At 71.8% G+C, this 108,562-nt stretch carries 107 protein-coding genes, 1 tRNA gene and 1 other annotated feature (1 of these 109 cut by a window edge); of the genes, 37 read left to right on the top strand and 71 right to left on the bottom strand.

Annotated elements, in window-relative coordinates:
• Positions 1-1,096 carry the 3' portion of a DUF1513 domain-containing protein gene (locus tag ACKUB9_RS01380; RefSeq protein WP_407518778.1) on the top strand. It extends 29 nt beyond the left edge of the window, so only the last 1,096 of its 1,125 coding nucleotides appear in the window; its start codon lies beyond the left edge, outside the window; the stop codon is at positions 1,094-1,096.
• Between the two features lie 4 nt (positions 1,097-1,100).
• Here the strand turns inward: ACKUB9_RS01380 and ACKUB9_RS01375 are convergent, their stop codons facing one another.
• The gene (locus tag ACKUB9_RS01375; RefSeq protein WP_407518777.1) at positions 1,101-1,943 is read right to left on the bottom strand and encodes a helix-turn-helix transcriptional regulator; all 843 of its coding nucleotides are present in this window, start codon (positions 1,941-1,943) and stop codon (positions 1,101-1,103) included.
• A gap of 406 nt (positions 1,944-2,349) precedes the next feature.
• Between ACKUB9_RS01375 and ACKUB9_RS01370 the strand changes: the two genes are divergently transcribed.
• The 4 genes from ACKUB9_RS01370 (at position 2,350) to ACKUB9_RS01355 (ending at position 7,641) form a co-directional block, all read left to right on the top strand.
• Positions 2,350-4,524 carry a TonB-dependent receptor gene (locus ACKUB9_RS01370; protein ID WP_407518775.1) on the top strand — a complete coding sequence of 725 codons (2,175 nt, stop codon included), beginning with the start codon at positions 2,350-2,352 and terminating at the stop codon, positions 4,522-4,524.
• Between the two features lie 10 nt (positions 4,525-4,534).
• Positions 4,535-5,695 carry a PepSY-associated TM helix domain-containing protein gene (locus ACKUB9_RS01365; RefSeq protein WP_407518773.1) on the top strand — a complete coding sequence of 387 codons (1,161 nt, stop codon included), beginning with the start codon at positions 4,535-4,537 and terminating at the stop codon, positions 5,693-5,695.
• Positions 5,692-5,913, top strand: coding sequence for a hypothetical protein (locus ACKUB9_RS01360; protein WP_407518772.1), 222 nt, complete (start codon positions 5,692-5,694; stop codon positions 5,911-5,913). Before ACKUB9_RS01365 ends, ACKUB9_RS01360 begins: the two co-directional genes overlap by 4 nt.
• Before the next feature lie 273 nt (positions 5,914-6,186).
• Positions 6,187-7,641, top strand: coding sequence for a phospholipase D-like domain-containing protein (locus ACKUB9_RS01355; RefSeq protein ID WP_407518771.1), 1,455 nt, complete (start codon positions 6,187-6,189; stop codon positions 7,639-7,641).
• 6 nt (positions 7,642-7,647) lie between these two features.
• Here ACKUB9_RS01355 and ACKUB9_RS01350 read toward each other — a convergent pair whose 3' ends face one another.
• The 3 genes from ACKUB9_RS01350 to ACKUB9_RS01340 form a co-directional block, all read right to left on the bottom strand.
• Positions 7,648-8,382, bottom strand: a complete 735-nt coding sequence (locus tag ACKUB9_RS01350; RefSeq protein ID WP_410825733.1) for a TSUP family transporter — start codon at positions 8,380-8,382, stop codon at positions 7,648-7,650.
• A gap of 136 nt (positions 8,383-8,518) precedes the next feature.
• Complete coding sequence (locus ACKUB9_RS01345) at positions 8,519-9,202, bottom strand: ribonuclease T2 family protein (RefSeq protein ID WP_407518768.1); 684 nt, start codon at positions 9,200-9,202, stop codon at positions 8,519-8,521.
• Positions 9,181-9,654 (bottom strand): hypothetical protein, encoded by a 474-nt coding sequence (locus ACKUB9_RS01340; protein WP_407518767.1) that lies wholly within the window; start codon positions 9,652-9,654, stop codon positions 9,181-9,183. The genes ACKUB9_RS01345 and ACKUB9_RS01340 overlap by 22 nt, the downstream gene beginning before the upstream one ends.
• 282 nt (positions 9,655-9,936) lie before the next feature.
• On the opposite strand from ACKUB9_RS01340, the gene polA reads away from it, so the two are divergent.
• Positions 9,937-13,038, top strand: coding sequence for a DNA polymerase I (gene polA / locus ACKUB9_RS01335; protein WP_407518766.1), 3,102 nt, complete (start codon positions 9,937-9,939; stop codon positions 13,036-13,038).
• A gap of 256 nt (positions 13,039-13,294) precedes the next feature.
• On the opposite strand, the gene ACKUB9_RS01330 is transcribed toward polA, so the two are convergent.
• The gene (locus ACKUB9_RS01330) at positions 13,295-13,675 is read right to left on the bottom strand and encodes a hypothetical protein (RefSeq protein WP_407518765.1); all 381 of its coding nucleotides are present in this window, start codon (positions 13,673-13,675) and stop codon (positions 13,295-13,297) included.
• 412 nt (positions 13,676-14,087) lie between these two features.
• Here ACKUB9_RS01330 and ACKUB9_RS01325 point away from each other — a divergent pair, with 412 nt between their 5' ends.
• Entirely contained in the window at positions 14,088-14,405 is a 318-nt protein-coding gene (locus ACKUB9_RS01325; RefSeq protein WP_407518764.1) for a hypothetical protein, read from the top strand.
• A 385-nt stretch (positions 14,406-14,790) separates the two neighbouring features.
• On the opposite strand, the gene pdxR is transcribed toward ACKUB9_RS01325, so the two are convergent.
• The gene (gene pdxR / locus ACKUB9_RS01320) at positions 14,791-16,287 is read right to left on the bottom strand and encodes a MocR-like pyridoxine biosynthesis transcription factor PdxR (RefSeq protein ID WP_407518762.1); all 1,497 of its coding nucleotides are present in this window, start codon (positions 16,285-16,287) and stop codon (positions 14,791-14,793) included.
• A 99-nt stretch (positions 16,288-16,386) separates the two neighbouring features.
• On the opposite strand from pdxR, the gene ACKUB9_RS01315 reads away from it, so the two are divergent.
• Positions 16,387-17,010, top strand: a complete 624-nt coding sequence (locus ACKUB9_RS01315; protein ID WP_407518761.1) for an FMN-binding negative transcriptional regulator — start codon at positions 16,387-16,389, stop codon at positions 17,008-17,010.
• A gap of 10 nt (positions 17,011-17,020) precedes the next feature.
• Here the strand turns inward: ACKUB9_RS01315 and ACKUB9_RS01310 are convergent, their stop codons facing one another.
• Positions 17,021-18,262 (bottom strand): TIGR03862 family flavoprotein, encoded by a 1,242-nt coding sequence (locus ACKUB9_RS01310; RefSeq protein WP_407518759.1) that lies wholly within the window; start codon positions 18,260-18,262, stop codon positions 17,021-17,023.
• Positions 18,263-18,452: 190 nt separating this feature from the next.
• On the opposite strand from ACKUB9_RS01310, the gene ACKUB9_RS01305 reads away from it, so the two are divergent.
• Positions 18,453-19,475 carry a TerC family protein gene (locus ACKUB9_RS01305; RefSeq protein ID WP_407518758.1) on the top strand — a complete coding sequence of 341 codons (1,023 nt, stop codon included), beginning with the start codon at positions 18,453-18,455 and terminating at the stop codon, positions 19,473-19,475.
• Positions 19,476-19,570: 95 nt separating this feature from the next.
• On the opposite strand, the gene ACKUB9_RS01300 is transcribed toward ACKUB9_RS01305, so the two are convergent.
• From ACKUB9_RS01300 to ACKUB9_RS01280, 5 genes are all read right to left on the bottom strand, one after another.
• Positions 19,571-20,764 (bottom strand): pyridoxal-phosphate-dependent aminotransferase family protein, encoded by a 1,194-nt coding sequence (locus ACKUB9_RS01300; RefSeq protein WP_407518756.1) that lies wholly within the window; start codon positions 20,762-20,764, stop codon positions 19,571-19,573.
• A gap of 389 nt (positions 20,765-21,153) precedes the next feature.
• Complete coding sequence (locus tag ACKUB9_RS01295) at positions 21,154-21,390, bottom strand: hypothetical protein (RefSeq protein ID WP_407518754.1); 237 nt, start codon at positions 21,388-21,390, stop codon at positions 21,154-21,156.
• Positions 21,387-22,136: an N-acetylmuramoyl-L-alanine amidase gene (locus ACKUB9_RS01290; protein ID WP_407518753.1), complete on the bottom strand. Its 750-nt coding sequence runs from the start codon at positions 22,134-22,136 to the stop codon at positions 21,387-21,389. Before ACKUB9_RS01290 ends, ACKUB9_RS01295 begins: the two co-directional genes overlap by 4 nt.
• Before the next feature lie 10 nt (positions 22,137-22,146).
• Complete coding sequence (locus tag ACKUB9_RS01285; protein WP_407518752.1) at positions 22,147-22,872, bottom strand: TerB family tellurite resistance protein; 726 nt, start codon at positions 22,870-22,872, stop codon at positions 22,147-22,149.
• Positions 22,873-23,032: 160 nt separating this feature from the next.
• Positions 23,033-23,302, bottom strand: coding sequence for a YMGG-like glycine zipper-containing protein (locus ACKUB9_RS01280; RefSeq protein ID WP_407518750.1), 270 nt, complete (start codon positions 23,300-23,302; stop codon positions 23,033-23,035).
• A 338-nt stretch (positions 23,303-23,640) separates the two neighbouring features.
• Between ACKUB9_RS01280 and ACKUB9_RS01275 the strand changes: the two genes are divergently transcribed.
• Positions 23,641-24,258, top strand: coding sequence for an urease accessory protein UreE (locus tag ACKUB9_RS01275; protein ID WP_407518748.1), 618 nt, complete (start codon positions 23,641-23,643; stop codon positions 24,256-24,258).
• Between the two features lie 49 nt (positions 24,259-24,307).
• Here ACKUB9_RS01275 and ACKUB9_RS01270 read toward each other — a convergent pair whose 3' ends face one another.
• From ACKUB9_RS01270 to ACKUB9_RS01260, 3 genes are all read right to left on the bottom strand, one after another.
• Positions 24,308-24,484, bottom strand: a complete 177-nt coding sequence (locus ACKUB9_RS01270; RefSeq protein ID WP_407518747.1) for a metallothionein — start codon at positions 24,482-24,484, stop codon at positions 24,308-24,310.
• 81 nt (positions 24,485-24,565) lie between these two features.
• Positions 24,566-25,414, bottom strand: coding sequence for a PIG-L deacetylase family protein (locus ACKUB9_RS01265; protein ID WP_407518745.1), 849 nt, complete (start codon positions 25,412-25,414; stop codon positions 24,566-24,568).
• Entirely contained in the window at positions 25,411-26,343 is a 933-nt protein-coding gene (locus tag ACKUB9_RS01260) for a glycosyl hydrolase (RefSeq protein WP_407518744.1), read from the bottom strand. The genes ACKUB9_RS01265 and ACKUB9_RS01260 overlap by 4 nt, the downstream gene beginning before the upstream one ends.
• A 223-nt stretch (positions 26,344-26,566) precedes the next feature.
• Between ACKUB9_RS01260 and ACKUB9_RS01255 the strand changes: the two genes are divergently transcribed.
• A complete protein-coding gene (locus tag ACKUB9_RS01255) occupies positions 26,567-27,526 on the top strand; it encodes a ring-cleaving dioxygenase (RefSeq protein WP_407518741.1) in 960 nt (319 codons plus the stop codon).
• 105 nt (positions 27,527-27,631) lie between these two features.
• Positions 27,632-27,687 (top strand) — a sequence feature (sul1 is cis-regulatory element that is thought to sense ions involved in sulfur or methionine metabolism; They are found in Alphaproteobacteria).
• On the opposite strand, the gene ACKUB9_RS01250 is transcribed toward ACKUB9_RS01255, so the two are convergent.
• A complete protein-coding gene (locus ACKUB9_RS01250) occupies positions 27,632-27,754 on the bottom strand; it encodes a hypothetical protein (RefSeq protein ID WP_407518740.1) in 123 nt (40 codons plus the stop codon). (Overlaps the previous feature by 56 nt.)
• On the opposite strand from ACKUB9_RS01250, the gene ACKUB9_RS01245 reads away from it, so the two are divergent.
• Positions 27,753-29,234 (top strand): SulP family inorganic anion transporter, encoded by a 1,482-nt coding sequence (locus ACKUB9_RS01245; RefSeq protein WP_407518739.1) that lies wholly within the window; start codon positions 27,753-27,755, stop codon positions 29,232-29,234. The genes ACKUB9_RS01250 and ACKUB9_RS01245 overlap by 2 nt on opposite strands.
• Positions 29,235-29,394: 160 nt before the next feature.
• Here ACKUB9_RS01245 and ACKUB9_RS01240 read toward each other — a convergent pair whose 3' ends face one another.
• Entirely contained in the window at positions 29,395-30,417 is a 1,023-nt protein-coding gene (locus tag ACKUB9_RS01240) for a DUF2865 domain-containing protein (RefSeq protein WP_407518738.1), read from the bottom strand.
• A 161-nt stretch (positions 30,418-30,578) separates the two neighbouring features.
• Between ACKUB9_RS01240 and ACKUB9_RS01235 the strand changes: the two genes are divergently transcribed.
• Positions 30,579-31,109 (top strand): CreA family protein, encoded by a 531-nt coding sequence (locus ACKUB9_RS01235; protein WP_407518736.1) that lies wholly within the window; start codon positions 30,579-30,581, stop codon positions 31,107-31,109.
• 29 nt (positions 31,110-31,138) lie between these two features.
• Here ACKUB9_RS01235 and ACKUB9_RS01230 read toward each other — a convergent pair whose 3' ends face one another.
• A complete protein-coding gene (locus ACKUB9_RS01230) occupies positions 31,139-31,462 on the bottom strand; it encodes a hypothetical protein (RefSeq protein WP_407518735.1) in 324 nt (107 codons plus the stop codon).
• 333 nt (positions 31,463-31,795) lie between these two features.
• Between ACKUB9_RS01230 and cysS the strand changes: the two genes are divergently transcribed.
• From cysS to ACKUB9_RS01215, 3 genes are read left to right on the top strand one after another with little or no spacing between them, the layout of a single operon-like run.
• Positions 31,796-33,193, top strand: a complete 1,398-nt coding sequence (gene cysS, locus ACKUB9_RS01225; protein WP_407518733.1) for a cysteine--tRNA ligase — start codon at positions 31,796-31,798, stop codon at positions 33,191-33,193.
• A 43-nt stretch (positions 33,194-33,236) separates the two neighbouring features.
• Complete coding sequence (locus ACKUB9_RS01220; protein ID WP_407518732.1) at positions 33,237-33,617, top strand: nucleotidyltransferase family protein; 381 nt, start codon at positions 33,237-33,239, stop codon at positions 33,615-33,617.
• Complete coding sequence (locus ACKUB9_RS01215) at positions 33,614-34,027, top strand: HEPN domain-containing protein (RefSeq protein ID WP_407518731.1); 414 nt, start codon at positions 33,614-33,616, stop codon at positions 34,025-34,027. The genes ACKUB9_RS01220 and ACKUB9_RS01215 overlap by 4 nt, the downstream gene beginning before the upstream one ends.
• Positions 34,028-34,035: 8 nt before the next feature.
• Here the strand turns inward: ACKUB9_RS01215 and ACKUB9_RS01210 are convergent, their stop codons facing one another.
• The gene (locus tag ACKUB9_RS01210; protein WP_407518730.1) at positions 34,036-34,629 is read right to left on the bottom strand and encodes an LOG family protein; all 594 of its coding nucleotides are present in this window, start codon (positions 34,627-34,629) and stop codon (positions 34,036-34,038) included.
• Positions 34,630-34,897: 268 nt separating this feature from the next.
• Here ACKUB9_RS01210 and ACKUB9_RS01205 point away from each other — a divergent pair, with 268 nt between their 5' ends.
• On the top strand, positions 34,898-36,376 hold the full coding sequence (locus tag ACKUB9_RS01205; protein WP_407518729.1) for a LysM peptidoglycan-binding domain-containing protein: 1,479 nt from the start codon (positions 34,898-34,900) through the stop codon (positions 36,374-36,376).
• Between the two features lie 78 nt (positions 36,377-36,454).
• On the opposite strand, the gene ACKUB9_RS01200 is transcribed toward ACKUB9_RS01205, so the two are convergent.
• The 18 genes from ACKUB9_RS01200 to ACKUB9_RS01115 form a co-directional block, all read right to left on the bottom strand.
• A complete protein-coding gene (locus tag ACKUB9_RS01200) occupies positions 36,455-36,655 on the bottom strand; it encodes a hypothetical protein (protein ID WP_407518727.1) in 201 nt (66 codons plus the stop codon).
• Between the two features lie 196 nt (positions 36,656-36,851).
• Positions 36,852-38,525, bottom strand: coding sequence for a DNA repair protein RecN (gene recN / locus ACKUB9_RS01195; RefSeq protein WP_407518726.1), 1,674 nt, complete (start codon positions 38,523-38,525; stop codon positions 36,852-36,854).
• 165 nt (positions 38,526-38,690) lie between these two features.
• Positions 38,691-39,593, bottom strand: a complete 903-nt coding sequence (locus ACKUB9_RS01190) for an outer membrane protein assembly factor BamD (RefSeq protein WP_407518725.1) — start codon at positions 39,591-39,593, stop codon at positions 38,691-38,693.
• A 231-nt stretch (positions 39,594-39,824) separates the two neighbouring features.
• Positions 39,825-40,772 (bottom strand): UDP-3-O-acyl-N-acetylglucosamine deacetylase, encoded by a 948-nt coding sequence (gene lpxC / locus ACKUB9_RS01185; protein ID WP_407518724.1) that lies wholly within the window; start codon positions 40,770-40,772, stop codon positions 39,825-39,827.
• A gap of 357 nt (positions 40,773-41,129) precedes the next feature.
• A complete protein-coding gene (ftsZ, locus tag ACKUB9_RS01180) occupies positions 41,130-42,938 on the bottom strand; it encodes a cell division protein FtsZ (protein ID WP_407518723.1) in 1,809 nt (602 codons plus the stop codon).
• Positions 42,939-43,046: 108 nt separating this feature from the next.
• Positions 43,047-44,372 carry a cell division protein FtsA gene (ftsA, locus tag ACKUB9_RS01175; RefSeq protein ID WP_407518722.1) on the bottom strand — a complete coding sequence of 442 codons (1,326 nt, stop codon included), beginning with the start codon at positions 44,370-44,372 and terminating at the stop codon, positions 43,047-43,049.
• 43 nt (positions 44,373-44,415) lie between these two features.
• Positions 44,416-45,402, bottom strand: a complete 987-nt coding sequence (locus ACKUB9_RS01170; protein WP_407518721.1) for a cell division protein FtsQ/DivIB — start codon at positions 45,400-45,402, stop codon at positions 44,416-44,418.
• The gene (locus ACKUB9_RS01165) at positions 45,369-46,292 is read right to left on the bottom strand and encodes a D-alanine--D-alanine ligase (protein WP_407518720.1); all 924 of its coding nucleotides are present in this window, start codon (positions 46,290-46,292) and stop codon (positions 45,369-45,371) included. Before ACKUB9_RS01165 ends, ACKUB9_RS01170 begins: the two co-directional genes overlap by 34 nt.
• A gap of 28 nt (positions 46,293-46,320) precedes the next feature.
• On the bottom strand, positions 46,321-46,527 hold the full coding sequence (locus ACKUB9_RS01160; protein WP_407518719.1) for a type II toxin-antitoxin system HicB family antitoxin: 207 nt from the start codon (positions 46,525-46,527) through the stop codon (positions 46,321-46,323).
• Positions 46,527-46,724, bottom strand: coding sequence for a type II toxin-antitoxin system HicA family toxin (locus tag ACKUB9_RS01155; RefSeq protein ID WP_407519094.1), 198 nt, complete (start codon positions 46,722-46,724; stop codon positions 46,527-46,529). The genes ACKUB9_RS01160 and ACKUB9_RS01155 overlap by 1 nt, the downstream gene beginning before the upstream one ends.
• A gap of 18 nt (positions 46,725-46,742) precedes the next feature.
• On the bottom strand, positions 46,743-47,657 hold the full coding sequence (murB, locus tag ACKUB9_RS01150; RefSeq protein ID WP_407519092.1) for a UDP-N-acetylmuramate dehydrogenase: 915 nt from the start codon (positions 47,655-47,657) through the stop codon (positions 46,743-46,745).
• An 8-nt stretch (positions 47,658-47,665) separates the two neighbouring features.
• The gene (locus ACKUB9_RS01145; protein ID WP_407518718.1) at positions 47,666-48,235 is read right to left on the bottom strand and encodes an endonuclease domain-containing protein; all 570 of its coding nucleotides are present in this window, start codon (positions 48,233-48,235) and stop codon (positions 47,666-47,668) included.
• Positions 48,236-48,247: 12 nt separating this feature from the next.
• Complete coding sequence (gene murC, locus ACKUB9_RS01140) at positions 48,248-49,663, bottom strand: UDP-N-acetylmuramate--L-alanine ligase (protein ID WP_407518717.1); 1,416 nt, start codon at positions 49,661-49,663, stop codon at positions 48,248-48,250.
• 34 nt (positions 49,664-49,697) lie between these two features.
• Positions 49,698-50,816: an undecaprenyldiphospho-muramoylpentapeptide beta-N-acetylglucosaminyltransferase gene (gene murG / locus ACKUB9_RS01135; protein WP_407518716.1), complete on the bottom strand. Its 1,119-nt coding sequence runs from the start codon at positions 50,814-50,816 to the stop codon at positions 49,698-49,700.
• Between the two features lie 117 nt (positions 50,817-50,933).
• A complete protein-coding gene (locus ACKUB9_RS01130) occupies positions 50,934-52,073 on the bottom strand; it encodes an FtsW/RodA/SpoVE family cell cycle protein (RefSeq protein ID WP_407518715.1) in 1,140 nt (379 codons plus the stop codon).
• 149 nt (positions 52,074-52,222) lie between these two features.
• Positions 52,223-54,064 carry a molecular chaperone HtpG gene (htpG, locus tag ACKUB9_RS01125; protein WP_407518714.1) on the bottom strand — a complete coding sequence of 614 codons (1,842 nt, stop codon included), beginning with the start codon at positions 54,062-54,064 and terminating at the stop codon, positions 52,223-52,225.
• Between the two features lie 107 nt (positions 54,065-54,171).
• Positions 54,172-54,630 (bottom strand): MaoC family dehydratase, encoded by a 459-nt coding sequence (locus ACKUB9_RS01120; RefSeq protein WP_407518713.1) that lies wholly within the window; start codon positions 54,628-54,630, stop codon positions 54,172-54,174.
• Positions 54,631-54,634: 4 nt separating this feature from the next.
• Complete coding sequence (locus tag ACKUB9_RS01115) at positions 54,635-56,020, bottom strand: MATE family efflux transporter (RefSeq protein ID WP_407519090.1); 1,386 nt, start codon at positions 56,018-56,020, stop codon at positions 54,635-54,637.
• 158 nt (positions 56,021-56,178) lie between these two features.
• Here ACKUB9_RS01115 and ACKUB9_RS01110 point away from each other — a divergent pair, with 158 nt between their 5' ends.
• From ACKUB9_RS01110 to ACKUB9_RS01095, 4 genes are all read left to right on the top strand, one after another.
• Positions 56,179-56,640, top strand: a complete 462-nt coding sequence (locus tag ACKUB9_RS01110; protein ID WP_407518712.1) for a MarR family winged helix-turn-helix transcriptional regulator — start codon at positions 56,179-56,181, stop codon at positions 56,638-56,640.
• A 96-nt stretch (positions 56,641-56,736) separates the two neighbouring features.
• Positions 56,737-57,423: a LuxR C-terminal-related transcriptional regulator gene (locus tag ACKUB9_RS01105; RefSeq protein ID WP_407518711.1), complete on the top strand. Its 687-nt coding sequence runs from the start codon at positions 56,737-56,739 to the stop codon at positions 57,421-57,423.
• Between the two features lie 271 nt (positions 57,424-57,694).
• On the top strand, positions 57,695-58,852 hold the full coding sequence (locus ACKUB9_RS01100) for a PAS domain-containing protein (protein WP_407518710.1): 1,158 nt from the start codon (positions 57,695-57,697) through the stop codon (positions 58,850-58,852).
• 54 nt (positions 58,853-58,906) lie between these two features.
• On the top strand, positions 58,907-59,842 hold the full coding sequence (locus ACKUB9_RS01095) for an alginate O-acetyltransferase AlgX-related protein (protein ID WP_407518709.1): 936 nt from the start codon (positions 58,907-58,909) through the stop codon (positions 59,840-59,842).
• Between the two features lie 205 nt (positions 59,843-60,047).
• Here ACKUB9_RS01095 and ACKUB9_RS01090 read toward each other — a convergent pair whose 3' ends face one another.
• Entirely contained in the window at positions 60,048-61,049 is a 1,002-nt protein-coding gene (locus ACKUB9_RS01090; protein WP_407518708.1) for a zinc-dependent alcohol dehydrogenase family protein, read from the bottom strand.
• A 109-nt stretch (positions 61,050-61,158) separates the two neighbouring features.
• On the opposite strand from ACKUB9_RS01090, the gene ACKUB9_RS01085 reads away from it, so the two are divergent.
• Entirely contained in the window at positions 61,159-61,524 is a 366-nt protein-coding gene (locus ACKUB9_RS01085) for a winged helix-turn-helix transcriptional regulator (protein WP_407518707.1), read from the top strand.
• A 126-nt stretch (positions 61,525-61,650) separates the two neighbouring features.
• On the opposite strand, the gene ACKUB9_RS01080 is transcribed toward ACKUB9_RS01085, so the two are convergent.
• Positions 61,651-62,157 (bottom strand): DoxX family protein, encoded by a 507-nt coding sequence (locus ACKUB9_RS01080; protein ID WP_407518706.1) that lies wholly within the window; start codon positions 62,155-62,157, stop codon positions 61,651-61,653.
• 256 nt (positions 62,158-62,413) lie between these two features.
• Between ACKUB9_RS01080 and ACKUB9_RS01075 the strand changes: the two genes are divergently transcribed.
• Positions 62,414-62,623, top strand: a complete 210-nt coding sequence (locus ACKUB9_RS01075) for a hypothetical protein (RefSeq protein ID WP_407518705.1) — start codon at positions 62,414-62,416, stop codon at positions 62,621-62,623.
• A gap of 70 nt (positions 62,624-62,693) precedes the next feature.
• On the opposite strand, the gene ACKUB9_RS01070 is transcribed toward ACKUB9_RS01075, so the two are convergent.
• The 11 genes from ACKUB9_RS01070 to ACKUB9_RS01020 form a co-directional block, all read right to left on the bottom strand.
• Entirely contained in the window at positions 62,694-63,878 is a 1,185-nt protein-coding gene (locus ACKUB9_RS01070; RefSeq protein WP_407519089.1) for a multidrug effflux MFS transporter, read from the bottom strand.
• Positions 63,879-64,105: 227 nt separating this feature from the next.
• Complete coding sequence (locus ACKUB9_RS01065; RefSeq protein ID WP_407518704.1) at positions 64,106-65,122, bottom strand: 5-oxoprolinase subunit C family protein; 1,017 nt, start codon at positions 65,120-65,122, stop codon at positions 64,106-64,108.
• Positions 65,123-65,146: 24 nt separating this feature from the next.
• Positions 65,147-65,869 carry a 5-oxoprolinase subunit B family protein gene (locus ACKUB9_RS01060; protein ID WP_407518703.1) on the bottom strand — a complete coding sequence of 241 codons (723 nt, stop codon included), beginning with the start codon at positions 65,867-65,869 and terminating at the stop codon, positions 65,147-65,149.
• Positions 65,869-66,645 (bottom strand): LamB/YcsF family protein, encoded by a 777-nt coding sequence (locus ACKUB9_RS01055; protein WP_407518702.1) that lies wholly within the window; start codon positions 66,643-66,645, stop codon positions 65,869-65,871. The genes ACKUB9_RS01060 and ACKUB9_RS01055 overlap by 1 nt, the downstream gene beginning before the upstream one ends.
• A 259-nt stretch (positions 66,646-66,904) precedes the next feature.
• Positions 66,905-67,246: an endonuclease domain-containing protein gene (locus ACKUB9_RS01050; protein ID WP_407518701.1), complete on the bottom strand. Its 342-nt coding sequence runs from the start codon at positions 67,244-67,246 to the stop codon at positions 66,905-66,907.
• Positions 67,246-67,950, bottom strand: coding sequence for an ABC transporter ATP-binding protein (locus tag ACKUB9_RS01045; protein ID WP_407519087.1), 705 nt, complete (start codon positions 67,948-67,950; stop codon positions 67,246-67,248). Before ACKUB9_RS01045 ends, ACKUB9_RS01050 begins: the two co-directional genes overlap by 1 nt.
• On the bottom strand, positions 67,943-68,674 hold the full coding sequence (locus ACKUB9_RS01040; protein ID WP_407518700.1) for an ABC transporter ATP-binding protein: 732 nt from the start codon (positions 68,672-68,674) through the stop codon (positions 67,943-67,945). The genes ACKUB9_RS01045 and ACKUB9_RS01040 overlap by 8 nt, the downstream gene beginning before the upstream one ends.
• Positions 68,671-69,714 (bottom strand): branched-chain amino acid ABC transporter permease, encoded by a 1,044-nt coding sequence (locus ACKUB9_RS01035; protein ID WP_407518699.1) that lies wholly within the window; start codon positions 69,712-69,714, stop codon positions 68,671-68,673. The genes ACKUB9_RS01040 and ACKUB9_RS01035 overlap by 4 nt, the downstream gene beginning before the upstream one ends.
• Positions 69,714-70,592 (bottom strand): branched-chain amino acid ABC transporter permease, encoded by an 879-nt coding sequence (locus ACKUB9_RS01030; RefSeq protein ID WP_407518698.1) that lies wholly within the window; start codon positions 70,590-70,592, stop codon positions 69,714-69,716. The genes ACKUB9_RS01035 and ACKUB9_RS01030 overlap by 1 nt, the downstream gene beginning before the upstream one ends.
• A 289-nt stretch (positions 70,593-70,881) precedes the next feature.
• Entirely contained in the window at positions 70,882-72,132 is a 1,251-nt protein-coding gene (locus ACKUB9_RS01025; protein WP_407518697.1) for an ABC transporter substrate-binding protein, read from the bottom strand.
• A gap of 147 nt (positions 72,133-72,279) precedes the next feature.
• Positions 72,280-73,095 carry a putative hydro-lyase gene (locus ACKUB9_RS01020; protein WP_407518696.1) on the bottom strand — a complete coding sequence of 272 codons (816 nt, stop codon included), beginning with the start codon at positions 73,093-73,095 and terminating at the stop codon, positions 72,280-72,282.
• 163 nt (positions 73,096-73,258) lie between these two features.
• On the opposite strand from ACKUB9_RS01020, the gene ACKUB9_RS01015 reads away from it, so the two are divergent.
• Positions 73,259-73,615, top strand: a complete 357-nt coding sequence (locus ACKUB9_RS01015) for a helix-turn-helix domain-containing protein (protein ID WP_407518695.1) — start codon at positions 73,259-73,261, stop codon at positions 73,613-73,615.
• Positions 73,616-73,622: 7 nt separating this feature from the next.
• On the opposite strand, the gene ACKUB9_RS01010 is transcribed toward ACKUB9_RS01015, so the two are convergent.
• Positions 73,623-74,513, bottom strand: a complete 891-nt coding sequence (locus ACKUB9_RS01010) for a LysR family transcriptional regulator (RefSeq protein WP_407518694.1) — start codon at positions 74,511-74,513, stop codon at positions 73,623-73,625.
• A gap of 60 nt (positions 74,514-74,573) precedes the next feature.
• Positions 74,574-75,026, bottom strand: coding sequence for an Lrp/AsnC family transcriptional regulator (locus ACKUB9_RS01005; protein ID WP_407518693.1), 453 nt, complete (start codon positions 75,024-75,026; stop codon positions 74,574-74,576).
• 101 nt (positions 75,027-75,127) lie between these two features.
• On the opposite strand from ACKUB9_RS01005, the gene ACKUB9_RS01000 reads away from it, so the two are divergent.
• Entirely contained in the window at positions 75,128-76,426 is a 1,299-nt protein-coding gene (locus ACKUB9_RS01000) for a D-amino acid dehydrogenase (protein WP_407519085.1), read from the top strand.
• 37 nt (positions 76,427-76,463) lie between these two features.
• On the opposite strand, the gene ACKUB9_RS00995 is transcribed toward ACKUB9_RS01000, so the two are convergent.
• From ACKUB9_RS00995 to ACKUB9_RS00985, 3 genes are all read right to left on the bottom strand, one after another.
• Positions 76,464-78,008, bottom strand: a complete 1,545-nt coding sequence (locus tag ACKUB9_RS00995; protein WP_407518692.1) for a Na+/H+ antiporter — start codon at positions 78,006-78,008, stop codon at positions 76,464-76,466.
• Between the two features lie 103 nt (positions 78,009-78,111).
• Positions 78,112-78,327 carry a hypothetical protein gene (locus tag ACKUB9_RS00990; protein WP_407518691.1) on the bottom strand — a complete coding sequence of 72 codons (216 nt, stop codon included), beginning with the start codon at positions 78,325-78,327 and terminating at the stop codon, positions 78,112-78,114.
• 79 nt (positions 78,328-78,406) lie between these two features.
• On the bottom strand, positions 78,407-79,153 hold the full coding sequence (locus ACKUB9_RS00985; protein ID WP_407518690.1) for a YebC/PmpR family DNA-binding transcriptional regulator: 747 nt from the start codon (positions 79,151-79,153) through the stop codon (positions 78,407-78,409).
• A 369-nt stretch (positions 79,154-79,522) separates the two neighbouring features.
• Here ACKUB9_RS00985 and ACKUB9_RS00980 point away from each other — a divergent pair, with 369 nt between their 5' ends.
• Positions 79,523-79,927 (top strand): Ros/MucR family transcriptional regulator, encoded by a 405-nt coding sequence (locus ACKUB9_RS00980; protein ID WP_407518689.1) that lies wholly within the window; start codon positions 79,523-79,525, stop codon positions 79,925-79,927.
• 118 nt (positions 79,928-80,045) lie between these two features.
• Here ACKUB9_RS00980 and lon read toward each other — a convergent pair whose 3' ends face one another.
• From lon to ACKUB9_RS00955, 5 genes are all read right to left on the bottom strand, one after another.
• Entirely contained in the window at positions 80,046-82,469 is a 2,424-nt protein-coding gene (lon, locus tag ACKUB9_RS00975; protein WP_407518688.1) for an endopeptidase La, read from the bottom strand.
• Positions 82,470-82,737: 268 nt separating this feature from the next.
• Positions 82,738-84,012, bottom strand: coding sequence for an ATP-dependent Clp protease ATP-binding subunit ClpX (clpX, locus tag ACKUB9_RS00970; protein ID WP_238233440.1), 1,275 nt, complete (start codon positions 84,010-84,012; stop codon positions 82,738-82,740).
• Between the two features lie 243 nt (positions 84,013-84,255).
• Positions 84,256-84,882: an ATP-dependent Clp protease proteolytic subunit gene (locus tag ACKUB9_RS00965; RefSeq protein ID WP_407518687.1), complete on the bottom strand. Its 627-nt coding sequence runs from the start codon at positions 84,880-84,882 to the stop codon at positions 84,256-84,258.
• 114 nt (positions 84,883-84,996) lie between these two features.
• Positions 84,997-86,406 (bottom strand): trigger factor, encoded by a 1,410-nt coding sequence (tig, locus tag ACKUB9_RS00960; protein ID WP_407518686.1) that lies wholly within the window; start codon positions 86,404-86,406, stop codon positions 84,997-84,999.
• A 172-nt stretch (positions 86,407-86,578) separates the two neighbouring features.
• Positions 86,579-86,664, bottom strand: a tRNA-Leu gene (locus ACKUB9_RS00955).
• A gap of 165 nt (positions 86,665-86,829) precedes the next feature.
• Here ACKUB9_RS00955 and ACKUB9_RS00950 point away from each other — a divergent pair.
• Positions 86,830-88,233, top strand: coding sequence for a multicopper oxidase family protein (locus ACKUB9_RS00950; protein ID WP_407518685.1), 1,404 nt, complete (start codon positions 86,830-86,832; stop codon positions 88,231-88,233).
• Positions 88,234-88,276: 43 nt separating this feature from the next.
• On the opposite strand, the gene ACKUB9_RS00945 is transcribed toward ACKUB9_RS00950, so the two are convergent.
• Positions 88,277-89,779 carry an NAD(P)H-hydrate dehydratase gene (locus tag ACKUB9_RS00945; RefSeq protein ID WP_407518684.1) on the bottom strand — a complete coding sequence of 501 codons (1,503 nt, stop codon included), beginning with the start codon at positions 89,777-89,779 and terminating at the stop codon, positions 88,277-88,279.
• A gap of 198 nt (positions 89,780-89,977) precedes the next feature.
• On the opposite strand from ACKUB9_RS00945, the gene ACKUB9_RS00940 reads away from it, so the two are divergent.
• Together ACKUB9_RS00940 and glnA are read left to right on the top strand one after the other, a co-directional pair.
• A complete protein-coding gene (locus ACKUB9_RS00940; RefSeq protein ID WP_015933704.1) occupies positions 89,978-90,316 on the top strand; it encodes a P-II family nitrogen regulator in 339 nt (112 codons plus the stop codon).
• A 107-nt stretch (positions 90,317-90,423) separates the two neighbouring features.
• Complete coding sequence (glnA, locus tag ACKUB9_RS00935; protein ID WP_407518683.1) at positions 90,424-91,836, top strand: type I glutamate--ammonia ligase; 1,413 nt, start codon at positions 90,424-90,426, stop codon at positions 91,834-91,836.
• Between the two features lie 126 nt (positions 91,837-91,962).
• Here the strand turns inward: glnA and ACKUB9_RS00930 are convergent, their stop codons facing one another.
• Both ACKUB9_RS00930 and ACKUB9_RS00925 read right to left on the bottom strand, forming a co-directional pair.
• Complete coding sequence (locus ACKUB9_RS00930; protein ID WP_407518682.1) at positions 91,963-92,286, bottom strand: type II toxin-antitoxin system RelE/ParE family toxin; 324 nt, start codon at positions 92,284-92,286, stop codon at positions 91,963-91,965.
• Positions 92,273-92,563 (bottom strand): ribbon-helix-helix domain-containing protein, encoded by a 291-nt coding sequence (locus ACKUB9_RS00925; protein WP_407519084.1) that lies wholly within the window; start codon positions 92,561-92,563, stop codon positions 92,273-92,275. Before ACKUB9_RS00925 ends, ACKUB9_RS00930 begins: the two co-directional genes overlap by 14 nt.
• Positions 92,564-92,776: 213 nt before the next feature.
• On the opposite strand from ACKUB9_RS00925, the gene rnr reads away from it, so the two are divergent.
• From rnr to ACKUB9_RS00905, 4 genes are all read left to right on the top strand, one after another.
• The gene (gene rnr, locus ACKUB9_RS00920) at positions 92,777-95,062 is read left to right on the top strand and encodes a ribonuclease R (RefSeq protein ID WP_407518681.1); all 2,286 of its coding nucleotides are present in this window, start codon (positions 92,777-92,779) and stop codon (positions 95,060-95,062) included.
• A gap of 68 nt (positions 95,063-95,130) precedes the next feature.
• Positions 95,131-95,529 carry a DUF983 domain-containing protein gene (locus tag ACKUB9_RS00915; RefSeq protein ID WP_407519083.1) on the top strand — a complete coding sequence of 133 codons (399 nt, stop codon included), beginning with the start codon at positions 95,131-95,133 and terminating at the stop codon, positions 95,527-95,529.
• 15 nt (positions 95,530-95,544) lie between these two features.
• Positions 95,545-96,309 carry an NUDIX hydrolase gene (locus ACKUB9_RS00910; RefSeq protein WP_407518680.1) on the top strand — a complete coding sequence of 255 codons (765 nt, stop codon included), beginning with the start codon at positions 95,545-95,547 and terminating at the stop codon, positions 96,307-96,309.
• Positions 96,310-96,583: 274 nt separating this feature from the next.
• Positions 96,584-97,237: a pyridoxamine 5'-phosphate oxidase family protein gene (locus ACKUB9_RS00905; protein ID WP_407518679.1), complete on the top strand. Its 654-nt coding sequence runs from the start codon at positions 96,584-96,586 to the stop codon at positions 97,235-97,237.
• Positions 97,238-97,324: 87 nt separating this feature from the next.
• On the opposite strand, the gene ACKUB9_RS00900 is transcribed toward ACKUB9_RS00905, so the two are convergent.
• The 4 genes from ACKUB9_RS00900 to ACKUB9_RS00885 form a co-directional block, all read right to left on the bottom strand.
• Positions 97,325-98,242: an AraC family transcriptional regulator gene (locus ACKUB9_RS00900; protein WP_407518678.1), complete on the bottom strand. Its 918-nt coding sequence runs from the start codon at positions 98,240-98,242 to the stop codon at positions 97,325-97,327.
• Between the two features lie 206 nt (positions 98,243-98,448).
• Complete coding sequence (locus tag ACKUB9_RS00895) at positions 98,449-99,345, bottom strand: amino acid ABC transporter substrate-binding protein (protein WP_407518677.1); 897 nt, start codon at positions 99,343-99,345, stop codon at positions 98,449-98,451.
• A 75-nt stretch (positions 99,346-99,420) separates the two neighbouring features.
• Complete coding sequence (locus ACKUB9_RS00890; protein WP_407518676.1) at positions 99,421-100,605, bottom strand: aminotransferase class V-fold PLP-dependent enzyme; 1,185 nt, start codon at positions 100,603-100,605, stop codon at positions 99,421-99,423.
• Positions 100,606-100,819: 214 nt separating this feature from the next.
• Positions 100,820-101,605: an IclR family transcriptional regulator gene (locus ACKUB9_RS00885; RefSeq protein ID WP_407518675.1), complete on the bottom strand. Its 786-nt coding sequence runs from the start codon at positions 101,603-101,605 to the stop codon at positions 100,820-100,822.
• Positions 101,606-101,928: 323 nt separating this feature from the next.
• On the opposite strand from ACKUB9_RS00885, the gene ACKUB9_RS00880 reads away from it, so the two are divergent.
• Together ACKUB9_RS00880 and rpmG are read left to right on the top strand one after the other, a co-directional pair.
• A complete protein-coding gene (locus tag ACKUB9_RS00880; protein WP_407518674.1) occupies positions 101,929-103,095 on the top strand; it encodes an MFS transporter in 1,167 nt (388 codons plus the stop codon).
• Positions 103,096-103,237: 142 nt separating this feature from the next.
• Complete coding sequence (rpmG, locus tag ACKUB9_RS00875) at positions 103,238-103,405, top strand: 50S ribosomal protein L33 (protein ID WP_127731156.1); 168 nt, start codon at positions 103,238-103,240, stop codon at positions 103,403-103,405.
• A 104-nt stretch (positions 103,406-103,509) separates the two neighbouring features.
• On the opposite strand, the gene ACKUB9_RS00870 is transcribed toward rpmG, so the two are convergent.
• From ACKUB9_RS00870 to ACKUB9_RS00860, 3 genes are all read right to left on the bottom strand, one after another.
• On the bottom strand, positions 103,510-103,974 hold the full coding sequence (locus tag ACKUB9_RS00870; RefSeq protein ID WP_407518673.1) for a hypothetical protein: 465 nt from the start codon (positions 103,972-103,974) through the stop codon (positions 103,510-103,512).
• Positions 103,975-104,219: 245 nt separating this feature from the next.
• On the bottom strand, positions 104,220-105,593 hold the full coding sequence (locus ACKUB9_RS00865) for a PleD family two-component system response regulator (RefSeq protein ID WP_407518672.1): 1,374 nt from the start codon (positions 105,591-105,593) through the stop codon (positions 104,220-104,222).
• 13 nt (positions 105,594-105,606) lie between these two features.
• Positions 105,607-105,987, bottom strand: a complete 381-nt coding sequence (locus tag ACKUB9_RS00860; protein ID WP_238233426.1) for a response regulator — start codon at positions 105,985-105,987, stop codon at positions 105,607-105,609.
• A gap of 85 nt (positions 105,988-106,072) precedes the next feature.
• On the opposite strand from ACKUB9_RS00860, the gene ACKUB9_RS00855 reads away from it, so the two are divergent.
• Together ACKUB9_RS00855 and ACKUB9_RS00850 are read left to right on the top strand one after the other, a co-directional pair.
• Positions 106,073-106,408 (top strand): DUF3572 domain-containing protein, encoded by a 336-nt coding sequence (locus tag ACKUB9_RS00855; RefSeq protein WP_407518671.1) that lies wholly within the window; start codon positions 106,073-106,075, stop codon positions 106,406-106,408.
• A complete protein-coding gene (locus tag ACKUB9_RS00850; RefSeq protein ID WP_407518670.1) occupies positions 106,405-107,679 on the top strand; it encodes a DNA polymerase IV in 1,275 nt (424 codons plus the stop codon). Before ACKUB9_RS00855 ends, ACKUB9_RS00850 begins: the two co-directional genes overlap by 4 nt.
• A gap of 7 nt (positions 107,680-107,686) precedes the next feature.
• Here ACKUB9_RS00850 and ACKUB9_RS00845 read toward each other — a convergent pair whose 3' ends face one another.
• The gene (locus ACKUB9_RS00845; protein ID WP_407518669.1) at positions 107,687-108,544 is read right to left on the bottom strand and encodes a cell envelope integrity EipB family protein; all 858 of its coding nucleotides are present in this window, start codon (positions 108,542-108,544) and stop codon (positions 107,687-107,689) included.
• Positions 108,545-108,562 lie beyond the last annotated feature (18 nt).

The raw sequence follows: 108,562 nt of genomic DNA, 5'->3' as shown, positions 1-108,562 counted from the left end.
CCTCGGGGCTGCGCTCGCGGGACCCGGCCGGGCCGCGGCGGGCGGTCCGGTCTACCTCTCCGCCTGCCTCGATCCGGGCGGCCGGGAGGGCGATGCTGTGGCGGCCTTCGACGGCGACGGGCGCCTCCTTTACGCGACGCGGCTGCCCGCCCGCGGCCACGGGGCCGCCGCGCGGCCCGGCAGCGGCGAGGTGGTGGTATTTGCCCGCCGTCCCGGCAACTGGGCGGCGGTGGTGGAGCGCGCGACCGGCACGGTGCGGCGCCTGATCACCACGCCGCCCGACCGCCACTTCTTCGGCCACGGCACCTTCTCGCCCGACGGCCGGCTGCTCTACGCCACCGAGAACCGGGCGGGCGCCGACGATCCGGGCGCGGGCGAGGGCGTGCTCGGCATCTACGACGCCGCCGCGGCCTACGCCCGCGTGGACGAGCGCCCGACCCACGGCCCCGGCCCCCACGACCTCGCCCTCCTGCCGGGCGGGCCGCTCCTGATCGCCAACGGCGGCACCCGCACCCAGCCCGGCACCGGCCGCGAGATCCTAAACCCCGACGCGATGGCGCCGAGCCTCGTCCTGCTCGATCCGGCGAGCGGCCGGGCGCTGCTCAAGGCCGATCTCGGTCCCGGCCTGCGGGGCCTGAGCATCCGCCACCTCGCGGTGGCGGGCGACGGCGAGGCGGTCTTCGCCTGCCAGTGGGAGGGCGCCCCGGAGGACGGCCCCCTCCTCGTCGGCGTGCTGCCGCGGGGCGGCCCGCCGCGCCTGCTGCCGATGCCCGAGGACGATCTCGCGGCGCTCGACAACTACGTCGGCTCGGTGGCGCTCTGCGGCGCCGAGCGGGTCATCGCCGCGACCTCGCCGCGGGGCAACACGGTGGCGTTCTTCGAGCGGGGCAGCGGGCGCTACCTCGGCCGACGCCGCATGCCGGACGTCTGCGGGGTCGCGCCGACCGCCGGCGCGACCGAAGGCCTGTTCGTGGTCACCTCCGGGCATGCCGGGGTCGGGATCCTAGGCGCGGCCGACGCGCAAGGCCTGTGCCGCCTCGGCGGCAGCGACCTCGCGGCCCGGGTCTGGGACAACCACGTGCGGGTGCTGGGCTGATCCCTCACGGCCGCTCCGCGCGCCGCCGCGCGGGCGTCTGGCCGGTGTGGCGGCGGAACGCCGCCGCGAACTGGCTCGGATTGGCGTAGCCCACCAGGACGGCGACATCCGTGACCGTGAGCACGCCCTCGTCGAGGAGCTGCGCGGCGCGCTCCATGCGCCGCGCGGTCACGAACGCGTAGGGCGGCACGCCCGTCGCGGCCCGGAAGCTGCGGCTGAAATGCGACGGGCTCAGGCCCACCAGGGCGCCGAGTTCCGTCACGCCGAGATCCGCGTCGAGCCGCGCCTCCACGGCGTCGCGCACCAGCCGCACCTGGCGCGGCGTCAGCGCGCCGGCCTGCGGCGGCGGGGCCGCGGCGAGGTGGCAGAGCCGGTGCATCACCACGCCGACGGCATGGTCGAAGAACGCCGCCGACAGGCCGTGCTCGCCCGCGCTCCGCAGCATCTCGGCGAGTAGGGGCGGCAGCAGCGGATCGGTGTGGAAGCGCGAGGCGAGCGCCGCCAGCGGGAGCGGCTCCGGCGGATCGCGCTGGGCGGCGAGGCGCGCGAGGCGCCGGGCCGAGAGCCCGAGGCTGAGGAGCCGCATCGCCGGCCAGAAACCGTCGCCGCCCGCGATCGGCGCCGCGAGGCCGATCATGCCTGGGCGGAAGGCGCCGTCGAGCCGCTGGGCCGAGCTGAAGCGCCGCAGCCGCCCGCCGCCGCCCCGGCAGAGATGCAGCCACGTGTAGGAGGAGGGCAGGTAATCGCCCTCGCGGGCCGGATAGGCCGTCGCCAGCAGCAGAACGTCGCCGGTGCGATCCGCCACGGCGCCCTCGCTCCGCGCGCCCACGGCGGCGATGCGTCCCATCACCTCCGGCATCAGGGCAGGGATTGCGGGGTGCTGATCGTGCGGTTCGTGCATCGGCGCTGACTGACTGTTCGCCGCGACGCCGCCTGCTTCCCGAAGGAAGCCAGCAGTAACGCGCCCGACATCCGCACGTTGTCGCGGCTCCCCGGCATCGGCGCAAGCACATCTTGATGCATTTTTGCCAAACTTCTTTGTAATATTTCCAAACTAGCCCAACGAGCAAGTGTTCGCCCGGGCGTCGGCGTGCTTCTGCTGCATCAGGCGCGATCCATGCACCCCACGAATCTGACGTCATCGCAGGATCGGGGTGAGCGCGGCAGGATCGGGGTGGCGCGCGCGGCCGGATCCGGTGTCTGCGGAACCGAGGCCGCGGCACGACTGCCCGGCAGGGACGGGGATGACGCGGATGTCACGTGCGCGCAGGGCGATCCGCCGGACGGCCCGGACCGGGCTCATCCTGTGCGGCTGTGCGGCGGCGTCCGAGGCGCGGGCGCAGGCCGCCTCACCCGGCGAGATCGCGCTCGACGCCATCCACGTCGAGGGGAGCGGCCGGGCCTCCGGCGTGGCACCCGGCGGGCTGACGCGCACGCGCACCAATCTCGGCATCCTGGGCAACCGCCGGGTCATCGAGACGCCCTTCTCGATCACGGGCTACACCGAAAAACTGATCCGCGACCAGGAAGCGCAGACGCTCTCCGACACGCTCAAGAACGATCCCTCGGTCACCAACCCGCGCACCCGCGGCACCTTCTTCGACATCCCCTACATCCGCGGCTTCCCGATCGGGAACAGCAACCTCCTGCTCAACGGCCTGCCCTCGCTGCTCGGCAACGGGCAGAACATCCCGGTGGAGCCGTTCGAGCGCTTCGACGTGCTCAAGGGGCCGGCGGCGTTCTTCTACGGCACTTCGGGCTTCGCGGGCGTCGGCGGCGCCGTCGACCTCGTGATGAAGCGCGCGCCGCTCGAAGCCGTGAACGCGGCGGTGATCGGCTATGCGGGGACCAGCCTCGTGCGCGGCAGCATCGACGTCGCGCGCCGCTGGGGCGACGAGGGCGAGTTCGGCCTGCGGATCAACACCGCGGTCGAGCGCGGGGAGAGCAACGTCGACGACCTGCGGATCGAGCGGGCGCTCGGCTCGCTGGCCTTCGACTGGCGCGCCAACGAACGGCTGCGGGTCTACCTCGATGCCATCGTCTCCCAGTACGACATCCGCGGCTACCAGAACTCGCTGGCGATCTCGCCGATCGGGCAGCTGCCGTTCATCCCGAAGGCGCCCAAGCTCTCGAACAGCGTCACGCAGCCCTGGGCCTTCTATCCGACGACGCTCGCGGTCGGGATCGCACGGGTGGAGTACGACCTCGCCGAGGACTGGACCCTGAGCGGGGCCTACGGCGTGGGCTACGCCTACCGCCCGACCCTGCCCTCGCCGGGCGCGCCGACGCTGCTCAACACGGCCGGCGACATCCGGATCGCCGCCAGCTACGGGGATTACACCGCCTTCGACCCGAACCAGAGCGCCACGGTCTCGCTTCGCGGCAAGGCCCGCACCGGGCCGCTCAAGCACGACCTCGTGCTCGGCGGCGACTTCCAGAGTTCGACCACCATCAGCGTGCCGGTGACCTTTCTCCCGGCGGTGATCTCGAACATCTACCTGCCGCGGATCTACGCCCGGCCGACGCTGCCGCCGAACGGCCAGCGCAACCGGCTGTTCGACAGCGTCTCCTACGGGGTCGGCTTCACCGACATCATCTCGACCGAGGACGACCGCTTCTTCGTGCTCGGCGGCGGGCGCTACTCGCACGTCGAATACTCGAACTTCAACGTCGCGAACGGGGCGGTCGTCAACACCTTCGCGGGCGGGCGCTTCAATCCGATCGTGGCCGCGGGATTCCGGCCCACCCCCGACAGCCTGGTCTACGCCAACTACGCCGAGGCGTTCGAGCGCGGCGGGATCGCCCCCGTCGGCACCGTCAACGCCAACACCGCCCTTCCGCCCCTGACCTCCAACTCGGTCGAGGTCGGCGCCAAGGCCGAGTTCGAGGGGATCATCGCCACGCTCGCCCTCTTCCAGATCAACAAGGGCCTGGAATACACGAACCCGAACACCAACCGCTACGTGCAGGACGGGCGCCAGATCCACCAGGGCCTGGAGGTCCTCCTCTCGGGGGAGATCACGCCGTCGCTGCGGATCATCGGCGGCATCCAGGCGCTCAACCCGTTCGTGCGAAACACCGCCAACCCGGCGAACGACGGCAACGACCCGATCGGCGTGCCGCGGCTCCAGACCAGCCTGTTCGTCGAGTACGACCTGCCCTTCGTGGACGGCCTCAGCGTCAACGGCGGCGTCTACCACTACTCGCGCCAGTTCGTGGACATCGAGAACGCCCGCACGATCCCGGACTGGACCCGGCTGGATCTGGGCGCGCGCTACGCCTTCGCGCTGCCGAACGGCACGCGGGCCACCGCCCGCCTCGTCGTCGAGAACGTGTTCGACACGAACTACTGGTCGTCTGTCGCGCTGGGCTCGCTCTCGCTCGGGACGCCCCGGACCTTCAAGGCGTCGATGACCCTGGTCTGGTGAGGAGGCGACGATGACCGGATCCGTCGAGAGCGGCGTGCCGCAGGTGCGGGGCCTGCGGCGCTGGGCTTCCGTCCACCGCTGGACCAGCCTCGCCAGCACGGCCTTCCTGCTGCTCCTCTGCCTCACGGGGCTGCCGCTGATCTTCCATCACGAACTCAATCACGCGCTGGGCTACGAGGTCGAGGCGCCCGCGATGGCGCCGGGCACACCCCATACCTCGCTCGACCGCGTGATCGCGGCCGCGCAGGCGCGCAGGCCCGGCGAGGCGATCCAGTTCGTGAGCTTCGACCGCGACGCGCCCGACATGGTGACGGTCGGCTTCGGCAAGAGCGTCGAGGCGCCCTTCGAATACACCAAGTTCGTGGCGGTCGACCGGCGCGACGCCGCGGTGCTCAACGAGCCGAAGCTCAACGAGGGGCCGGTGGCGTTCCTGTTCCGGCTCCACACCGACCTCTTCCTCGGCCTGCCCGGCAAGCTCTTCCTCGGGGCGATGGGCCTCGTGTTCCTGGTGGCGGTCGTGTCGGGCGTCGTGCTCTACGGCCCCTCGATGCGCAAGCTGCCCTTCGGCACCGTGCGGCACACCCGCGCGCGGCGCATCCGCTGGCTCGACTGGCACAACCTGATCGGCGTCACCACCCTGACCTGGGCGCTGGTGGTGGGGGCGACCGGCACGATCAACACCTGGGCCGACCTGATGCTGAAGCTCTGGCAGATCGGCCAGCTCGCCGAGATGACCGCCCCCTACAAGGGCGTGCCGCGGCCGACGCAGCTCGCCTCCCTGGACCTGGCCGTGGCCACCGCCCGGGCGGCGGCGCCCGGCATGATCCCGCAGGTCGTGGCCTATCCGGGTACCGCCTTCAGCAGCAACAACCACTACGCGGTATTTCTGGCCGGCGACACGCCGCTGACCGCGCGCGTGCTCAAGCCCGCGCTCATCGACGCGGCGACCGGACGGCTGACCGACATGCGCGCCATGCCGTGGTACATCCAGGGCTTGTTCTGGTCGCAGCCGCTGCATTTCGGCGATTACGGCGGGCTGCCGCTCAAGATCATCTGGGCGGTGCTGGACCTCGCCACGATCGTGGTCCTGGCGAGCGGCCTCTACCTGTTCGCGGCCCGGCGGCGCCTGCCCGAGGCGGCGCGGGTGCCCGCCCCGGTGGCGGCGCAATGACGCCCGCGCCGCACGTGTGGCGGGCGCCCGTCGCCATCGGCCTCCTGATGGCGCTCGGCCTCGTGGGGGCGCTGGTGGCCGACGGCCTCTGGGACTTCCTCTGGAGCGCGATGCTGGCGGGCCTTCTCGCCTTCGCCGGATGGCGGGCCGCCGGGAACCCGGCGCCTCGCGCCACCTCGCCGCCCCCGCCGGCCGACTCCCCCGCCCGGCCTTCCTGACCGCCCACCGCGCCACGTCCGGCAGGCCCATCGCTGCGGCCGGCCCGGCCGGCGCAGGGTTCGCCGGACTCGATGGCGGAGTTGGACGGGAAGATTTCGAGAAAAGGACCGCGATGGATCAACTTGGCGCGCGATCCGCCGCGGGCGCCGCCGCGATCCGGTGACCTTCGGACCGTGCTGCCAAGCCGTGCGGCACGTCCGCGCTGCAACGCTCCGGCCGCTCGATGGTTCTGGTGTGGGGTATCGCCGCCCCCGCCATCACGAGGGCCGAGAGTGTCGGACGCAGCCACGAGGACGGAGCATTTCCCGGCGCAGGCCGTGCGGCCCGAGTCGGAAGCGGGGCTGTTCGTGCCGGGCCGCAACTGCTGGCGCGTCGCGCGGGCCGGCCGGGCCGCGGTGCTGATCGACGCGGCCGCCTATTTCGCGGCCCTCGAGAGCGCGCTCCGGCAGGCCCGGCACAGCATCACCATCATCGGCTGGGATTTCGACGGCCGCATCCGCCTGCGCGAGGACGTGCCGGAGGAGGAATCCCCGCCGCTCGGCCCGCTCCTGCGGCTCATCGTCGAGGCGCGCCCCGACCTCGACCTGCGCATCCTGCTGTGGAGCATCGGCACCGTGCACGGCCCGGGGGCGGCGCTGCCGATGCTGTTCGGCGCCGAGTGGATGAAGCACCCGCGCATCACGGTGAAGCTCGACACGCGCCACCCGATCTACGCCGCCCATCATCAAAAAATCGTCTGCATCGACGACACCCTCGCCTTCGCGGGCGGCATCGACCTCACGGTGGGGCGCTGGGACACCCCCGACCACCGGCCCGACGACCCGCGCCGGATCGATCCCGACGGCGAGCCCTACGGGCCGGTGCACGACACCCAGATGGCGGTGGACGGCGAGACCGCCCGGGCGATCGGCGAGCTGGCGCGCGAGCGCTGGCGGGCCGCCACCGGCGAGGCCGTCGCACCCCTGGCCGAGGCCGCGCCGCTCTGGCCCGAGGGGCTCGTGCCCGACTTCACGAACATCCCGGTCGCCATCGCCCGCACCATGCCGGCGCTCGCCGACCAAGTGAGCGTGGAGGAGGCGGCGGCGCTCACCGCCGACATGCTGCGGCGCGCCCGGCAGGCGATCTTCATCGAGGCCCAGTACCTCACGGCGACCTACGTCGCCGACATCCTGGCCGAGCACCTGGAGCGGCCGGGCGGCCCGGAGATCCTCGTGGTGCTGACCCGCCGCTCGCACAGCCTGCCCGAGCGCGTGGCGATGGGCTCGCCGCGCGACCGCATCATCCGCCGCCTGCGCGCCGTCGACCGCGAGGGCCGCCTGTTCATCGGCTACCCGGGCTGCGAGGGCCAGGACGGCGAGTGCCAGGTGCTGGTGCACTCCAAGCTCATCGTCGTGGACGACACGGCCCTGCGCGTCGGCTCCTCGAACCTCAACAACCGCTCGGTCGCGCTCGACACCGAGTGCGACCTCGCGGTGGAGGGCACCGACGCGGCGACGCGCGGGACCATCGCGGCCCTGCGCGACCGCCTCCTCGCCGAGCACCTCGCCGTCCCGCCCGAGCGGGTGACGGAGGCGATCGCCCGCGAGGGCTCGCTCCTCGGGGCGCTGCGGCGGCTCAACCGCGGTCCCCGCTCGCTGCGCCCCTTCGACGTGCCGGAGGAGGAGAGCCTCATCGATCCCCTGCTCGGCGCCGACCTGCTCGACCCGGAGCGGCCGTTCGGGAGCTGAGGCGCCTCACCGCAGCGGCAGCGCGAGGCAGACCGCGGCCAGGATCACCGCGTAGGCGATGCGCCGGAAGAGCGCGTCGGAGGCGCGGTGGAAGAGGCGGGCGCCGGCCACGAGGCCCAGCCCGTAGGGCACGAGGAGCGGGAGCGCGAGCCAGACGCGCTCGGCCGTCAGCACGCCTCCCCCCGCGAAGACCACGCCCGAGAGCAGGGTCGAGAGCGCGAAATAGGCCATCAGGTTGTGGCGCACCTGCGCGGCTTCGGCGGATTGGCTGGCGAGCCAGAAGACCGCGAGCGGCAGGCCGCCGAGCCCCGCGAACCCGCTCGCCAGCCCCGAGGCGGCCCCGACCGTCACCGAGAGGGGAACCGAGGGCGCGGTCCGGTAGCGCCAGCCGGAGGCCAGCGCGGCGAGCGCCGCCAGGATGGTGCCCGCCGTGACCCAGCGCACCACGACGGGGTCGAGGCCGGTGAGGAGCCACACGCCGACGGGCAGGCTGACGGCCGCGCCGACGAGCAGCGGCACCACCTCGCGCCAGACCGCGTGGCGGGCCGAGAGCAGGCCGAGCCAGAGCGCGAAGGGCGCGTCCACGATCCAGATCAGGCCGACCGCGGCGGCCGGCCCCACCACGCTGGCGGCGAGGGGCACGAACACCATCGCGAAGCCGAAGCCGGTGAAGCCGCGCACCAGCCCGCCGAGCAGGGCGGCCGCCAGGAGCGCCGCCATGGACGCGGCCTCGGCGCTCATCGCGGGGTGCGGGCGGCGCAGGCCGCCTCAGCGGGTCCTTTCGGCTCCCGCCCGGTCGGCGGGGCGGGCCTCGTCGCGGCCGGCGCGCGGGGGTCACGGCGCGGCGCAGGGGCGGTGGTCCGGGGCCGGCCGGGGCTCAGCGGGCCGCCTCGACCACGACCTCGCCGGCCCGGCAGTTCTGCCGCGCCACCTCCGGGCAGGGCGTGAAGCCGCGCAGATCCTTCGAGAAGCAGATCCGCACCTCCTCCAGCCGGCCGGCCTTGCAGGTCACGGACATCATGTCGGGGCGCAGGCCCGGGTTGCTGGCCACGAACCGCCGGGCGATCTCGATCGGCGCGAGGCGCAGGTCGCCCTCGGCCCTGGTGAAGCCGGAGGGCACCGTCACCGCCTCGCGGGCGCGGCGCGCATCGCGAAAATAGCCGGCCGGGTCGCGGCCCGAGCAGGTGCCGTGCTTGCGCCACTCGTGGCGGGCCAGCCCCTCGGAGGGAAACACGCCCGCCGCCTCCTCCAGGGCGAGGCGGGAGGGGGAGCGCGGGAAGGCGCCGCATTCGGTCGGATAGCCGCGCGTGTATTGCGGCCACAGCCCGTGCACCACGAAGCCGAGCCCGCGCCCGGTCTCGCACTGGCCGTCGCCGCGCCGCTCGCCGGTCAGCGCGCAGTAGGTCGGCGACCACGACAGGGCGAGGACGTAGAAATCGAACTCGCCCGGGGTGCCCGAGCGTTCCTGGGCGACGGCGCCCGCCGCGAGCCCTACGCTCGCCGCAAGGGCCAGGCCCGCCGCGAGACGTGCAGCCCGGATCAGGGGCGGGCGGCGCGGCACGAATCCGCCGAGGCGTAGGCGTAGGCGAGGTTGCGGTCGAGGCCGTGGACGCAGAACTCCACGCCCCAGGTCGCCCCGATGATGCCGGTGCTCTCGCGCACCGAGTAGTCGACCCGGCGGCGCACGCCGTCCGAGGTGGTGGCCACCGCCGTGCAGAAGCGGCGCGGGATGAAGTCCACCCCGTAGGGCCGCCACGCCGTGCGCTCGATCCGGTCGTAGCTGATGATGGTGAGCGAGGAGTTCCAGAACTTGGACTCCTTCTCGGCGAACTGGTTTGAGACTTTTTCCAGCACGCCCACGTCCTGGCAGCCGGGGATGTCCGCATCGAACGGGAACTCGCGCTCCTCGGCGGGCGAGATCTCCTGGCGGGCCGAGCGGGCCTCGGCGGGGGAGAGCGCGCCGCCGCTCAGGGCCGCGAGGGCGAGGGCGGCGAGGAATGGGGTGTGGCGCATGCCGGTTCCTGCCTTGCGCGGGGACGGTGCCCCGGGGGCCCGTCGCGGTTGTCGTCCTGCAGGAGACGAAGCCGCCGCACCCCGCCGCGAGTCAAGGCTCGGCGAGGGTTTGGCCGCGCTTTGCCGGGCGGTGGTGTGCCGCAACCACAGCGCGCCGCGCTCCTATGGCGCCCTGCGGCCGCAGGGCGCCGCGACCACGGGGCGGGACCCGCGCAGTGGCCGGGCGCGCCGGAGCGGATTATGAACGGGTCTCCGGTCAGGCCGTCCCGCGAGTGTGTCTCCATGAATGCGGTATCGAATGCGGTCTCCAGCGCGGCCTCCGATGCGCCCACTGCGAGCGCGGAGCCCGGCCCCGACGCCAAGCCCGTCGGCCCCGGCGACCAAGTGCTGCTCGTCGACGGCTCGTCCTTCATCTTCCGGGCCTACTTCCAGTCGATCAACCAGCCCGAGCGCTACAACTTCCGGCCCTCGGACGGGCTGCCGACCGGCGCCGTGCGGCTCTTCTGCGCCAAGATCGCCCAGTTCGTGCAGGACGGCGCGGCCGGGATCCAGCCCACCCATCTCGCCATCGTGTTCGACAAGTCGGAGGGCTCTTTTCGCAAGGAGATCTTTCCGGACTACAAGGGCCACCGGCCGGACGCGCCCGACGACCTCAAGCGGCAGATGCCGCTGATGCGCGACGCGGTGCGGGCCTTCGGGCTCGAACCGATCGAGCTGGAGCGCTACGAGGCCGACGACCTCATCGCCACCTACGCGCGCCAGGCGGAGGCGCGGGGCGCGGGCGTCATCATCGTGTCCTCCGACAAGGACCTGATGCAGCTCGTCGGCGACCTCGTGCGGTTCTACGACTTCGAATCGGGCCAGAAGGGCAAGCCCGGCTACCGCCCCGAGCGCAACCTCGACGCCGCGGCCATCGTCGAGCGCTGGGAGGGCCTGAACCCCGGCCAGATCGGCGACGCGCTGGCGCTGATCGGCGACACCTCGGACAACGTGCCGGGCGTGCCGGGCATCGGCCTGAAGACCGCCGCGGCGCTCATCAAGGAGTTCGGCAGCCTGGAGGCCCTGCTGGAGCGGGCCGGCGAGATCAAGCAGCCCAAGCGCCGCGAGACGCTGATCGCCAACATCGACCAGGCGCGCCTGTCGCGCCGCCTCGTCGAACTCGACACGGCGGTGCCGGTGCCGGTGCCCCTCGACGCCCTGCGCCTGCGCAAGCCCGACCCGGAGCGGCTGGTCGGCTTCCTCAAGGCGATGGAGTTCAACACCCTGACGCGGCGGATCGCGACGCTCCTCCACGTCGATCCGGAGGCGGTGAGGCCCGATCCCGCGCTGCTGCCGGGCGGGGCGCCTCCTTACGCCAACGACAAGGGCGGCAGCGACGCCATGCCGTTCTTCGGCGACGAGGCGACGAGCCCGCCGGCCGGCGAGGCCGACCCCTTCGCCGACCTCGACCTGCCGGACGCCCCGCGCAAGCCCCGCCCGCCCGCGGAAGCGACCCCCGGCGGCCTCGTGGCGGCCCGCGCCGCGGAGGCGGTGAAGCCCTTCGACACGCAATCCTACGAGACGATCACGACGCTGGAGCGCCTGGAGGCCTGGATCGCCGAGGCGGCGGAGGCGGGCGTGGTCGCGGTCGACACCGAGACCACGGCGCTCGATGCCCACGCGGCGGACCTCGTCGGCGTCTCGCTCGCCACCGCCCCGGGGCGGGCCGCCTACATCCCGCTCACGCATCGCGGCGGCGAGGACCTCTTTGGCGAGGGCCTGCTGCCGAACCAGCTCCCCTGGGAGGCCGTGAAGGCGCGCCTGAAGCCGCTCCTCGAAGACCCCACCGTGCTCAAGGTCGGGCAGAACCTGAAATACGACTGGCTCGTGCTCGCCCGCCACGGCATCGAGGTGACGCCGTTCGACGACACGATGCTGATCTCCTACGTGCTCGATGCCGGCAAGGGCTCGCACGGCATGGACGAGCTGGCGCGCCGCCACCTCGGCCACCAGCCCATCACCTTCTCGGACGTGGCCGGCACCGGCCGGGCCAAGGTCACGTTCGACCGCGTCGCCCTCGACAAGGCCACCGCCTACGCGGCGGAGGACGCGGACGTGACCCTGCGCCTGTGGCGGCTGATGAAGCCGCGGCTCGCCGCCGAGCGCCGCGCCAGCGTCTACGAGACCCTGGAGCGGCCGCTGGTGCCGGTGCTCGCCCGCATGGAGCGCGAGGGCATCAAGGTCGACCGCGGCATGCTGAGCCGGCTCTCGGGCGATTTCGCGCAGTCCCTCGCGCGGCTGGAGGCCGAGATCCAGGAGCTGGCGGGTGAGAGCGTCTCGGTCTCCTCGCCGAAGCAGATCGGCGACATCCTGTTCGGCAAGATGGGGCTGCCCGGCGCCAAGAAGACGCCCTCGGGGCAATGGGCCACGCCCGCGACGCTGCTGGAAGAACTCGCCGGCCAGGGGCACGAACTGCCGCGCAGGATCCTGGAGTGGCGCCAGCTCTCGAAGCTGAAATCCACCTACACGGACACGCTCCAGGAGCATGCCGACCGCGGGACCGACCGCGTCCACACCTCCTTCGCGCTCGCCGCCACCACCACCGGGCGCCTCTCCTCCTCCGACCCGAACCTCCAAAATATCCCGATCCGCACCGAGGAGGGCCGGCGCATCCGGCAGGCCTTCGTGGCGGATGCCGGCCACAAGCTGATCTCGGCCGATTACAGCCAGATCGAGCTGCGGCTGCTGGCGCACATCGCCGACATCCCGCAGCTGCGCCAAGCCTTCGAGGAGGGCATCGACATCCACGCGGCCACCGCCTCGGCGATGTTCGGCGTGCCCCTCGACCAGATGACCCCGGACCTGCGGCGGCGGGCCAAGACCATCAACTTCGGCATCATCTACGGCATCTCGGCCTTCGGCCTCGCCGACCGGCTCGGCATCCCGCAGGGCGAGGCCTCCGCCTTCATCAAGCAGTATTTCGAGCGCTTCCCCGGCATCCGCGCCTACATCGACGAGACCAAGAAGGCCTGCCGGGACAAGGGCTACGTCACCACCCTGTTCGGGCGCGTCTGCCACTACCCGCAGATCCGCTCCAACAACCCGCAGGAGCGCGCCTCCGTCGAGCGGCAGGCGATCAACGCGCCGATCCAGGGCACCGCCGCCGACATCATCCGCCGCGCGATGGTGCGCATGGACGACGCGCTCAAGGACGCCGGCCTCACCACCCGCATGCTGCTGCAAGTGCACGACGAACTCGTCTTCGAGGCGCCCGACGCCGAGGTGGAGCGCGCGCTGCCGGTCATCACCCGGGTGATGGAGGAGGCCCCCCACCCCGCCGTGCACCTGCGCGTGCCGCTCGCCGTCGAGGCCAAGGCGGCCACGAACTGGCAGGAGGCGCATTGAGGGCGCGGGCCGGGATGACCCTGCAAACAAAGTCGAGCAGGCCCTCGCTCCCGCCCCTTTCCCGGACGACTGAAACGAAGTGGAAGGAGATCCGGGAACGAGCGCAAGATGATCGCGAAGCGTCCGTCCGTCTGCAACGGTGCGGATGCAGAGCCGCTGCGCGGCCCATGATTGGCTGGGTCCCGGATCTCCTTCCGCTGATGCTGCAGTCGTCCGGGAGAGGGCGATGGCTGGAGCGCGCCTCGGACGAAGAAGCCTATGGCTGCGACGGCTTCAGCGGGGAGGCCGGCTTTCCGCCGTGGCTGCCATACCTGATGGTATTCATTCGGATGAAGAGGGGATCGACGCCGATCGTGTCGATGTAGAACTCCGAATGATCCTTGCGCCAGATCGCTTGGCAGCGATGCTGTTCCAGGCCGGAGCAGCCGATCATCTCCTCGTACATCTCACAGGACTTCACGCCGCCACCGGAGCATTCCCTGCCGGCGGACGTGACGCGCTGCGGCTCCCAGCCCAGCAAGGCCAGGCTGATCCGGGCCTCGAAGTAGGATGACCCCGCTTCGAGCGACGGAACGGCCTCCGCGCCGAAGGCCGCGCCCGAGAGGCAGACCCTGACCGTCACCACGAGGGACCGCATCCGAGCGCTCCAGTCGCGCGTCTCGTGCGCTCCGGCGATCGGCCGGTGCGCCCTGGCCGATGATCGCGGCGGGCGCTCGGCCTGGCGGGCAGGAAGACGCGGGTAGACGAGCACGACGATGCCCGCATGCCTGCATGTACGAGGGTCAGCTTTCAGGCGGATTGCATGACGTGTTGCGTGGCGGGGCGGCGTGCCAGGACGCACCTGCGGCCCGGGCCGGCGCCGACGCGGTCACGACCCCCATCTTGGACAGCCGCGCAGGATGCCGGTCGTCTCAACGGCCCGGCCCGGCTCTCCGGGATGCGCCCTTCGTCTCCCTGACCGCCAGCGAGACCCAGCTGGGCACACCGAACAGCGTGGCGGGCCAGCTCCGCCAGTGCGAGACCGCCTCACCCGCACCGACGGGCTGAGGATGCTCTCGCTCCTGACCGTGTCGCTCCTGGCCCTGCTCCGCGGCTCCGCGTTCCGCATCCACGATGGCCTGAGCGATACGGACCACGAGGTTGTGGCAGGCATCTGCGATCGCCTGCGGTTCGTTGCGATGGGCCGCCTGCACCAGCCTCATCCCGGCGTCGTCGACGATCTGACGCGCGGCGCGGAGCGCATCAGCGTGGGGATCGTGGGGTCGCGCCATCAGCAAACCTCCTCGAGGAGCGGCGTCGGATTCCGGCGCGGCGGTGAGGCGCGGCTCTCGTCCGGCTGCGATGCGTCGATCGGGCGGGCGGTGTAGGCGCTCCTGACCGCCTTCCAGAAGGCATCCCGCTCCGCTTGGCTCAGTCGTGCCAATCTCTGGTCGAGATCTCCTCTCCCTATCGCTGCGTATTCGGTTCGTTGCGCCGCTGTCAGCGCCTCTGCTGCATTGATCATTCGCACTCCCGCGCGAGGGAGGTGCGCCTCGCACCTGCATGATGTCGGGCCGCCGAATGTGTGACCACATCCGAACGGGGCTTAGAAAGCTTTGAGAGTGCCGAATCGTTCCACGGACGGCGTGGCTAGTTCAACGCCGCCACGGAGCCTGTCGTCCGGCTGCCCTGCGACAGGGGTGGCTCCTTTGCGCGGTGAGTCTCGCAGGCCGAAGGGTCCGAAGCAGGGAGACGCCCCCGTGCCTCGCGCGGTCAGGCCGGCCGCTCCGCAGGCAGCGCCGCCTCGATCTGGCCGACCACGGCCGCGAGGCGAGCGATGCCGGCCCGGATCGTCGCCGGATCGGCGCTGGCGTAGCCGAGCACGAGCCCGGCCTGCGAGGGACCGCCCGCGGCGGGGTCGTAGAGCGGGGAGACCGGGTAGACGCCGATGCCGGCCGCGTGGGCGGCGGCGACCAGCTCGGCCTCGCGGGCGGCGGGCAGGCGGGGAAACCACGCCACCACGTGCAGGCCGGCGGCGGCGCCCGCCACGCTCACCCGGTCGCCCAGCGTCTCCGCCAGCGCCGCCAGCAGGGCGGTGCGGCGCTCGCCGTTGCGGCGGCGCGCCCGCCGCACGTGGCGCTCGTAAGCGCCGTCCGCGAGGATCCGGGCCAGGGCGGCCTGCTCGGGACCCGGCGTGTGCCGGTCGGCCACGCGCTTGGCCGCGGCCAGGATGTCGGCCAGGGCGGGCGGCACCACCATGTAGCCGAGGCGCAGCTGCGGCGAGAGGGTCTTGGAGACCGTGCCGACGTAGACAACCACGCCGGCGCGGTCGAGGCTCTGCAGCGCCTCGATCGGGCGCGTGTCGTAGCGGTACTCGCCGTCGTAATCGTCCTCGACGATCATCGCGCCCGTGGCCTGCGCCCAGGCCAGCAGGTCCTGGCGGCGGCTCACCGCCATGACGCCGCCGAGCGGGAACTGATGCGAGGGCGTGACGTAGGCGAGCCGGGCCGGGCCGAGGCCGGCGAGCGCGGCGGTGCGCAGGCCGTCCTGGTCCACCGCCACCGGGAGGAGCCGGGCGCCGGCCGCCGCGAAGGCCTGCCGGGCCGCGCCGTAGCAGGGATCTTCGATCACCACCCCGTCGCCGGGGTCGAGCAGCAGCCGCGCGCAGAGATCGAGGGCCTGCTGCGAGCCGTTGACGACGACGATCTGCTCGGGCGCGCAGCGCAGGCCCCGCGCCCGCCACAGGTAGCCCTGCAGGGCGCTGCGCAGCTCCGGCAGGCCGCGCGGATCGGCGTAGGCGAGCCGGGCGGGCCGGCGCACGAGCGCGCCGTCGAGCGCCCGCCGCCACGCCAGCGCCGGGAAATCCGCGCCCGCGAGGTCGCCGTAGCGGAAATCGGCCACCGGCCGGTCCGGCGCGGGCCAGAAGGGCACCGAGGCGGCGATCAGCCGGCGCCCGAAGGCCGAGAGGCGGGGGGCGGACCGGAGCGGCGGGGGACCGTCGGGCTCCGCCGCCCGCACCGCCAGACCCGGCGCGACCCGCGCCCGCGCGCCCTGGCGCGTCTCCAGGTACCCCTCGGCGATCAGTTGCTCGTAGGCCGCCGTCACGGTGGTGCGCGAGACCCCGAGTTCGGCGGCGAGCGCCCGGGTCGAGGGCAGGCGTGCGCCGGGTCCGTAGACCCCCTGGGCGATCTGGGCCTTCAGGGCGGCGCAGATCCGCGCGCCCACGGAGGCGGGCCGGGCGGCGGACGGGGCGGCGGTCGACTGGTCCATGCAGAAAGGCCGGAACTGGACGTTCAGGATGGGCCAGTGTCCGGGTTAGGTCCAGGCCGGCGCAGCGCCATGCGCGGCGCACCGCGCCAGGAGGCCTCGATGTACATCCCGCCCGCGTTCCGCGAGGACGACCTGCCCGCCATCCACGCGACGATGCGGGCGGTGCGGCTCGCCAACCTCGTGACCGCCACCGCGGCCGGCCTGCTCTGCACGCCGCTGCCCCTCTTCCTCGACGAGACCGAGGGGGAGTTCGGCGTGCTCTACGGCCACCTCGCGCGGGCCAACCCGCAATGGCGGGAGCCGGCGCAGGGCGAGGCGATGGCGCTCTTCACCGGGCCGGACGCCTACGTCACCCCCTCTTGGTACGCGACCAAGCGGGAGACCGGGAAGGTTGTGCCGACCTGGAACTACGTCGCGGTCCACGCCTACGGGACGCCGGACTTCTTCGAGGATGCGGACCGGCTCCTCGCGGTGGTGACGCGGCTGACGGACTTGCACGAGGGCGCGCGCGAGCGGGCCTGGGCGGTGGACGACGCGCCGCCGGCCTTCATCGCCGCGCAGTTGCGCGGGATCGTCGGCCTGCGCCTGCCGATCACGCGCCTCGAAGGCAAGCGCAAGATGAGCCAGAACCGCAGCGAGGCGGACCGGGCCGGCGTCCGGGCCGGGCTGGCGGCGAGCGAGGGCGAGACCGACCGCCACGTCGCCACGCTGATCCCGGGCTGAGGCGCCGGGCTCAGCCGCCCGTGAGCCACGCCAGCGCGCCGGCCGCCGCCGCGCGGCCGGTGGCGATGCTCGCCTGGAGCAGGTAGCCGCCGGTGGGCGCCTCCCAGTCCAGCATCTCGCCCGCCGCGAAGGTGCCGGGCCGCGCCCGCAGCATGAAGCGCTCGTCGAGGGCCTGGAAGCCGATCCCGCCCGCGCTGGAGATCGCCCGCGCGATCGGCTGGATCCCGGTGAGCCGCAGGGGCGCGGCCTTGATCAGCCCTGCCAGGGCCTCGGGCGCGGCCGGCAGCGCCCCGTCGGCGCTCTCGCGGGCGCTCTCGCGCAGCACACCCGCCGCCACGGGGCTCAATCCCGCGGCCTTGCGCAGGGTGGTGGCGCGCGACTGGTCCGGCCGGGCCGCGGCGAGGCGCTTCGTCAGGGCGGCCGCATCGAGATCCGGCCGCAGGTCGATCGTCACCGCCGCTGCGCCGTCGGCCAGCACGGCGTCGCGCAGGGGGCCGGACAGGGCGTAGACCGCCCCGCCCTCGATCCCGTCCGCGGTGATCACGGCCTCGCCCCGAACCCGCGCCGCACCGAACGACAGGGCGATGCGCTTGAGGGGCGCGCCCGCGAAGCGCTCCGCGAAGACGGCCGACCACCCGGCCGTGAACCCGACATTGGCCGCGCGCAGGGGCGCCACCGAAATGCCCTCCCGGGCGAGAACCGGCACCCAGGCGCCGTCCGAGCCGAGCCGCGGCCAGCTCGCCCCGCCGAGCGCCAGCACGGCCACGTCCGGGCGGAGCGCGAACGGGCCGTCCGGGTGCGCGAACAGGAGGGAGCCGTCCGGCCCCCAGCCGGTCCAGCGGGTGCGCGTGCGCAGGGTGACGTCGCGCGCGTCGAGCCGCGCGAGCCACGCGCGCAGGAGCGGCGAGGCCTTGAACGCCTCCGGGAAAACCCGCCCGCTCGATCCGACGAAGGTCGGCTGGCCGAGGCCGTCGCACCAGTCCCGCAGGGCCTCGGGCGGGTAGGCCCGCACGGCCGCGTCGAGGAGCGGGGCGTGCGGGCGGTAGCGCGCGAGGAAGCGCTCCAGCGGCTCGCCGTGGGTGAGGTTGAGGCCGCCCCGGCCGGCGATGAGGAGCTTGCGGGCCGGCGAGGGCATCCGCTCCGCCACGGTGACGGCGAGCCCTGCGCCGGCCAGCACCTCCGCGGCGGCGAGGCCCGCCGGCCCCGCACCGACCACCACCGCCGTCCGGCGCCCGTTCGCTGCTCGCGTCATGCCCGCACCCAAGCGGGGGCGCGCGGGGCGCTGTCAACCCGGGCGGCGCGCCGGCCGCGCCCTTGATCCGCTCCGTTCCCGGACATAAGTCCGTGCCCATCGGCTGCGGGCCCCTCTGGCGAGCTGCCCCTGCGCGCTCGCGATGTCGGAGCCGATGCTTTCCTCAACCGAAGCATCGATGGTCCGACGCATGATCGACTTTCTCTACATGGCGTGGCTCGGCAAACCGGTCTGGATGTGGCTGGCCTTCCACGCCGTCATCTTCCTCCTCCTCGCCTTCGACCTCGGCCTCCTGCACCGCGACAGCAACCGGGAGATCGGGGTGAAGGAGAGCCTTCTCCTCACGGCCTTCTATCTCGGCCTCGGGCTGATCTTCGGCGGCTGGATCTGGTGGTATCTCGGGCCGCAGGCGGGGCAGGAATACCTCGCGGGCCTCGTGGTCGAGAAATCGCTGTCGATGGACAACGTCTTCGTCATCGCGGTGATCTTCGGCTTCCTCGGCATCCCGCGCGTGAACCAGCACCGGGTGCTGTTGTGGGGCATCCTGGCGGCGGTGGTGCTGCGCGGCCTGATGATCGGGCTCGGCGCGGCGCTGGTGCACCAGGCCGAATGGGTGCTGACCATCTTCGCCGCCTTCCTGATCTATGCCGGCGCCAAGATGCTCGTGCCCGGCAATCACGAGAAGGACGAGGGCGAGACGGCGGGGCGCTTCGCCGAGTGGATGCGCAGCCACTTCCGCGTCACCCCCGAGCTGCACGGGCAAAAGTTCACGGTCCGCCTGCCGGACCCGCAGACCGGGCGGATGGTGCGCTGGTTCACCCCGCTCGCCCTCGCGCTGGTGCTGGTGAACGGCGCCGACGTGATCTTCGCGGTCGACAGCGTGCCGGCGATCTTCGCGATCACCACCGACACCTACGTGGTCTACACCTCGAACATCTTCGCGATCCTCGGCCTGCGCGCGCTCTACTTCGCGCTCGCCGCGATGGTGGACCGCTTCGCCTATCTCAAGACCGCGCTCGCCCTGATCCTGATCTTCATCGGCGCGAAGATCGTGGTGGCGGACACCTTCGGGTGGATCCACATCGAGCCCTGGGTCTCGCTGGTGGTCACCGTGGTGCTGCTCGCGGGCGGCATCGCCTACAGCCTGTGGCGGACGCGGGACACCGCCCACGCGGCCGTCGAGCGTCCGGCCGAGCGCCCGGCGCGGGGGTGAACGCCCGTCGCCGACGCGGTCACCGGGTCGGCGACGGAGGGAGCCCGGCAGAGCCGCCCGACGGCGGGTCTGCCGGAGCGCAGTGCGGCGCCCGCCTACTCGGCGGCGGCGCGCAGCATCTCGGGCTCGCCCGCCAGCACGCGCTGGGCAGCCTCGGCCCCGCCGGCTCGGTGGGGCACGCCGGCCAGCCGCAGGCCCATCTCGACGCCGGACAGCACGGCGGCGATCTGCAGGTCGTTGAAGTCGCCGATATGGCCAATGCGGAAGACCCGGTCGGCGAGCGGACCGAGGCCGCCCCCTAGCGTCAGGCTGAACCGCTCCAGCACGTCCGCCCGGAAGGCGTCGGCCGAGACGCCCTCCGGCATCCGCACCGCCGTGACGGTAGGGGAGGCCTGGGCATCGTCGCGGCACTGGATCTCCAGGCCCCAGTGGCGCACCGCCCGGCGGGTCGCCGCGGCGGCCCGGGCGTGGCGGGCGAAGACCGCGTCCAGCCCCTCCGCGTGCAGGGTCTCGATCGCGACCTTGAGGCCGAAGAGCAGGTTCACGGCCGGCGTGGTGGGGAAGTAGCCGGTCTCGTTGATCGCCAGCATGTCCTCCCAGTCGAAATAGGCCCGCGCCAGCCGCGCCTGCTTCGAGGCCGCCAGCGCCTTGTCCGAGACCGCGTTGAAGGCGAGGCCGGGCGGCAGCATCAGGCCCTTCTGCGAGCCGCCCACCGTGACGTCGACGCCCCACTCGTCGTGCCGGTAGTCGGTGGAGGCCAGCGACGAGATGGTGTCGACCATCAGGAGGGCCGGGTGCCCGGTGCGGTCGAGGGCGGCGCGCACGCCCGCCACGTCCGAGAGGGTGCCGGTGGCGGTCTCGTTGTGGACGATGCAGACCGCCTTGACGGCGTGCGCGCGGTCCTCGGCGAGCCGCGCCTCGATCGCCGCCACGTCGACGGCGGAGCGCCAGTCGCCCTTGAGGAATTCCGGCTCCAGCCCGAGCTTGCGCGCCATCCTGGCCCACAGGGTCGCGAACTGGCCGGTCTCGTACATCAGCACCCGGTCGCCGGGCGACAGCGTGTTGAGGAGGGCGGCCTCCCAGCCGGCGGTGCCGGAGGCGGCGTAGATCAGCACCGGGTTGCGGGTCTTGAAGATGGTCTTGATGCCGGCCAGCACCTCGCGCCCGAGCCGGCCGAACTCCGCGCTGCGGTGGTCGATGGTCGGGCGGGCGGTCGCGGCCAGGATCGGCAGCGGCACGTTGGTCGGCCCCGGGATGTGCAGGAAGGGGCGGCCGGGCTTGTGGGACATGCGGCGTTCCTCGGATGCGCGCCGCTCTCCTGGGCCAGCGCGTCTGTCGGCCTCTCTGATGCGCTTCCGCCCTGTTCGAGCGGAGAGCGCATCAGCCGGGCGGCGGCGCGAAGGGCAACGAATGCTTGACGGTGCCACGAGGATGACCGGCGGCCCGCCGGGCATGCGTCACCGCGCCCCGATCACCGCGGCGGTGTCTGGCGCAAACTTAGGCAGCAAACAAGTGCCATCGCGGTACAGGCGGTGCGCAACGCACTCCCGCGCCGAAATGGCGCGGGCTCTTCGGGCCGGTTACTTCGACACGGCCCAGCGCGCCCAGAAGGCGAGGAGCCAGCCGAGGATGACCACCACGATCGGCACGATCACGAAGGCGAAGAGTTGGATGTCGTTCATGGCCGCAAGCTCCTGAGCAGGTAACGCGCCGCCAAGTGCAGGAGGATGCTCCCGACGAGAAACATCGACACGCCGATGACGATCGTCAAGGTCGGGACCGGCCCGCCCGGTCCGGTCACCCCGAACACGGCGGCGGCGATCGGCGCCACCACGCCGGCCGCCAGGAACGCGCTCGCGCCCGCGTTCAGGTATCCGGCGGTGAGCTTCGTCTGCTCGTTGTGGATCAGGCTCACGCGGGCCGCGCCGCCAGGAGGTCGCGCAGCGTCGTGATGGTGGAGGCATCCGCCACGCCGTCCACACGGGCCGGGCGGAAATGGCGCTGGAAGGCCGCGACCACGTCGCGGGTGCGCGCGTCGAAATGGCCGGTGACGGGCTGGTCGTAGCCGTAGAGGGCGAGCATCGCCTGGAGGGCCTCGATCGGCTGGCCGGCATCGCCCTCGGAGAAGAAGCGCCCGTCGCGGATCGGCACCGGCGCCACCCAGTGGCCGACGCCGTCGCGGTGCAGCCGTTCCCAGGGAAAGCCCTCGCCGGGATCCTGCTTGCGGCCGGGCGCCACGTCGGAATGGCCGAGCACCCGGTCGGCGCGGATCGGCCAGCGGGCCAGGATGTCGCGCGCGAGCGCCGCCACGGCGGCGATCTGGGCGTCGGGATAGGGCGGCAGTCCGCCCGCATGGCCCGGATGCACGATCTCGATCCCGATCGAGCGGGAGTTCACGTCGCGCACGCCCTCCCAGGCGCCCGCGCCCCCGTGCCAGGCGCGGCGGGCCTCCGGCACCATCTGGATCACCCGCCCGTCCTCGAACACCACGTAGTGGGCCGAGACCTCCGCCAGGGGGTTGGCCAGCCGCAGCACCGCCGCCGCCCCGTCCGTCATGCCGGTGTAGTGCAGGATCAGCATGTCGACCGGAAGCCGCCGCTCGCCGTGATTGGGCGAGGGGACGACCTGCGTGGCGAGCGCGCTCTCGGGCACCGGCTTCATGGGTCACGGCTCACGGCAGGTTGCGCTCCGCGCTGATGCGGTCCCAGGCGGCGTTGATCGCCGCGAGGCGGCGGGTCGCGATGGCGACCGCCGCGGGCGGGAGGCCGCGGGCCACCGCCCGGTCGGGATGGTTCTCGGCGACCAGCGCCCGGTAGCGGGCCTTGAGGTCGGCATCCGACAGGGCGCGGTCGGCGCCCAGCACCTCGTAGGGGTCGTCGGCGAGCCGCAGGTGCCGGGCGGCGAGGCAGGTATAGGCCGCCTCGTCGAGGCCGAAGATCTCCGCCACCGACCGCAGGTAGCCGGCCTCCTTGTCGTGGACCGCCCCGTCCGCCTTGGCGATGTGGAAGAGGCCGTCGAGGACGTCCTCGAGCAGGGCCGGCTCCTCGCGGAAGGCCTCGGCGATCTGCTGGGCGTAGGCCTCGAAGCCGCTGGTGGTGGCCTTGGCGAGGTCGAACAGCCGCGCGATGCCCGCGCGCTCCTCGTCCGACACCCGCACCACCTCCTCGAAGGCCGCGACCTCCGAGGGGGTCACGACCCCGTCCGACTTCGCCATCTTGGCGGCGAGCGCCACGAGGCCGGTGGTGAACACCACCTCGCGCGGAGTGCGGCCGAACAGCGAGCCCTCGCGGTCCACGAGGAAGTGCCCCGCCACCGCGCCGATCAGGGCGCCGAGCGGACCGCCCGCGGCGAGGCCGAGCCCGGCCCCGCCGAGCTTTCCCCAGAGGCCGAGGCTCATCGCCGGCCCCGCGGGCAGTGCGGCGTCGGGCGGCGAGGGTGCGCGTTCGTCGTCATCCGGGCCTCGTTAGACCCGTTCGCGTCCGGACGGAATCCGCCATCCGGGCTACGCCGCCGAGGAAAGGCGCGGGGGCCGGGCGAGCCGCCCCCCGCCCGGCGTCTCACCGGCAGTAGATGTTGCCGTAGGGATCGCGGTAGGTGCCGTAGGGGCATTGCGGGGCCGTGGCCGCGCCGACGACGGCGCCGCCGGCCGCACCGATCAGGCCGCCCGCGAGCGCGCCGCCCGCACGGCCGGTGGCCGCCGCGCCGATCGCCGCACCGGTGAGGCCGCCGAGGGCGGCGCCGCCCGCGGCGCGGTCGCCGGGGGTGTTGCAGGCGCCGAGCGAGAGCGCGAGGGCGCCCGCGAGCGTGGCGGCGATGAGCTTCTTCATGAGGTTCGTCCCTTGTGCTTCGATCCGGCCCCGCCGCGTCCCGTCCGGACGGACGGCGGCTTCGGATCACTGGTCCTGCCGCATTCCCTAGGGTGAACCGGTGCCCGGCCCCGCCCGAATGCACGCGCGACGGCGTTTTCCGCCGTTCACCGCTTGCAACAGCCTAGCTGTTCGGCAGCTGAACGCCAAACGAGGAGGCAGCGTCGCCGTTCCCTGCCGCGTCAGGGGACGAGACGAAAAAGCGGCAGGCGCGGCATCGAAGTCACGGTCCGCGCAAAGGGTGTGACTCCGCGCGTCCGGATGCGTAGAGGAGGCCCGGAACCGCCCGCGAGGATGCCATGCTGCGCGCCACCACCATCGTCCGCAAACCCGCCGTCCGGCCGGATGCCGTCGTCGACACGATCACCCTGGACCATGCGGCCCGCAGCCGGCGCGAGGGCGCGCTGACGGCGGACGGAGGCCTCGCCTTCCGCCTCGACCTGGCCAAGGCCGGCACGCTGGAGGACGGCGACGCCGTGCGCCTGGAGGACGGGCGCCTCGTGCGCATCGCGGCGGCGGCGCAGAACCTGCTGGAGGTGCGCGCCGAGAATCCGGCTCGCCTGACCCGGCTCGCGTGGCAGCTCGGCAGCAACCATGTGCCGGCCGAGGTGACGGCCGAGGCGCTCTACGTCCCGGCCGATGCGGTCGTGGCCGAACTGGTCCGCGGGCAGGGCTGCGCGGCTTCGCCGGTGACGCGGCCCTTCCGCCCGGAGCGGGAGGTGGTGGCGCACGACCACAGCCAGTGCGGCCACGACCATCATCACGATCACGCCCATCACGGCCATGCCCATCACGGCCATGACCACGACCATCACGGGCATCAGCACGCCCATGGCCAAGGTCACGATCACGCGCACGATCACGCGCATGGCCACGGACATCATCAGCACGGCCCCGGCTGCAGCCACGACCACTGATCCGGCGGCCGGCGCTCGGGCCGGAGCGCCGGCCCGGGCGGTCCGCCCGTCAGCCGTGGCAGGTGCAGCCGGCGTGGTTGCACCCGGCGTGATCGGGGTGGCCGGCCGCGCATTCGTCGCAGCAGAAGGCCCGGCCGTCGTGCTTGACGGCCTTGGCCAGCGGCACCACGCAGACGCAGTCCTGGCAGGCGCACTTCACCATCTCGACGTCGACTGTCTCGCTCATCACGATCCTCCGGATCCTGGCCGTCGCGGCCATCCTGTCAGGTTCCGGCCGCGAAGGCACGCCCTGACGGAACCCGTCGCGTCAGGCTCCGCCGAGTGCCGCGTCGGCGGCCTTCGCCAGCGCGAGGAAGCGGGCGCCGCCCGTGCCGGGCCCCCAATCCTCGTAGAGGAGCCGGCCCTGGTTCGGCAGGGCGTCGAAGGGGTGGTCGGGCGCCTCGCGGAAGCGTTCGAGGGCGATCGGCAGGGTGTTGAGGATCGCGGCCTGCGAGGCATGGGCGGCGAACAGATCCGCCTTGAGGGCGCAATCCTCCGGGTCGAGATGGAGCGCGATGGCCCGCCGCGGCGGATGGGCGGGCAGGAAGGACCCGGCCTCCGGGCCGTCGGGGCCGCGATGGTAGAAGGGCATCTCGATCACCGCGAGCCGCCCTCCCGTCAGGCGCCGCGCGCCCTGGAGCGCGAGCGCCACCGCGTCGTGGTCCGGGTGGCCGCCCTCGTAGGCGTGGGTGAGGGCGAGCGTGATGCCGCGTTGCGCAAAGAGGTCCGCCAGGTGCCGGGCGAGGTCGGCGATGATCTCCGGCACGCCCTGGTCGGGATACCCGAGGGCGAGGCGCCGCCCGGGCGGCACGCCCGCGCGCGTGAGGGCCGCGTCGCATTCGCGCGCCCGGGCCGCCGCATAGGCGGCCGGATCGGGAAAGCCGCGCCGGCGCGCATCCGCCCCGTCGCGAGGCGCGCCGTCCGTGACGTGGATCACCGTGAGGTCCTGCAGGCGGGGCAGTTGCGCGCCGCAGCCGATGCTCTCGTCGTCCGGATGGGCCACCACCAGGGCCGCGTGACCGGCCGCGACCCGGCCGCGGGCCGGATGCGCCAGGGCCGCCAGGAAGGCCTCGGCGGCGGGCGAGGTCTCGGCGAGCGGCCCGGTGACCACGGTCACGCGGGCACCGGCATCGCGAGGGCGTCCGCCCGGGGCCGGACCTGGCCGGCGTAGCGCCGGATCATCGCGGCGCAGAAATCCGCGAACTCCTCCTTCACCAGCGGCGCGCTGGTGTGGTGGGGGGCGATGCCCCGGTGCTCGGGGGTGAAGCAGAAGGTGACCGTCACGTCGAACTCCGCCAGCGCCTCCATCTGCCGATCGAACCAGTCGAGAGCGTTCGGCCGGAAGGAATCGGCCCAGGACAGGCCGGTGCGGAGATAGCGCACGCCGAGGCGCCGCATCCAGGCCACGGCCTCGTCGAGGCGGGGATCCTCGTAGTGGAACCACTGGCACAGGCCCATCGCGGGGGTGTGGCGGGCGAAGTGCTCCAGGGCGGGCTTGGGCGCGCCGTCCTCGCGCAGCAGGCCCATGTAGAAGTGGCGGTAGTAGGAGGAGCCCTCCGCCTCCCTGTGGCGGGTGGTGGCGCCCCAGGCCTGGGGCAGATCGTAGAGGCTGTACCAGTGGATGCGCGGCGTGCGCCCGACCAGCAGCGCGGCGGTGCGGTCGACGCCGAAGACCTGCACCTCCTCGGCGCCGAAGGTGGAGACCCCGACCTCCGTCACCCAGACGGGCTTGGGCGTCACCGCGCGGATCTCGGCGAGCTTTTTTGGCCACTCGTCGATCTGCCAGAGGTTCCAGTCGAGCGGGAAGCCGTGCACCGCCACCACGTCCACCGCATCGAGGGCGCGCTTGGCGTCGAGGAACTGCACGAAGGTGGGGTCGATCGGCGACAGGCCGCCGAGCACGATGGGCAGCGTCGGCGCCTCGTCCTTGATGGCGCGGGCCGCGCAGGCGAGGGTGTCGGCGAACAGGTGCCAGCCCGGATCCACCTCGGGATCCCAGTGCGACTTGTTGTTGGGCTCGTTCCAGATCATCGCCGCTTCGATCATGCAGGCCCCTCGGCTGCCGCCCGGATACTCCCCTCCCTCATGGCGGGCGGGATGGGACGGCGCAAGGGTTGCGGGTGCTTGGGCGGCGGGTGCTCGGGTGAGGGGTGCTTGGGAGGCGTCCGCTTGCGGGCGTGCAAACGCGCCCTGGCGCGCCGGGACTGGCTCCCGAGAGCCGGAGGGCGCAAGGGAGACGATCAAGCGAGACGAGCCGGAGCCCCCCGCGATGCAACTCACCGGAATCCACCACCTCACCGCCGTGACGGCCCGGGCTGCGGACAACCTCGCCTTCTACACGCGGGTGCTGGGCCTGCGCCTCGTGAAGAAGACCGTGAACCAGGACGACGTCTCGGCCTACCACCTGTTCTACGCCGACGGGCTCGCCTCGCCGGGCTCCGACCTGACCTTCTTCGACTGGCCGGCGGCCCCGGAGCGGCGCGGGACGAACAGCATCGCCCGCACGATGCTGCGCGTGTCGGGGCCTGAGACGATCGCGTGGTGGCGCGAGCACCTCGCCCGCCAGGGCGTGGCACACCGCCCGCCGGTGGCGCGCGACGGGCGGCTCACCCTCGACTTCGAGGACCCGGAGGGACAGCGCCTCAGCCTCGTGGACGATGGCGGCGCCGGCCCGAGCCACCCCTGGGCGAAGAGCCCCGTGCCGGAGGCGCGTCAGATCCGCGGCCTCGGCCCGATCCTCATCAGCGTCGCCGCTCCGCGCCTCACCGAAACGGTCTTGACCGGCGTCCTCGGCCTGCGGCCGGTGCGCACCTACGCGGCGGGCGACGCGGCCGCCGCGAGCTCGGCGGAGCGCCCCGTGCAGGTCTACACGATGGGCGAGGGTGGTCCCGCGGCGGAGCTGCACGTGGTGGCCGAGCCGGAGCTCGGCCCCGCCCGGCAAGGGGCCGGCGGGGTGCACCACGTCGCCTTCCGCATCCCGGACGACGCCTACGAGGGCTGGAGCGAGCGGCTGCGCAGCCTGCGGGTGCCGTCGAGCGGACCGGTGGACCGCTACTACTTCCGCAGCCTCTACTTCCGCGAGCCGAACGGCATCCTGTTCGAGATCGCCACCGACGGCCCCGGCTTCGCCACCGACGAGCCGCTGGAGCAGCTCGGCGAGCGCCTCGCCCTGCCGCCCTTCCTGGAGCCGCGGCGGGCCGAGATCGAGGCGGGGCTGGCGCCGCTCTGAGCGCTGCCGGGCCGGCGCCGAGGCCGCGCCGGCCGCTCCCCATGCAGGGGGATCCCGGGCGCTGTTGCATCGCGGCACGCTCGTGAGCTAGGAAGGCGGCATTCATCAGGACCCGGTGAAAGTCCGGGTGGCTCTTCCGGCCGCCGATCCGCCGGACCACGCAAACGACTGGACGCCCGACACCATCGCCGCATCGGCGATGCGCGTCCCTTTGCGGATATCCATCATGCATGTCTCCTCCCTCCGGCGCGGCTGGTTCGCGAACCCGCGCGCCGACATCCTCTCCGGTATCGTCGTGGCGCTCGCGCTCATCCCCGAGGCCATCGGCTTCTCGGTGATCGCGGGCGTCGATCCGAAGGTCGGCCTCTACGCCTCCGTGGTGATCGCCTGCGTCATCGCCTTCGCGGGCGGACGTCCGGCCATGATCTCGGCCGCCACCGCGGCGACCGCCGTGGTGATGGTCGATCTCGTGCGCGTCCACGGCGTCCAGTACCTCTTCGCCGCCACGATCCTGATGGGCGTTTTTCAGATCATCGCCGGGCTGCTCAAGCTCGGACGGCTGATGCGGTTCGTCTCGCAATCGGTCATGACCGGCTTCGTCAACGCCCTGGCCATCCTGATCTTCCTGGCGCAGCTGCCGGAACTCGTCGGCGTGCCGCCGGCGACCTACGGGCTGATCGGGCTGGGCCTCGCGATCATCTACCTCGTCCCCCGCCTCACCACCGCGATCCCCTCGCCGCTCGTCGCGATCGTCGCGCTCACGGGGCTCAGCGCGGCGCTCGGCCTCGACGTGCGCACCATCGGGCATCTCGGCGAGCTGCCCTCGACGCTGCCGAGCTTCGCCCTGCCGGACGTACCGCTGACCGTCGAGACGCTGCGCATCCTGACACCCGTCGCCCTTACCCTCGCGGCAGTCGGCCTCCTGGAGAGTCTGCTGACGGCGCAGATCGTGGACGACATGACCGACACGCCGTCGAGCAAGAACCGCGAATGCATGGGGCAGGGCGTCGCCAACATGGCGTCGGCGCTGTTCGGCGGCATGGGCGGCTGCGCGATGATCGGCCAGTCGGTCATCAACGTCTCGTCCGGGGCGCGGGGCCGGCTCTCGACCCTGGTCGCGGGCGGATGTCTGCTGGTGCTGCTCGTCGCGCTGCAGGACCTGCTGGCGATCGTGCCGGTGGCGGCCCTGACGGCCGTGATGCTGATGGTCTCGATCAACACGTTCTCGTGGCGCTCGCTCCTGCGGCTGCGCACCAACCCGCTGCCCTCCTCGATCGTCATGCTGGCCACGGTGGCGACGGTGGTCGCCACCAAGGATCTGGCCATCGGCGTTCTGGTCGGCGTCCTGCTCTCCGGCGTCTTCTTCGCCGGGAAGGTGTCTCGCCTGAGCCGGGTCACGTCCGAGCTGTCGGCGGACGCCCGCACCCGCACCTACCGGGTCGTCGGACAGGTCTTCTTCGCCTCGGCCGGGACCTTCTCGGAGGCGATCGACGTGCTGGAGCCGGTGGAGCGCATCGTCATCGACGTCAGCGAGGCCCATTTCTGGGACATCTCGGCGGTCGGTGCGCTGGATCGCGTGGTGCTCAAGGCCCGCCGCCAGGGGCGCGAGGTCGAGGTGGTCGGTCTCAACGCGGCGAGCGCGACCCTGGTGGAGCGCTTCGCGGTTCACGACAAGCCGGACACGGCCGCCACGCAGCCGGTCCATTGAGGCGCTGGCGCGTCACGGGCGGCCGTCAGCGCGGCCGGCGATGACGCGGAACCGCCTTCGGCCCAGACCGGACGTCCATGCCGGTGCGGGCCAACATCCGGGGAGAACCGCGACCCGGCCCCGTGGGAGCGGGCACCGGGCGTCGGACCTCTGCCGCGCCCTACGGCATCGCGACCGGGGCCGTGCCCGGCGAGGCGACGGCGGGACCCGCGGCCTGCGGGCTGCCCACGCCCGCCGGCACCGGCACCACGTCCGGCGCGATCACGCGGACGGTCGGCTTCTCCTCCGGACCGGCGGAACGGGGCGGGCCGGCCGGCGCCTCGCCCGGCTCGTCGACGCCGTGGCGCGCCGCGGCGGTGGCCGCCAGCGTGGCGGCGGACTTGTCGGCACGGCCGACCAGGGTCAGGCGGACCTTGGGCCGCGACAGCGCCTCGGCCTGGGCCGGGGTGACGAAGATGTCGCCCTTGTGGCGCACCAGCATGCTCTCGGCCTTGACCAGGACCTGCGCCCAGGTCTGTCCCTGTCCCTTGCAGGAGCAGTTCGGCACGAAGGCCTTCTGGAACCTGAAGGCGTTCGGCAGGGCCGTGTAGGCGCGCCGGGTCTGGATCGCGGCCGCCTGATGCAGGCCGGTGTCGGTGGCGGGCATGGAATAGGCCGCGGCCTCGGTGCCGGGGCAGAGCGCCTTGCACATCTCATCCGCGCCGTCCCGGCCGTCCGGCAGGTTCGGCATCGGGAAGTAGGCGCCGTCGCACAGCCGCACGCAGATCACCTGGCCCCCGCCGCGCGCGAACCCGTCCGCGGGCTTCGCGGTGGAGGGCAGGCCCGCGCAGGCGTCGCGCACCGCCGCCACGAGCTGCTCGCGCCGGGCGTCCGAGACCTGGGTGGCGCCCGCACCGTAGCCGCTGTTGAGGGCGCGGATGCGGCTCTCGACCTGCGCGCATTGCGGCGGGCGCATGTCGAAGAACAGGAACTTGCCGCCCTCGCAGCCGATCGAGTTGCGATAGGCGACGAGGCGCTGGATCTCCTCCACCTGCCCGCGGTTGGAGTCCCGCTGCAGGTTGGCGAGTTCGGCGCGATAGCGCTGGCAGACGGCGGGATTCGGCTCCGCGCGCGCGCCCTGCACGAGGGCGGTCACGGCGACGAGACCGGCGAGCAGCCGGACGAGCAGGCGGGACAGCGGCATGGTTATGGGCGCAACGGAGGAAGCGGGGCCGGGCCGCGGGGGCTCGGGCGAAACCGTCCCGCGAAAGCTCGACCGCGGAACCGCAACCGTTCTACCCGTCCTCGCAACGCCGCGACAGCCTCCCTACATACGTTAACGTTGCTTTGACGGGGATCAGGCGGATGGTGTGGCGGCACGGTCTCATGACGGCGTGTCTGGCGGCGGGAGTGACGGCGGGGCTCGGCCTCGCGGGACCTCAGGCCATGGCGCAGGAGCCGGACCGGATCTTCGACAAGTCGACGGTGTGGCGCCCGCTGACGCCGAACGACAAGCTGGTGGTCTACGGCATCGACGACCCCGACGTGGCGGGCGTCGCCTGTCACTACACCCTGCCCGAGAAGGGCGGCATCAAGGGCACGCTGGGCTTGGCCGAGGAGGTCTCGGACATCTCGCTCGCCTGCCGGCAGGTCGGGCCGGTCCAGATCAAGCGCAAGCTGACGCAGGGCGAGGTGGTGTTCAGCGAGCGGCGCTCGCTGATCTTCAAGAGCATGCAGATCGTCCGGGGCTGCGACGCCAAGCGCAACACCCTCGTCTACATGGTCTATTCCGACAAGGTGATCGAGGGGTCGCCGAAGAACTCGACCTCGACCGTGCCGCTGATGCCCTGGGGCACCGAGCCGCCGCCGAAATGCGGCGACTTCCTGAAGGGGTAGGGCCGCGGACGGCGCGGATGCGCCGCCGCTCAATCCTTGCAGGTGATGCGGATCGGGCGGTCGGCCGGGCGGGCGACCGGAGGCGCATCGATGGCGCCCGTGTACTCGTCCTGCGCGGCGGTGCCGAAGGAGGCGGCGCGGGCGTAGCCCTGCGACTCGCACCACGCGTCGGCGACGACCTGCCCGCACTCGCCCGTCCCGATGCTGAGGCACTCGGCGACGCCGTAGCCGTCGCTCGACGGGATCAGGAAGGTCTTCTCGACGCCGGACGTGGCCGCGGTTTCGCCGGCCACCGCCGGAGCGGCGAGGGCCAGGAGGCCGAGAGTGCCGAGGGCAGCGAGAATGCGACGCATGAGGGTGCCTTCCGGATCGTCAGAGCGCTTCGAGACTGTGAGTGTTCGGTAAACAAAGCCTCAACCGAGGCCGCGCGCGTCCCGATTCCGCCGGCCGGAGAAAGGACTTCCCCGAATCACCGCGGCCGCTCCTCGAAAAGCACGCGGAATTGAGCTAACCCGGATCCGCCGCGGACGGCGTCTCGCCGCTGCAACAGGGGCGGGAATCGACGGACGGTCCCGGCCCGGCGAAGCGGCCCGCCCGATTCCGGGAGGGACGGCGCGGCAACGAGTTAGAAGCGTGGCCGGAGCGCTCCGGAGCGGGCGCGGCCCTCATCGACGCGAAGGTGTTTCATGGCCCCGTTGTTGCGCCTCTACAACACGCTCAGCCGGGCCAAGGAACCGTTCGCCCCGATCGATCCCGGCAACGTCCGGATGTATGCCTGCGGCCCGACGGTCTACGACGCGGCCCATATCGGCAACGCGCGGCCGATCATCGTCTTCGACCTGCTCTTCCGCCTGCTGCGCCGGCTCTACGGCGAGGCGGCGGTCACCTATGTCCGCAACGTCACGGACGTGGACGACAAGATCAACGCGCGGGCGGCCGAGCGCGGCGTCTCGATCCGCACCCTCACGGACGGGACCCTGGCGGCCTTCCACGCGGACCTGCGGGCGCTCGGCGTGCTGATGCCCGACGAGGTGAACCGGCCGGGCGGCCGGGCGGTCTTCATCGAGCCGCGCGCCACCGACCACATCCGCGAGATGATCGAGATGGTCGAGCGGCTCGTCGCCGCCGGCCACGCCTACGTGGCCGAGGACCACGTGCTGTTCGACGTGCCCTCGATGCCCGATTACGGGTCGCTCTCGAAGCGGCCCCTCGACGAGATGGAGGCAGGCGCCCGGGTCGACGTGGCGCCCTACAAGCGCTCGGCCCTCGACTTCGTGCTCTGGAAGCCCTCGAAGCCCGGCGAGCCGGCCTGGCCTTCGCCCTGCGGGATCGCCGCCCCCGGCCGGCCGGGCTGGCACATCGAGTGCTCGGCGATGTCGTGGAAGCATCTCGGCGAGACCTTCGACATCCACGCGGGCGGCATCGACCTCGTCTTCCCCCACCACGAGAACGAGGTGGCGCAGTCGCGCTGCTGCTTCGGCACGCCCGTCATGGCCAATGTCTGGATGCACAACGGCTTCCTGCAGGTCGAGGGGGAGAAGATGTCGAAGTCGCTCGGCAATTTCGTGACCCTGCGGGAGGTGCTGGCGGATTGGCCGGGCGAGGTCGTGCGCCTCGCCATGCTGCGCACCCATTACCGCCAGCCGATCGACTGGACGCTGCGGGGCCTGGAGGAATCCGCCCGGACTCTGGAGCGCTGGTACGCGGCAGTCGGCGACACCGCCCCGGCCGCGGACCTGCCCGGCCCGGTCCGCGACGCGCTCCTCGACGACCTCAACACGCCGGCGGCGCTGAGCGAACTGCACCGCCTGGACGACCCGGCGGCGCTCAAGGCCGGCGCCAACCTGCTCGGATTGCTCGGTCAGACCAAGGCTGAGCGCGACCGCGCGGCGGTCGTGTCCGCCGGCGTCGACGCGGCGGCGGTGGAGGGGCTGATCGCCGAGCGCAAGGCGGCCCGCGCCCGCAAGGACTGGGCGGAATCCGACCGCATCCGCGACATCCTTGCGGCTCTCAACGTGACCCTGAAGGACAACAAGGACGGGACGACCACGTGGACGGTCGGTCGCGAAGGGGAGCGGGGGTGAACGGTTTCCGGCCGGCCGGGCCTTTAGAAGGCAGGAGGAACGGATGAGGTCCATCGAGGAGGTGCTGCAGCCGCCGACCGACGCGCAGGCGGCGGTCGCCCTGGCTCGGTTCGCCGCGGACGTGCGCCGGCATTACGGTCCGCGCCTCCTCGGCCTCTACCTGTTCGGGAGCCGCAGCCGAGGTGACGCTCGTCCTGAGAGCGATGCCGACGTGGCCGTGATCCTGGTCGATGGCCCGTGGCGGATCATCGACGAGGCCCGGGTCCTCGCCGATCTCTCCTACGACCGGCTGATCGACGATGGGCTCGACATCCAGGCCCATCCGGTCCCGCAGAGCGCCTGGGGCGACCCGGCGCTCCATCCCAACCCGGCGCTCGTCCGCGCGATGCGCCGTGACGGGAGGCCGCTCGGGGCTATGCCGTGACGGAGTTGTGGCTCAGGGCCGAAGAGGCCTTGGCCGAGGCGAGGATCCTGCTCGCGGCCGGGCGCCCCAACGGTGCGATCAGCCGCGCCTACTACGCGGCCTTCACGGCCGTCCGGGTCATCGTGACCCGGAGGACCGGCGCGCGGCCCGAGCAGCTTCGCCGCCACGCCGCGGCGCTCAAGATGTTCTCGGAGCACTTCATCAGCACGGGCCTGATCGACCGGGAGTTCGGCCGCGGGTTGCGGCATCTGTTCAGCGATCGGGCGAGCGCCGATTACGATGGACCCCGCCTGACCCCGGACGATGCCGGCAAGGCCGTCGCCTTCGCCGAGCGCTTCATCGCGGCGGCGGCGCCCTTCGCCACACAGCCGCCTGAGCCCGAGTTCTCGGAGAACGCGACCAGCGATTGACGAAAGCCTCAGAACCGCTCCTCGATCAGCGCGTCCGCCTCGGGCCGGGCGGGGGCGCGGCGCACGGCGTCGCGGAGCATCGGCACGACCTCGTCGGGGCGGTTCGCCACGAGGTAGTTGAGGTCCAGCCCCTCGCGGATGAAGCCGTTGCGGCGCATGTGGTCGAGGAGGGTGAGCAGCGGCGTCCAGAACTCGGCCACCGAGAGCAGCAGGATCGGCTTGGTGTGCCGGCCGAGCTGCGCCCAGGTCATCTGCTCGACCAGCTCCTCCAGGGTGCCGATGCCGCCGGGCATGGCCACGAAGGCATCCGAGCGCTCGAACATCAGCCGCTTGCGGGTGTGCATGTCCGGGACGACGATCGTCTCCTGCACGGCGTCGAGCATGCGCTCGCGGGATTTCAGGAAGTCCGGGATGATGCCCGTGACGTGGCCGCCGTGATCGAGGACCGCGCCCGCCACCGTGCCCATCAGGCCGACATTGCCGCCCCCGTAGACGAGCCCGATCCCGGCCTCCGCCAGGGCGCGGCCGAGGCCGCGGGCGGCCTCCCGGAAGGCGGGATCGGTGCCGAAACCCGAGCCGCAATACACGCAAACCGTTCGCATCGATGCTCCGCACTCCTCCGCTGCGTTCTTGAGCGCCCCCTCGCCGAGGCCCTCGCCCTTCCGGGCGATCTGGCCATCCCGCGCAAGATCCAGTCCACAATCCGTGTCCCGACCGACGGGGAGGAGCGCCGCAGCTTGGTGTCTTCGCGACAGGCCTGATACTATGGCCGGGATGTTGCAGCGTTGTCGACCGGACGGCGCGCCGCGCGCCGGCCCCCATGGCCGACATCGCACCGGTGGAGGAGCCGGGGATCGGGAGTGATGCGCCATGACGGCGGAGTTGCGGCGCGGGATCTATCTCGCGGTCGTCGGATCGGTGAGCGGCTTCGTGCTGATCGGGGTGGTCGCGAGCGGCACGCGCCTGCTGTCCATCGGCGGCCCCTCCCCTGCCCCCACCGCCGGGGCGCCCGCCTCAGAGGAGCGCCTCGCCGCGCTGCCGGCGCCCGCGCCCAAAGCCGAATCGAAGACTGACAAGGCCGAGGCGCCGCGCGGCCCGAGCTTCGACGTCATCCGCATCGAACCCGAGGGCGACAGCGTGATCGCCGGGCAGGCTCTGCCGGGCGCCGAGGTCGAGATCCTGCGCAACGGCGAGGTCTTCGCCCGCACGACCGCGGACCCGGCCGGCAACTTCGCGCTGACGCCCCCGCCCCTGCCCGCGGGCAGCAGCGAGATCACCCTGCGCAGCGTGGCACCGGACGGCACCCGGCTCGCGGGCGCCGAGAGCGCCGTGGTGGCGCTGGCGCCCGACCGCCGCGGCAAGCCCCTGGTCGCCATGACGGCCCCGGGCCGGCCCACCGAAGTGCTGTCGCGGCCCGATGCCGAGACGTCCCGGCCGGCGGCCGCCGGCCCTGCCGCTGCGTCGCCGCCTCCCCCGGCCGAGATCCCGCACGGCACCACGCCGATCAAGGTCGTGAGCGTCGATGCGGAGGCCGGCGGCAAGCTGTTCGTCAGCGCCCAGGGCGCGCCGGGCGCGGCGGTGCGGCTCTACCTCAACGACACGCTGATCGCCCCGGGGCAGGCGGGGCCGGACGGCCGCATCGCCTTCGCGATCGGCCGCGGCGTGCGCCCCGGCGACTACCGGGTGCGCATCGATCAGGTCGATCCCGCCTCCGGCAGCGTGAAGACCCGGTCCGAGGTCAAGTTCGCGGTCCCGGCGACGCTGGACCTTGCGGCGGCCGAGCTGATCAAGCCGGGCCGGGCACCGGCGGGAGCGCCCCGCACGCCGGCCCCGACGCTGGCCGCCAAGCCGGCCGAACCGGCCCGGGACGCCGGCAGGCCCGATGCCGGGGCGTCCGCCGCGCTGCCCGGGACGGCGCCATCCGCGAAGCCGGTCGAGCCCGTCAAGGCGGAGCCCGCCAAACCCGACCTCACCAAGCCGGGCGCGGTGGCGCAGCTTCCGCGGACCGGCGAGACGGCGCGGCTTACCGAGCGGCCGGGCGCGTCCGCCCCGGCGCCGGCCGGTCCGCACACGCCCGTCGCCGATGCCGCCCTGGCGCCGATGCCGGCCGAGACCGGCCGCGCGCTCGAGCCCGGCACGGTGTTCGTCCCCGGAGTCAGCACGGCCACGGTCGCCCGCGGCGACAATCTGTGGACGATCAGCCGGAAGGCCTACGGGCGCGGCACCCGCTACACGGTGATCTTCGGGGCCAACCAAGAGCAGATCCGCAACCCGCACCGCATCTACCCGGGACAGGTCTTCGTCCTCCCGGGCGAGGCGCCGGCCGCCTCCGCCAGCAGGGGCGGCTGAGGCGGAGCGGCCCGGGGCCGGTCCGCTCGGTCCTGTCTCACCGCTCGCCGAATCGGTGCCCGATCCGGCGGCGGGGTCTCAGCGCGACCGCTGCAGCTCGCGCTCGCGATGGCGCAGGCGCAGGAGGAGCTGGATCTGTTCGGTGGTGAGCGGGAGCCCGTCGCTCGTCCGCTCGTAGACCTTGCGCAGCCCGTGGCCGAGGCGGCGGCGGATGTCGGCGCCCAGAGGAGGAAGCGCCTGGGTCGGCATCTCGGTCGAGGTGACGGCGTCCGGCTTCATCGCGTTGGCTCCCGCTCGCATCGCAGGGGGCTCCGGGCGATAGACGATCCCTGCGGCACCGCGATGTTCGGCTCCGCATGGTAAAGAATCGGTGAATTTTCCGCTTTGTTCACCATGACGCCGCGAAACGGGGTGCGGCGATTCGGCTGCGATCAGCTTAACGGTTCGGACCGGCGCGGTCCAGGCCGCAGAAGGCTCACGCCTCCGCGGCCTGGAGCAGGCGGGCGGCAGCGGCGCGGGCCTCCTCGGTCACGGTGGCGCCGGCCAGCATGCGGGCGATCTCTTCGCGGCGCGGCGCGGCCGCGAGCAGCCTGACCCGGGTCGCGACCCGGTCGGAGCCCTTCACGGCCTCCTTGGCGATCAGGAAGTGGGTGGCCGCGCGGGCGGCGACCTGAGGGGCATGCGTGACCGCCACCACCTGCACGCGCTCCGCCAGGCGGGCGAGGCGCGCGCCGATCGCATCCGCGACGGCGCCGCCGACTCCGGTGTCGATCTCGTCGAAGATCAGGGTCGGGGCCGAGCCCTTGTCGGCCAGGACGACCTTGAGGGCGAGCATGAAGCGCGACAGCTCGCCCCCTGAGGCCACCTTCATCATCGGCCCCGGGCGGGTGCCGGGATTGGTCTGCGCCCAGAACTCCACCCGGTCGAGGCCGGCCGGGTCGCGGCTGTCCGCGTCGGTGGCGATCTCGGTGATGAAGCGGGCGCGTTCGAGCTTCAGCGGCGGCAGCTCCGCCTGCACGGCCTTGTCGAGCTTGAGCGCGGCCTTGCGGCGCCCCTCGCTCAGGGTGCGGGCCTTGGCGAGATAGGCCTCTTCCGCCGCGGCGAGGTCCCGTTCGAGCCGCGCCAGGGTTTCTTCGCCGGCGTCGATCGCCGCCACGTCGGCGGCGTAGCGCTCGCGCAGGGCGGCGAGGTCGTCGGCCGCGACGTCGTACTTGCGGGCGGCGGCGCGCAGCGAGAAGAGGCGCTCCTCGACCCGCTCCAGTTCGCGCGGATCGAACTCCGCGGCCTGGAGCGCGTCCTCCAGGGCCGTGCGGGCCTCGTCGAGGGCGACCAGGGCCGCGTCGAGGGCGGTGACGCAGGGCTCGACGAGGCTCGGCGCCTGCGCGGCCCGGCGCTCCAGCTTGCGCAGGGCCGCCGAGAGGTGGGCGGCGGGGGAGCCCTGGCCGCCCACCGCGTCGAGGGCCTCGTTGAGCTCGCGGGCGACCTTCTCGCCCTGCTGCATGCCGGTGCGGCGCTCGGCGAGGTCGGCCTCCTCGCCCGGCTTCGGGTCGAGGGCGCCCAGCTCCTCCACGGCGTGGCGCAGGAAATCGGCCTCCTTGCGGGCGGCCTCGACCCGGGCGCGGTGCTCGGCGAGGGCGCTGCGCGCCTGCCGCACCCGGCGCGCGGCCTCCGCCACCGCACCCTGCGCGGCCTGCAGGTTGCCGAAGGCGTCGAGGATGGCGCGGTGGGTGGTGGGGTCGGCGAGCGCCCGGTCGTCGTGCTGGCCGTGAATCTCGACGAGCGCGGCGCCGATGGCGCGCAGCACCTGCACGCCCACCGGCTGGTCGTTGACGAAGGCGCGGGTGCGCCCGTCGGCGACCTGGACGCGGCGCAGGACGAGATCGCCCTCGGTGTCGAGGTCGGCCGCGGCCGCGACCGCGCGGGCGGGGTGATCGGGCGCGACGTCGAACACCGCCGTGACCTGCCCCTGCGCCTCGCCGTGGCGCACGAGGCGGCCGTCGCCGCGCCCGCCGAGCGCGAGCGTGAAGGCGTCGAGGAGGATCGACTTGCCGGCACCCGTCTCGCCGGTCAGCACGCTGAGGCCGTCGCGGAAGTTCAGCTCAAGCTTGTCGATCAGAACGATGTCGCGGATGGCGAGCTGAACCAGCATGCCGCCTGTGCAGACTCTCTACGAGGTGAGGATCCCGATGCTGTCTACAGGCAGCCGGCCGCCGGCGCGAGGGGTGCCGCCGCCGCATCGCGCGAAATCCGCGGCCCCGCGCGTCCGAGGGCCGGGTCGCCTCCCGGCGGGAGGCGGCCCGGTCTCAGCCGGCGCTCACTGCGCTTCGGCGGTGCGGGTCTCGAGCCCGATGATGCCGCGGAACGCCTTGCTGATCCACGAGGATTTTTCCTCGCGCGGCTCCAGGCCGCCGCTCTGGAGGAGCGCGTAGGCGTCCTTGTACCAGGGCGAGTCGGGGAAGTTGTGGGCGAGCACCGCCGCGGCGGTCTGCGCCTCGGCGACGATGCCGAGCGCCAGGTAGGCCTCGACCAGACGCTCCAGCGCCTCCTCGGCGTGGCGGGTCGTCTGGTACTTGCTCACCACGTCGCGGAAGCGGTTGATCGCCGCCGGGAAGTTGCGCTTCTCCAGGTAGTAGCGGCCGATCGCCATCTCCTTGCCGGCGAGCTGGTCGCGGGTGATCTGGATCTTGGCCTTCGCGTCCACCGCGTATTCGGAGGTCGGGTACTTCTGCACCAGCTCCTGCAGGGCGACGAGCGCGCGCTCGGACCGGTCCTGGTCGCGGGTCACGTCGGGGATCTGCTTGTAGTGCGACATCGCCAGCAGGTACTGCGCGTAGGCCGCGTCCTTGCTGCCGGGATGGCGCTGCAGGTAGCGCTTCGACGCCGTGATCGCGTCCTCGTAGCGGGCGCTCTCGTAGTTGGAATAGGCGGTCATCAGCACCGCCTTCCGGGACCAGTCGGAGTAGGCGTACTCCTTGTCGAGTCCCTCGAACTTCTTGGTCGCGGCCTCGTAGTCGCGGTCTTCCAGCTTCGCCAGCCCTTCGCTGTACATCTTGTCCGCCGGGACGCGGGCGATGACCTCGGGCTTGTACTTCTCGGGTCCGAACGGATTGATCGAATCGAGGGCGTCGCAGCCCGCGAGACCGGCGCCGCACGCCGCGAGCAGCGCGACGCGCAGAACGGTACCCTTCGCACCGCGGAGCGAGGAGGCGAGAGGCATGCGGGTTCTTCCCCAAGCTGGCGGCCGTCGGGCGCGCCGGTGTTGTCGTGGTCGGTCCCGGCCGGGACCGCCTGCGGTCATCGCGGCGTGGCCGGAACGTTCGAAGCTTTGAGCGGCGATTAGGGCGCGAAAACGGCGCAGCCCAGGGCGGGGACCATCGGAACAGGGGTTAAGCACCCGTGAACGAACCGGAAATCCACCGCCTGTGGCTTTCGCGCAACCCGCCGGGGCTCAGAGGTCGGGGGCGTAGGCCGCGGCGCCCAGGGCGGCACCGAGATCGGCCAGGACCGGCTCGCGGCGGGTGCTCGCGCCCTCGACGAGGACGTAGCTGGTGCGGTCGGTGAAGAGGGCGTCGAGGACCGCGACGTTGAGGCCGTGGCCGCCGCAATAGGAGCGGTAGGCGCCGAGGATCGGCAGGCCGGCGAGCGCGAGGTCGCCGACCGCGTCGAGGAGCTTGTGGCGGACGAACTCGTCCGGGTAGCGCAGGCCTTCGGGGTTGACGACGCCGCCGTCACCCACCGCGACGGTATTTTCCAGGGAGGCGCCGAGCGCGAAGCCCGCCTTCCAGTAGCGCTCCACGTCGCGCATCATCCCGAAGGTGCGGGCGCCGGCGATCTCGCGGCGATAGGCGGCGGGGGTGAGGTCGAGGGTCCGGCGGCTGCGGCCGATCACCGGGCTCTCGAAATCGATCTCGACGTCGAGGTGGAAGCCGCGGGCGTAGGGGCGCAACTCGGCGAAGGCCCGGCCCTTCTCGGCCCGGACGGGCTTGAGGACCTTGATGAAGCGGCGCGGGGCGCCGCAGGAGGCGATCCCGACCGCGTCGATGGCGGCCACGAAGGGGGCGCTCGATCCGTCGAGGATCGGCATCTCGGGGCCGTCGATCTCGACGAGGACGTTGTCGATGCCGAGCCCGCGCAGGGCGGACATCAGGTGCTCGATGGTGGCGACGGCGCCGGTGTGGCGGTCGCCGATCACGGTGCAGAGCTCGGTGGCGGAGACTTGGCTGTGATGGGCCTTGATGAGCCGGTCCCGCCCGTTGGGCATTCCGGTCCGCAGGAACTCGATGCCGTCGTTGGCCTCGCGGGGATGGAGCGTGATGCTGACCGGATTCCCGGAATGGACGCCGATGCCCGAGAGGCTCACGGCCGAACGAAGGGTCGTCTGTTGACTTGTTCTCATTCTTCAGCCCCCGGACGCGATCCACCGCCGCGCCCCGCTTGGGAACACGCTCGAGTGAGACCCATCCGCTGTTTGAAGCCCCTTGGGCGCTGGTGCCGGTCCGGGCCCGCGCCGTCTTTCGTGCGAGACAGCTATAGTCGCGCTCAAAAGCGCGGCCAAATCACGGATTCTTACGCTCTGTAACAATCCGGGGTGGGGTCTTCACCCGCCGAAAACCCTTGTCTCGCAGAGTCTTAAACAAGCGCTTAAACCCCGGGATCGCGGGATCCCGAGGTGTGGCCCAAAAGCGCCAGTGGCGGTGTCCGATGCCGCTGCGGGACGTCCCGCGGCCCCTGGCGGAGCCGCGGGACAGCCCTCTCAGTTGGCCTGCCGGCGCAGGAACGCCGGGATCTCCAGCTGGTCGTCATCCATCATCCGTGCGGCCGGAACAGGGCGGCCCTGCGGGTCGAGGTTGCCCTGCGCCGGGCGGTAGCCCAGCGGCGCCTGGGGGGCGTGCGCCTGCGGGGCGTAGCCCTGCGGCGCGTAGCCCTGCGGGAGCGGGGCGCGCGGCACCGGGGCGGCGAGGGCGGCCTGGGGCGCCCGCGGCGGCGCGGCCTGCTGGGGCAGCATCGCCTGCGGGGCGGGGGCCGGAGCCGCGTGAGCCGGATGGGCCGGGGCGGCCTCCTCCTCGCGCCGGCCGCCGAAGCCGACGGTGGCGAGGCGGCGCAGCAGCGAGGTGCGCTTGACGTCCGCCGCAGGTTGCTGGGGCACCGGCTCCTCGCCGCGGCTCGCGCGGATCTGGTTCTGGGCCGGCAGCGGCAGGTCCTGCACCCGCGGCATGCGGGGCGCACGCACCACCTGCGGCGAGGGCGGGATGAAGGGCGCTGAGGCGGACGCCACCGGCGCCTCGGCGACCGGCTGCGGGGCCGGCGGCTCGTAGGCCGGCATCCGCGGCTGGACCGGGGCGATCTGCACGTCGTCGCGCATCACCGGCTGGGCATGCGGCAGCTCCGCCCGCAGGGGCTCGGCGTGCATCGCCTGGGCCGCGGCGAGCGGGGCCTGGATCGGCTCGGGTGCCGGGGCCGGGCGGACCGGGGCGGCGGCCTGCGGCGCCTGGTTGGCGCGGGCGCGCGCCTCGGCGCGGAGCCGGTCGGCCACCTCGGCGATGCGCTGCTCGGTCTGGGCGAGGTCGGGGCCGTTGACCGCGTGCGCGGTGATCAGCGCCGGCTCGATGCCGGTGGCCACCACCGAGACCCGGATGATGCCGTCGAGGCTCTCGTCGAAGGTGGCGCCCAGGATGATGTTGGCGTCCGGGTCGACCTCCTCGCGGATGCGGGTGGCGGCCTCGTCGAGTTCGTAGAGGGTGAGGTCGTTGCCGCCGGTGATCGAGATCAGCAGGCCGCGGGCGCCCTTCATCGAGACGTCGTCGAGGAGCGGGTTGGCGATCGCGGCCTCGGCCGCCCGGTTGGCGCGGTTCTCGCCGGACGCCTCGCCGGTGCCCATCATCGCCTTGCCCATGCCGCGCATGATCGCGCGCACGTCGGCGAAGTCGAGGTTGATGAGCCCCTCCTTCACCATCAGGTCGGTGATGCAGGCGACCCCCGAGTAGAGCACCTGATCGGCCATCGCGAAGGCGTCCGCGAAGGTCGTCTTCTCGTTGGCCACCCGGAAGAGGTTCTGGTTGGGGATCACGATCAGCGTGTCGACCGCGGCCTGCAGCTCGGAGATGCCCGCATCCGCGGTGCGCATGCGGCGCACGCCCTCGAACTGGAAGGGCTTGGTCACCACGCCCACCGTCAGGATGCCCATGTCGCGGGCGGCCCGGGCGATGACGGGCGCCGCGCCGGTGCCGGTGCCGCCGCCCATGCCGGCGGTGATGAAGCACATGTGCGCGCCCGAGAGCTGATCGCGGATCTCGTCGATCACCTCCTCGGCGGCGGCGCGGCCGACCTCGGGCTGCGAGCCGGCGCCGAGGCCCTGCGTCACCCCGATGCCCATCTGGATCACGCGCTCGGCCTTGGAGGAGGTCAGCGCCTGGGCGTCGGTGTTGGCCACCACGAACTCGCAGCCGAGGAGCCCCGACTCGATCATGTTGTTGACCGCGTTGCCGCCGGCGCCGCCGACGCCGAAGACGGTGATGCGCGGCTTGAGTTCCCGGATGTCCGGCGCTTGCAGAGAGATGGCCATGATGCGCGTGCCTCTTGATGTTCTTGGTGTGAGCGCCGACCGGCGCCGGTGTGACGTCCCGCTCGCCCCCGAGGCCCTGAAGCCCGGCCGGGGCGCTCGTTTTCCCGCTCAGAAACTCTCCCGGATCCAGCGACCGACCCTGGAGAAGTAGCCGTCCCCGTGGAGGCCCATCGCGCCGGCCTGCCCCTTCGGCTCGAAATGCTCGACGTGGGAGACCTGCGGATAGACGAGGAGGCCGACTGCCGCCGAGAAGGCCGGCCCCTTGGCGGCCTCCGGCAGACCCCTGATTCCCAGCGGCCGGCCGATCCGGACCTGCCCCTGGAGGATGCGGCGGGCGGCCTCGGGCAGGCCGACGAGCTGGCTGGCGCCGCCCGTCAGCACCACCCGGCGGCCGGCCTGGGCCGCGAAGCCCGCGTTGCGCAGCCGGTCGCGCACCAGCTCCAGCACCTCCTCGACGCGGGGGCGGATGATGCGCACGAGCTGCGATTTCGGGATGTGGTGGGGCAGGTCCCGCTCGTCCTCGTCGACGCCGTGGACCGCGATCATGTCGCGCTCGTCGGAGGCGGTCGCCATCGCGGCCCCGTACAGGGTCTTGAGGCGCTCGGCCGCCGCCACCCGGGTGGAGAGGCCGCGGGCGATGTCCATGGTGACGTGGTGCCCCCCCACCGCGAGCGCGTCGACATGCACGAGGTGGCCGCCCGTGAAGACGCCGACGCTCGTCGTGCCCCCGCCCATGTCGACCACCGCGACGCCCATCTCCGCCTCGTCGTCCACGAGGGCCGAGAGGCCCGACGCGTAGGGCGTGGCGATCACCGCCTCGACGCGCAGGTGGCAGTTCTCCACGGCGAGCATCAGGTTGCGGGCCGAGGCGACCTCGGCCGTGACCACGTGCAGGTCGACGCCGAGCGTCTCGCCGATCATGCCCGAGGGGTCGATCACCGCGCCCTGCTGGTCGAGGGAGTAGCCGGTCGGCAGCGCGTGCAGCACCGCCCGGCCGGGGCTGACGCTGTGGGTGCTGGCCGCTTCGAGCACGCGCTGGACGTCCGCGCCCGTCACCGGGCCGGAGCGCACCGGGACGCGCGCCTCGAAATGCTGCGAGCCGAGCCGCCCGCCCGACAGGTTGACGATGACCGACTGCACCTCGCACTTCGCCATCCGCTCGGCCGCGTGGACGGCGTGGCGGATCGCGTTCTCGGCGGCTTCGAGGTCCACCACCGCGCCGCCCTTGAGGCCGAGCGAGCGCTGGTGGCCGATGCCGATGATGCGCGCCAGATGCGTGCGGCCGCGCAGGGTCGAGAGCGTCTCGACCGGCTGCAGCTCGGCGACGAGGCAGACGACCTTGCTGGTGCCGATGTCGAGCACCGAGAGGGTCGCGCTGCGGCGCGCCGAGAGCGGCTTCAGCCGGGGGGTCAGGCCGTGCTGGAGAAGGCTCATGCGACGCTCGACCGGGAGGACGGGGTAAGGGGAGCGGGGCGGGTCACGTGTCGATCCCCTTCCCCTTCGGCTTCTTCTTCTGCGCCTCCTGGCGCGCGGCGGCTCCCTCCTCGGTGAGCCGCACCACCACCCGGTCGGGCATGCGCAGGTCCACCGCGATGATGTCCTTGTCGAGGAGGCGCTGCTCGGCATCGAGCCGCACGAGGCGGGTCATCGCCTCGCGGGCGCCCGCCTCGGGCAGGCGGACGTCGATGCCGTCGAGCTTCAGGGTCCAGCGCCGCCCCGACACCAGGGTGCCGGCGCGGATGCGCCCCTTCAGCGGCCCGGCCGCGTCGAGGAGGGCGAGGTACTCCTTGGTGCGGGTGTTGGCCTCGTCGCCGACCACGAGCGGCAGGGCGGCGAATCGCCCGTCGCGCATGCGGTCGATGACGGTGCCGTCCGCCGAGATCACCTCGATCTCGCCGTTGCGCTGCCAGAGCGCGCTCGGCTCGCGCTCGGCGAGCGTGACGAGGAGCTCGTGGGGATAGATCTTGCGCACCGAGACCGAGCCGATCAGCGGCACGGCGGCGAGGCGGTCGCGCACCCCGACCACGTCGAGGAAGGGCAGCGAGTTGCGCTGATCGAGGCCTGCCGCGTGCAGGATCTCGGCCGGCCGCAGCTGCACGATCCCGGCGATCGTCACCTTGTCGAGGCCGAACCCGGCCGCGCGGGCGAGGATGTCGAGGGGACGGCCGTGGCGCACGACCAGTTCGGCATAGGCGCCGCTGGCCACGAAGCCCGCCGCGCCCACGACCCCGAAGAAGCCGAACACCAGGGCGGTGCCCACGAGGCGCGGCACGCGCCGCTCCAGCGGAATCGCCACCGACGCGCGGCGGGGCCGCAGGAACCGGGGCAGCCGGCGCGACAGGAATCCTGCACCCGCCCGGGCCCCGGGCAGGGGCGCCCCGGGAAGGGGCGCGACACCGCCGGCCTGCGCGCCGGCGGGACCGGCGGCGATCAGCGGTTCAGGGAAGCGTCCTCCACCATCCATCGGACGAGTTCACCGAAACTGTACCCGGCATGGGCTGCGATCTCCGGCACAAGGCTCGTCTCGGTCATGCCGGGCTGCGTGTTGACCTCCAGCACCACGAGCGCACCGGTTCCTCCCGGTGTGTCGTCGTAGCGGAGATCGGCACGGCTCACGCCCCGGCAGCCAAGTGCTTGATGCGCCGTTAACGCCAACTCTCGAACCAGCTGGTAAATTTTCGGTTTAATTTCGGCCGGCAGCACGTGCACCGACCCCCCCTTGGCGTACTTGGCGTCGTAATCGTACCACTCCCCGGTGGTCGCCCGGATGTCGATGACGTCCAGCGCCTTGTCGCCCATCACCGCGCAGGTCAGTTCGCGGCCGGGAATGTAAGTCTCGGCAAGGACTTCGTCGCCGAATGACCAGTCGTCGCGGCCGATCTCCTGAGGCGGGTGGGAGCGGCCCTCGCGCACGATCACGACGCCCATCGAGGAGCCCTCGGCGACCGGTTTCAGCACGTAGGGCGGGGGCAGGACGTGGCGGCGCGCCGCCTCGAATCGGTTAACGAGCCGCCCGTCCGGCACCGGCACGCCGGCCGCCTTCATCACCACCTTGGCACGCTCCTTGTGCATGGCGAGGCTGGAGGCGAGCACGCCCGAATGGGTGTAGGGGATCGCCATGATCTCCAAGAGGCCCTGGACGGTGCCGTCCTCGCCGCAGGGCCCGTGCAGGGCGTTGAAGGCGACGTCGGGCCTCACCTGCGCCAGCACGTCCGCCAGATCGCGCTGCACGTCGATGGGCGTCACGCGAAAACCCTGCTCCTCCAGCGCCCGGGCGCAGGCCCGGCCGGAATTGAGCGAGACCTCCCGCTCGGAGGACCAGCCGCCCATCAGGACGGCGACGTGCTTGGTCATGGGATGCCCTCCTCGGGGCGGTGTGCGGTTAGGCGTCCACGTACTCGGCGCGGGAGGTCGGCTCCGGGACGGGCTCGCCGTCGGCCATCAATCCTTCGATATGGAACCGGATGGCCTCCCGGATCTCCTGTTCGACTGCCTCGACGGTCGCTCCCGTGGCGATGCATCCCGGAAGATCGGGAACGTAGGCCGAGTAGTTTCGTCCGGCCTTCTCGATCACGACGGCGTAGCGCATCACGATTGCTCCTTCGTCAGGCCGGCCTGCTTGAGGATGCTGCCTCGCGTGCCGGGAGCCACATCATCCTTGAGGGCGCCCGCGACCGTCACGCGTCCAGGCTTCACGGGGTGTTTGAACTGCCTATGGCTCCCGCGAGTCCCTACGAGACTCCAGCCATCGGCTTCGAGCAACCGGATGATGTCCCGCACCGTCATCATCACACGGTCTCCGAATCAGGCCGGAACGCCGATCCGCTTGATCTCCCAGTGCAGGTCGACGCCGGATTGCGCCCGCACCCGCGCGCGCACCTCCTCGCCCAGGCCCTCGATGTCGGCCGCGGTGGCGCCGCCGGTGTTGATGAGGAAATTGCAGTGCATCTCGGAGACCTGCGCGCCGCCCCGCCGCAGACCCCGGCAGCCGGCCGCGTCGACGAGCTGCCACGCCTTGCCCCCCTCGGGATTCTTGAAGGTCGAGCCGCCGGTGCGCTCGCGAATCGGTTGGGCGGCCTCGCGGGCCGCCGTGACGCGGTCCATCTCGGCGAGGATCGCGGCCTTGTCGCCCGGCCGCCCGCGAAACAGCGCGCTCGTGAAGATCACGTCGCCCGGCACGCCCGAATGGCGGTAGGCGAAGCCCATGTCGGCATGGGCGAAGACCCGGATCTCGCCCGTGCGGGTCACGCCGCGCGCCTCGACCAGCACGTCCGTGGTCTCGCCGCCATGCGCCCCGGCATTCATGCGCAGCGCGCCGCCGACCGAGCCCGGGATGCCGCGGTAGAAGGCGAGCCCGTCGAGCCCGGCCTCGGCCGCGGCCTTGGCCAACCGAACGTCCGGCACCGCGGTCCCGGCCCGGATCGTCTCGCCGTCGACCGTCACCTCGCCGAAGGCCCGGCCGCCGAGCCGCACCACGAGGCCCGGCACGCCGCCGTCGCGCACGATCAGGTTCGAGCCGAGCCCGATCACCGTGACGGGCACCTCGGCCGGCAGCACGGCCAGCGCGGCGGCGAGGTCCTGCTCGTCGGCGGGCGTGAACAGCACCTGGGCTGGACCGCCGACGCGGAACCACGTCAGGTCGGCGAGCGGGTGATCGGGCAGGAGCCGCCCGCGCAGGGAGGCCGGCGCGAGGAGGGCGAGGATGTCGTGCGAGGTCATCTGGCTGGTCATGGGTGCGCATCTCCGCCTCTCCCCGCGGGCGGGGAGAGGGCTTCACCCCCCTCGTCGGGGGTGAAGCGAGCCCGAACCGCAGGTTCGGCGCGAGGGTGAGGGGGCCTTTCCGGAAGAGTCTCGTCCGTGAACACCCCCTCACCCTCGCCCTTCGGGCTCGTCTCGCCCCCGACGAGGGGGAGTGGGATCGTTCCGATCCCCAGACCCTCTCCCCGCCCGCGGGGAGAGGAGAGGGCGGCGAGGATCGTCTCCAAGACTCCAGGGAGGTTCGATGAGACTTCGTCGTTCCAGAACCGCAGGACACGGAATCCCTGGGAGGCCAACCAGGCATCCCGGCGCCGATCATGCGCGCTGTCGGCGTGCTGGCCGCCGTCGAGTTCGATGATCAGCCTCGCCTCGCGGCAGGCGAAGTCGGCGACGTAGGGACCGATCGGGCATTGCCGCACGACCTTGAATCCGCCGAGCCGCCGGTCGCGCAGGCGCGACCACAACCGGGCCTCGGGCTCGGTCTGCGTCTGCCGCAGGCCGCGCGCGCGCCGTATCCGGCCGGGATCAGGCCCATGCATCGGACGGCACCGTCACGCCGCCCGCTCGCCGAGCGACGCCAGTTCGCCCGGCAGCGCGTAGGCCCATTGCGTGATGTTGCCGGCGCCCAGGCACACGACGTAGTCGCCCGGCCCCGCGACGCCGGCGATCATGCCGGCCAGGTCCTCGCTGCGCTCCAGCGCGATCGCGTTGCGGTGGCCGCGCGACTTCAGGCCCGCCACGAGGGAATCGCGGTCCGCCCCCTCGATGGGCGTCTCGCCGGCCGCGTAGACCGGGGCGACGATCACCGTGTCGGCGTCGTTGAAGCAGGTGCAGAAATCGTCGAACAGCGACGCGAGCCGCGTGTAGCGGTGGGGCTGCACCACCGCCACCACGTTGGCCTCCGTCGAGGCGCGGGCGGCCTTGAGCACCGCCTTGATCTCCACCGGATGGTGCCCGTAATCGTCGAAGATTTGGGCGCCGTTCCACTCGCCCGTGCGGGTGAAGCGCCGCTTCACGCCGCCGAAGCCCGACAGCGCCTTGCGGATCGCCTCCGGCGACACGCCGAGTTCGTGGGCGACCGCGAGCGCCGCGGTGGCGTTGAGCGCGTTGTGCTTGCCCGGCATCGGCAGGACGAGGTCTTCCATCTCCATCCGGAAGCCCGGACGGCGGTCGCGGATCATCACCCGGAAGCGGCTCTGGCCGCCCTTGAGGTCGACGTCGATGAGGCGCACGTCCGCCTGCGGGTTCTCGCCGTAGGTGATGATGCGCCGGTCCTCGATGCGCCCGACGAGGTCCTGCACGGTCGGGTGGTCGGTGCACATCACCGCGAATCCGTAGAACGGGATGTTGTCGATGAAGGCCCGGAACGCGTCCTTGATCGCGTCGAAGGAGCCGAAATGGTCGAGGTGCTCGGGGTCGATGTTCGTCACGATGGCGATGTCGGCCGGCAGCTTCAGGAAGGTGCCGTCCGATTCGTCGGCCTCCACCACCATCCAGTCGCCCTCGCCCATGCGGGCGTTGGTGCCGTAGGCGTTGATGATGCCGCCGTTGATCACCGTCGGATCGAGCCCGCCCGCGTCGAGGAGCGTAGCGACGAGCGAAGTGGTGGTGGTCTTGCCGTGGGTGCCCGCCACCGCCACGCAGGACTTGAAGCGCATCAGCTCGGCCAGCATCTCGGCCCGGCGCACCACCGGCAGGCGCCGCTCGCGCGCGCCCGCGAGTTCGGGATTGTCGCGGCGGATCGCCGTCGAGACCACCACCAGGGCGGCCTCCGCGAGGTTCTCGGCCGTGTGGCCCACGAAGGTGCGGATGCCCTTCTCGGCGAGCCGCTTGACGTTGGCGTTGTCGGTCGCGTCCGAGCCCTGCACCGTGTAGCCGAGGTTGTGCATCACCTCGGCGATGCCGGACATGCCGATGCCCCCAATGCCGATGAAGTGGATGGGTCCGAGCTGGTTCGGCAGCTTCATGGGAGCGGGTGTCCTCAGGTCTTCGTGTCGTGTGTCAGCGGTTCGCGGCCTGGACCGCGGTCTCGACCACCAGGGCGGCGAGGCGCTCGGCCGCGTCCGGGAGGCCGGCACCCTTCGCCGCCGCGGCGGCCGCATTCAGGCGCTCGGGGGCGCCGAACAGGGTCGTCAGTTCGGCGGCCAGGCGCTCAGGAGTGAACGCCGTTTGTGGTAGCGGAAAGGCGGCGCCCACGGCCCCCAGCACCGCGGCGTTGGCGGCCTGGTCCTGATCGAGGGAGCCGGGCAGCGGCACCAGGATGGCGGGCCGCCCGATCACCGCGAGTTCGGCCACCGTCGAGGCCCCCGAGCGCGCCACCACGAGGTGGGCGGCGGCCATCTTGGCCGGCAGGTCCTTGAAGAACGGCGCCGCCGCGAAGGCGGCGAGGCCCGCCTGCCCGTAGGTGCCCTCCGCGCGCGCCAGATCCTCCGCGCGCGCCTGCTGGATCACGGTGAGCCGGGCGCGCAGGGCCGCCGGCAGGCGCGAGACCGCCTCGGGCACCACCTCGCTCATCACCCGCGCGCCCTGGCTGCCGCCGAAGGCGAGGAGGCTGAGCGGCCCGTCGGCGGTGAGCGGCGGATAGGGCGTGTCGGCCGCCGCCAGGACGGCCGGGCGCACCGGGTTGCCGGTGTGGACGCGCCGCGCGGTCGCCTTCGCGGAAATACCCCGCACCTCCGAGAAACCCGTCGCGATCACGCTCGCGCCGCGGGCCAGGAAGCCGTTGGCGCGGCCCATCACGGCGTTCTGCTCGTGCAGGAGCGTCGGCACCTTGAGCATCTGCGCGGCGAGCAGCGGGGGCACCGTCGGGTAGCCGCCGAAGCCCACCACCACCGCCGGGTTGAGCCGGCGCACCGCCCGCACGGCCGCCGCGAAGCCCCGCCCGAGGGTCAGGAAGGCCGCGCCGCGATCGATCAGCGAGCGTCCGGACGGGGTCGCGGAGGGGATCGCCACGATCTCGGAGGCCGGGAAGCCGCCCGACAGCGTCTCGACGCGGCTGTCGGTGGCCAGCGCGACGCGGATGCCGCGCTCGCGCAGGCGCAGCGCCAGCGCCTCGGCCGGGAAGAGATGGCCGCCGGTGCCGCCGGCGGCGAGGAGGACGAGGGGTTGGGCGACCGTCATGCGGGGCTCACGTCTCCGGATTCCGGCCGCTCTCTGTCACGAACGGGCCGCAAGATCACCCCCGTCGGCGCGCGGGGCGCCGCCCCGCAGCAGCCTCGAGTCCCTCAGGTCCCGGGATCACCGCGCCAGCCCCTCGTCGCGGTTGAGGAGCGCGGTGCGCGGGCGCCGCCGCGTCAGCGCCACCAGGAAGCCCATGCCGAGCGCGAGCGAGATCAGCGACGAGCCGCCGTAGGAGACGAAGGGCAGGGTCATGCCCTTGGCCGGCATCAGGCGCACGTTCACCGCCATGTTGATGCAGGCCTGCAGGCCGAACAGCGTGGTCAGGCCCGTGATGGCGAGCCGGCAGAAAATGTCCTCGCTGCGCCGCGCCAGCATCAGGCCGCGCATCACGATGAAGGCGAAGACCAGCACGAGGCCGATGCAGACCACGACGCCGAACTCCTCGCCCGCCACCGAGAAGATGAAGTCCGTGTGCGCGTCCGGCAGGTGGCGCTTGGCGACGCCCTCGCCCGGCCCGGTGCCGAGCCAGCCGCCGACGTTGAAGGATTCCTTGGACCAGAAGGTCTGGAAGTTGTCGCCCGAATCCTTGTCGAGGAAGCGGGTGATGCGGTCGCGCACGTGGGGCAGGAACTCGTAGGCCGCCCCGACCCCGAGGAGGCCGAGCCCCCCGAGACCCGCGACCCAGAGCCAGTGCAGGCCGGCCACGAACACCATGCAGCACCACACCATGGTCAGCAGCATGGTCTGGCCGAAATCGGGCTGCAGGATCAGCGGCACGATGGTCATCGGCAGGAGGAGCACCGCGAGCGCGCCGCCCGGCATGTCCCGGCGCCGCGCCCCCTCGGCGAAGGCCCAGGCCGCGAGGATCACGAAGGCCGGCTTCACGAACTCGGAGGGCTGGACGCCGAAGGAGCCGAACTGCACCCAGCGATGCGCGCCCTTGATCTCCGGCCCGTACTTGATGGCGAGCACGCACAGCACGATGCCGGCGAGATAGGTGACGAGGGCCAGCCGCCGCACGTGGCGCAGCGACAGGAACGACACCGCCAGGATCAGCCCCACCGTCGGGACGAGGTAGACCACCTGCCGGTTGAGGAAGTGGAAGGTGGGCAGGCCGAGCCGCTCGGCCACCGGCGGACCGCCCGCCATCAGGAAGACGAGGCCGACGGTCATCAGGCCGGCGAGGCCGGCGAGCAAGCCGCGGTCGATGGTCCACCACCAGTCGCCGAGATGCGAGCGTTCCGCGCGGGACATCATGATTTCGGATCCTCGCTGCCGCCGACGCGGCGCGCCCGGCACGCGGGCGCGTCCCGCGAGGATGCGGGGGCATGACTCCCCGGGAGCATCGGCCGGAATGGTAAACCGACCGTTGCCGGGGCGCCGCCGATGCGGCGCCCCCCGCGCGCCTAGCCCTGCGCCGCGAGCGCGGCCGCGACGCGGCGCGCGAAGGCGACGGGGTCGCGCGGCGGGTCGCCGCCCTGCACGTGGCCGAGATCGAGGAGCGTGTGGGCCGCCTCGGCGAGGTCGCGGCCCTCCTGCGCCTGCGCGGCGAGGCGGCGCACCAGCGCGTGGCGCGGGTTGAGTTCGAGGACGGGCAGCCCCGCCCCGAAGCCGCGGCCGGCGCGGCGCAGGAGGCGCTGCATCTGCAGGTCCGGCCCGCCCGAGGAGGCCGAGAGCAGCACCGCGCTCTCCACCAGCCGCTGGCTCGCCCGCACGTCGGCGACGTCGTCCTTCAGGATCTCCTTGAGCTTCGCCAGCAGGTCGGTGAGGTCCGCGGCCTCGCCCGACGCCTCCCCCTCGCCCTCCGGCGCGAAGGCCGAGAGGTCGTCCGAGCCCTGCGTGATGCTGCGGATCGGCTTGCCGTCGAACGTGTCGAGGCGCTCGGGCCAGAAGGCGTCCACGTGATCGGAGAGCAGCAGCACTTCGAGGCCGCGCGCGCGAAAACCCTCGATCTGGGCCGAGTTCGCCAGCGCCGCCGTGTCGTCGCCGACCAGGATGTAGATCGCCTCCTGGTTCGGCTTCATGCGCGAGACGTACTCGGCGAAGGAGGTCCAGCCCTCGACCGCCGTGGAGCGGAAGCGCAGGAGGGCCGCGACCTCGTCGCGGTGCTCGGCCGCCTCCCAGATGCCCTCCTTCAGCACCGGCCCGAAGGCCTGCCAGAAGGGAGCGTAGGCCTCCGCGTCCTTGGCGCGCGCCTTCAGCTCCGAGAGCACCTTGGCGGTCACCGCGCGCCGGATGCGCGCCAGCACCGGCGTCGCCTGCAGCATCTCGCGCGAGACGTTGAGCGGCAGGTCCTCGGTGTCGACCACGCCCTGCACGAAGCGCAGCCAGGAGGGCAGGAGCCCCGCCTCGTCGGTGATGAACATGCGGCGCACGTGCAGCCGCACCCGGCTCTCGCGCTCCTCCTCGACGGCCAGGAAGGGCTTCATCGCGGGGATGAACAGCAGCGCCGAAAAATCGAGGGCGCCCTCCGCCCGCCAGTGCAGCGTCGCCCAGGGCGTGTCGAAGGCGTGGGTGAGGTGGCGGTAGAACTCCGTGTAGGCGTCCTCGGTGATCTCCTGCTTGGGCTTGCGCCACAGCGCCGTGCCCTCGTTGCCGGGCACCTCCTCGCCGTCGCGCAGGAAGGTGATCGGCACGGTGATGTGGTCGGCCCACTTGCGCACGATGGTCGAGAGGCGCAGCGGCTCCAGGTACTCGTCGGCATCGGCCTTGATGTGCAGGACGACGTCGGTGCCGGGCTCCTCGCGGGTCGCCGGGGCCAGCGTGTACTCGCCCTGCCCCTCCGAGGCCCAGGTCCAGGCCTCGTCCGTCCCGGCCCGGCGCGAGGTCACCTCGACCCGGTCGGCGACCATGAAGGCGGAATAGAAGCCGACGCCGAACTGGCCGATCAGGCTCGGGCGCTCGTCGGGCTTGGCCTCGGCCAGCGACTGGCTGAAGGCGCGGGTGCCCGAGCGCGCGATGGTGCCGAGGTTCTGCGCCAGCTCCTCCTTGCTCATCCCGATGCCGGGATCCGAGACGGTCAGGGTGCGGGCCGGCGCGTCGGGCCGGATGCGCACCTTGGCCTCGGCCGGCAGGGCGAGCGCCGGCTCGGTGAGCGCCGCGAAGCGCCGCCGGTCGACGGCATCCGCCGCGTTGGCGACGAGTTCGCGCAGGAAGATCTCGCGCTCCGAGTAGAGCGCGTGCACGACGAGATCCAGGAGGCGCCCGACCTCTGCCCCGAAGGCATGCCGTTCCAGAGTCTCGCTCACGTCCGATCCACTCCCTCTCGGTGATGTCGGCGGCGATATGCGACGTCCGGCCGCGCTTTTCAACGGGGCCGGGAACCGCCCGAGAGGGTCGCGCGCGGGCGTTCGGCTCACCCGGTGCCGGGCTCGCGCCGCATCACCACGAGGTTGGCCACCAGCACCTGCACGGGCGCGCCGTCCTGGGTGAGGGTGGTGGTGCGCACCTTGGCGAGGCCCTGCATCGGGCGCGAGCGGGAGGGGCGCAATTCCAGCACCTCGCTCTCCAGGCGGATCGTGTCGCCGGGGCGCAGCGGGCGCGGCCAGCGCAGCTCGTCCATCCCCGCCCCGATGATGCCGCCCGCGAGCGGCAGCCCGCTCTCGACCAGCAGGCGCATGGTCAGCGCCGCCGTGTGCCAGCCGCTCGCCGCGAGCCCGCCGAAGAACGAGGCGCCCGCCCGCTCCTCGTCGAGGTGGAACGGCTGCGGGTCGTACTCGGCCGCGAAGCGCTTGATCGCCTCCGCGGTCACCACGAGGTCGCCCGAGCGGTACACCTGCCCGGGCGCGAGGTCTTCGAAGTAGAGGGGCGTCATCGGCTCATTCTCCGGGACTGGCCGCGAGAGCGGGGGCGGGGACCGGGCGGACGCGGAACCAGACGCCGGCCGCCACCGCGGCGGCGTTGATCGTGCCGAGCGCGGCGAGGCCGAGGGCGAGGGCCAGAAACACGCCGTCGAGGCCCATGCCGAGGCGCAGCGCCACCCAGCCGCCGCCCACCGAGACGGCGAGCCGCGTCAGGCCCGCCGCCAGGGGCCAGCCGACGCGTCCTGCCCCTTGCGCGGCGAAGTAGAGGGCGAGGCCCAGGCCGGCGAAACCGTAGAACGGGCCGACGATCTGCAGGTAGCGGCTCCCCGTCGCCAGCATTCCGGGCTCGGCCCCGAACAGGCCGAGGAACGCCGCGGGCGCGAGCGCCGCCGCGAGGCCGATGGCCTCGGTGATCCCTGCGGCGATCGCCGCCCCGGTCCAGGCGACGCGCAGCGCCCGGGCGCGCTCGCCCGCCCCGATGCAGGTCCCGACCATCGCGGAGATCGGCGCGCCGAGGCCGAAGACCAGCGGCACGAGCAGGTATTCGAGCCGCGCGCCGGTGCCGTAGCCCGCCACCGCGGCCGCTCCGGCGCTCGCCGCGAAGGCCGTGGCGACCGCGATGGTGATGTTGGTGGTCAGGCTCACCAGCGCGGAGGCCGCCCCCACCCGCAGGATCTCGCGGGTCGGCCCCCAGGCCGGGGCCGGCGGCCGGCGGCCGAGGCGCAGGATCCCCTCCCCTGCCCAGAGATGGCGGATGAACACCGCGGTGCCGGCCGCGTAATAGGCCAGGACCGCGACCCCGCCCCCGATGATGCCGAGCCCCGGCAGGGGCCCGAGGCCGAAGATGAGCACGGGCGAGAGCGGGATGAGCAGCGCCGCCCCCGCGCAGGTGACCACGGCCGGCAGCGCCATGTTGCCCGTGCCGCGGATCACCGCCGCGAGCGCGTTGAACAGCCAGATCAGCACCGCCCCGGCGAAGACGATCCCGCCATAGGCCTGCGCCGCCGCGAGCGTCGCGCCCTCGGCACCCATCGCGGCGTAGAGCGCCGGTCCGAACGGCAGGAAGAGGGCCGTGGTGAGGAGCCCGAACCCCAGGCCGAGGAGGGCTGAGTGCCACGCCACCGCCTCGGCCTCGGCGCGCCGCCCCGCCCCCAGCGCGCGGGCCACCGCCGAGAGCATGCCGCCCCCGACCGCCCCGGCCGAGATCATCTGCACCACCATCAGGAGCGGGAAGACCAGCGCCATGCCGGCGAGCGCGTCGGTGCCGAGCCGACCCACGAAGGCGGTCTCGATCAGCCCCACCGCCGCCTGGACGGTCATGACCAGCATGGTGGGAACGGCCAGACGCACCAGCGTAGGACCGATCGGATCCCGGAGCAGGCGGCGCGTGCGGTCGTCCAGACGGTCGGTCATGCGGACCTCGACGGAGGCCGAGTGGGGCGGCATGGTGCCGGGATGGCCTCGCGAGCGAATTGATGGCATATGCCAGCAATCGTCAAGGGCCGATGCCCGTCCGAGCCATGCGGCAGGCGGGCGACGCGCCAGAGAGGGACGCACGGGTGAGCGAGACGGGCGAGAGACCGGGCCGCTGCAGCAATGCCGGCCTGCGGCGGGCGACCCGGCGGCTGGGCCAGCTCTACGACGACGCCATCGCGCCTTCGGGCCTGCGCGCGACGCAGTTCGGCCTGCTCGTCCAGGTGCGTGAACTCGGCACCCCGAGCATGGGCGAACTCGCCGAGGCGATGGTGATGGACCTGTCGGCGCTGGGCCATACCCTGAAGCCGCTCGCGCGCGACGGCCTCGTCACGCTCGCGGTGGATGCCCGCGACCGGCGCCAGCGGCGCGTCCAGCTGACCGAGGCCGGGCGGGCGCGCCTGCGCGCGGCGGCGGCGCACTGGCGGGAGGCGCAGCTTCGCTTCGAGGCCGTGTTCGGGCGGGAGAAGGCCGCGCAGCTGCGCGCGCTCGTCGACGAGATCGCCTCGCCGGGCTTCGGCGAAGCCTTCGGGCGCACCGGAGACTGAGCGCTCGACGCCGCCGCCCTCCGGCGGAAACAGTGGACGCCGCCCCCGGGCTCCTCCTAAATGCAAGGCAGTTGAGTGCTTCACCGGGCGGGCGGCATGGATCGGAAGTCGGCGCATTCCGCCTTGATCGCGGATGACGATGAGTTCTTCCGCCTGGCCATGACGGCGATTCTGAGCCGCCACTTCGGTTTCAAGGAGATCGTCGAGACGGGCTCCCTCGACGCGGCCCTCGACCAGCTGGCGCAGCGCGCGAACGGCATCTCGCTGGCGCTGTTCGATCTCGCCATGCCCGGCATGGAGGGACCCGGCAGCCTGAGCGCCGTGCGCGACTGCTTTCCCTGGGTGACGGTGGCGGTGGTCTCCGGGTCGAGCGAGCGGCGCAAGATCCTGGCCGCCCTCGAAGTCGGCGTGCACGGCTACGTGCCCAAGGGGCTCGGCTCCTCCGAACTGACCCGGGCGATCGGGATGATCCTGGAGGGCCAGATCTACGTGCCGCCCTCCCTGGCGATCCTCGACGGGCCGGCCCGGACCTCGGCCTCCGAGCGCCGCGCGGGGTTCGAGGGCGGCGACATGCCGCGCGCCGGCCGCACCGTGGAGCTGACGCCGCGCCAGCGCGACGTCCTCTCGCTCCTCGTGGAGGGCAAGTCGAACAAGGAGATCGCGCGCCAGTTGCAGCTCGGCGAAGGCACCGTCAAGGTTCACATCGCGGCGCTGCTGCGCGGCCTGGGCGTGCAGAACCGCGCCGCCGCAGCGGTGGTGGGCGCCCGGCTTCTCGCCGGCTGAGCGATCCCCAGGGTTCCATCCGGCCCGGACCTGCCCTCGATACAGGCTTCCAGCTCCAGACCTGCATCAATCAAACCATGAACTGACCTGTCCCTGCGGCAGACGGATCGGCCGGATCTGCATGAAAACGCGTGGCCGTGCCGTTTCGGGACTTTTGCATACCTGTTGCAGGTATGCGGTCATGTGTACGATAACGCATCGGGCCCCGGAGGCCGGCGATGCGCCATCGCCGGACGCACGGCCGCGTGCTGGAGGCGAGTAGACCGTCGCGATGGAACGGGAAGCGATCGGATCGGAGACCATTTTCGCCGCGCTCGATCAGCTGCTGGACCAGCCCCAGTTGAAGAAGTCGCCGCAATTGTCGGCCTTCCTGTCCTACGTGGTCCGCGAGAGCCTCGCCGGGCGGGGCAGCCTGCTCAAATCGTATACGATTGCCACCGACGCGCTGAAGCGGGCGCCGAGCTTCGACCCGGCCACGGACGCGATCGTGCGCGTGGAGGCGCGGCGCCTGCGGCAGGTGCTGCAGCAGATCTACGCCGACCCGGGCTGCCCGGTCGCGGTGCGCATCGAACTTCCCCTCGGCCGCTACGAGCCGAACTTCGTGCGCCTCAGCCGCCCGTCCGCTCCGTGCTCATCCCGGGCCGCCCCGAGCCTCGCCGATGTCGCCGCCAGCCTGCGCGAGAGCGAGCAGCGCTACCGCGCCCTCGTGGAGGCGAGCGCCGCGGTCGAGTGGCGGGCGACCCCGGAGGGCGGAATCGCCCAGAGCTTCGGCTGGACCGCGCGCACCGGGCAGTCCGAGGAGGAGATGCGGGATCACGGCTGGCTCGCCGCCCTGCATCCGGACGACCGGGCGCGGACCGCACAGGTCTGGGCGGAATCCTGCCGCACCGCCGAGCCGATCGAGGTCTGCTACCGCGTCCTCCACCAGGACGGCGGTTACCGCTGGATGCTGTCGCGCGGCGTGCCGCTCGAGAACCCGGACGGCACGGTGCGGGAATGGGTCGGCACCGTCTCGGACATCCACGAGCGGGTGATGGCCGAGGAGGCCCAGCGCACCAGCGAGGAGCGCCTGCGCCTCGCCGTGGAAGCCGCCGACCTCGTGACCTGGGAGATCGACCCGTCGACCCGCTTCTGCACCTGCTCGCCGAACGCCACCGCGCTGTTCGGCGGATGCGAAGGACCGCTGGAGGGGTTGATCAGCCTGATCCACCCGGAGGACAAGCCGGTGGTGTTCGCCGCCCTGGAGCGGGGGCTGCGGGGCGAGGCCCTCTACGACGTGGTCTACCGCATCACCAGCCCGGACGGACGGCGGCGCTGGATCTCGGCCCGCGGGCGCCTCATGCGGGGCACCGGCACGGGCGAGCGGATGATCGGCGTCGCCGCCGACGTGACCAGCCGCTACGTCGGACACCTGCCCGCCTGGTCTTGACCCCGTGACGGCCACGGGCCAGGAGCCGCCTTCGGGCCGGAGGCGGGACGCGGGATGGTGCATGTGGGGCGGGACGGGTGGCTGTTCCTCATCGGGGGCAGCAACGACGTGCTGGCGCAGTACACCCGCTCCTGGCGCACGTGGCACCACGACTGGCGCTGGCGCCGCGAGGTGGTGCGGCGGGCCGACCGCTGCCGCCGGCTCGGCCTGCGCTACCTGCACCTCGTCGTGCCCGAAAAACTCACCATCTACGACGACCGGACCGAGGGCCTCGCCGTCGACGTCGCGGCGGCGCCGGCCAACCGCCTGCGGCGCTGGCTGCGCGGTTCGGGCGCGGCCGCGACCCTGGTCGACCTCGTGGAGCCGCTGCGGGCGCAGCGCCGCGCGCAGGACCTCTACTTCCGCACCGACACGCACTGGACCCACGAGGGCTGCTTCATCGCCTACGAGGCACTCTGCCGGCGGCTCGGCGCGCGCCCGCGGGAGGATCTGCGCGACGGCCGCCCGCTGCCGCCGGGCGAACTCTGCGGCGACCTCGGCGTGAAGATGGCGCCGCCGCACACCGAGCCCTTCACCCCGCACGCCCTCCAGCGCCACGCGGTGCGCGCCTACGCCAACGACCTCGTGCGCGACTTCGAGGCGGAGGGGCGCATCGGCGAACTGCACCTCGGCACCCACGTGGTGTTTCGCAACGACGCGCCCGACGCCGACCCGCGCCGCATCGTCCTGTTCGGGGATTCCTGCTCGCATTTCCGCTTCGAGGTCTACAGCGGCATGCTCACGGGGCTGCTGGCCGAGACCTTCCGGGAGGTGCACTTCCTGTGGTCGCCCGGGATCGACTGGGACTACGTGGCCGCCGTGCGGCCCGACGTGGTGATCGGCGAGTTCGCCGAGCGCTTCATGGCCCGCCTGCCGCCGCACCACTTCCGGCATGCGGCGCTGGCCCGGCTGGTGCGGGCGCGCAAGGGCGTGCCGGCGGGCGCGGACTGAGGCCGGCCCCGCGATCGTCCGGCGGGACCGGGGTCCGAACGCGATCCGCTTGGCCGCGCGAGGGTCCGCTGAGGCTTCGGGTGGAAGCCGGTCAGGCAGCCTTCGGCGAGACCGGCGCTGAAAGCCGCCACTCGCCGCACGCCACCGGACTATCCCGAGAGCGATGGCATCCTGGGACACTGCCGTCGTCGTATCGCTGTCTCCATCACGGCGCGGGAAGCCTGACCGTCTGGCCCACGACATCGATCGCCAGCTTGCCTCGAAGCCCACGGGAGCCCCCGCCTTCGAGCAGTTCATGCGCTTCGCCGATCCGAGCCAGTGGAAGCACCGCGCCGATGACAGGTCGGATCAGGCCGCGTTCGATAAGGTTTGTCAGCGCGTCGAGTTTGCCTCGGTTCTGCCGGGTGAAGACGAAGTGGTAGGCGGCGTTCTTTCCCCAGGCCTCGATCAGGTTCTGTGGCTGTGCGATGTCGACGATGCTGACCACCCGTCCGGCATCCGCGAGGGCGCGCGCGCTTCTCGTCAGCGTGTCGCCGCCGATCGTGTCGAACACGACGTTCACCCCCTGCCCACGCGTCAAGTCTGCGACGGCCGAGACGTAGTCATCGGAGAGGTGGTCGATCACCTCGTCCGCTCCGAGCGAACGCACGAACGGGTGGTTGCCACGGCGCGCCGTCGTGATGACCCGTGCACCCATCGCTTTGGCGAGCTGGATCGCCACTGTACCCACGCCGCCGGCACCACCGTGGATCAGAATGGTTTCATGAACGGCGAGCTGGGCGCGGGCCACCAAAGCTTCCCAGACCGTGCCGCCAACCAGCGTCAGACTGGCAGCCTCCAGATGGTCGATGTTGTGCGGCTTGCGGGCGACCAGATCGACATCGGCAACGTGCTGCTCCGCGTAGGAGCCGGGGCCGCCGAAGATCCTGGGCGTGTAGTAGACCTCGTCGCCGATGTCGAACTCGCTGACGTAGGACCCCTTCTCTTCCACGACGCCGGACACGTCGTGACCGATGATGGCGGGGAGCGGCACGTCGTCGGCGTAATCGCCACGTCGGATCTGATAGTCCAGAGGATTGATGGCGGTGGCGTGAACGCGCACCCGGACCTGCCGAGGTCCGACGACCGGTACGGCGACATCGCGCATCTCGAAAGCGTCGAAGCCACCGAACTTGCTGAGGACGATCGCCTTCATGGTGCCGGTCATGCTCTTACCTCTTCTCGAACCCGATTGATGGTAAGAGCCCACTTAGGGGGTACACACCGGCGCCGTAATACGCACAAAATTTGCCCTCGGTGCACAGGATGATACCGACATGGTCAAGCGGCGCCATTCCAGCCTGGATTGCAATCCCGGTTGCGCGGTCGAGGCGGCGATCAGCCTGATCGACGGAAAATGGAAATGCGTCGCGCTCTGGTATCTTCATGAAAGAGGCGCGGTCCGCTTCAACGAGTTGATGCGCCTGATGTCCGGCGTCACTCAGCGGACATTGACCAATCAGTTGCGCGAATTGGAAGCCGACGGACTGATCAATCGCGTCGTCTACGCTCAGGTGCCGCCAAAGGTCGAATACAGCCTGTCCGATCGGGGCCGGACATTCGTACCGATCCTTCTGTCCCTCTCGGCTTGGGGAGAAGCCAATATGGACCTGTTCCGGCAATCTGAGCCGGCGGCTTCGTAACGCCTCGCCAAGCAGTTCCTCGCCAAGCTGCAGGTCCGTGCGATGACACGGGCCCTTCTCATGAGGAACGCGCGCGCCTGCGCCGAACCGGCATTCCCTTCGGCGCAGAGCACCCGAGACCCGGGTTCAGGCCGCGGCGCGCGCGGGCTTCGGCCGCGGGCCGGCGGCCCGCTTGCGCGGGGCGGCCGCCTTGGGCGCGGGCTTGGCCGGGGCCGGCGCCGCGCGCATCCCGTGCCGCCAGCCCTGCCAGCTCCAGGCGCCCGGCCCCGCGATGGTGCCGAGGATCAGCCCGCCCGCGAGCCCGGCCTGGGCCAGGAACAGCTCGCGCTCCACGAGCGCCGTCGCGCCCGAAAAATCCCAGAACCGGTGCAGCAGCAGGCCCATCACCAGGGTGTGGACCGCCAGGCCCCAGCCGACGCAGCGCGGCAGCACGCCCGCGGCCAGCGCCAGGGGACCGAACACCGTGATCACGATCGAGGCGGTCGCGACCGCGTTCGGCGCCGGCATCCCGGTGCCGGCCAGCGTGAGCGCGAAGCCCGAGGGGTTGAGCGCGTGGGCGATGCCGGCCGGCAGCAGGGCCGCCGCCAGCAGGAGCCGCCCGGCCAGCAGGATCCCGTTCCCGTCGCGTCCCATCGCGGTCTCCAAGGCTCTGCATCAAGGCTCTGCGTCGGGGCGCGTATCGAGGATCGCGCGGCGCCCCGCACCCGGGCACTCTGGCGCGGCCGGCATCAAGGGCGGGTTAATCGGGCGCGCTGGTCCGTCCGCCAGGGGGCCGCATCGGCAGGCGCATGCACCCTCCTTTACCTAAGGTTCACTTCGGCAGAGGATCATGCACCACGCGTCATCCTCAGCGCGCGAGCAAGACACGATGATGTCGACCATCCCTTTCATGAGCAGAAAGGCCCAGGCGCTGATCGGCAACCGGCCCATCGCCTCGGTGACGATCGAGACCGCCACGGCATCGGGCGCCGTTCTGGTGACCGAGGACGCCTTCGCCCTGCCCGAAATCTTCACGGTCCAGGCCCGGCATGGCCGAAAGACCTGCCGCGTGATGTGGCGCAACCCGCCCAAGGTCGGGATCCTGTTCGAGGAGGCGTGAGCGGGCGCTCCCCGGGGCGATCCCGCGCGGGTCCGCTCCGGGCCTCCCATGCCCGAGACCGGGCGCGTCGTCAGCGCGGGGGCGGATGCGGCACCGTCCCGGTGCCGAACAGCCGTCCGCGCTCGGTCCACAGCACCGCGAGCAGGCTCAGCGCGCTCAAGCCGCAATAGCCGGCCGCGAGCGGGATCACCGTGCCGTCGAAGGCCTGCCCCACGACGAGCCCGCAGAGGGCCGCCAGTAGGGTCGTGTAGAAGCCGATGACCGAGGAGGCGGTGCCGGCGATGGCCGCGAGCGGCTCCATCGCGATGGCGTTGAAGTTGGGCATCGCGAAGCTGAGCAGGAACTGGCAGGCGGCGAGCGTCAGGATCAGCAGCGGCAGCGGCGGGCGGCCCGCGAAGGCGAGCATCAGCCCGAGCTGCACCAGCGCCATCGCGAACAGGCCGACCAGCCCGCCATGCGAGAGCCGCCGCATGCCGAAGCGGCGCACCAGCCGGGCGTTGATCAGCGTCGCCACCCCCATCGCGCCGGCGATCAGCCCGAAGGCGACGGGGAAGAGCCGGCCGAGATGGTAGAGGCCGGTGTCGAAGATGGCCTGCGCCGAGCCGACATAGGCCAGGATGCAGCCGGTGAGCAGGCCGAGCGCCGTGGCGTAGCCGAAGGTCTCGCGCGTGCCGGCCGCGGTGGCGATGCCGCTGCCGATCGCCCGCAGATCGAGGCTGCGGCGGAATTCCGGGTGCAGGGTCTCGGGCATGCGCCAGCCGAACCACGCGAGCACCACCACGGCGAGCGCCAGCATGGCCCCGAAGATCAGCCGCCAGTGCCCCACCGCCAGCACGAGCCCGCCCATGGCCGGCGCGACGATCGGCACGATGAGGAAGACCATCATGCAGAAGGACATGACCTGGGCCATGTCGCGCCCGCCGAAGCGGTCGCGCACGATGGCGACGCCGAGGATGCGCCCGGCCGCGCCGCCGATGCCCTGGACCGCGCGGGCGAGGAGCAGCACCTCGAAGCTCGGGGCCAGCATGGCGAGCACGCTGCCCGCGAGGTAGATCACGGTGCCGCCGATCAGCGCGGGCCGGCGCCCGATCGCGTCCGAGATCGGCCCATAGGCGAGCTGGGCGACGCCGAAGCCCAGCATGTAGACGGAGATCAGGAGCTGCGGCCGGTTCGGGTCGGTGATGGCGAAGTCGCGGGCGATGGCCGGGAAGGCCGGCAGGAAGCTGTCGATGGTGACCGCGGTGAGCCCCATCATGAAGGCGACGAGGGCGACGAACTCGGTGAAGCCCGGCCCCGCCCAGGTCGTCACCTGCCCCTCGGCCTGCTTCTCGGCCGGCCGTTCGTCGTGGCTTGCGCGCGGCGCCATGCTGCTCCTGACAGGGAAGATCGGGGAGGGGGTCGACCCGGCAGAGGTGGCGGAGACGGCCCGGCGCGGCAAGGCCGCGCCGGAGCATGGCAGCGATGCGCCCGTCCGCGCCAGGCTCAGGCGGCCCCGTCGACCACGCCTCCGATCAGGTTGCGCCCGAGCAGGAACTCGGGCGTGAAGGCCGTGCGCACCAGGGGCTCGTGCGCCACCGGTGGCGCCAGCGCCTCGGCCTCGGCGCGCCGGGCGGCCACCGCCTCGGCGACCGACACGGCGCGGAAGCAGAGCCGCGTGCCGGCCTGCGCCTGGGCCAGCCGGCCGAGATCGGGCCCGATCACGGTGGCGATCTTCGGGTAGCCGCCGGTGGATTGCCGGTCCGCCATCAGGACGATCGGGCGGCCCTCCCCCGGCACCTGGATCGCCCCCATGGCGATGCCGTCCGAGACGATGTTGTAGCCCCGCGCATGGGTGAGCGGCGTCCCGTCGAGGAAGCAGGCCATGCGGTCGCCCCGCGGGGTCACGGTCCAGGGTCCCGCCAGGAAGGCGGCGATCTGGTCCGCGGCGAAAAAATCGTCCTGGGGGCCGAGCACCACCCGGATCTCCCCCGGCGGCCGGTCGAGCCAGGGGGCCAGGAGGGCGTGCGTCTCGTCAGGGCCGGGCCGGGCCTCGGCGATCCGCAGGGCATCGCCCGCCTGCAGGGCGCGGCCGCCGAGGCCGCCCACGCCCGAGCGGGTGTGGGTCGCGATCGAGCCGAGCACCGGGGAAACATCGAGGCGCCCCGCCACCGCGAGGGTGCACCACGCGCCGGCCCGCCCCGCCCGCACCGTCAGGGTGCTGCCCGGCCGCAGCGTCAGCACGGCGGCGGGGGGCACCGGCTCGCCGTCGAGGGCGATGCGGAACGCGCCGCCCGCGAGCGCCACCCCGAAGGGCTCCTCCTCGGCCGTCACCGCGAGGCCGGCGAGCGAGATCTCGATCGCCGGGGCGCCCGGCGGGTTGTCGAGGGCGCGGTTGGCGGTGGCATGCGCCAGCGGGTCCATCGGCCCGGCCGCCGTGAAGCCGTAGCGCAGGTAGCCGTGACGCCCGGCATCCTGGAGCGTCGTGCCGGGCCCGGCGGCGTCGATGCGAAGGAGGCTCATCGGGGGAGGCTCATGCGCGGATCCTCACGGCTCGCGGCGGGCCACGGTCTCTCCCGCGTCCGCCCGCGCCTCCAGCGACGCGAAGGCAGCGGCGTCGACGGGCGAGAAGCGCAGCGTGTCGCCGACCGCCACCGGGAAGGGTTCGTCCTGATCGGGCCGGTAGAGCCGCACGGGCGTGCGCCCGACCACGTACCAGCCGGTGGGCATCGGCACCGTCGCCACCGCGGCGAGGCCGCCGCCGATCATCAGGGCGTTCGGCGGATGGGGCGGCCGGGGCGTGGCCCGGCGCGAGACCGCGAGCGCCTCCGGCAGCCCGCCGAGATACGCGAAGCCCGGCGCGAAGCCGTACATGTAGACGCGGTACTCCGCGTCCGCATGCAGGGCCGCGACCTCCGCGGCCGGACGCCCGATCGCCTCCGCGACCGCGCCGATATCCTCGGCGACGTCGGGGTCGTAGCAGACGGGCAGCGTCCAGCACGCGCCCGCGTGCCGCGCGGCCGCGCCGTCCATCCGCTCCGCCAGGGCGCGCACGCGCGCGGCGAGCGCGTCGCGGTCGAGGACGAGGGGGTCGTAGTGGATCATCAGCGAGCGGTAGGTCGGGACGGTCTCGCGCAGGCCCGCGGGCGGGTCGGCCCGCAGCGCGTCGTCGAGGCCGAGCACCCGGTCGCTGATCGCCGGATCGACCCGGTCGCCGAATTCGGCGACGAGGGCCGCCTCGCCGGCATCGAGCAGGCGCGGCAGCGCCATCACGCCGGCCGGAAGGGCGCGACCGTCACGCCCGCCTCCTCCAGGCGCGCCCGCACCGTCCGGGCCGTGGCGACCGCGTAGTGCGAATCGCCGTGCACGCAGACGGAGCGGATCGGCGTCGGCAGCCGCTTGCCCGACCCCACGCCGGACCCCGCGATGATCGCGCCCTCGCGCACCATCGTGACGACCCGCTCGGCCGCCACCTCCGGGTCCTCGATCATGGCGCCCGGCTGGCCGCGGGGCACGAGCAGGCCCTCCTCGGTGTAGCCGCGGTCGGCGAAGATCTCCTGGTGGACGTCGAGGCCGAGCGCCTCCCCGGCGCGCACCTGCGCGGAGAGCGCGATGGCGAGCAGCGACAGGTCCGGGTCGACCGCCTTGACGGCGCGCGCGACCGCCATCGCCACCTCGTCGTTGGCCGCCGCGAGGTTGCCGAGCGCCCCGTGCGTCTTCACGTAGGTGATGCGGTGGCCGGCATAGGCGGCGAGCGCCTGCGCGGCGCCGACCTGATAGGCGACGATGCGCTCGACCTCGGCGGGCGTGTAGGGCAGCACCCGCCGCCCGAAGCCCCACAGGTCCGGGTAGCCCGGATGCGCTCCCACCGCCACGCCGCGCTCGCGGGCGAGCCCGAAGGTGCGCGCCATGATCTGCGGATCGCCCGCATGCATGCCGCAGGCGACGTTCGCCGAGGTGACGATGGCGAGCATCGCCGCGTCGTCCCCGGCCCGGTAATCGCCGAACCCTTCGCCGAGATCGGAATTGAGGTCGATGGTGGGCATGGGGATCTCCGGCCTTCTCGAAGTTGCGCCACTGCCCCGCGTTCAGCGCGGGATCCCCTCTCCCGTGCGGGAGAGGGGTAGGGGTGAGGGTCCAGGTGGGGCCGCAGTGAAGCACGGAGCGTGGTGCGGGGAGCGGAAGGGTCCAGGGTTAAACTCTAACCGTCGTGCTGGTAGCGGGCGCCGTTCCGCCTTCTTGCGGCACCCTCCCGGGGCCCTCACCCCTGCCCCTCTCCCGCACGGGAGAGGGGATCCCCGCGCTTCATGTGGCGAGGCCGACGGCGTCCGCAATGCGCTGCATAACAGCGTCGAGGTCTGTCAGAACCTCCTCGTTGCGGAACCGCAGAACCGCGTAGCCGCATCGCTCGATCTCCTCGGTTCGCTTCGCATCGTATTCGTGATGCCAATCGTGCTGGCGCCCGTCGAGTTCGACGATCAATCTGTGCTCGGCGCACAGGAAATCGACGGTGTAGAGCTGGATCGGCACCTGCCGCTTGAATTTCAAACCGCCGCAACGGCGTCCGCGAAGAGCCCGCCACAGCACGTCCTCCGCCGAGGTCGCCTGCCGGCGCAGGTCTCGCGCGAAGTAGCGCGGCCCGTGCATCAGATCCCCAGATACGCCCGCCGCACCTCCGGGTCGTCGCGCAGGGTCGCGGCCGGGCCGGTGAGCATCAGGCGCCCGGTCTGGAGCACGTAGCCGCGGTCGGCGATGGAGAGCGACTCGGCGAGGCGCTGCTCCACCAGCAGGATCGTCACGCCGGCGGCCCGGATGGTCTCGATGGCGGAAAAAATCTCGTCCACGAGCTTGGGCATGATGCCCTGCGAGGGCTCGTCGAGCATCAGGAGGCGCGGGCGGGTCATCAGCGCGCGGCCGATGGCCAGCATCTGCTGCTCGCCGCCCGAGAGCGTGGCGGCGCGCTGGGGCAGGCGCTCCTTGAGGCGGGGAAACAGCGCGAAGACCCGCTCCAGCGGCCCGTCCGCGTCGGGCTGGCCGCGGTAGAGGTAGCGGCCGAGGCGCAGGTTGTCGGCCACCGAGAGGCGCGGGAAGAGCCGCTTGTTCTCCGGCACGTAGGCGATGCCGCGGGCCGTGATGAGGTGGCCGGGCAGCCCGTCGATGCGCTCCCCGTCGAACACGACCTCGCCCGCGCGCGGGCGCTCCATGCCGGCGATCGACTTCAGGAGCGTCGACTTGCCGGCGCCGTTGGCGCCCGCCACAACCACGATCTCGCCCTTGGCGACCGAGACCGAGACGTCCTGGATGGCGAGCAGGCCCTGGTAGGCGGTGGAGAGGGAGCGGACCTCAAGCAGCACGGTGGCGCTCTCCCAGGTAGGCGGTGATGACGGCCTCGTCGCGCACCACGTCGGCCGGGCGGCCCTCCGCCAGCACGCGGCCGAGATGCAGGACGACGGCGCGGTCGACGAGCGGCATCACCACCTCCATCACGTGCTCGACCATGATGACGGTGACGCCGCGCTCGGCGACGCGCCGGATCAATTCGACGCCGGCCTTGGCCTCGCTCGGGGTGAGCCCGGTGAGCACCTCGTCGAGGAGGAGGAGGCGTGGCTCGGTGGCGAGCGCGCGGGCGACCTCCAGCCGCCGCTTCTCCGGGGGCGTGAGTTCGCCCGCCACGGCCTCCGCCCGGTCGCCAAGGCCGACCACGTCGAGGGTGGCGAGGGCCGCCGCCCGGGCCTCGGCGGCCCGCGCATGGCGCACGAAGCCGCCGACGATGACGTTCTCAACCACGTTCATCGAGTCGAAGGAGCGCGGCACCTGGAAGGTGCGGGCGATGCCCCGGCGGCAGCGCTCGGGGGCCGAGAGGCCGGTGATGTCCTGGCCCTCGAACAGGATGCGCCCGCTCGTCGGCCGGTAGGTGCCGGAGATCAGGTTGAACAGCGTCGACTTGCCGGCGCCGTTCGGGCCGATCAGCCCCAGGATCTCGCCCCGCCGCACCGCCAGGGAGACGTCGGCGTTGGCGACGAGGCCGCCGAAGCGCAGGGTGACGTGGTCGGCCTCCAGGATGATGTCGGTCACGGCGCGGCCTCCTGGTTGCGGGCGCTGCGGGTGCGCTTGAACAGGCTGAGCACGCCCTCGGGCCGGGCGAGCGCCACCAGCATGACGAGGAGCCCGTAGAGGATCAGGTCGAGGCCGCTGCCGGTGCCGCCGAGATAGGAGCGGCTGATCTCGGTGAGCGGGATCAGGATCGCCGCCCCGACGAGCGCGCCCCAGAGCGTGCCGATGCCGCCGAGCACCGCCGGCAGGGCGAAGAGCAGCGAGAAGCGGAAGCTCATCACGCTCTCGGGATCGATGTAGGAGACGTAGGCCGCGTAGAAGCCGCCGCCGATCGCCGTGAAGAAGGCCGAGACGGCCGCCGCCGCCATCTTGGAGCGGAAGACCTCGACGCCGAGGCTCTCGGCGGCCTGCGCGTCGTCCTTGACGGCCCGCCACCAGTAGCCCCAGCGGGAATTCTCGATCAGGTAGGTGACGAACCAGACCGCCACGAACAGTCCGAGGGCGAAGTGGAAGTACGGGACCTTGTCGCGGGCGAATTGCAGGGTCCACCACGAATCCGGGTTGAAGGGCCACTGGATGCCCATCGCCCCGCCGACGAAGTCCCAGTTGTGGATCAGCAGCAGCCCGATCTCCGCGATCACGATGGTGGCGATCGAGAAGTAGTGGCCGGCGAGCCGGAAGCAGGGCCAGCCGAGGAGCAGCGCCACCCCCGCCGAGGCGAGCCCGCCCACCAGCATGCCGCCCCACGGCACCACCCCGTAATTCACGAACAGCACGGTGGTGCAATAGGCGCCGAGCCCGAAATAGAGCGCGTGGCCGAGCGAGATCTGCCCGCAATAGCCGCCCAGGATGTTCCAGCTCTGCGAGAGGGCCGCGTACATCACCGTGAGGATCAGCACGTTCTGCAGGTAGACGTCGCGGACGAGGTAGGGCAGCGCCGCCATCGCGGCGAAGACCGCAAGGCCGATCAGCAGGGTGCGGCGGCGCTTGGCCGCGAAGGCCTTGGCCGCGGCGGCGCCGGCCGGCAGGGCGGCGGGGGAGGGCAGCGTGGTCGAGGTCATCACAGCCTCCCGAACAGGCCCTGCGGGCGCACGAACACCACGGCGAGGTAGAGGGCGTAGACGCCCACGGATTTGAGGGCGGGCGGCAGGATCACCGCCGTGAAGGCCTCCACGAGGCCGACGATGATCCCGGCGACGAGCGCGCCCGCGACGCTGCCGAACCCGCCGAGCGCCACCGTGACGTAGGCGATGAGGGCGAAGCTCGCGCCCACCTGCGGGTGGATGTAGTAGAACACCGCCAGCACCGCGCCGGCGAGGCCGACCAGGGCCGCGCCCAGGCCCCAACCCAGCGCGAAGACCCGGTTGCGGTCGATGCCGACCAGCGCCACGGCGCCCTGGTCCTCGCGGGTGGCCTCCAGCGCCCGGCCGAAATCGGTGCGGCTCATCAGGAGGTGCAGCCCCCCGAAGGCCGCGAGCGAGACCACGGCCCCGAAGATCTGCGGCCAGGGCAGGAAGACGCCGCCGAGGTCGAGGGTGCGCCCGCCGAGCCACGTGTTCTGCACGTTGCGGTAATCGGGCGTGAACAGGTACTGGGCGGCGCCCTGGAGCAGGATCGCGAGGCCGAAGGTCGCGAAGATCTGCACCATGCCCTGGTTGGCCTTGGCCCGCATGGCGAAGCGCACGACGCCGAGATAGGCGGCGCCCCCGAGGGCGAAGAGCAGGGCCGCCACCAGCGGCATCAGCACCACGGGGTCGAGCTGCGTCACCAGCACGAGCCCGAAGGTCGCGTACATGGCGATCATCAGGAACTCGCCGTGGGCGAAGTTCACCACGTCCATCAGGCCGAAGATCAGGGAGAGGCCGACCGCGATCAGGGCGTAGATCAGGCCCATCAGCAGCCCGCTCGCCAGCACCTGGGCCAGCGCTTGCGTCGTCATCGAAGGTCTCCCGGCCGTAAGGAGGGGGCAGGAACCGCGGGATCCCTTCTCCCGTGCGGGAGATGGGTAGGGATGAGGGTCCAGGTGGGGTCGCAGTGAAGCGGTGAACGTGGTGAGGGGAGCGGCAGGGTTCAGAAACACCCACCCACCTCAGTGCTGGTAGCGGCAGCGTCGCGTTTGTTTGCTGCACTCTCCCGGGACCCTCACACGCGATCTTCGATCGCCTGCCCCTCTCCCGCACGGGAGAGGGGTTCCCTGCGGCAAGCGGGAACGGCGTTCTCCCTTAGGCTCACGCCTTCATCGGCCACAGCGCGGGGGCGACCGCCGCCGATTCGGGGAAGACCGTGACGAACTTGTCCCCGACCCATTGCAGCAGCACCGGATCCGCCTCGGTGTTCTGGCCGTCCGGCCCGAAGGCGACCCGCTTCCAGGGCATGATGGTCTGCGCGCCCGGGATGTCGGTGGCGCTGAGCGCCGCGCGGATCTTCTGGCCGTCGGTCGAGCCGGCGCGATTGATGGCGTCGGCGAGCACGATCAGCGCCATGAACTGGCGGGACGAGTTGTCGTTGAGATCCCGGTTCGCCCGCGCCTTGTAGAGCCCGTTCACGGTGCCGACCGAGGGGCGCTTGGCCGCGAGGTCGAGGGAAAAACTGCCCCGCGAGATCAGGCCCTGGAGCTTGTCGCCCACCGTGTCGTACGTGACCTTCTCGGCGAAGCCCGCCGCCTGCGCGAGCATGCTCTTCGGCTTGTAGCCGAGTTCGGCCATCGTCTTCGTCAGCAGGATCGCGTCGGTGGTGTAGCTCGTCGGCAGCAGAACGTCCGCGTTGGCGGTCTTGAGCTGCTGCACCTCGGCGGTCAGCGAGGGCGAGTTGGTCTTGTACTTGATGTCGGCCGCGACCTTGTAGCCGCGCTCGCCCGCCAGCTTGCGCTGCACGTTCGAGGAATCGACGCCGTAGATCGTGTCCTCGAAGAACAGGGCGACCGAGTCGATCTTCTGGCCCTTGGCGCGCTGCGCGTCGAGGAAGTCGAACATCGCGGCCGAGAACATCTCGTCGTGGGCGGCCGGGCGGAAGAAGAACTTGAGGTTCCGGCGGTGCAGGCTGGGCGAGGAGGAATCGGCGCAGACGAAGGGCACGCCGTAGCGCTCGGCCGTGGCGCTCACCGTGTTCGAGACCGCCGACTGGTAGCAGCCGACGAGGGCCGCGACCTTGTCCTGGGTGATCAGGCGCTCGGCCTCGGCGCGGCCCTTCTGCGGGTCGCCCTGGTGGTCGGCGAAGACGAGGCGGATCTTGGCGCCGCCTAAGCCCGGCAGACCCGTGCCCTTGGCGAGCGGCAGGTCGAGGGCGTGGTCGGCGTTGACGATGTCGAGGGCGGTCTCGATGGCGTGGCGGGCATCCACGCCCACCTGCGCGCTCGCCCCCGACATGGCGTAGAGCACGCCCACCACCACCTCGTCCGCGGCGCGGGCGGGCCGCAGGCCGGTTCCGGTGAGCGCGAGGGCGCCCGCGCCCCCGATCAAGAGATCCCGACGACGAATCATGCGCGTTCCTCCAAGGTGACCCGGTGTGCAGGGCCAGGCGGACCTGCCCTTGCGTCATTCTGCTGTGGGTCTTGTGTCTGCACCATGTCCGCCACCTTACCGATGGCCGGCCCGGCGGCGGAGGCCGGGTGGCCGAGCCCCGGGTGATCAGAGCACCGCGAACTCCGCGTTGCGCCGGTCGGTGACGAGCATGGCCCCAGGCGCGTGGGTGATCGCGAAATCCGGCTTCGAGGCCGCGATCACCGACTGGGGCGTGACCCCGCAGGCCCAGAAGACCGGGATCTCGTCGGGGCGGATCTCGACGGGATCGCCGTAATCGGGCCGCATGAGGTCGCGGATGCCGATCGCCTCTGGCAGGCCGAGATGCACCGGCGCGCCGTGCACGGCGGGGAAGCGCGAGGTGATCTGCACCGCCCGAATCGCCTGCGCGGGCTTGAGCGGGCGCATCGACACCACCATCGGGCCGCCGAAGGGGCCGGCCGGGACGCACGGGATGCTGGTGCGGTACATCGGCACCCGCACGCCCATCTCGACGTGGCGCAGCGGCAGCCCGTCCTCGACCATCGCGGCCTCGAACGAGAAGGAGCAGCCGATCACGAAGGCCACGAGGTCGTCGCGCCACAGGTCGGCGACCTCCAGGCGCTCCTCCACCACCTCCCCGTGGCGCCAGACGCGGTAGCCCGGGATGTCGGTGGCGATGTCGAGATCCTCGCCCAGTTCGGGAATGCGGCGCTCGCCCGGAGCCGACACGCCGACGATCGGGCAGGGCTTCGGGTTGCGCTGCGCGAAGAGCAGGAAATCGGTGGCGAGGTCCTTCGGCAGGACCGCGAGGTTGCCCTGCACGTAGCCGTGGGCGAGGCCCGCGGTGCTGCCGGTGATCTCGCCGCGCCGGCAGGCGAGGCGCGCCTCGTGGCCGCTCAGGCGGGCGCGCTCGGCGGGGTTCCGGAGGGGGACGGTCTGCATCGGCACTCCCTTTGCCCAGGAATACGGCATGCTCACATCGTGTACGCTTAAGCGCCAATCGTCATTTCGCATCGATTTCGATAAGGTGAGCTTATCACATTGCTTCAACCGACCGCCTGTGACCCGAGTGCCCGCCGCAGCAACCGGCCCGAGGAGCGTCGCTATGGCCATCGTTAAGTTCCGGCTCGATCCCTCCGCTCCACCGCAGCTCGATCCGGAGACCAGGGCGCGGCTCGACGCGATGACGGAGGAAGAAATCCAGGCCGCCGCCGAAGCCGATCCCGAGAACCCGCCGCTCACCGAGGCCGAACTCCGCCGGGGATCGTTCGCGCGCGACGTCCGACGGGCGCGCGAGGCGCTGGGGATGAGCCCCGAGGGCTTCGCGGCCGCGCTCGGCCTCCCGGCTCCGACCCTGCGCGAATGGGAGCGCGGGCGGATCGATCCCGATCCTGCCGCCCGGTCGCTGATCCGGCTCGTCGCGGACGATCCGGGGCGCGCCGTGCGCCTTCTGGCAGGATGAGCGCGCATCAGGCGTGGCCTTGCCCGGCCACCGCGCAGGCGAGCCGGGCGGCGGGCGCGGCGAGGCCGCAATCGGGCGCGTTGGCGTAGGTGGCGGTGAAGCCGATGTCGGGCAGGCGGGCCTGCGTGGTCAGCACCCGCAACTGCCCGCTCTCGATCTCACGCCGGACGATCTCGGGCGGGATCACGCAGACCCCGATCCCCTCCAGCGTCATGCGCACGATCGTGGAGAGCGAGGCGTTGCTGTAGAGGCGCGGCGGCGGCAGGTTCGAGCGCGCGAGCAGGTCGTGGAGCTGGACGTACGGGTTGGTGTTCTTCGGGTAGGTGATGATGGGGAAGCGCACGAGGTCGGGGAGCGCCACCTCGCCCGGCCCGAAATCGAGCTGCGGGGCGGCGATCCAGGCCACCGAGTAGCTGCACAGGGGCAGGTTCACGAGGCTCGGCATGGTGATCGGCCCGACCAGGAAGGCGAGGTCGAGTTCGCGGGCGAGCAGCGCGTCGCGCATGTTGGGGGAGATGTCGACCGAGATGTCGACGGTGACGCCCGGATAGGTCTGGCTCATCGCCTCGATGAAGCGCATCAGCCACGTGTGCACGATGGTCTCCGAGACGCCGAGCCGCAGCACGCCCTTCATGGCGCCCGGGCTCGCGATGGCGGCCATCATCTCGGTGCGCAGGCGCAGGAAGCGCTCCGCGTAGACGAGGAGGTCGCGCCCCTTGGCGGTGAGGCAGACCGAGCGGGCGCGCCGCTCGAACAGCTTCACCCCGAACTCCTCCTCCAGCGCCGCGATGCGCTGGGACACTGCCGGCTGGGTCGTGTTCAGGCGCTCCGCCGCCTGCCGGAAGCTGCACAGGGTCGCTGTCCAGTAAAAAACTTCGAGGCTCCGCAGATCCGCCATTCCCCGCCCCGGCACCGGCCGCGATGATCATGCAGCAAGGAGCGTACCGCGCGCCAGGGATCACCCCCGTCCCCGCCCCACGACGGTGCGGATCGCGAAGCTCGACTGGATGCGCGCCACCCCGGGCAGGCGCGAGAGCACCTCCTTGTGCAGGCGCTCGTAGTCGCCCGCATCCACGACCTCGATCCGGACCAGGTAATCGGAGAGTCCGGTCATCAGGTAGCAGGAGCGCACCTCCGGGCAGCGGCGCACCGCCGCCTCGAAGCGGTTCAGATATTCCTCCGTCTGCCGGTCGAGGGTGATCTGGGTCAGCACCACCAGGGGCTCCGCCCCGTCCACCTCGTCGATGAGCGCCGTGTAGCCGCGGATGACGCCGCTGCGTTCGAGCAGCCGCAGGCGGCGCAGCGTCGCGGAGGGCGACAGGCCGATCTCCGCGGCGAGGTCGGCGTTGCTGATGCGCCCGTTGCCGCGCAGGACGCGCAGGATGCGCGCGTCGGTCTCGTCCCGCACCATGCGCAGATCCTTTCACGGGGCCGCAGATCCTGCCGTCTGGAGCATCCTTATCGCATCTCCTGCGCCGCTGCGGCGGGACATTCGGCGATCCTTGCGCGACACTGCGTGCATCCGGTTGCGCGGAGGGTGTTGCGATGCGGGTTCTCGTCCTCGGCGGCGGCGTGGTGGGCGTCGCCTCGGCCTATTACCTCGCCCGCGCGGGCCATCAGGTCACGGTGCTCGACCGCCAGCCGGCGGCCGGCCTGGAGACGAGCTTCGCCAATGCCGGCCAGGTCTCGCCCGGCTACTCGGCCCCCTGGGCGGCCCCCGGCATCCCCCTCAAGGCGATGAAGTGGCTGATGATGCGCCACCGGCCGCTGGTGCTGTGGCCGAGCCTGGAGCCGCGCCTCTACGGCTGGCTGGCGCAGATGCTGGCGAACTGCACCGAGGAGGCCTACCGGCGCAACAAGGGCCGGATGGTGCGGCTGGCCGAGTACAGCCGCGATGTCCTGCGCGAGCTGCGCCGGGAGACCGGCATCGCCTACGACCACCGCGAGAAGGGCACGCTGCAGCTCTTCCGCACGCAGAAGCAGCTCGACCACGTGGCCGAGGACACGGGCGTGCTCGACGCCTACGGCGTGGCCTACGAGGTGCTGGACCCGGCCGGCTGCGTTGCCGCCGAGCCGGCGCTCGCGCGGGTGAGCGGGCGCCTCGCCGGCGGCCTGCGCCTGCCTGGCGACGAGACCGGCGACGCGCACCAGTTCACGCAGCGCCTCGCCGGCATCTGCGCGCGGCGCGGCGTCGCCTTCCGGTACGGCGTCACGGTCGCGGGCCTGCGGCACGAGGGAGGCCGGATCACCGGTGTCGAGACGGGTACGGGCGAGGTGCTGCAGGCCGACGCCTACGTGGCCGCGATGGGCAGCTACACCCCGGCGCTGCTGCGCCCGCTCGGCCTCGCCCTGCCGGTCTATCCCGTGAAGGGGTATTCGCTGACGCTGCCCGTCACGGACGAAGCCGCGGCCCCGGTCTCGACGGTGATGGACGAGACCTTCAAGGTCGCAATCACCCGGCTCGGCGACCGCATCCGGGTGGGCGGAACGGCGGAACTTGCGGGCTTCAGCCAAACACTGCGCGGGCCGCGGCGCGCGACGCTGGAGCGCTCCCTCGCCGATCTCTTCCCGGACGGGGGCGACGCGGCGCGGGCGAGTTTCTGGACGGGCCTGCGCCCGATGACCCCGGACGGCACGCCCGTCGTCGGAGCCACGGCCTATCCGAACCTCTACACCAATACCGGGCACGGCACGCTCGGCTGGACGATGGCCTGCGGCTCGGGCCGGATGCTCGCCGATCTCGTCACCGGCCGCGCCCCGGAGATCGCCCACGAGGATCTGGCCGCCGCGCGCTACCTCAAGGCCGCCTGACCCGGGCCGGGTCCGCGTCGGCCCGGCCGCTCCCGGATCAGATCTCGTCGCGGGGCGTGGCGCTCAGCTCCGCCCAGTCCAGCTCCTCCTCCAGGTGGGAATAGGCGTCGTCGCCGATCGCGCCGCGCTGGCGCAGGCCGTGGATCGCCTCGCGGGCGGCCCGGATCGCCCGGCGGCGCGGCGCGTCCGCCGGCAGCGCGGAGGGCGCCCTCCCCTCCCGGTCCCGGTCGGCCTCGCGCAGGGCGGCCTCGAATTCCTCGCGCAACGCCGCCGTGTGCGGCGAGCGGTCCCCCGCGAGGCTGTCGAGGGCGGCGCGGTAGGCGGCGGCCCGGGCGAGGCCTGCCTCGCGCCCGACCACGTCGTCGCCGCGCAGGGAGAACCACGTCAGGAGTGGGCGCAGTGTCAGGCCCTGCACCACGAGCGTGCCGAGGACGATGCAGAAGGCGGTGAGCACCGCGAGGTCGCGGTGCGGGAAGTCCCGGGGCAGCGCCAGGGCGAGCGCCACCGTGACGACGCCGCGCATGCCGCACCACGCCACGACGGTGCCGGCGAGCAGGCTCGCGGGCTCGGGCCCGCGCAGGAGGCCGAGGCGCCGCGCCACCCGCGCCGTGCCGTTGGCACCCATCACCCAGGCGAGGCGCACCAGCACCGTCGTCAGCACCACGAGGGCGGCGATGAAGCCGGCATGCTCGCCCTCATGCGCCGTCAGCTCGTCGAGGATCGGCCCGATCTGGCTGCCGATCAGCACGAAGGCGAGCACGTTGAGGACGAACACCGCGGTCTCCCAGACGGCGTTCGAGGGCACGCGCAGGCGCGCGGGCGTCATGGTGGCCGAGAGGCGCGCCAGCGTGATGCCGAAGGTGACGACCGTGAGGACACCCGACAGGCCGACCCGCTCCGCCAGCAGCCAGACGCCGAAGGTCGAGACGAACTGCAGCACGATGGTGCTCGGCGCGTCGGCGACGCGGCGCAGCAGCCGGGCGTAGAGCCAGGCCAGCACCGGGCCGGCGACGAGGCTGCCCGCAACGCCGATCAGGAAGCCCGGCAGCAGGTCGCCGACCGAGGCGCCGCCGCTCACCGCCACCGCGACGGCGAGCCGGTAGATGATGAACGCCGAGGCGTCGTTGAACAGGCTCTCGCCCTTGAGGATGGTGACGAGCCGGTGCGGCAGGGAGACGTGGCGGAGCACCGAGAGGGCCGCCACCGCGTCCGGCGGCGCCACGATGGCGCCGAGGGCGATGCAGGCGGCGAGCGGCATGTCCGGCAGCAGCCAGCGCAGCACCAGGGCCACGGCCGCCGTGGTGACGCCCACCGCCCCGATCACCAGCCCGGCGATCGGCAGCCAGTTCGCCCGCATGTCGCGCAGCGACGTGTCGAAGCCGGCATCGAGCAGCACCGGCGCGAGGAACAGCGCGAGCGCGAGATCGGGGTCGAGCCGCAGTTCGGGCACGCCCGGCACGAAGGCGAGCCCGACGCCCCCGAGCGCGAGCAGCGCCGGAAACGGCGCCTTGAGGCGCCGCGCCAGGGCTGCCAGCAGCACGGCGGCCATCAGGACGCCGACGATCCATTCGAAGACGAGCATGGGCTCCGCCGCGCCGAAGCGGTGATCGCTTCGGCGAGAAATGCTGAAGCCGAAGACAGGTAGGACGGTCGGCGCCCGTTACACCCCGCCAGTATCGCGAGACTCAGGCGTCGGGCGGCAGTTCCGCCGTGAGCGCGGCAACCTCGCCGGGCCGCAGGATGTGTCCGTCCGCCATGATGATCCAGATGCGGCGCTCGCGCGGGGCCGCGCGGACCGTCCGCACCGCCTCGCGCAAGGTCACGGTTCCGCGATCCTGCGGCTCGTCGCCCTCGGCCTCGGGCCAGATCACGACCTGAGCCGGTTCATTCCAGTCCGTCATGGCGGCAGACCACCACGGCATTGGGGCAGGGGAACGGCAGGATTGGCCGTCCCAAGTCACGATGCCGTGTGATCCGCCGTCAGGCCTGCAGTTTCGCCAGGACGGCGTCCGAAACGGCGAAGTTCACGAAGACGCTCTGGACGTCGTCCTGGTCCTCGATCATCTCGACGAGGCGGATCAGTTTCTCGGCGGTCTCGTCGTCGACCTCGACGGTATTCTGCGGACGCCAGACCAGGGCGGTGCGGCGCGGCTCGCCGAAGCGGGCTTCAAGGGCCTTGGCGACGTCGCCCAGCGCGCCCTGCTCGCAGATCACCTCGTGGCCGCTCTCGTCCGACTTCACGTCGTCGGCGCCCGCCTCGATGGCGGCCTCCAGCATCGTGTCGGCATCCGCCACGCCCGCCTCGAAGGCGACGAGGCCGACGTGGTCGAACATGAACGACACCGCCCCGGTCTCCGCGAGGCTGCCCCCCGCCTTGGTGAAGGCCGAGCGCACGTCGGAGGCGGTGCGGTTGCGGTTGTCGGTCTGCGCCTCGACGATCAGGGCCGCACCGCCCGGGCCGTAGCCCTCGTAGCGGATCTCCTCGTAGGTCTCGGCGTCGCCGCCGGCCGCCTTCTTGATCGCCCGCTCGATGTTGTCCTTGGGCATATTTTCGGCGCGGGCGGCGAGGATCGCCGCGCGCAGGCGCGGGTTCATGGCCGGATCGGGCGTGCCGAGCTTGGCCGCGACCGTGATCTCGCGCGCGAGCTTGCCGAAGACCTTCGAGCGGACCGCATCGACGCGGCCCTTGCGGTGCATGATGTTCTTGAATTGCGAATGACCGGCCATGGGGCTCCCCGGGGCGATGCTGCGGGGGCGGAGATCTCCGGCAGGGGAGACCTCGACGCCGCCGCGATGAGACAGAGGCGGGTTATAGAGGCGGGGAGCGGCGAAGCACAATCAGCCGTGCGGGTGCGCGGCGGGACGGCCTGCCGTGGCGGTCACCCCGAATTGCCGAGCCCTGTCTGCAAGGCGTGTATTACCTCAACGCATGGGTAGACATCGATCCCGTCGAACGCCTCTCAAGGGGTCTCCGATCGTATCACAGGGCGCCCTTCCGGTTACTCTCGTGTAAAACTGTCGCATTCTGCGAAATAAACATTGACGCGATGGGCTGTTGAACGCATGGGGCTGTCACTCTGTGAACCGGAGCACACGATGCAGGACCAAGACCAAGAAATCGAACTGATCGAACGCGCCACCGACATCGTCGCGGCGTACGTTTCGAACAACTCCGTGCCGCTGGCCGATCTGCCCAGCCTGATCGGCGCCGTGCACACGTCGCTGGTGCGGCTCCGGGTGCCGGCGGCGGCCGAGCCCGAGAAGCCGGTTCCCCTGATGCCGATCAAGAAGACGGTGACGCCGGACTACCTCATCAGCCTGGAGGATGGCCGGCAGTACAAGTCGCTCAAGCGCCACCTGTCGACCCGCGGCCTCACCCCCGAGCAGTACCGCCAGAAGTGGGGCCTGCCGCACGACTACCCGATGGTGGCGTCGAACTACGCCGCGCAGCGCTCCGAACTCGCGAAGAACAGCGGTCTCGGCCGGCGCCGCAGCGCCTGACCGAGGCTCGCGCCCCGTCCGGCCGCTCGGCCCGCGCCGGGCTGCGGAACCCAAGGAAAAAGGCCCCGGACGTCGCCGTCCGGGGCCTTTCTCGTCGCGGTCAGTGGAGGAAGTGGCGTCAGTGCGCCACCAGCCCCGACGCGTCGTCCTCGCTGCGGTTCTGGGTCGAGGTCGGCAGGGTCTCGTCCCACTCGATCGCCTCGGGAACGCGCACCAGCGCCTTCTCCAGCACTTGGTCCATCCGCGAGACCGGGATGATCTCCATGCCGTTCTTCACGCTCGCCGGGATGTCGGCGAGGTCCTTGGCGTTCTCCTCGGGGATCAGCACCGTCTTGATGCCGCCGCGCAGCGCGGCCAGGAGTTTTTCCTTGAGTCCGCCGATCGGCAGCACGCGGCCCCGCAGCGTCACCTCGCCGGTCATGGCGATGTCACGGCGCACCGGGATGCCGGTGATGACCGAGACGATGGCGCTCGCCATGGCGATGCCGGCGGACGGTCCGTCCTTCGGGGTCGCCCCCTCCGGCACGTGGACGTGGATGTCCCGGCGCTCGAACAGCGGCGGCTCGACGCCGAAGTCGACGGCCCGCGAGCGGACGTAGGAGGCCGCCGCCGAGATCGACTCCTTCATCACGTCGCGCAGGTTGCCGGTGACCGTCATCTTGCCCTTGCCGGGCATCATGACGCCCTCGATCGTGAGCAGCTCGCCCCCGACCTCGGTCCAGGCCAGACCCGTGACCACGCCGACCTGATCGTCCGCCTCGACCTCGCCGTAGCGGAACCGCGCCGGGCCGAGATAGGTGTCGAGGTTGTCGGCCGTGATCGTCACGCCCTTCACCTTGGAGATCAGGATCTCCTTCACCGCCTTGCGGATCAGGTTGGAGATCTCGCGCTCCAGGTTCCGCACGCCCGCCTCGCGGGTGTAGCGGCGGATGAGGAGCAGCAGGCCGTCGTCGGAGATCGACCATTCCGCCGCCGCGAGCCCGTGCTTCTTGAGCGCGTTCGGGAGCAGGTGGCGCCGCGCGATCTCGACCTTCTCCTCCTCGGTGTAGCCGGCGATGCGGATCACCTCCATCCGGTCGAGCAGCGCCGGCGGGATGTTGAGAGTGTTGGCCGTCGTCACGAACATCACGTGCGAGAGGTCGTAGTCGACCTCCAGGTAGTGGTCGTTGAAGGTCGCGTTCTGCTCCGGATCCAGCACCTCGAGGAGCGCCGCGGAGGGATCCCCGCGGAAGTCCATGCCCATCTTGTCGATCTCGTCGAGCAGGATGAGCGGGTTCGAGGTCTTGGCCTTGCGCATCGACTGGACGATCTTGCCGGGCATCGAGCCGATATAGGTGCGCCGGTGACCGCGGATCTCGGCCTCGTCGCGCACGCCGCCGAGCGACATGCGCACGAACTCGCGGCCCGTGGCCTTGGCGATCGACTTGCCGAGCGAGGTCTTGCCGACGCCGGGAGGACCGACGAGGCAGAGGATCGGACCGGTCAGCTTGTTGGCCCGCTGCTGCACCGCCAGGTACTCGACGATGCGCTCCTTGACCTTGTCGAGGCCGAAATGATCGGAATCGAGCAGGGTCTGGGCGCCGAGCAGGTCCTTCTTGATGCGCGAGCGCTTGCCCCACGGGATGCCGAGCATCCAGTCGAGGTAGTTGCGCACCACGGTCGCCTCGGCCGACATCGGCGACATCTGGCGCAGCTTCTTCAGCTCCGCCATCGCTTTGTCGCGGGCCTCCTTCGACAGGTTGGTCTTTTCGATCTTGTCCTCGAGCTCGGCCAGTTCGTCGCGGCCGTCCTCGTCGCCGAGTTCCTTCTGAATGGCCTTCATCTGCTCATTCAGGTAGTACTCGCGCTGCGTCTTCTCCATCTGCCGCTTGACGCGGGTGCGGATGCGCTTCTCGACCTGCAGCACCGAGATCTCGCTCTCCATCAGCGAGAGCACGCGCTCCAGGCGCTCGGCGACCGTCGGGATCTCGAGGATCGCCTGCTTGTCGGAGATCTTGACCGCGAGGTGCGAGGCGACGGTGTCGGCGAGCTTGGAGGGCTCCTCGATCTGGACCACCGCCGAGACCACCTCGGGCGAGATCTTCTTGTTCAGCTTGACGTAGTTCTCGAACTCCGAGATCACCGAGCGCGCCAGGGCCTGCGCCTCGATGCGGTCGCCGAGGTCGTTGGGAAGCGTCTCGGCCTCGGCGGCGTAGAACTCGTCGGAGCGCACGAAGGTGCGGATCTTGGCGCGGCCCGCGCCCTCCACCAGCACCTTCACGGTGCCGTCGGGGAGCTTCAGCAGCTGGAGCACCGAGGCGAGCGTGCCGATGGTGTAGATCGCGTCGGTGGCCGGGTCGTCGTCGGTGGCGTTGACCTGGGTGGCGAGCAGGATGTGGCGATCGGCCTTGACCGCCTCCTCCAGCGCGCGGATCGACTTCTCGCGCCCGACGAAGAGCGGCACGATCATGTGCGGGAAGACCACGATGTCGCGCAGCGGCAGAACCGCGTAGGTCCCGGTCGAGCCGGGGACGACGGGCTGGCGCGATTTCGGCTGGGTCATTGACTGACTTCCTTGATGGGGGCGCCCTTGGCGTCCCGCGCCTTCGAGGATGAACAGGCGGGACGAGGGTCCGACCGGGCCGCGGGGGTCGGAGGGAGAGGCGGCCGGGCCGCGGCACCGCACCTCCGAGTGAGCGTGCGGCCGCCGCGTGAGGGTGAGGTGGCCCCTGGCGGCGCTTCTTTCAAGCGCCGTGCCACCCCGGCCGCATGGTTAAGCCTCTGGGTTGAGACGCGAAGGGCCGCCGCATCGCGGCGGCCCTCCAGAGCCGTCAGGCGCTGACGCTCGCGGGCGGAGCGTCCTTGTTGCGGTCCCCGTGGATGTAGAGGGGCCGCGCCTTGCCATCGACCACCTCCGGGCCGATGACCACCTGCTCCACCGAGTCGAGCCCGGGCAGGTCGTACATCGTCTCCAAGAGGATGCTCTCCAGGATGGAGCGCAGGCCGCGGGCGCCGGTCTTGCGCTCGATCGCCTTGCGGGCGACGAGGGTGAGCGCCTCCTCCTGGAAGGTGAGGTCGACGTTCTCCATCTCGAACAGGCGCTGGTACTGCTTGACGAGCGCGTTCTTGGGCTCCTGCAGGATCCGCTTGAGCGCGACCTCGTCGAGGTCCTCGAGGGTCGCGAGCACCGGCAGGCGGCCGACGAATTCGGGGATCAGCCCGAATTTCAGCAGGTCCTCCGGCTCGACGTTGCGGAAGATCTCGCCGGTGCGGCGGTCGTCCGGGGCCTGGACGGTGGCGCCGAAGCCGATCGACGTGCCCTTGCCGCGGGCCGAGATGATCCGCTCCAGCCCCGCGAAGGCGCCGCCGCAGATGAACAGGATGTTCGTCGTGTCGACCTGCAGAAATTCCTGCTGCGGGTGCTTGCGCCCGCCCTGGGGCGGCACGCTCGCCACCGTCCCTTCCATGATCTTGAGGAGCGCCTGCTGCACGCCCTCGCCCGAGACGTCCCGGGTGATCGACGGGTTGTCGGACTTGCGCGAGATCTTGTCGATCTCGTCGATGTAGACGATGCCGCGCTGCGCCCGCTCCACGTTGTAGTCGGAGGCCTGGAGCAGCTTCAGGATGATGTTCTCGACGTCCTCGCCGACGTAGCCGGCTTCCGTGAGCGTCGTGGCGTCGGCCATCGTGAAGGGCACGTCGAGGATGCGGGCGAGCGTCTGGGCCAGCAGCGTCTTGCCCGACCCGGTCGGGCCGATCAGCAGGATGTTGGACTTCGCCAGCTCGACGTCGTTGTGCTTGGTCGCATGCGCCAGGCGCTTGTAGTGGTTATGCACCGCAACCGACAGGACCTTCTTGGCAAAGTCCTGCCCGATGACGTAATCATCGAGGACTCGCCGAATTTCCTTGGGGGTTGGTACGCCGTCCCGCGACTTCACCAGCGAGGACTTCGATTCCTCGCGAATGATGTCCATGCACAGCTCGACGCACTCATCGCAGATGAAGACGGTCGGGCCCGCGATCAGCTTGCGGACCTCATGCTGGCTCTTGCCGCAGAACGAGCAGTACAGCGTGCTCTTCGAGTCGTTGCCGCCAGCCTTGCTCATATGGGTCTCCAAGTCCCCGACGGGCCATCGCCCCGAGGGCGAGGGCCGCGTCCCTCTAGATAGTGGCACCCGGCTAAAGAAACAGTCACCGCCTTCGCCCACGCGGCCGGGTGCCCGACGCAGAATCGCGATGCAAACACGCAGCCACCTCCGGATCAATCCCACGAAAGCGACACGGCCTCGCCAAAAGGCCGCATCGCGTCCGGGCTCGGATAATCCCGAGGGGACCGGTGGCGTTCCGGCTCAGGCGGCGGGCGCCTCGGCCCGCTTCTGCAGCACCTCGTCGATCAGGCCCCACTCCTTGGCCGCGTCCGCGGTCATGAAGTTGTCGCGCTCCAGGCCCTGCTCGATGGCGTCGTAGTCGCGCCCCGTGTGCTTGACGTAGATCTCGTTGAGGCGCCGCTTCAGGGCCTCGATCTCGCGGGCGTGGATCAGGATGTCGGTGGCCTGGCCCTGGAAGCCGCCGGAGGGCTGGTGCACCATGATCCGGGCGTTCGGCAGGGCGAAGCGGTGGCCGGCCTCGCCGGCCGCCAGCAGGAGCGAGCCCATCGAGGCCGCCTGGCCGACGCAGAGCGTCGCCACGGGGCAGCGGATGAACTGCATCGTGTCGTAGATCGACAGGCCGGAGGTGACCACGCCGCCCGGCGAGTTGATGTAGAAGGAGATCTCCTTCTTCGGGTTCTCGGCTTCGAGGAACAGCAGCTGCGCCACGATCAGCGAGGCGGAGTAGTCCTCGACCGGCCCGGTCAGGAAGATGATGCGTTCGCGCAACAGGCGCGAGTAAATGTCGAAGGCGCGCTCGCCGCGGCTCGACTGCTCGACCACCATGGGCACGAGCGCGCTGTTGTAATAATCGACGGGATCTCTCATCGGGGTGGCCCTGCGAGTGGGAAACCCGGCCGCGCCGCTGCGGCCGGGGTGTCGGCGGATCGGGAGCGCCTCGGCCCGCCCGGTCCGCCGCCCGTGCGCGGGCCGCGGGCCGGATCAGGCCGCGCCGGTCTCGTTCTTCGCGGTCTCCTCGGACGAGGGCTCTGCGGCCGGGGCCGCACCCTCCTCGTCGTCGGCGAACAGCGCCTCCTTCGAGACGGGCTCCTCGACGAGTTTGACCTGCCCGAGGACGTGGTCAACCACCTTCTCCTCGAACAGCGGCGCCCGCAGCTCGGCCATCGCCTGGGGGTTCTTGCGGTAGAAGTCGTAGACCTCCCGCTCCTGCCCCGGGAACTGGCGCAGCCGGGCGATGAGCGCCTGATTCACCTCATCGTCCGAGACCTTGATATCGGCGCTCTCGCCGGCCTGCGCAAGGACGAGTCCGAGGCGCACCCGGCGCTCGGCGATACGGCGGTACTCCGCCTGCGCCTGCTCCTCGGTGGTGCCCTCGTCCGCGAAGGTCTTGCCGCGGCTCTTGAGGTCGTTCTCGACCTGGGCCCAGACGGCGGCGAATTCCTGGTGCACGAGGCTCGGGGGCAGCTCGAAGGCGTAGCGCGAATCGAGCGCGTCGAGCAGCGCCTTCTTCACCCGGCGGCGGGACTGCGCTTCGAGCTCCTGCGAGAGGGACGTGCGCACCGCCTCCTTGAGGGCGTCGAGGCTGTCGAGCCCGAACGCCTTGGCGAGCTCGTCGTCGATCTTCGTCTCGGCCGGGGCCTGCACGGCCTTCACGGTCACGTCGAAGGCGGCTTCCTTGCCGGCGAGGTTCGCGGCCGGATAGGCCTCCGGGAAGGTCACCGTGACGGTGCGGGCCTCGCCGGCCTTGGCGCCGACGAGCTGGTCCTCGAAGCCCGGGATGAAGGTGTTGGAGCCGAGGTCGAGGTTGGCGTCCTCGGCGCTGCCGCCCTCGAACGCCTCGCCGTCGATGCGGCCGACGAAGTCGATCACCACACGGTCGCCGCTCTGCGCGGCCTCGCCCTCGGGCCGGTCGTCGAACGAGCGGTTCTGCTCGGCCATGCGGGTGATGGCGGCCTCCACCTCCTCGTCCGAGGCGGTGGCGACGGGCTTGGTCAGGCTGACGTCCGACAGGTCGACGAGGTCGAAGGTCGGCATCACCTCGAGGGCGACCTTGAAGGCGAGGTCGGCCTTGGCGTCGAGCGCCTTCTCGATCTCGTCCTTGTCCTCCGGCATCTCGATCCGGGGCTCGAGGGCGAGCTTGAGCTTATTGTCCTCGACGATCTTCTGGTTGGCCTCGGTGACGGCGTTCTGCACCACGTCGGCCATGATCGAGCGGCCGTAGACCCGGCGCAGGTGCGCCACCGGCACCTTGCCGGGGCGGAAGCCCTTCAGCTGGACCTTGTCCTTGATCCCGGCGAGTTCGTTCGTGAGCCGGTCTTCGAGTTCGGCCGCCGCGAGCACCACCTGGAATTCGCGCTTGAGCCCCTCGGACTTGGTCTCGGTCACCTGCATCGTCGTCGTTCCGCCCTTGAATCCTGCGGACCGCCTGCGGACCCGGACGGCGAGAGGAGCCGTCACGGCGGGAACCGTCAGTCAGGCGGGCCGGCCCTGATGTGAGAAGCCATTCCGTCGTGTCGCCCCGCGGCGCGGGACGAGTCCTGCGGCGCGGGCGTGTCCGGGGAACTGGTGCGGGCGGAGGGGCTCGAACCCCCACGACTCATCGTCACTGGAACCTAAATCCAGCGCGTCTACCAATTCCGCCACGCCCGCCACGCGCGCGCCCGGGTTCGCCGCGGCGCTCGGGCGGCGCTCTATAGCATGGTCCCGGGCCGGCGCAGCAAGAATTTTGGGGCTGCTGCCGGGCGCTCGCGCGGGGGCGGACGGATCGCTATCAAGGCGGGCGACCCACACGTTGCCGACCCCCAGCGAGGTGCCATGCCGCCGTCGACCCCGCCCACCCGCCGCGCGCTCCTCGCGGGGGCCGCCCTCGCCCTGGTGCCGGCCGTCCGGCCGCCCGGCGCCCGGGCGCAGACGCCGCCCCCGACCGAGCCGCGGGCGCTGACGGCGGCGCCCGCGACCGCGCGGCTGCGGCCGGACCCGGCGCCCGAGACCCCGGTCTGGTCCTTCGACGGCCGGAGCGTGCCGCCGGTGCTGCGCACCAAGTTCGGCGAGCCGGTGCGGCTGCGCCTCGACAACCGGACGGACAAGCCGCTCTCGCTGCACTGGCACGGCGTGCGCAACCGCAACGCCATGGACGGGGTCGGGGGCGTGACCCAGGCGCCGGTGCAGCCCGGCGCGAGCTTCCTGTACGAGTTCACGCCCCCGGATGCCGGCACCTTCCTGATCCGCCCCCTCGTGGTCGGCGGATCGAGCGAGCCGGGCGGCCGGGGCCTCGCGGGGATGCTGGTGGTCGAGGAGGCCAAGCCCCCGGTGGTCGACCGCGACGTGCCGCTGCTGCTGCAGGACTGGCGCCTGGAGCCGGACGGGAGCCTCGCGCCCTTCGGGCAGGTCGCCTTCGCGGCGAGCGCCGGCCGGCTCGGCAACGCGCTCACGGTGAACGGCCGGCCGGTGCCCGAGACCATCGAGGCGGCGCCCGGCACGCGGCTGCGGCTGCGGCTCGCCAACGGCTGCAACGCCCGCGCGACCCGCATCCGCTTCGACGGGCTGAAGGTCTGGGTCGTGGCGGTGGACGGCCAGCCCACCGACACCTTCGAGCCGCTGCGCGCCACCCTGCCGTTCCCGCCTGGCACCCGCTACGACGTGCTCCTCGACGTGCCGGCGGAGGGCAAGGGCGCGGTGACGGCCCTGATCGCGCAGGGCATCCCGCTCGCCGTGGTGGCGGCCAAGGGCGAATCCGTGCCGGCGCGCCCGCCGGTGGCGCCGATCGGCGAGAACCGGCTGCTGCCGCCCGAGATCAAGCTGCAGAACGCCGTGCGGCGCGACCTCGCCATCGCGGGCGGGGCGAGCCTCGACAAGGCCAAGCCCGACGCGCCGCCGAGCTACACCGGCGATCCGACGCGGATCTGGACCGTCAACGGGGCCGCCGGCACGGCGGGAAGCGCCCCGCTGTTCTCGGTGAAGCGGGGCAGCGTGGTGGTGCTGGCGCTGGCCAACCAGACGGCCTTCCCGCAATTCCTGCACCTGCACGGGCACGTCTTCCGGCTGCTGCACCCGCTCGACGACGGCTGGGAGCCCTACTGGCTCGACACGTTCCAGCTCCTCGAAGGGCGCACCGCCCGCATCGCCTTCCAGGCCGACAATCCGGGCCGCTGGCTCATCAGCGCCACCGCCCTGGAGCGCTTCGACACCGGCCTGTGGACCTCCTTCGAGGTGACCTGACGGCCCGCCAAAGGCGGGTGCCCGGCAAAGGCGGGTGCCCGCCTCAGGCGGGCGCCTCGAACCCGGTCAGGCGGGCGAGCACCCCCGGCATCAGCTCGGGCAGGTCCTCGGCGATCAGTCCGGGGCCGTGGCGGCGCCCGGCCTCGCCGTGGAGCCACACCGCCGCGGCGGCGGCCTCGAAGGCCGGCATGCCCTGGGCGAGGAGCCCGGCGGCGAGGCCGGTCAGCACGTCGCCCGACCCGGCGGTGCCGAGCCAGGGCGCGCCGTTGTGGTTGATGACCGCCCGGCCGTCGGGCGCCGCCACCACGGTGTCGGCCCCCTTGAGGACCAGGACGGCACCCAGGAAGACGGCGGCGGCCCGCGCACGCTCCAGCTTGGACCCGTCCGGCACCGCCGCGACCCCGCCCAGCAGGCGCGCGAACTCGCCCGCATGCGGGGTGAGCACCGCCTGCGCGCCGCCCTCGCGCAGGTGGCCGGCGAGGTCGCCGGCGCGGCCCGCGAAGCTCGTGAGCGCGTCCGCGTCGAGCACGAGGGCGCGGCCGGCCTCGGCGGCCACGCGCACGATCTCCCGCGTCGCCCCGCCGGTGCCGAGCCCGGGGCCGGCCGCGATGGCGTTCAGGCGCTCGTCCGCCAGCATGTCCTCGAGGTCGTCGGCCCCGGCGCAGGGGCGCAGCATGATCGCCGTGAGGTGGGCGGCGTTCTCGGCGAGCGCGGTCGGGGGCGAGGCCACGGTGACGAGGCCCGCCCCGACCCGCAGCGCCCCGCGGGCGGCGAGCCGCGCCGCGCCCGTGCGGGTCGCCGGCCCCGACACCACGAGCGCGTGCCCGCGCGTGTACTTGTGACTCGCATCCGTGAGGCGCGGGAAGGCCGCGCGCCACAGGGACGGCCCGTTGGCGAAGGCGCGCGCGCCGAGCCCGTCCACCACCGCGTCCGGGATGCCGATCCCGGCGAGCGTGATGCGCCCGCACAGGGAGCGGCCGGGCAGGAGCAGATGGCCGGGCTTGAGGCGCGCGAAGGTCACGGTCTCGCGCGCCTGCACGGCGAGGCCGCGGGGCATGCCCGTGTCGCCGTCGAGCCCCGAGGGCACGTCGACCGCCAGCACCGGCACGCCGGCCCGGTTCAGCCGCTCGATGAGCGCGCAGGCCGCCCCCTCCAGCGGCCGCGCGAGCCCGGCCCCGAACAGCGCGTCGATCACGAGGGCGTAGCCGGCGGGGTCGGCGCCCGCCGCGTCCGCGACCGGCCCGGTCCAGGCCGCGGCGGCCTGCGCGGCGTCGCCCGCCAGCGCCTCGCGGGGGCCGAGCAGGGCGAGGTCGACCGCGCGCCCGGCCGCCGCGAGGTCGCGGGCCGCCACGAAGCCGTCGCCGCCGTTGTTGCTCGGGCCGCAGAGCACGAGGATGCGGGCGCCCTCGCCCACGAGGCTCTCCGCCCGCGCCGCCACGGCGGCACCGGCCCGCTGCATCAGCGTGAAGCCGGGGATGCCCGCCGCGATCGCGCCCGCATCCGCCTCGCGCATCTGCGCCGTGGTGAGCAGCACGGTTCCATCCATGGCATCCTCCTGCAGGGGCATTCGTCGGCGCGCCGGAGGCAGGGCCGGGTTCCGGCGAAGGATTGCTTAACAAACGGGCAGAAACGGCCCAACCCACAGGCGATTCCACCGAAATCACCCCGGAAAACCCCGTGGCGGTCGGCGAAGCGCGATGGTAGGAATGCCGCCGGAACCGTTGCAGAACCAGGCCCGCCCGGCATGAAGAAGATCGAAGCGATCATCAAGCCCTTCAAGCTCGACGAGGTGAAGGAGGCCCTTCAGGAAGTCGGCCTCCAGGGCATCACCGTGATCGAGGCGAAGGGCTTCGGCCGCCAGAAGGGGCACACGGAACTCTACCGCGGCGCCGAGTACGTGGTCGACTTCCTGCCGAAGGTGAAGCTCGAGATCGTCCTGCCCGATCACTTGGTCGAAGGCGCGGTTGACGCAATCCGCAAATCCGCGCAGACGGGCCGCATCGGCGACGGCAAGATCTTCGTGTCGTCGATCGAAGAAGCCATCCGCATTCGCACGGGCGAGACGGGCGCCGACGCGATCTGACCTCGTTCCGCTTCAGCGACTGCCAGCGAGCGACTGTCGCGGTCGCGCGGGCGGACCGCGGGTGACTGACGGCCTGCGTGCCGGTTCTAGGAAGGGATCCAGACAGAATGGCCAAGACCGCATCGGAAGTCCTCAAGGAAATCAAGGACAACGACGTCAAGTACGTCGATTTCCGCTTCACCGATCCGCGCGGCAAGTGGCAGCACGTCACCTTCGACGTCTCGCTCGTCGACGAGGACATCTTCGCCGAAGGCACGATGTTCGACGGGTCCTCGATCGCCGGCTGGAAGGCGATCAACGAGTCCGACATGCTGCTGATGCCGGATCCGGCGACCGCCTGCATGGATCCGTTCTTCTCCGCCTCGACGATGTCGATCGTCTGCGACGTGCTGGAGCCCGGCACCGGCGAGCCCTACGGCCGCGACCCGCGCGGCATCGCCAAGAAGGCCGAGGCCTTCGTCAAGGCGAGCGGCATCGGCGACACCATCTTCGTCGGCCCCGAGGCCGAGTTCTTCGTCTTCGACGACGTGCGCTTCTCGGCCGATCCCTACAACACCGGCTTCAAGCTCGACTCCGTCGAACTGCCGATCAACGGTCAGACCGAGTACGAGGGCGGCAACCTCGGCCACCGGGTCCAGATCAAGGGCGGCTACTTCCCGGTGCCGCCGCAGGATTCGGCCCAGGACATGCGCGGCGAGATGCTGGCCGCCATGCAATCCATGGGCGTCAAGGTCGAGAAGCACCACCACGAGGTGGCGTCCGCCCAGCACGAACTCGGCATGAAGTTCGACACGCTGACGCTGATGGCCGACCAGATGCAGATCTACAAGTACTGCATCCACAACGTCGCCCAGAGCTACGGCAAGACCGCGACCTTCATGCCCAAGCCCGTCTACGGCGACAACGGCTCGGGCATGCACGTCCACCAGTCGATCTGGAAGGAAGGCAAGCCGGTGTTCGCCGGCAACAAGTACGCCGACCTCTCCCAGGAATGCCTCTGGTACATCGGCGGCATCATCAAGCACGCCAAGGCGCTCAACGCCTTCACCAACCCGTCCACCAACTCCTACAAGCGGCTGGTGCCGGGCTACGAGGCGCCGGTGCTGCTGGCCTACTCGGCCCGCAACCGCTCGGCCTCCTGCCGCATCCCGTGGACGACCTCGCCGAAGGCCAAGCGCGTCGAGGTGCGCTTCCCCGACCCGATGGCCAACCCGTACCTCGCCTTCGCGGCGATGCTGATGGCGGGCCTCGACGGCATCGTGAACAAGATCGATCCCGGCCCGGCGATGGACAAGGATCTCTACGACCTGCCCCCGGCGGAGCTGAAGGAGATCCCGACCGTCTGCGGCTCGCTGCGCGAGGCCCTCAACAGCCTGGACGCGGACCGCGAGTTCCTGAAGGCTGGCGGCGTGTTCAACGACGACTTCATCGACTCGTTCATCGAGCTGAAGATGACCGAGGTGATGCGCTTCGAAATGACGCCGCACCCGATCGAGTTCGTCCACTACTACTCGCTCTGATCCCTCGGGATCGGCGAGACGGGGGGCGGATCGCTCCGCCCCCCGTCTCGGCACGCTTTCGGCTGGCGCCCCGGCGAGGATCTGCACCGCCGAGCCGGATGCTCCGGCTTCGCGTGCTGCGGCCGCTCAGTCCGGCGTCTCCTGCCCGCGGTACAAAGCCTCGAAATCCCGTCCGCCGTAGAACACGTTGGTGATCAGCACCCGGTCCCCCTCGACCCGATAGGCGATCACGGCCGTTCGCTCGAACGGAACCGTCCGCAGGCCAGGTTCGAGGTCGTCGCGTCGTCGGCCGCCGAGGGGTGCGTCGCCGATGCGTTCGCACCGGCCGATGAGCCGGTCGAGGAAGCGCTCCGCCACCTGCGGGCTCCGGCTCGCCTCGTAGACCCAGAGATAGATCTGCGAGAGGTCGTCGTCGGCTTCGGCGCGGAATGCGACCTCAAGGCGCTTCATGCCGCTGCGCCGTCACGACGTCCGCATGGAGCGCCTTGATGCGCGCGCGGGCCTCGTCGAGGCTGACGGAGGGGCGTGGGTCGTCGGCGGATCGGCGGATTCGGGCGCGGATGGCGTCCAGTCGCTCGGCGTCCTCCCGGCGCTGGCGCTGCCAGAGGCGTACGGCCTCGTGCACCACCTCGCTGGTCGAGGCGTACTCGCCGGCCTCGACGCTCTCGCGGACAGCGCGCAGTTGTTCGGGGGTCATGGTGATGCTGATCTTCTCAGCCGATCGCATGGCCGGCGCCTCATCGCTTGGGTCGCCGATGGTGGTAGCATAAAATCCGACCCGGCGCGCTGGCGACACGGGCGGACCACTCGTGGACGTCCCGGCTCAGCCGGTTGCCCGCCCGCGTCAGGCGTCCCATATCGGTGGATCGGGCCGCTCGCGCACGGCACGCGCGTTCGCCGTGCCCGTCCGCCCCCTTCCGCCCCCCGCTCTGAGTCTCCGTTGGCCAAGCGCACGCATCCCAAACCGTCCCAGCACGGCGCCCTCCCCTCCCGCGAGGCCGTGCTCGCCTTCATCGACGACGCCTCCGCCAAGGTCGGCAAGCGCGAGATCGCGCAGGCCTTCGGCCTGAAGGGCGCCGACAAGGTCGAGCTGAAGCGCATGCTGAAGGATCTCGCCGAGGAGGGCTTGGTCGAGAAGGACCGGGCGGGCCTGCGCAAGGCCGGGCGCCTGCCGCCCGTGCTGGTCGCCGACATCGACGGGCGCGACCGCGACGGCGAGCTGCTGGCGCGTCCGGCGCAGTGGGATGCCGAGGCCGGCCCGGTCCCGAAGATCCTCGTGATGATGCCGCGCGGGCGCCGCGCCGGGGGGCAGCCGGCCCCCGGCCTCGGCGACCGGGCGCTGCTGCGCGTCGAGCCCGACCGCGAGGCGCCGGGCCGCTACGTCGGCCGCGTCGTCAAGCTGCTCGGCCGCAACAAGGCCGAGGCGCTCGGCGTCTACCGCGCCCTGGAGAAGGGCGGCGGCCGCGTGCTGCCGGTCGACAAGCGCGCGCAGGGGCGCGAGATCGCGATTCCCGCGGGCCAGGAGGGCGAGGCGCGCGACGGCGACCTCGTCAGCGTCACGCTTTCCCGCGAGGGCCGCCTCGGCCTGCCGCAGGGCCGCGTGAAGGAGCGGCTGGGCTCGCTCGCCTCCGAGAAGGCCGTCAGCCTGATCGCGCTCCACGCCCACGGCATCCCGCACGTTTTTCCCCGCGAGGTGCTGGAGGAGGCCGAGCGGGCCGGACCGGCCTCCCTCGACGGGCGCGAGGATTGGCGCGAGCGGCCCCTCGTCACCATCGATCCGCCGGACGCCAAGGACCACGACGACGCCGTGATGGCGGAGCCGGACCTTGACCCGGACAATGTCGGCGGTTTCGTCGTCACGGTGGCGATCGCGGACGTCGCCGCCTACGTGCGGCCCGGCAGCGCGCTCGACCGCGAGGCGCTGGTGCGCGGCAACTCGGTCTACTTCCCGGACCGGGTGGTGCCGATGCTGCCCGAGCGCATCTCCAACGACCTCTGCTCGCTGCGCCCCGGCGAGGACCGCCCGGCCCTCGCGGTGCGGCTCGTGATCGGGCCGGACGGGCGCAAGGCGCGCCACAGCTTCCACCGCGTGATGATGCGCTCGGCCGCCAAGCTCGCCTACGGGCAGGCGCAAGGAGCCATCGACGGGCAGCCGGACGACGTCACCCGGCCGCTGCTGGCCCCGGTGCTGCGTCCGCTCTGGGCGGCCTACCGCCTGCTCGCCAAGGCGCGCGACGCCCGCGGGCCCCTCGCCCTCGACCTGCCCGAGCGCAAGGTGATCCTGGACGCGGAGGGGCGGGTCGACCGGGTGGTGGTGCCCCAGCGGCTGGAGGCCCACCGCCTGATCGAGGAGTTCATGATCCAGGCCAACGTCGCCGCCGCCGAGACGCTGGAGGCGAAGGCGCAGGCCCTGATCTACCGGGTGCACGACGAGCCGTCGCTGGAAAAGATGCGGGCGCTCGGCGAGGTGCTGGCCTCCATCGGCATCAAGCTGCCGAAGGAGGGGATCCTGCGCCCCTCCCTGTTCAACCGCATCCTCGGCCTCGTGGACGGCACCGAGCACCAGTTGTTCATCAACGAGGTGATCCTGCGCTCGCAGGCGCAGGCCGTCTACGCACCGGAGAATGCGGGGCATTTCGGCCTCGCGCTGCGCCGCTACGCCCACTTCACCTCGCCGATCCGGCGCTACGCCGACCTCGTGGTGCACCGCGCCCTGATCCGGGCGCTGCGCCTCGGCCCCGACGGGCTGCCGGACATGGCGGCGGCGGACCTCGCCGAGATCGGCCAGCAGATCTCGACGGCGGAGCGGCGCGCGATGGCGGCCGAGCGCGAGACCATCGACCGGCTGATCGCCCAGCACCTCGCCGACCGGATCGGCGCCACCTTCGCGGGCCAGATCTCGGGGGCGACCCGCGCCGGCCTGTTCGTCAAGCTCGACGAGACCGGGGCGGACGGCTTCGTGCCGGTCTCCACGCTCGGCGCGGATTATTACCGCTTCGAGCCGGACCGCCACGCCCTGGTGGGCGAGCGCAGCGGCGAGAGCTTCCGGCTCGGCGACCGGATCGAGGTCCGCCTCGTCGAGGCGGCGCCCGTGGCCGGCGCGCTGCGCTTCGAGGTGGTGTCGGAGGGCGCCCGCGCGCCCGCGCCCCGGCGCGGCCTGCGCAAGGGCCGCCCGACGCCGGAGCGGCGCGAGAGCCTGACCAAGCGGCGGGGGAAGCGGGCGTGATCGAGATCGACGGCGAGGCCGCCCGGGCGGCGGCGGCACCGGCGCCTGAGGTGCCCTGGCATACCGCCATGGCGCGCGGCTTCCGCAACCGCTGCCCGCATTGCGGCGAGGGCCGGGTGTTCGGGCGCTTCCTCAAGGTGCGCGACGCCTGCGAGGCCTGCGGCACCGAACTCCACCACCACCGCGCCGACGATCTGCCGCCCTACCTCGTGATCTTCATCGTCGGCCACGTCGTCGGCCTGGCAATCCTTGAAACCGAGATGCGCTTCGAGGTGCCGCTCGCCATGCAGCTCGCGGTCTGGCCGGCTCTCACCCTGGCGATGGCGCTGGCGCTGCTCCAGCCCGTGAAGGGAGCGGTGGTCGGGCTGCAATACGCACTTGGCATGCACGGCTTCGCCGCGATACGCCGCGGGCGGGCTGAGCCGGCCGAGAGCCCGGCCGAGGGGTCGGTCAAGGCCCGGCCATGAGCGGGGAGACGGCGGATGGCGCGCGCGACGGCCGAGACGACGCAGACCGAAGGACCTCTGGCCTCCGCCGCGCCTGAGCGGGCGCCGGCCCGCCCCCCCGCGCTGCGGCCGAAGAACGCCGCCACCCTCATCATCCTCGACCATTCCGGCAAGGTGCCGACCGTGCTGATGGGCCGGCGCCATCACGGCCACAAGTTCATGCCGGGCAAGTACGTCTTCCCGGGCGGGCGGATCGAGCTCGAAGACCGGCACATGCCGGTGGTGGGCACCCTCAACGACCGGGCCGAGGCCGCGCTCGCCGCGCGGGTGACGCGCCCGCCCCACCATCTCGGCCGGGCGCTCGCCCTCGCGGCCATCCGCGAGACCTACGAAGAGACCGGCCTGATGATCGGCACCCGCGACTACGGCCCGCCCGAGACGGCGCCGGACGGTCCCTGGGGGGCCTTCCGCGAGGCCGGCATCATCCCCGACCTCGAAGCGGTGCAGTTCGTGGCGCGCGCCATCACCCCGCCCGCGCGGCCCAAGCGCTTCGACACCCGCTTCTTCGCGGTGAAGCGCAGCGCCGTCGCGGGCGAGACGCCCGGCTTCGTCGGCCCCGAGGCCGAACTCACCGAACTCGCCTGGGTCAGCTTCGCCGAGGCCCGCAAGCTCGACCTGCCGCGCATCACCCACATCGTCCTCGACGAACTGGAGGCGCGCCTCGCCGCGGGCTTCAGCCCGTTCCTGCCGGTGCCGTTCTTCCGCGAGGTGCGGGGCCGGCACACGCGGGAGGAGCTTTGAGGCTCGGCTTCGATCCGCCGGAGCGGGTCGCCGGCCGGGCGGCAGTGCGGATCGTGGAATGTCCCGGTCTCGATCCGGCGCCCGATGCGCGCCTGCGAGCGTCACGATAGAAGCGGCATCCACCACCGGACCCGCCGCGCCGCTTCCGTCGTGCGGCCAGGCGTGCGCGCGGTTTCGCAGGATCGGAATTGCCTATCGCAGGTCCGGATGCAGACAGACCCCCATGCACGCGACAGCCTGTCCCCGACCAGAAAACGTCCGGGAGTGGCGCTCGATGGGCTCATTGTACTACGAACAGCACCGCCGCCTGCAGGAGGAGTTCGACACCGTCAAGCTCGCCGAACTGCTTGATACCAAGTGGGTTCACGACGAGATCGGCCCCGACGAGCGGACCTTCATCGAATCGCGCGACTTCTTCTTCCTCTCCACCGTCGATCCGGACGGCATGCCGACCGTCTCCTACAAGGGCGGCCCGGTCGGGCTGGTGCGCGTGATGGACGGCAACACCCTGGTTTTTCCGGGGTTCGACGGCAACGGCATGTTCTACTCGGTCGGCAACATCGTGGGACAGCCCAAGGTCGGCCTGCTGTTCATCGACTTCGAGACGCCCCACCGGGTGCGCGTGCAGGGCACGGCGACCATGCTGCGCGACGATCCGATCATGGCGAGCTGGACCGAGGCGCAGTACGCCGTGCGGATCGACGTCACGAAGGCATGGGTGAACTGCCCGCGCTACGTCCACAAGTTCCAGCGCGTCGATCAATCCAAGTACGTGCCGAAGCCCGGCCAGAAGACGCCGCTGGCGCTCTGGAAGCGCCTCGACATGGTGCAGGATGTGCTCCACGACGAGGACCGCGCCCGCGCCGAGCAGGAAGGCCTGCTCGACCTTCCCGCCTATGAGGCCAGGGTGTCAAAGGGCGACAACTAAGCAGAATTGCCCGGGGCAAGTCTGCTTAGTCTTTTGATATTGCATCATTTCCGCCGCCGAACCGGTGACCACTTCGGCGAATGATGCTTAGCGCCTGCTCGATGGAGCCGGCGCCAGGTTGAGCTGCCGGTACTCCGCCGGAGTCCGGCCGGTGGCCTGCTTGAACGCGCGGGCGAAGTTCGACGCGTTCGAGAACCCTGCTGCGGTCGCGACCGCAGCGAGATCGTGGGCGCGGCTGCCGAGGAGCTGCCGCGCCAGCTCAAGCCGTTTCGCACTGACATAGGCGTGGGGTGCCATGCCGAACGTCTGCTTGAAGCTGCGGGCGAAGTGAGCGGGGCTCATACAGGCCACGGCCGCCAGCTCGGCGACCGTGAAGGATTGCGCAACATGCGCCTCGATGAACGCCAGCACCCGCTGTTCTCGCCGCTCATCCAGCGGTTTCTCCCGGCAGGGCGGCGGCTTGGCCCTCAGGCCGGTCTCGGCGCAGTGCGTGATGAGGTAGGCCGATAGCGCCTGGCCGAGCCCTTCGACCAGCAGCGTCCCCGCCGCCGTCTGATGGTCGAGCTCGCGCGCGATCTGAATGGCGACCTGCTCGATGAACGGGTCGTGTGCGATGACATCGTAGCGCAGCGCCACCCTGGCGGGGTCGATCCCGAAATCCTGCTCGACCGTCGTGGCGAAGGGGTGGGCGGGCAGGAAAATGTGCAGGCAGTCGCGGAGCGGCTGCTTGAAGTCGATGTACTCCTCGCGGATGCCCGCCGGGCACAGCCACGCCGTGCCGCGCCGTCCGTGGGTGCGCTGCTTCAGGCCTGCCCCCTCGCGATCGACGAGGGTGGCCTCGCTCAACAACACGGCAAGCTCGGTGTCGCGCGGCAGCACGGACGGCAGCTCGCCGCGTGCATGGCTCCAGCGCTCGGCCAGCACGTTCGTCCAGCCCCGGCCGCGCGAGGTGCCGAGGCAGTGGCCGGTGACGTACTTCTCGTTGGCGTGACCCTCGATGGCCATGGGTGCGGTCCGACGCGAATCTGACCGAGCGTAACCCGCGCCACCCTCCGCTGGCTACCGTGCCGGCTTGCTGGGCGGCCCGGCAGAAACCGCCTCGCCTGTCCGATCGAAAACGACGCGTTTCGTGGTCGATGCGCCCGGCCCGGGCAGGGACGGCCGTTCAGGGGGCACGGGCGACCGCCCCCGTGCCGAACGCGGCCTCGGGTTCAGAAATCGACCGAGTCGCTCGGATGGGCAACGCGCTCCTTGAGGGCTTCGGACATCGGGAAGTTCAGGTTCTCGTTGCGGGGCGGGATCGGGCTCTCGAACCACTTGGCGTAGAGTTGGGTGAACGCTCCCGAGGCCATCATGTCCTTCAGGACACCGTCCGCCAGCGTCTTGAGCTCCGCGTCGTCCCTGGGCAGCATCAGGGCGTAGGGCACCAGGGTGTAGGTTTCGGGCAGGAACGCGAAGGCAGCGGGATCGGGCGTGCGCGCCTTCAGGCTGGCGAGCAGGATGTCGTCCTCCATGAACGCCGCGGCACGCCCGCTCTGCAGCGTCAGCATGGATTCGCCGTGATCCTTGGCCTGGATGACGTTGAAGGTGCCGCCCTTGGCCTTGATGCCGAACGCGAAGCCGACCGCGTTCGAGCCTTGCGTGGCGACGACGCTCTTGCCGTCGAGACCCTTGACGTCGTGGATGCCGGACGAGGCCTTGGTCAGCCACCGTGCCGATGACACGAAGATCGCGACCGTGAAGGCGACCTGCTTGAGCCGGGCGACGCTGCTGGAGGTGGCGCCGCATTCCATGTCGATGGTCCCGTTCTGGATGAGCGGGATGCGATTGGTGGAATCGACCGGCTGGAGCTTGACCGCGAGGGTATCGAGCTTGAGGTCGCTCTTGATCTTGGCCACGACCTGCGCGCACAGATCGAGGGAGAAGCCGACCGGTTTCTGGTCCGCGCCGAGATACGAGAACGGGATCGAGGCCTCGCGGTAGCCGAGCGTCACGCTGCCGTTGCGCTTGATCTTGGCCAGCGTCGGGCTCTCGGCGGAGACGGCGGTCGTGGCGAGACCGAGGACGAGCGCGCAGGACGCTCGCGCGAGACCGCGACCTGGGACCATGGCTTTTCTCCTCTCGAGGGATGCGGATTCGTCCGGGCGCCGTGCCGGGACGGGGTGGAGGCGTCCTTCGGCGGGTTACCCGAGCTGCGACAGGACGGCGGTGCGGGCCTGCGGCGTCGCCGGCGTATTCCTGGCGCGGATGGCCTCGACCAGCCGATCGATGTCGGCCGTGGTGTTGAACATGCCGAGGGACACCCGGATGCCGTCCCGCTCGGGCGAGACCCGGATGCCGGTGCGGGCGAAGTAATCGAGCCAGTCCGCCGCCGGCAGCGCGATGACGTAGATGTGCGGCGCGCGGTGCTGCCGCTCGCGCGGGCCGACCACGCCCACGCCGAGCCCGTCGAGCCGTTCGATCAGATCGTCGCCGAGGTCGAAGCAGTGCTTCCGGATGTTTTCGATCCCGACCTGGCCGATGAGATCGAGCGCAGCGGCGAGCCCCTGGATGGCCGGCAGGTTGAAGTTGCCGAGTTCGAACCGCCCGGCGGTCGCCGGCAGGGCCATGTTGTCGGCGCGCGCGATGAAATCGGCCGGCGGGCTGGCGAGGCTCGCGGCCGCCAGATAGGCCGGCTCCAGCTCAATCCGTCTCGCGTCCCAGTAGAGCAGGCCGAGCCCCTGCGGCACCAACAGGCCCTTGTGCGTGCCCGAGCCGATGAAGGTGGCCTTCATCGCCTTGGCATCGATCGGCACGACGCCGATGCTCTGCATCACGTCCACGACGAAGTAGAGGCCGTGCTGCGCGCAGAGTTCGCCGACGCTCTCCACGTCGAACCGGTGTCCGGCGTGGAAGGTGACGTGCGACATGGAAATCGCCCGCGTCCGGTCGTCGATATGCGGCCGAAAGCTCTCCCCGTTCACCACCTCGGTCATCGGGATGAAGATGATCTCCACGCCCTTCCTCTGCAGGTTGAGGAAGGCATAGGCGTTGTTGGGATGATCCCCCTCGATCATCAAAACCTTGTCGCCGGCCCGCAGCGGGAGCGCGTTGGCGGCGATGTTCATGCTCTCCGAGGTGTTCTTCGTGAAGGCGATCTCGTGCGGCTCGGCGCCCAGGAGGGCCGCCACCTTGGCGCGGGTTTCCTCCAGACGATTGAGCCAGACCTGCTTCGGGCCGGCCGTCTCGAAGCTCTCCTGCAGGAAACGCTCGTAGGCCTCCTTCACCGGGCGGGAGAGAGGGGTCTGGAAGCCGCTGTCGAGGTAGACCACGTGCTCGGCGGCCGGGAACGCCCGACGGACAGCGGCAACATCGTAGTGCTGGCTCATGCTCACCTCTGGCAGAGCGGACATGGCGAAGCATTCGCGCCGGGCCGAGCCGGCGGCCGTCTTCGCTCAGTCTCACGATCTTTGCGACCCGAAACCGCGCATCCTGCTGAGGATTTGGTCGTTTCGGTTGGGCGCCTTGAAAATACACAACGTGCACGGCGCGTCGAGATAGCGCCTCGAAAAACGAGAGCAATAATTCCGAAAATCGAGAATTCTAGAGATCCTCGTTGTCCTGCAGGATCGTCTCGGAGAGCAGGGCCGCCGCCTCCTGCAGGGGACCGATGAAGGTATCGAGCCTTGCGAAGCCGACGCGCGCCACCGGCACCGACACGCCCAGGCAGGCGATGAGGTCGCCTGCCGGTGAGACGATCGGCACGGCGCAGCCCACGACACCCCGAACGAACTCCTCGTTGGTCTTGGCCCAGCCTCTGCGCCGCACGTCTTCGAGACCGGCCAGCAGCTCGTCGGGGTCGACGATCGTCGTCGGCGTGTAACGAACAAGCGCTAATGACCGAACCAACCGATTTCTTATTTTGGCCGGCAGCCGGCTCATGTAGATCTTGCCTGTCGACGTGCAGTGCAGTGGCGCGGAGTCACTCGGATTGAACTGCAGGCCCTGCTGTTCCTTCGACCGCACGCTGTCGACGTAGACCACGGCATGGTCGCGCACGACGCCGATCTCGCATTGCTCGCCGATCCGATCGGCCACGGCGCTCAGGACGGCCTGCCGGCGTACGGTGCGGAACGCGGCCCCGATCGTCTTGGCCGAGAGCGTGACGAGCCTGCTGCCGACGACGTAGCGCTTCGTGCCGAGCGCCTTCTGGATCAGGCCCCGACGTTCGAGATTGCCGATGAGGCGATGGGCCGTCGGCAGCGGCAGCGCGAGCGCGGCGGCGATCTCCGCAGACGACAGAGCCTTCTTCTGCTCGGCGATGACCATCAGGATCGCGAGGGCCCGGTCCAGCGGCCCAGCCGGTGATCCGTCCTGTTCGTCGGCCACGATACCTCCCTTGGCGCGCGGGCGGCTGCGCTGCGTTCGACCGTCGCTCGCCTGCGAAGACCTCCGCTGACCCAACCACGACGATCAGGCTCCAATCCAACCCGAAATGCACGACCTCTGACGGGACGAGGACGCCTCGGTCGATCGCGCGCTCGGGTCGATCGCGCTCTTGGGTCGATCGGCCTCTTGGCGCGTGCAGACGTCGCGACCGCCTTGCACCGCGCCATCCTGCCGAACGCAGGGCGGCCACCCGTGAGGCGCCCTGGCCCCGCGGCCGGTTCCGCGCCATATCGGGCCGCCCGCCCCGGGCCGCCAGGACCAGCATGGACGCCACCACGCACGCCTTCGACAGATCCGGCATCGCCGCCATCGCGGCAGCGATCGCCTGCGTGGCGGTGGTGGGCATCGGCCTGAGCCTGTCGATCCCGCTCCTCTCGCTCGAGATGGAGCGGATGGGCCTGTCGAACACGATGATCGGCGTGAACACCGCCGTCGCGGGGGTCTCCAGCATCCTGGTGGTGCCCTTCGTGCCGCGGGTCGCCGCCCGGCTCGGCGTGCTGCCGCTGCTCCTCGGGGCGATCGCGGTCGGGGCGATGTCGCTGCTGGGCTTCAAGGCCCTGTTCGACGTGGCGTGGTGGTTCCCGCTGCGCTTCGCGTTCTCGGCCGCGCTCGGGGTGCTGTTCGTGCTGTCCGAGTTCTGGATCAACCAGGCGGCCCCGCCGGCCCGGCGCGGGCTCGTCATGGGCGTCTACGCCACCGTGCTGGCGCTCGGCTTCGCGATCGGGCCGGGCCTGCTCGGGCTGCTCGGCACCCGGGGCTGGACGCCCTACGTCGCCGGGGCGGTTCTGTTCGGCGCCGGCGCCCTGCCGCTCCTCCTGGCGCGCGGCCTCTCGCCGGAGATCCCGCGCAAGGGAGGCCGGGGCTTCCTCAGCTACCTGCGGGTCGCGCCCTCGGCGACGCTGGCCGCCCTGGTCTACGGGGCGGTGGAGACCGGGGGCTTCGCCATCCTGCCGATCTACGGCCTGCGGCTTGGCCTGACGGCGGAGCAGGCGGCGGGGCTGGTCAGCCTCGCGGCGCTCGGCAACGTGCTGTTTCAGATCCCGGTCGGCCTCCTCTCCGACCACGTCGACCGCCGCCGCCTGCTGCTGGCGGCCAGCGCCGTCGGGGGCCTCGGCGCGCTGATGCTGCCGCTGGGCGCCGGGCAGCCGCTGCTGCTCGGCGCCATCCTGTTCGTGTGGGGCGGCATCGCCGGCACGCTCTACACGGTCGGCCTCGCGCATCTCGGCGCGCGCTTCACGGGCGCGGCGCTGGCGGGCGCGAACGCCGCCTTCCTGGTGCTCTACAATGTCGGCCTCGTGCTCGGCCCCCCGATCGTCGGCGGCGGCATGGACCTCGCCTCGCCGCACGGCTTCGCGTGGTCGCTCGCGCTCCTGTTCGGCGCCTACCTCGTGGTGGTCGGCCTGCGCGTGGTCCGGGCGAGCCCGGCTTGACGCCAGCCCGGCTTGACGCCGAGTCCGGCTTGACGCTCTTGGGCGGATCGGGCATTCAGGCGCCGCGTTTCGGCCGGGCTATCCCGGCCCTTTTGCGTTTGGGTCGTCCGGACGCATCCCTGTCCCCAACTGAGGTCGCGTCATGGCCAAGGCCGTCACCGTCAAGATCAAGCTCGTCTCGACCGCCGACACGGGCTATTTCTACGTCACCAAGAAGAACTCGCGCACGCAGACCGATAAGCTGTCGTTCAAGAAGTACGACCCCGTCGCGCGCAAGCACGTCGAGTTCAAGGAATCCAAGATCAAGTAAGCCCGACGCGGGCGCGAGCCCCGCGCCGCGATCACGACCGCGAAGGCCGCCCGGGGGACCGGGCGGCCTTCGCCGTTTCGGGGCGGCCTTCGCCGTTTCGGGCCTCACCCGAACAGGTAGAAGAGGCTGGGCAGGCCCGCGAGGCCGGCCGCGCAGCCGTAGGCGAGCCACAGGCCCGGGCGCCGGGTGGCGAGGCGGCGCAGGCGCCGCGCGGTCGCGAAGCCCGTGACGCTGCGCCCGTTCACGCATGAGCACAGCAGATGGTGGGCCTCGCCGGTCCCGAGTTCGAAGAAGCTGCGCGCATCCCCGAACGTGTCGCCGGACAGCCCGCTCGCGCGCAGGACCGGGTCGGCATACGCGTAGGCGATGGGCGAGTTGTCGGCGCGGATCGCGGCACGCATCCGGCGCGGCACGAACTCGATCTCCTCGAGGGTCGTGAACAGGCGCGCCGGCTCGCGTTCGAGGATCTCGGCCCACCGCTCGAGCCGGGCCCGGCGGCCTTCGAGCAGGACCGGACCCGGCTCGACGTCGGCGATGTCGCGAAGGTGACGAAGCGGCTGATGTTCCATGGTGGACATCCTGTCGATGCGAGGTTCAACACTCGCACGCTGCGGTCGACCCAGGATGCTACGGACTTCACGCCAATGCATGCGCGAAGATCAGGCGGAACGACTTCGGCTATACTGTCAAGGTTGATCCGGCGGCACTGAAAAGATGCGGCTGGAATCAAGGGCCTGGAGCGTCGCGGCGACGTCGCGGCATCACCCGGCCCGGAACGCTGCGACAGTGCGCCGCGCCCTCAGGGGCCTCCGCCTCAGGCGGCGGCCGCCACCACGCGGTTCCGGCCCTCGTTCTTGGCCCGGTAGAGGGCGGTGTCGGCGCGCTTCAGAAGGCTCGCGGGCCCGCCATCGTCGGGCAGCCGCACCGCCACGCCGATCGAGACCGTCACGTCGATGCTGCGCGTGCCGCCATGGATCGGGAACGGCATCGCCTCGATGCGCTCGCGGATGCGCTCGGCCACCTGCTGCGCCCCGTCGAGCCCGGTATCGGGGACCACCACCACGATCTCCTCGCCCCCGAACCGCGCCACGACGTCGATGCCGCGGGTGTGCGCGCGGATGCGCTCGGCGAACTGGCGCAGCACCTCGTCGCCCGCGTCGTGGCCGAAGCGGTCGTTGATCGTCTTGAAGCGGTCGATGTCGAGGAGGAGGACCGAGACCGGGCGCCCGCGCAGGGCGGATTCCGCGAAGAGGCCGGCGAGATGCGCGTCGAGGTAGCGCCGGTTGTGCAGTCCGGTCAGCCCGTCCACCACCGCGAGCTCCATCGAGGCCTGGACGGATTCGCGCAGGGAATCGGCGAAGCGCTTGCGGCGCACCTGGGTGCGGACCCGGGCCACGAGCTCGTTCCGGTCGACCGGACGCACGAGGTAGTCGTGCACGCCGAGGTCGAGGCCGCGCATGATCCGGTCGCGGTCGCCCGCATCCGCCACCATCACCACCGGGATGCCGCGGGTGCGGTCGAGCGAGCGCAGCTGGCTGCACAGGCGCAGGCCGTCGAAGCCGTCGAGGTCGAGGCTCACCACGGCCACGTCGACCTGGCCCTCGGTCGCCCGCACGAGCGCCGCCTGGGGGTCGGCCTCCACCTCGACGCAGTGGAACTGGCCGAGCGCCCCCGCCATCCGCTCCGCCGAGGAGGGCCGGTCGTCGACGATGAGGAGGCGGGCGTTCTGCCCGGTCTCGGCGGCGGCCGCCGCCAGCGGGTCGCCGAAGCCGAAATCGCGCGAGGCCATGGCGCGGCTGCGCAGCTCGTCGGTCATCGCCTTGAGGCGCACGAGGCTGCGCACGCGCGCGAACAGCGCGGTGTCGTCGATCGGCTTGGTGAGGAAGTCGTCGGCGCCCGCGTCGAGCCCCCGCAGGCGATCGCTCGGCTGGTCGAGGGCCGTCACCATCACCACCGGCAGATGGGCGGTGGTGGGCGTCGTCTTGATCCGGCGGCAGACCTCGAACCCGTCCATGCCCGGCATCATCACGTCGAGCAGGACGATGTCGCACAGGCCCTTCTCGCAGATCGCGAGGGCATCCGGCCCGTTCATGGCCGAGACGACGTCGAAATATTCGAGGCTGAGCTTGGTTTCGAGCAGCTTGAGGTTCGGAAAAAGGTCGTCGACGATGAGAACCCGTGCCGACATGGACGGCCCTTTCTCAAGCCTGGCGCTCGTCGCCCAGGAAGGTGCGCACCGTGGCGAGGAACTTCGCCACCGAGATCGGCTTCGACAGGTACGCCTCGCAGCCGCCCTCGCGGATGCGCTCCTCGTCTCCTTTCATCGCGAAAGCCGTGATCGCGATGACCGGAATGCTCTTGAGTTCGTCGTCCTCTTTGAGCCACTTGGTGACCTCGAGCCCGGACACCTCGGGGAGCTGGATGTCCATCAGGATCAGGTCGGGGCGGTGGCGGCGGGCGAGTTCGATCGCCTCGATCCCGTTGGCGGTCTTCAGGGTCGCGTAGCCGTGAGCCTCCAACAGGTCGTTGAAGAGCTTCATGTTGAGTTCGTTGTCCTCGACGATGAGCACCGTCTTCTTCATGGCTCACTGTCTCCGGCGCCGGCGGGCCGCGTCCCCCACCCGGACGGCGCCTGTCCCTTCCGTCCCTGTTAAGCGGCACATGTTGATGAAACGCAAATCCGACCGATACGCCAGTGGGAAAGCCGCACAGGGCGAACTACACACCGGTTCCGGCGCCGAAACGCTCGCCGCCGCGGTGTTCGATTTCGTCGCCGCCGACCCCGGCCGGCTGATGCGCTTCATGGAGACGTCCGGCCTGTCGCCCGAGGGCCTGCGCGCCGCCGCGGCCGGCCCGGACCTGCTCGTCGGCATCCTCGATCACGTGGTGGCGGACGAGGACCTGCTCCTCGCCTGCGCGCGGTCGCTCGCCGTGCCGCCCGAGCGCATCGTGACCGCGTGGCGCCGGCTCGGCCCGCCAGACCCGGATTCCTTCGGAGCATGAGCGGGGCCGCGCTCTGCCGCGATTGCGGCCGGACGGGGAGCGCCGGGCCGCGCTGCCGGGACTGCGGCTCGCCGCGGCTCCTCGACCACCCCGAGCGCGACGCCCTTGCCATCGCGCATGTCGATTGCGACGCCTTCTACGCGGCGATCGAGAAGCGGGACGATCCCGCCCTGCGCGACCGTCCGCTGATCGTCGGCGGCGGCCGGCGCGGGGTGGTGGCGACCGCCTGCTACATCGCCCGCACCTACGGGGTGCACTCGGCCATGCCGATGTTCCGGGCGCTCGAAGCCTGTCCGGACGCGGTGGTGGTGCGGCCCGACATGGACAAGTACGCCCGGGTCGGCCGCGAGGTGCGCGCGATGATGCGGGCGCTGACGCCCCTCGTCGAGCCGGTCTCGATCGACGAGGCCTTCCTCGACCTCGCGGGCACCGCGCGCCTGCACGGGGCGAGCCCGGCCGCGACGCTGGCGCGCTTCGCCCGCCGCGTGGAGGACGATCTCGGCATCACGGTCTCGATCGGGCTGGCGCCCAACAAGTTCCTGGCCAAGATCGCCTCGGACCTCGAGAAGCCGCGCGGCTTCTCGGTGATCGGCCGCGAGGAGGCGCAGGGCTTCCTCGGCCCCCGCCCGGTCGGGATCCTGCCCGGCATCGGGCAGGCCGCCGCCGCCAAGCTGAAGGACCTTGGCGTCGTGCGGGTGGGCGACCTGCTGCGGGTCGACCCGGGCCGGCTCCACGCGGCGCTCGGGCGCGACGCCGGGCGGCTGCTCGGCCTCGCGCGCGGCGAGGACCGGCGCCGGGTGGAGCCGGTGCGCGAGGCCAAGAGCGTGTCGGGCGAGACCACCTTCGCGCAGGACCTGCGCGACCTCGCCAGCCTGCGGCCGATACTGTGGCGGCTGTGCGAGAAGGTCGCGCGGCGCCTCAAGCGGAGCGAGCTCGCGGCCGCCAGCGTGACCCTGAAGCTCAAGGATGCGGGCTTCCGCCTGCGCACCCGCACCCGCTCGGGCCTGCCCCCGACCCAGCTCGCCGAGCGCCTCTTCCGCCCCGCGGAGGCGATGCTGGCCCAGGCCTGCGACGGCACCGCCTACCGGCTGATCGGGGTCGCGGCGGGCGATCTCTGCCCGGCCGTCCACGCCGATCGGGGGGACCTGGCGGATTCCGCGGTGCTGCGGGAGGCGAGCCGGGCCGCCGCGGTGGACGCCCTGCGCGAGCGCTTCGGCGAGGCGGCGGTCCAGCGCGGCCTCTCCTTCGCGCCGGGCGGGAAGCGGGATTGAGCCCCCCTCAGGGCCGGCAATCCTTGCTCTCGGGCGAGAGGTCGATGCGCGAGAGGTCGCCCCGCAGCGAGAAATCCCCGTAATCGAGGCGCAGCGCCCCGCTGATCCCGTTCTCGTAGAGGTCGAAGGACAGGACGTAGATCGGCGTGCGCTCGCCCTCCCCGCTGGAGAAGTAGCTCAGGGTCACGGGCCAGCGCGGCATCGAGGCCATCACGCCCTCCTGCAGCGGCGCCTCGGCGGCGACCGGGGCGCCCGGCTGCGCGGCGGCCGGCCCGGTGCGCCCCTGACCGATCACCGCGAGCGTGTCGTAGATCTTGCGGCCGTCGTCGGAGCCGTCGAAGACCTTCACGGCCACGGTCTTCTCGCCCGCCCGCGCGGCCTCGATCAGCCGGCGCATGTGGGCGGCCGGAAACAGCACCTCGCCCGGCACCGTCACCTGCCCGCGCTTGGGCTGCTTGAGGCTGACCGAGAGGCCCTTCTCGTCGCGCTCGGCGTCGCCGTCCACGGGCGCCTGGACGGCACCGTTGAGGTCGGACTGGGTGCGGAAATGGAAGGCGCGTCCGTCGCCGCTCTCGAAGGTGTTGTTGCGCAGGTCCGAGGTGCGGGTGCCGCTCTCGGAACTCTCCAGCACCGTCACCTGCCGGTACTGCAGCGCCCAGCCCTTGCAGGCATCCCCCGAGAAATCGAACACGATGCGCCCCCGCGCGCTCTCGACCGCCCGGGCGCCGCCGCTGCGCGCCAGCGACAGGTCGTAGACGGCACGATGGGGGGCGAGCCGGACGCCCCCGGCCGGCTCGGCGGCGAGCCCGGTGGGCACGAGAAGCGGCAGAAGAAGCGCGACCTGGGCCGCGAGGACGATCCGCATGGAGTTTCCCGTGTGGGG

The organism is Methylobacterium oryzisoli, from assembly GCF_046557895.1.
GTDB lineage: Bacteria > Pseudomonadota > Alphaproteobacteria > Rhizobiales > Beijerinckiaceae > Methylobacterium > Methylobacterium oryzisoli.
Note: the sequence above shows the minus strand (reverse complement) of the source record. Positions and strands in the feature narration are given on the sequence as shown.

What these genes read in the sequence shown, in the direction of transcription:
- ACKUB9_RS01375 (WP_407518777.1), bottom strand. Translation starts at nt 1,943, where the DNA reads ATGGGACGCATCGCCGCCGTGGGCGCGCGGAGCGAGGGCGCCGTGGCG.
- ACKUB9_RS01370 (WP_407518775.1), top strand. Translation starts at nt 2,350, where the DNA reads ATGTCACGTGCGCGCAGGGCGATCCGCCGGACGGCCCGGACCGGGCTC.
- ACKUB9_RS01365 (WP_407518773.1), top strand. Translation starts at nt 4,535, where the DNA reads ATGACCGGATCCGTCGAGAGCGGCGTGCCGCAGGTGCGGGGCCTGCGG.
- ACKUB9_RS01360 (WP_407518772.1), top strand. Translation starts at nt 5,692, where the DNA reads ATGACGCCCGCGCCGCACGTGTGGCGGGCGCCCGTCGCCATCGGCCTC.
- ACKUB9_RS01350 (WP_410825733.1), bottom strand. Translation starts at nt 8,382, where the DNA reads ATGAGCGCCGAGGCCGCGTCCATGGCGGCGCTCCTGGCGGCCGCCCTG.
- ACKUB9_RS01340 (WP_407518767.1), bottom strand. Translation starts at nt 9,654, where the DNA reads ATGCGCCACACCCCATTCCTCGCCGCCCTCGCCCTCGCGGCCCTGAGC.
- polA (WP_407518766.1), top strand. Translation starts at nt 9,937, where the DNA reads ATGAATGCGGTATCGAATGCGGTCTCCAGCGCGGCCTCCGATGCGCCC.
- ACKUB9_RS01330 (WP_407518765.1), bottom strand. Translation starts at nt 13,675, where the DNA reads ATGCGGTCCCTCGTGGTGACGGTCAGGGTCTGCCTCTCGGGCGCGGCC.
- ACKUB9_RS01325 (WP_407518764.1), top strand. Translation starts at nt 14,088, where the DNA reads ATGCTCTCGCTCCTGACCGTGTCGCTCCTGGCCCTGCTCCGCGGCTCC.
- pdxR (WP_407518762.1), bottom strand. Translation starts at nt 16,287, where the DNA reads ATGGACCAGTCGACCGCCGCCCCGTCCGCCGCCCGGCCCGCCTCCGTG.
- ACKUB9_RS01315 (WP_407518761.1), top strand. Translation starts at nt 16,387, where the DNA reads ATGTACATCCCGCCCGCGTTCCGCGAGGACGACCTGCCCGCCATCCAC.
- ACKUB9_RS01310 (WP_407518759.1), bottom strand. Translation starts at nt 18,262, where the DNA reads ATGACGCGAGCAGCGAACGGGCGCCGGACGGCGGTGGTGGTCGGTGCG.
- ACKUB9_RS01305 (WP_407518758.1), top strand. Translation starts at nt 18,453, where the DNA reads ATGATCGACTTTCTCTACATGGCGTGGCTCGGCAAACCGGTCTGGATG.
- ACKUB9_RS01300 (WP_407518756.1), bottom strand. Translation starts at nt 20,764, where the DNA reads ATGTCCCACAAGCCCGGCCGCCCCTTCCTGCACATCCCGGGGCCGACC.
- ACKUB9_RS01290 (WP_407518753.1), bottom strand. Translation starts at nt 22,136, where the DNA reads ATGAAGCCGGTGCCCGAGAGCGCGCTCGCCACGCAGGTCGTCCCCTCG.
- ACKUB9_RS01285 (WP_407518752.1), bottom strand. Translation starts at nt 22,872, where the DNA reads ATGAGCCTCGGCCTCTGGGGAAAGCTCGGCGGGGCCGGGCTCGGCCTC.
- ACKUB9_RS01280 (WP_407518750.1), bottom strand. Translation starts at nt 23,302, where the DNA reads ATGAAGAAGCTCATCGCCGCCACGCTCGCGGGCGCCCTCGCGCTCTCG.
- ACKUB9_RS01275 (WP_407518748.1), top strand. Translation starts at nt 23,641, where the DNA reads ATGCTGCGCGCCACCACCATCGTCCGCAAACCCGCCGTCCGGCCGGAT.
- ACKUB9_RS01270 (WP_407518747.1), bottom strand. Translation starts at nt 24,484, where the DNA reads ATGAGCGAGACAGTCGACGTCGAGATGGTGAAGTGCGCCTGCCAGGAC.
- ACKUB9_RS01260 (WP_407518744.1), bottom strand. Translation starts at nt 26,343, where the DNA reads ATGATCGAAGCGGCGATGATCTGGAACGAGCCCAACAACAAGTCGCAC.
- ACKUB9_RS01255 (WP_407518741.1), top strand. Translation starts at nt 26,567, where the DNA reads ATGCAACTCACCGGAATCCACCACCTCACCGCCGTGACGGCCCGGGCT.
- ACKUB9_RS01245 (WP_407518739.1), top strand. Translation starts at nt 27,753, where the DNA reads ATGCATGTCTCCTCCCTCCGGCGCGGCTGGTTCGCGAACCCGCGCGCC.
- ACKUB9_RS01250 (WP_407518740.1), bottom strand. Translation starts at nt 27,754, where the DNA reads ATGATGGATATCCGCAAAGGGACGCGCATCGCCGATGCGGCGATGGTG.
- ACKUB9_RS01240 (WP_407518738.1), bottom strand. Translation starts at nt 30,417, where the DNA reads ATGCCGCTGTCCCGCCTGCTCGTCCGGCTGCTCGCCGGTCTCGTCGCC.
- ACKUB9_RS01235 (WP_407518736.1), top strand. Translation starts at nt 30,579, where the DNA reads ATGGTGTGGCGGCACGGTCTCATGACGGCGTGTCTGGCGGCGGGAGTG.
- ACKUB9_RS01230 (WP_407518735.1), bottom strand. Translation starts at nt 31,462, where the DNA reads ATGCGTCGCATTCTCGCTGCCCTCGGCACTCTCGGCCTCCTGGCCCTC.
- cysS (WP_407518733.1), top strand. Translation starts at nt 31,796, where the DNA reads ATGGCCCCGTTGTTGCGCCTCTACAACACGCTCAGCCGGGCCAAGGAA.
- ACKUB9_RS01220 (WP_407518732.1), top strand. Translation starts at nt 33,237, where the DNA reads ATGAGGTCCATCGAGGAGGTGCTGCAGCCGCCGACCGACGCGCAGGCG.
- ACKUB9_RS01210 (WP_407518730.1), bottom strand. Translation starts at nt 34,629, where the DNA reads ATGCGAACGGTTTGCGTGTATTGCGGCTCGGGTTTCGGCACCGATCCC.
- ACKUB9_RS01205 (WP_407518729.1), top strand. Translation starts at nt 34,898, where the DNA reads ATGACGGCGGAGTTGCGGCGCGGGATCTATCTCGCGGTCGTCGGATCG.
- ACKUB9_RS01200 (WP_407518727.1), bottom strand. Translation starts at nt 36,655, where the DNA reads ATGAAGCCGGACGCCGTCACCTCGACCGAGATGCCGACCCAGGCGCTT.
- recN (WP_407518726.1), bottom strand. Translation starts at nt 38,525, where the DNA reads ATGCTGGTTCAGCTCGCCATCCGCGACATCGTTCTGATCGACAAGCTT.
- ACKUB9_RS01190 (WP_407518725.1), bottom strand. Translation starts at nt 39,593, where the DNA reads ATGCCTCTCGCCTCCTCGCTCCGCGGTGCGAAGGGTACCGTTCTGCGC.
- lpxC (WP_407518724.1), bottom strand. Translation starts at nt 40,772, where the DNA reads ATGAGAACAAGTCAACAGACGACCCTTCGTTCGGCCGTGAGCCTCTCG.
- ftsZ (WP_407518723.1), bottom strand. Translation starts at nt 42,938, where the DNA reads ATGGCCATCTCTCTGCAAGCGCCGGACATCCGGGAACTCAAGCCGCGC.
- ftsA (WP_407518722.1), bottom strand. Translation starts at nt 44,372, where the DNA reads ATGAGCCTTCTCCAGCACGGCCTGACCCCCCGGCTGAAGCCGCTCTCG.
- ACKUB9_RS01170 (WP_407518721.1), bottom strand. Translation starts at nt 45,402, where the DNA reads ATGGATGGTGGAGGACGCTTCCCTGAACCGCTGATCGCCGCCGGTCCC.
- ACKUB9_RS01165 (WP_407518720.1), bottom strand. Translation starts at nt 46,292, where the DNA reads ATGACCAAGCACGTCGCCGTCCTGATGGGCGGCTGGTCCTCCGAGCGG.
- ACKUB9_RS01160 (WP_407518719.1), bottom strand. Translation starts at nt 46,527, where the DNA reads ATGCGCTACGCCGTCGTGATCGAGAAGGCCGGACGAAACTACTCGGCC.
- ACKUB9_RS01155 (WP_407519094.1), bottom strand. Translation starts at nt 46,724, where the DNA reads ATGACGGTGCGGGACATCATCCGGTTGCTCGAAGCCGATGGCTGGAGT.
- murB (WP_407519092.1), bottom strand. Translation starts at nt 47,657, where the DNA reads ATGACCTCGCACGACATCCTCGCCCTCCTCGCGCCGGCCTCCCTGCGC.
- ACKUB9_RS01145 (WP_407518718.1), bottom strand. Translation starts at nt 48,235, where the DNA reads ATGCATGGGCCTGATCCCGGCCGGATACGGCGCGCGCGCGGCCTGCGG.
- murC (WP_407518717.1), bottom strand. Translation starts at nt 49,663, where the DNA reads ATGAAGCTGCCGAACCAGCTCGGACCCATCCACTTCATCGGCATTGGG.
- murG (WP_407518716.1), bottom strand. Translation starts at nt 50,816, where the DNA reads ATGACGGTCGCCCAACCCCTCGTCCTCCTCGCCGCCGGCGGCACCGGC.
- ACKUB9_RS01130 (WP_407518715.1), bottom strand. Translation starts at nt 52,073, where the DNA reads ATGATGTCCCGCGCGGAACGCTCGCATCTCGGCGACTGGTGGTGGACC.
- ACKUB9_RS01120 (WP_407518713.1), bottom strand. Translation starts at nt 54,630, where the DNA reads ATGACGCCCCTCTACTTCGAAGACCTCGCGCCCGGGCAGGTGTACCGC.
- ACKUB9_RS01105 (WP_407518711.1), top strand. Translation starts at nt 56,737, where the DNA reads ATGGATCGGAAGTCGGCGCATTCCGCCTTGATCGCGGATGACGATGAG.
- ACKUB9_RS01100 (WP_407518710.1), top strand. Translation starts at nt 57,695, where the DNA reads ATGGAACGGGAAGCGATCGGATCGGAGACCATTTTCGCCGCGCTCGAT.
- ACKUB9_RS01095 (WP_407518709.1), top strand. Translation starts at nt 58,907, where the DNA reads ATGGTGCATGTGGGGCGGGACGGGTGGCTGTTCCTCATCGGGGGCAGC.
- ACKUB9_RS01090 (WP_407518708.1), bottom strand. Translation starts at nt 61,049, where the DNA reads ATGACCGGCACCATGAAGGCGATCGTCCTCAGCAAGTTCGGTGGCTTC.
- ACKUB9_RS01085 (WP_407518707.1), top strand. Translation starts at nt 61,159, where the DNA reads ATGGTCAAGCGGCGCCATTCCAGCCTGGATTGCAATCCCGGTTGCGCG.
- ACKUB9_RS01080 (WP_407518706.1), bottom strand. Translation starts at nt 62,157, where the DNA reads ATGGGACGCGACGGGAACGGGATCCTGCTGGCCGGGCGGCTCCTGCTG.
- ACKUB9_RS01075 (WP_407518705.1), top strand. Translation starts at nt 62,414, where the DNA reads ATGAGCAGAAAGGCCCAGGCGCTGATCGGCAACCGGCCCATCGCCTCG.
- ACKUB9_RS01070 (WP_407519089.1), bottom strand. Translation starts at nt 63,878, where the DNA reads ATGATGGGGCTCACCGCGGTCACCATCGACAGCTTCCTGCCGGCCTTC.
- ACKUB9_RS01065 (WP_407518704.1), bottom strand. Translation starts at nt 65,122, where the DNA reads ATGAGCCTCCTTCGCATCGACGCCGCCGGGCCCGGCACGACGCTCCAG.
- ACKUB9_RS01060 (WP_407518703.1), bottom strand. Translation starts at nt 65,869, where the DNA reads ATGGCGCTGCCGCGCCTGCTCGATGCCGGCGAGGCGGCCCTCGTCGCC.
- ACKUB9_RS01055 (WP_407518702.1), bottom strand. Translation starts at nt 66,645, where the DNA reads ATGCCCACCATCGACCTCAATTCCGATCTCGGCGAAGGGTTCGGCGAT.
- ACKUB9_RS01050 (WP_407518701.1), bottom strand. Translation starts at nt 67,246, where the DNA reads ATGCACGGGCCGCGCTACTTCGCGCGAGACCTGCGCCGGCAGGCGACC.
- ACKUB9_RS01035 (WP_407518699.1), bottom strand. Translation starts at nt 69,714, where the DNA reads ATGACCTCGACCACGCTGCCCTCCCCCGCCGCCCTGCCGGCCGGCGCC.
- ACKUB9_RS01030 (WP_407518698.1), bottom strand. Translation starts at nt 70,592, where the DNA reads ATGACGACGCAAGCGCTGGCCCAGGTGCTGGCGAGCGGGCTGCTGATG.
- ACKUB9_RS01025 (WP_407518697.1), bottom strand. Translation starts at nt 72,132, where the DNA reads ATGATTCGTCGTCGGGATCTCTTGATCGGGGGCGCGGGCGCCCTCGCG.
- ACKUB9_RS01020 (WP_407518696.1), bottom strand. Translation starts at nt 73,095, where the DNA reads ATGCAGACCGTCCCCCTCCGGAACCCCGCCGAGCGCGCCCGCCTGAGC.
- ACKUB9_RS01015 (WP_407518695.1), top strand. Translation starts at nt 73,259, where the DNA reads ATGGCCATCGTTAAGTTCCGGCTCGATCCCTCCGCTCCACCGCAGCTC.
- ACKUB9_RS01010 (WP_407518694.1), bottom strand. Translation starts at nt 74,513, where the DNA reads ATGGCGGATCTGCGGAGCCTCGAAGTTTTTTACTGGACAGCGACCCTG.
- ACKUB9_RS01005 (WP_407518693.1), bottom strand. Translation starts at nt 75,026, where the DNA reads ATGGTGCGGGACGAGACCGACGCGCGCATCCTGCGCGTCCTGCGCGGC.
- ACKUB9_RS00995 (WP_407518692.1), bottom strand. Translation starts at nt 78,008, where the DNA reads ATGCTCGTCTTCGAATGGATCGTCGGCGTCCTGATGGCCGCCGTGCTG.
- ACKUB9_RS00990 (WP_407518691.1), bottom strand. Translation starts at nt 78,327, where the DNA reads ATGACGGACTGGAATGAACCGGCTCAGGTCGTGATCTGGCCCGAGGCC.
- ACKUB9_RS00985 (WP_407518690.1), bottom strand. Translation starts at nt 79,153, where the DNA reads ATGGCCGGTCATTCGCAATTCAAGAACATCATGCACCGCAAGGGCCGC.
- ACKUB9_RS00980 (WP_407518689.1), top strand. Translation starts at nt 79,523, where the DNA reads ATGCAGGACCAAGACCAAGAAATCGAACTGATCGAACGCGCCACCGAC.
- lon (WP_407518688.1), bottom strand. Translation starts at nt 82,469, where the DNA reads ATGACCCAGCCGAAATCGCGCCAGCCCGTCGTCCCCGGCTCGACCGGG.
- clpX (WP_238233440.1), bottom strand. Translation starts at nt 84,012, where the DNA reads ATGAGCAAGGCTGGCGGCAACGACTCGAAGAGCACGCTGTACTGCTCG.
- ACKUB9_RS00965 (WP_407518687.1), bottom strand. Translation starts at nt 84,882, where the DNA reads ATGAGAGATCCCGTCGATTATTACAACAGCGCGCTCGTGCCCATGGTG.
- tig (WP_407518686.1), bottom strand. Translation starts at nt 86,406, where the DNA reads ATGCAGGTGACCGAGACCAAGTCCGAGGGGCTCAAGCGCGAATTCCAG.
- ACKUB9_RS00950 (WP_407518685.1), top strand. Translation starts at nt 86,830, where the DNA reads ATGCCGCCGTCGACCCCGCCCACCCGCCGCGCGCTCCTCGCGGGGGCC.
- ACKUB9_RS00945 (WP_407518684.1), bottom strand. Translation starts at nt 89,779, where the DNA reads ATGGATGGAACCGTGCTGCTCACCACGGCGCAGATGCGCGAGGCGGAT.
- ACKUB9_RS00940 (WP_015933704.1), top strand. Translation starts at nt 89,978, where the DNA reads ATGAAGAAGATCGAAGCGATCATCAAGCCCTTCAAGCTCGACGAGGTG.
- glnA (WP_407518683.1), top strand. Translation starts at nt 90,424, where the DNA reads ATGGCCAAGACCGCATCGGAAGTCCTCAAGGAAATCAAGGACAACGAC.
- ACKUB9_RS00930 (WP_407518682.1), bottom strand. Translation starts at nt 92,286, where the DNA reads ATGAAGCGCCTTGAGGTCGCATTCCGCGCCGAAGCCGACGACGACCTC.
- ACKUB9_RS00925 (WP_407519084.1), bottom strand. Translation starts at nt 92,563, where the DNA reads ATGCGATCGGCTGAGAAGATCAGCATCACCATGACCCCCGAACAACTG.
- ACKUB9_RS00915 (WP_407519083.1), top strand. Translation starts at nt 95,131, where the DNA reads ATGGCGCGCGGCTTCCGCAACCGCTGCCCGCATTGCGGCGAGGGCCGG.
- ACKUB9_RS00910 (WP_407518680.1), top strand. Translation starts at nt 95,545, where the DNA reads ATGGCGCGCGCGACGGCCGAGACGACGCAGACCGAAGGACCTCTGGCC.
- ACKUB9_RS00905 (WP_407518679.1), top strand. Translation starts at nt 96,584, where the DNA reads ATGGGCTCATTGTACTACGAACAGCACCGCCGCCTGCAGGAGGAGTTC.
- ACKUB9_RS00900 (WP_407518678.1), bottom strand. Translation starts at nt 98,242, where the DNA reads ATGGCCATCGAGGGTCACGCCAACGAGAAGTACGTCACCGGCCACTGC.
- ACKUB9_RS00895 (WP_407518677.1), bottom strand. Translation starts at nt 99,345, where the DNA reads ATGGTCCCAGGTCGCGGTCTCGCGCGAGCGTCCTGCGCGCTCGTCCTC.
- ACKUB9_RS00890 (WP_407518676.1), bottom strand. Translation starts at nt 100,605, where the DNA reads ATGAGCCAGCACTACGATGTTGCCGCTGTCCGTCGGGCGTTCCCGGCC.
- ACKUB9_RS00880 (WP_407518674.1), top strand. Translation starts at nt 101,929, where the DNA reads ATGGACGCCACCACGCACGCCTTCGACAGATCCGGCATCGCCGCCATC.
- rpmG (WP_127731156.1), top strand. Translation starts at nt 103,238, where the DNA reads ATGGCCAAGGCCGTCACCGTCAAGATCAAGCTCGTCTCGACCGCCGAC.
- ACKUB9_RS00870 (WP_407518673.1), bottom strand. Translation starts at nt 103,974, where the DNA reads ATGGAACATCAGCCGCTTCGTCACCTTCGCGACATCGCCGACGTCGAG.
- ACKUB9_RS00865 (WP_407518672.1), bottom strand. Translation starts at nt 105,593, where the DNA reads ATGTCGGCACGGGTTCTCATCGTCGACGACCTTTTTCCGAACCTCAAG.
- ACKUB9_RS00860 (WP_238233426.1), bottom strand. Translation starts at nt 105,987, where the DNA reads ATGAAGAAGACGGTGCTCATCGTCGAGGACAACGAACTCAACATGAAG.
- ACKUB9_RS00855 (WP_407518671.1), top strand. Translation starts at nt 106,073, where the DNA reads ATGAAACGCAAATCCGACCGATACGCCAGTGGGAAAGCCGCACAGGGC.
- ACKUB9_RS00850 (WP_407518670.1), top strand. Translation starts at nt 106,405, where the DNA reads ATGAGCGGGGCCGCGCTCTGCCGCGATTGCGGCCGGACGGGGAGCGCC.
- ACKUB9_RS00845 (WP_407518669.1), bottom strand. Translation starts at nt 108,544, where the DNA reads ATGCGGATCGTCCTCGCGGCCCAGGTCGCGCTTCTTCTGCCGCTTCTC.